At 54.1% G+C, this 106,347-nt stretch carries 99 protein-coding genes and 4 pseudogenes; 59 read left to right on the forward strand and 44 right to left on the reverse strand.

Features of this window, described 5'->3' with window-relative positions:
- A partial coding sequence (locus AC1MDE_RS22090) for a hypothetical protein (protein WP_480345078.1) occupies nucleotides 1–348 on the forward strand: 348 nt, incomplete at its 5' end.
- A gap of 4 nt (nucleotides 349–352) precedes the next feature.
- Nucleotides 353–1,312, forward strand: a complete 960-nt coding sequence (gene fepB / locus AC1MDE_RS22095; protein ID WP_236699733.1) for a Fe2+-enterobactin ABC transporter substrate-binding protein — start codon at nucleotides 353–355, stop codon at nucleotides 1,310–1,312.
- On the opposite strand, the gene entS is transcribed toward fepB, so the two are convergent.
- The 4 genes from entS to fes form a co-directional block, all read right to left on the reverse strand.
- Nucleotides 1,309–2,565 carry an enterobactin transporter EntS gene (entS, locus tag AC1MDE_RS22100; protein ID WP_058960323.1) on the reverse strand — a complete coding sequence of 419 codons (1,257 nt, stop codon included), beginning with the start codon at nucleotides 2,563–2,565 and terminating at the stop codon, nucleotides 1,309–1,311. The two genes, fepB and entS, sit on opposite strands and share 4 nt — an antisense overlap.
- A 70-nt stretch (nucleotides 2,566–2,635) precedes the next feature.
- Nucleotides 2,636–11,020, reverse strand: coding sequence for an amino acid adenylation domain-containing protein (locus AC1MDE_RS22105; protein ID WP_480345079.1), 8,385 nt, complete (start codon nucleotides 11,018–11,020; stop codon nucleotides 2,636–2,638).
- Between the two features lie 54 nt (nucleotides 11,021–11,074).
- On the reverse strand, nucleotides 11,075–11,296 hold the full coding sequence (locus AC1MDE_RS22110; RefSeq protein ID WP_034830344.1) for an MbtH family protein: 222 nt from the start codon (nucleotides 11,294–11,296) through the stop codon (nucleotides 11,075–11,077).
- Nucleotides 11,289–12,644 carry an enterochelin esterase gene (gene fes / locus AC1MDE_RS22115; RefSeq protein WP_480345080.1) on the reverse strand — a complete coding sequence of 452 codons (1,356 nt, stop codon included), beginning with the start codon at nucleotides 12,642–12,644 and terminating at the stop codon, nucleotides 11,289–11,291. The genes AC1MDE_RS22110 and fes overlap by 8 nt, the downstream gene beginning before the upstream one ends.
- 276 nt (nucleotides 12,645–12,920) lie before the next feature.
- Here fes and AC1MDE_RS22120 point away from each other — a divergent pair, with 276 nt between their 5' ends.
- Together AC1MDE_RS22120 and AC1MDE_RS22125 are read left to right on the forward strand one after the other, a co-directional pair.
- Entirely contained in the window at nucleotides 12,921–15,110 is a 2,190-nt protein-coding gene (locus AC1MDE_RS22120) for a TonB-dependent siderophore receptor (protein ID WP_058960321.1), read from the forward strand.
- 185 nt (nucleotides 15,111–15,295) lie between these two features.
- A complete protein-coding gene (locus AC1MDE_RS22125) occupies nucleotides 15,296–15,754 on the forward strand; it encodes a hypothetical protein (protein ID WP_058960320.1) in 459 nt (152 codons plus the stop codon).
- Between the two features lie 38 nt (nucleotides 15,755–15,792).
- On the opposite strand, the gene AC1MDE_RS22130 is transcribed toward AC1MDE_RS22125, so the two are convergent.
- Nucleotides 15,793–16,422 (reverse strand): LysE family translocator, encoded by a 630-nt coding sequence (locus AC1MDE_RS22130; protein ID WP_058960319.1) that lies wholly within the window; start codon nucleotides 16,420–16,422, stop codon nucleotides 15,793–15,795.
- A gap of 75 nt (nucleotides 16,423–16,497) precedes the next feature.
- Complete coding sequence (locus tag AC1MDE_RS22135; protein WP_479400280.1) at nucleotides 16,498–17,247, reverse strand: YoaK family protein; 750 nt, start codon at nucleotides 17,245–17,247, stop codon at nucleotides 16,498–16,500.
- A gap of 218 nt (nucleotides 17,248–17,465) precedes the next feature.
- Here AC1MDE_RS22135 and AC1MDE_RS22140 point away from each other — a divergent pair, with 218 nt between their 5' ends.
- The 3 genes and pseudogenes from AC1MDE_RS22140 to AC1MDE_RS22150 all read left to right on the forward strand — a co-directional run.
- The gene (locus AC1MDE_RS22140; protein WP_479400279.1) at nucleotides 17,466–18,368 is read left to right on the forward strand and encodes a lipid kinase; all 903 of its coding nucleotides are present in this window, start codon (nucleotides 17,466–17,468) and stop codon (nucleotides 18,366–18,368) included.
- A 290-nt stretch (nucleotides 18,369–18,658) separates the two neighbouring features.
- Nucleotides 18,659–20,560, forward strand: a complete 1,902-nt coding sequence (locus AC1MDE_RS22145) for an acyltransferase family protein (RefSeq protein WP_479400277.1) — start codon at nucleotides 18,659–18,661, stop codon at nucleotides 20,558–20,560.
- Nucleotides 20,560–20,712 (forward strand): annotated as a pseudogene (locus AC1MDE_RS22150) (transcriptional regulator); the annotation flags it as partial. The gene AC1MDE_RS22145 and the pseudogene AC1MDE_RS22150, both read left to right, overlap by 1 nt.
- Here AC1MDE_RS22150 and AC1MDE_RS22155 read toward each other — a convergent pair.
- From AC1MDE_RS22155 to AC1MDE_RS22170, 4 genes are all read right to left on the reverse strand, one after another.
- Complete coding sequence (locus AC1MDE_RS22155) at nucleotides 20,709–21,326, reverse strand: class I SAM-dependent methyltransferase (protein ID WP_480345081.1); 618 nt, start codon at nucleotides 21,324–21,326, stop codon at nucleotides 20,709–20,711. The pseudogene AC1MDE_RS22150 and the gene AC1MDE_RS22155 overlap by 4 nt on opposite strands.
- 42 nt (nucleotides 21,327–21,368) lie before the next feature.
- Complete coding sequence (locus tag AC1MDE_RS22160; protein ID WP_479400276.1) at nucleotides 21,369–21,713, reverse strand: cupin domain-containing protein; 345 nt, start codon at nucleotides 21,711–21,713, stop codon at nucleotides 21,369–21,371.
- Nucleotides 21,710–22,315 carry a hypothetical protein gene (locus AC1MDE_RS22165; protein ID WP_058960314.1) on the reverse strand — a complete coding sequence of 202 codons (606 nt, stop codon included), beginning with the start codon at nucleotides 22,313–22,315 and terminating at the stop codon, nucleotides 21,710–21,712. Before AC1MDE_RS22165 ends, AC1MDE_RS22160 begins: the two co-directional genes overlap by 4 nt.
- Nucleotides 22,316–22,393: 78 nt before the next feature.
- Nucleotides 22,394–23,332: a LysR substrate-binding domain-containing protein gene (locus AC1MDE_RS22170; RefSeq protein ID WP_479400404.1), complete on the reverse strand. Its 939-nt coding sequence runs from the start codon at nucleotides 23,330–23,332 to the stop codon at nucleotides 22,394–22,396.
- Nucleotides 23,333–23,497: 165 nt separating this feature from the next.
- Here AC1MDE_RS22170 and AC1MDE_RS22175 point away from each other — a divergent pair, with 165 nt between their 5' ends.
- From AC1MDE_RS22175 to AC1MDE_RS22185, 3 genes are all read left to right on the forward strand, one after another.
- On the forward strand, nucleotides 23,498–24,274 hold the full coding sequence (locus tag AC1MDE_RS22175) for an SDR family NAD(P)-dependent oxidoreductase (protein WP_058960312.1): 777 nt from the start codon (nucleotides 23,498–23,500) through the stop codon (nucleotides 24,272–24,274).
- Nucleotides 24,275–24,458: 184 nt separating this feature from the next.
- A complete protein-coding gene (locus AC1MDE_RS22180) occupies nucleotides 24,459–25,664 on the forward strand; it encodes an MFS transporter (protein WP_479400275.1) in 1,206 nt (401 codons plus the stop codon).
- Nucleotides 25,665–25,783: 119 nt separating this feature from the next.
- Nucleotides 25,784–25,972, forward strand: coding sequence for a hypothetical protein (locus AC1MDE_RS22185; RefSeq protein WP_058960311.1), 189 nt, complete (start codon nucleotides 25,784–25,786; stop codon nucleotides 25,970–25,972).
- Between the two features lie 256 nt (nucleotides 25,973–26,228).
- Here AC1MDE_RS22185 and AC1MDE_RS22190 read toward each other — a convergent pair whose 3' ends face one another.
- Entirely contained in the window at nucleotides 26,229–26,465 is a 237-nt protein-coding gene (locus AC1MDE_RS22190) for a helix-turn-helix domain-containing protein (protein ID WP_058960310.1), read from the reverse strand.
- 172 nt (nucleotides 26,466–26,637) lie between these two features.
- On the opposite strand from AC1MDE_RS22190, the pseudogene AC1MDE_RS22195 reads away from it, so the two are divergent.
- Nucleotides 26,638–27,444: pseudogene (locus AC1MDE_RS22195) on the forward strand (NtaA/DmoA family FMN-dependent monooxygenase); the annotation flags it as partial.
- Nucleotides 27,445–27,622: 178 nt separating this feature from the next.
- Nucleotides 27,623–28,783: an IS30 family transposase gene (locus AC1MDE_RS22200; RefSeq protein WP_479400273.1), complete on the forward strand. Its 1,161-nt coding sequence runs from the start codon at nucleotides 27,623–27,625 to the stop codon at nucleotides 28,781–28,783.
- A gap of 141 nt (nucleotides 28,784–28,924) precedes the next feature.
- Here AC1MDE_RS22200 and AC1MDE_RS22205 read toward each other — a convergent pair whose 3' ends face one another.
- The 8 genes from AC1MDE_RS22205 to AC1MDE_RS22240 form a co-directional block, all read right to left on the reverse strand.
- The gene (locus AC1MDE_RS22205; protein ID WP_479400271.1) at nucleotides 28,925–29,770 is read right to left on the reverse strand and encodes a hypothetical protein; all 846 of its coding nucleotides are present in this window, start codon (nucleotides 29,768–29,770) and stop codon (nucleotides 28,925–28,927) included.
- A gap of 481 nt (nucleotides 29,771–30,251) precedes the next feature.
- Nucleotides 30,252–31,367 carry a UvrD-helicase domain-containing protein gene (locus AC1MDE_RS22210; protein WP_479400270.1) on the reverse strand — a complete coding sequence of 372 codons (1,116 nt, stop codon included), beginning with the start codon at nucleotides 31,365–31,367 and terminating at the stop codon, nucleotides 30,252–30,254.
- Nucleotides 31,364–33,016 (reverse strand): ATP-dependent nuclease, encoded by a 1,653-nt coding sequence (locus AC1MDE_RS22215; RefSeq protein ID WP_479400268.1) that lies wholly within the window; start codon nucleotides 33,014–33,016, stop codon nucleotides 31,364–31,366. The genes AC1MDE_RS22210 and AC1MDE_RS22215 overlap by 4 nt, the downstream gene beginning before the upstream one ends.
- Nucleotides 33,017–33,429: 413 nt before the next feature.
- Nucleotides 33,430–33,849, reverse strand: coding sequence for a bleomycin resistance protein (locus AC1MDE_RS22220; protein ID WP_479400267.1), 420 nt, complete (start codon nucleotides 33,847–33,849; stop codon nucleotides 33,430–33,432).
- A 121-nt stretch (nucleotides 33,850–33,970) separates the two neighbouring features.
- On the reverse strand, nucleotides 33,971–34,849 hold the full coding sequence (locus AC1MDE_RS22225; protein ID WP_058960304.1) for an AEC family transporter: 879 nt from the start codon (nucleotides 34,847–34,849) through the stop codon (nucleotides 33,971–33,973).
- 103 nt (nucleotides 34,850–34,952) lie between these two features.
- Nucleotides 34,953–35,141 (reverse strand): YjfB family protein, encoded by a 189-nt coding sequence (locus AC1MDE_RS22230; RefSeq protein ID WP_058960303.1) that lies wholly within the window; start codon nucleotides 35,139–35,141, stop codon nucleotides 34,953–34,955.
- 150 nt (nucleotides 35,142–35,291) lie between these two features.
- Nucleotides 35,292–36,242, reverse strand: a complete 951-nt coding sequence (locus AC1MDE_RS22235; protein ID WP_479400264.1) for an aliphatic sulfonate ABC transporter substrate-binding protein — start codon at nucleotides 36,240–36,242, stop codon at nucleotides 35,292–35,294.
- Between the two features lie 99 nt (nucleotides 36,243–36,341).
- Nucleotides 36,342–37,247, reverse strand: coding sequence for a LysR family transcriptional regulator (locus tag AC1MDE_RS22240; RefSeq protein WP_479400263.1), 906 nt, complete (start codon nucleotides 37,245–37,247; stop codon nucleotides 36,342–36,344).
- Nucleotides 37,248–37,390: 143 nt separating this feature from the next.
- Between AC1MDE_RS22240 and AC1MDE_RS22245 the strand changes: the two genes are divergently transcribed.
- Entirely contained in the window at nucleotides 37,391–38,392 is a 1,002-nt protein-coding gene (locus AC1MDE_RS22245) for a zinc-binding alcohol dehydrogenase family protein (RefSeq protein ID WP_480345082.1), read from the forward strand.
- 87 nt (nucleotides 38,393–38,479) lie between these two features.
- Nucleotides 38,480–39,133 carry an oxygen-insensitive NAD(P)H nitroreductase gene (gene nfsB, locus AC1MDE_RS22250; RefSeq protein WP_480345083.1) on the forward strand — a complete coding sequence of 218 codons (654 nt, stop codon included), beginning with the start codon at nucleotides 38,480–38,482 and terminating at the stop codon, nucleotides 39,131–39,133.
- 64 nt (nucleotides 39,134–39,197) lie between these two features.
- Here the strand turns inward: nfsB and AC1MDE_RS22255 are convergent, their stop codons facing one another.
- From AC1MDE_RS22255 to AC1MDE_RS22265, 3 genes are read right to left on the reverse strand one after another with little or no spacing between them, the layout of a single operon-like run.
- Entirely contained in the window at nucleotides 39,198–40,577 is a 1,380-nt protein-coding gene (locus AC1MDE_RS22255; protein WP_480345084.1) for a heavy metal sensor histidine kinase, read from the reverse strand.
- The gene (locus AC1MDE_RS22260; protein WP_058960297.1) at nucleotides 40,574–41,248 is read right to left on the reverse strand and encodes a heavy metal response regulator transcription factor; all 675 of its coding nucleotides are present in this window, start codon (nucleotides 41,246–41,248) and stop codon (nucleotides 40,574–40,576) included. Before AC1MDE_RS22260 ends, AC1MDE_RS22255 begins: the two co-directional genes overlap by 4 nt.
- Before the next feature lie 26 nt (nucleotides 41,249–41,274).
- Complete coding sequence (locus tag AC1MDE_RS22265; protein WP_058960296.1) at nucleotides 41,275–42,036, reverse strand: alpha/beta hydrolase; 762 nt, start codon at nucleotides 42,034–42,036, stop codon at nucleotides 41,275–41,277.
- A 249-nt stretch (nucleotides 42,037–42,285) separates the two neighbouring features.
- Between AC1MDE_RS22265 and AC1MDE_RS22270 the strand changes: the two genes are divergently transcribed.
- The 8 genes from AC1MDE_RS22270 (at nucleotide 42,286) to AC1MDE_RS22305 (ending at nucleotide 50,667) form a co-directional block, all read left to right on the forward strand.
- Nucleotides 42,286–43,266: a TIM barrel protein gene (locus AC1MDE_RS22270; RefSeq protein ID WP_058960295.1), complete on the forward strand. Its 981-nt coding sequence runs from the start codon at nucleotides 42,286–42,288 to the stop codon at nucleotides 43,264–43,266.
- Between the two features lie 50 nt (nucleotides 43,267–43,316).
- A complete protein-coding gene (locus tag AC1MDE_RS22275) occupies nucleotides 43,317–44,357 on the forward strand; it encodes a sugar ABC transporter substrate-binding protein (protein WP_097118840.1) in 1,041 nt (346 codons plus the stop codon).
- A gap of 16 nt (nucleotides 44,358–44,373) precedes the next feature.
- A complete protein-coding gene (locus tag AC1MDE_RS22280; RefSeq protein ID WP_479400259.1) occupies nucleotides 44,374–45,876 on the forward strand; it encodes a sugar ABC transporter ATP-binding protein in 1,503 nt (500 codons plus the stop codon).
- 31 nt (nucleotides 45,877–45,907) lie between these two features.
- A complete protein-coding gene (locus tag AC1MDE_RS22285) occupies nucleotides 45,908–46,879 on the forward strand; it encodes an ABC transporter permease (protein WP_160867125.1) in 972 nt (323 codons plus the stop codon).
- Nucleotides 46,879–47,736: a MurR/RpiR family transcriptional regulator gene (locus AC1MDE_RS22290; RefSeq protein WP_058960291.1), complete on the forward strand. Its 858-nt coding sequence runs from the start codon at nucleotides 46,879–46,881 to the stop codon at nucleotides 47,734–47,736. The genes AC1MDE_RS22285 and AC1MDE_RS22290 overlap by 1 nt, the downstream gene beginning before the upstream one ends.
- Before the next feature lie 2 nt (nucleotides 47,737–47,738).
- Nucleotides 47,739–48,602 carry a PfkB family carbohydrate kinase gene (locus tag AC1MDE_RS22295; protein WP_058960290.1) on the forward strand — a complete coding sequence of 288 codons (864 nt, stop codon included), beginning with the start codon at nucleotides 47,739–47,741 and terminating at the stop codon, nucleotides 48,600–48,602.
- A 181-nt stretch (nucleotides 48,603–48,783) separates the two neighbouring features.
- On the forward strand, nucleotides 48,784–49,554 hold the full coding sequence (locus AC1MDE_RS22300) for a transporter substrate-binding domain-containing protein (protein WP_058960289.1): 771 nt from the start codon (nucleotides 48,784–48,786) through the stop codon (nucleotides 49,552–49,554).
- 24 nt (nucleotides 49,555–49,578) lie between these two features.
- Nucleotides 49,579–50,667: a DUF2817 domain-containing protein gene (locus AC1MDE_RS22305; protein WP_480345086.1), complete on the forward strand. Its 1,089-nt coding sequence runs from the start codon at nucleotides 49,579–49,581 to the stop codon at nucleotides 50,665–50,667.
- On the opposite strand, the gene AC1MDE_RS22310 is transcribed toward AC1MDE_RS22305, so the two are convergent.
- Complete coding sequence (locus tag AC1MDE_RS22310; RefSeq protein ID WP_480345087.1) at nucleotides 50,652–51,422, reverse strand: HalD/BesD family halogenase; 771 nt, start codon at nucleotides 51,420–51,422, stop codon at nucleotides 50,652–50,654. The genes AC1MDE_RS22305 and AC1MDE_RS22310 overlap by 16 nt on opposite strands.
- Before the next feature lie 98 nt (nucleotides 51,423–51,520).
- Between AC1MDE_RS22310 and AC1MDE_RS22315 the strand changes: the two genes are divergently transcribed.
- From AC1MDE_RS22315 to AC1MDE_RS22330, 4 genes are all read left to right on the forward strand, one after another.
- Nucleotides 51,521–52,420 (forward strand): LysR substrate-binding domain-containing protein, encoded by a 900-nt coding sequence (locus tag AC1MDE_RS22315; RefSeq protein WP_480345088.1) that lies wholly within the window; start codon nucleotides 51,521–51,523, stop codon nucleotides 52,418–52,420.
- Nucleotides 52,421–52,522: 102 nt separating this feature from the next.
- Nucleotides 52,523–53,809 (forward strand): SLC13 family permease, encoded by a 1,287-nt coding sequence (locus tag AC1MDE_RS22320; protein WP_480345106.1) that lies wholly within the window; start codon nucleotides 52,523–52,525, stop codon nucleotides 53,807–53,809.
- Nucleotides 53,810–53,837: 28 nt separating this feature from the next.
- Entirely contained in the window at nucleotides 53,838–54,695 is an 858-nt protein-coding gene (locus AC1MDE_RS22325; protein WP_058960339.1) for an AraC family transcriptional regulator, read from the forward strand.
- 34 nt (nucleotides 54,696–54,729) lie between these two features.
- On the forward strand, nucleotides 54,730–55,137 hold the full coding sequence (locus AC1MDE_RS22330) for a DUF2000 family protein (protein WP_045833270.1): 408 nt from the start codon (nucleotides 54,730–54,732) through the stop codon (nucleotides 55,135–55,137).
- Nucleotides 55,138–55,173: 36 nt separating this feature from the next.
- Here the strand turns inward: AC1MDE_RS22330 and AC1MDE_RS22335 are convergent, their stop codons facing one another.
- Together AC1MDE_RS22335 and AC1MDE_RS22340 are read right to left on the reverse strand one after the other, a co-directional pair.
- Nucleotides 55,174–56,508 (reverse strand): amidase, encoded by a 1,335-nt coding sequence (locus AC1MDE_RS22335; protein ID WP_480345089.1) that lies wholly within the window; start codon nucleotides 56,506–56,508, stop codon nucleotides 55,174–55,176.
- Nucleotides 56,509–56,512: 4 nt separating this feature from the next.
- Nucleotides 56,513–57,334 (reverse strand): MBL fold metallo-hydrolase, encoded by an 822-nt coding sequence (locus AC1MDE_RS22340; protein ID WP_479400253.1) that lies wholly within the window; start codon nucleotides 57,332–57,334, stop codon nucleotides 56,513–56,515.
- A 102-nt stretch (nucleotides 57,335–57,436) separates the two neighbouring features.
- Here AC1MDE_RS22340 and AC1MDE_RS22345 point away from each other — a divergent pair, with 102 nt between their 5' ends.
- Nucleotides 57,437–58,360, forward strand: coding sequence for a LysR family transcriptional regulator (locus AC1MDE_RS22345; RefSeq protein ID WP_480345090.1), 924 nt, complete (start codon nucleotides 57,437–57,439; stop codon nucleotides 58,358–58,360).
- A 62-nt stretch (nucleotides 58,361–58,422) separates the two neighbouring features.
- Here the strand turns inward: AC1MDE_RS22345 and AC1MDE_RS22350 are convergent, their stop codons facing one another.
- Complete coding sequence (locus tag AC1MDE_RS22350; protein WP_058960281.1) at nucleotides 58,423–59,103, reverse strand: SDR family NAD(P)-dependent oxidoreductase; 681 nt, start codon at nucleotides 59,101–59,103, stop codon at nucleotides 58,423–58,425.
- 132 nt (nucleotides 59,104–59,235) lie between these two features.
- On the opposite strand from AC1MDE_RS22350, the gene AC1MDE_RS22355 reads away from it, so the two are divergent.
- Nucleotides 59,236–60,147: a LysR family transcriptional regulator gene (locus tag AC1MDE_RS22355; RefSeq protein WP_058960280.1), complete on the forward strand. Its 912-nt coding sequence runs from the start codon at nucleotides 59,236–59,238 to the stop codon at nucleotides 60,145–60,147.
- Here the strand turns inward: AC1MDE_RS22355 and AC1MDE_RS22360 are convergent.
- Complete coding sequence (locus tag AC1MDE_RS22360) at nucleotides 60,131–61,414, reverse strand: histidine-type phosphatase (RefSeq protein ID WP_479403210.1); 1,284 nt, start codon at nucleotides 61,412–61,414, stop codon at nucleotides 60,131–60,133. The two genes, AC1MDE_RS22355 and AC1MDE_RS22360, sit on opposite strands and share 17 nt — an antisense overlap.
- Before the next feature lie 59 nt (nucleotides 61,415–61,473).
- Entirely contained in the window at nucleotides 61,474–62,508 is a 1,035-nt protein-coding gene (locus AC1MDE_RS22365; protein WP_058960278.1) for a LacI family DNA-binding transcriptional regulator, read from the reverse strand.
- A 217-nt stretch (nucleotides 62,509–62,725) separates the two neighbouring features.
- On the opposite strand from AC1MDE_RS22365, the pseudogene AC1MDE_RS22370 reads away from it, so the two are divergent.
- From AC1MDE_RS22370 to AC1MDE_RS22390, 5 genes and pseudogenes are all read left to right on the forward strand, one after another.
- Nucleotides 62,726–63,754 (forward strand): annotated as a pseudogene (locus AC1MDE_RS22370) (ABC transporter substrate-binding protein).
- A gap of 118 nt (nucleotides 63,755–63,872) precedes the next feature.
- A complete protein-coding gene (locus AC1MDE_RS22375) occupies nucleotides 63,873–66,095 on the forward strand; it encodes an ABC transporter permease (RefSeq protein ID WP_480345091.1) in 2,223 nt (740 codons plus the stop codon).
- Nucleotides 66,092–67,153: an ABC transporter ATP-binding protein gene (locus tag AC1MDE_RS22380; RefSeq protein ID WP_097118858.1), complete on the forward strand. Its 1,062-nt coding sequence runs from the start codon at nucleotides 66,092–66,094 to the stop codon at nucleotides 67,151–67,153. The genes AC1MDE_RS22375 and AC1MDE_RS22380 overlap by 4 nt, the downstream gene beginning before the upstream one ends.
- Before the next feature lie 14 nt (nucleotides 67,154–67,167).
- Nucleotides 67,168–67,968 (forward strand): inositol monophosphatase family protein, encoded by an 801-nt coding sequence (locus AC1MDE_RS22385; RefSeq protein WP_479400247.1) that lies wholly within the window; start codon nucleotides 67,168–67,170, stop codon nucleotides 67,966–67,968.
- Nucleotides 67,969–68,126: 158 nt separating this feature from the next.
- Nucleotides 68,127–68,927: an AraC family transcriptional regulator gene (locus tag AC1MDE_RS22390; protein WP_480345092.1), complete on the forward strand. Its 801-nt coding sequence runs from the start codon at nucleotides 68,127–68,129 to the stop codon at nucleotides 68,925–68,927.
- Here the strand turns inward: AC1MDE_RS22390 and AC1MDE_RS22395 are convergent.
- On the reverse strand, nucleotides 68,898–69,536 hold the full coding sequence (locus AC1MDE_RS22395; protein ID WP_058960272.1) for a LysE family translocator: 639 nt from the start codon (nucleotides 69,534–69,536) through the stop codon (nucleotides 68,898–68,900). The genes AC1MDE_RS22390 and AC1MDE_RS22395 overlap by 30 nt on opposite strands.
- Nucleotides 69,537–69,731: 195 nt before the next feature.
- Here AC1MDE_RS22395 and AC1MDE_RS22400 point away from each other — a divergent pair, with 195 nt between their 5' ends.
- The 8 genes from AC1MDE_RS22400 (at nucleotide 69,732) to AC1MDE_RS22435 (ending at nucleotide 77,258) form a co-directional block, all read left to right on the forward strand.
- On the forward strand, nucleotides 69,732–70,589 hold the full coding sequence (locus AC1MDE_RS22400; protein WP_058960271.1) for a MurR/RpiR family transcriptional regulator: 858 nt from the start codon (nucleotides 69,732–69,734) through the stop codon (nucleotides 70,587–70,589).
- Between the two features lie 128 nt (nucleotides 70,590–70,717).
- Complete coding sequence (locus tag AC1MDE_RS22405) at nucleotides 70,718–72,046, forward strand: aspartate aminotransferase family protein (RefSeq protein ID WP_480345093.1); 1,329 nt, start codon at nucleotides 70,718–70,720, stop codon at nucleotides 72,044–72,046.
- Nucleotides 72,043–72,597: a carboxymuconolactone decarboxylase family protein gene (locus tag AC1MDE_RS22410; RefSeq protein WP_201785677.1), complete on the forward strand. Its 555-nt coding sequence runs from the start codon at nucleotides 72,043–72,045 to the stop codon at nucleotides 72,595–72,597. The genes AC1MDE_RS22405 and AC1MDE_RS22410 overlap by 4 nt, the downstream gene beginning before the upstream one ends.
- A 129-nt stretch (nucleotides 72,598–72,726) precedes the next feature.
- On the forward strand, nucleotides 72,727–73,479 hold the full coding sequence (gene glnH / locus AC1MDE_RS22415) for a glutamine ABC transporter substrate-binding protein GlnH (protein ID WP_058960269.1): 753 nt from the start codon (nucleotides 72,727–72,729) through the stop codon (nucleotides 73,477–73,479).
- A 51-nt stretch (nucleotides 73,480–73,530) separates the two neighbouring features.
- The gene (gene glnP / locus AC1MDE_RS22420; RefSeq protein WP_479403204.1) at nucleotides 73,531–74,187 is read left to right on the forward strand and encodes a glutamine ABC transporter permease GlnP; all 657 of its coding nucleotides are present in this window, start codon (nucleotides 73,531–73,533) and stop codon (nucleotides 74,185–74,187) included.
- A 2-nt stretch (nucleotides 74,188–74,189) separates the two neighbouring features.
- The gene (gene glnQ / locus AC1MDE_RS22425) at nucleotides 74,190–74,912 is read left to right on the forward strand and encodes a glutamine ABC transporter ATP-binding protein GlnQ (RefSeq protein WP_480345107.1); all 723 of its coding nucleotides are present in this window, start codon (nucleotides 74,190–74,192) and stop codon (nucleotides 74,910–74,912) included.
- A gap of 21 nt (nucleotides 74,913–74,933) precedes the next feature.
- Complete coding sequence (locus tag AC1MDE_RS22430) at nucleotides 74,934–75,953, forward strand: C45 family autoproteolytic acyltransferase/hydrolase (protein ID WP_058960336.1); 1,020 nt, start codon at nucleotides 74,934–74,936, stop codon at nucleotides 75,951–75,953.
- A gap of 195 nt (nucleotides 75,954–76,148) precedes the next feature.
- Nucleotides 76,149–77,258, forward strand: a complete 1,110-nt coding sequence (locus AC1MDE_RS22435) for a lactonase family protein (protein WP_058960267.1) — start codon at nucleotides 76,149–76,151, stop codon at nucleotides 77,256–77,258.
- 40 nt (nucleotides 77,259–77,298) lie between these two features.
- Here the strand turns inward: AC1MDE_RS22435 and AC1MDE_RS22440 are convergent, their stop codons facing one another.
- From AC1MDE_RS22440 to nthA, 6 genes are all read right to left on the reverse strand, one after another.
- A complete protein-coding gene (locus tag AC1MDE_RS22440; protein ID WP_480345094.1) occupies nucleotides 77,299–78,198 on the reverse strand; it encodes an alpha/beta hydrolase in 900 nt (299 codons plus the stop codon).
- 191 nt (nucleotides 78,199–78,389) lie between these two features.
- On the reverse strand, nucleotides 78,390–79,376 hold the full coding sequence (locus AC1MDE_RS22445) for a HoxN/HupN/NixA family nickel/cobalt transporter (protein ID WP_480345095.1): 987 nt from the start codon (nucleotides 79,374–79,376) through the stop codon (nucleotides 78,390–78,392).
- Nucleotides 79,377–79,391: 15 nt separating this feature from the next.
- Complete coding sequence (locus tag AC1MDE_RS22450) at nucleotides 79,392–79,856, reverse strand: nitrile hydratase accessory protein (protein ID WP_479403202.1); 465 nt, start codon at nucleotides 79,854–79,856, stop codon at nucleotides 79,392–79,394.
- Nucleotides 79,849–80,217 carry an SH3-like domain-containing protein gene (locus AC1MDE_RS22455; protein WP_058960263.1) on the reverse strand — a complete coding sequence of 123 codons (369 nt, stop codon included), beginning with the start codon at nucleotides 80,215–80,217 and terminating at the stop codon, nucleotides 79,849–79,851. The genes AC1MDE_RS22450 and AC1MDE_RS22455 overlap by 8 nt, the downstream gene beginning before the upstream one ends.
- Before the next feature lie 9 nt (nucleotides 80,218–80,226).
- Complete coding sequence (locus AC1MDE_RS22460; protein ID WP_058960262.1) at nucleotides 80,227–80,529, reverse strand: SH3-like domain-containing protein; 303 nt, start codon at nucleotides 80,527–80,529, stop codon at nucleotides 80,227–80,229.
- A 13-nt stretch (nucleotides 80,530–80,542) separates the two neighbouring features.
- Nucleotides 80,543–81,127, reverse strand: a complete 585-nt coding sequence (nthA, locus tag AC1MDE_RS22465) for a nitrile hydratase subunit alpha (protein ID WP_058960261.1) — start codon at nucleotides 81,125–81,127, stop codon at nucleotides 80,543–80,545.
- Nucleotides 81,128–81,572: 445 nt separating this feature from the next.
- Here nthA and AC1MDE_RS22470 point away from each other — a divergent pair, with 445 nt between their 5' ends.
- From AC1MDE_RS22470 to AC1MDE_RS22495, 6 genes are all read left to right on the forward strand, one after another.
- The gene (locus tag AC1MDE_RS22470) at nucleotides 81,573–82,808 is read left to right on the forward strand and encodes an urea ABC transporter substrate-binding protein (RefSeq protein ID WP_480345096.1); all 1,236 of its coding nucleotides are present in this window, start codon (nucleotides 81,573–81,575) and stop codon (nucleotides 82,806–82,808) included.
- 12 nt (nucleotides 82,809–82,820) lie between these two features.
- Nucleotides 82,821–83,690: a branched-chain amino acid ABC transporter permease gene (locus AC1MDE_RS22475; RefSeq protein ID WP_480345097.1), complete on the forward strand. Its 870-nt coding sequence runs from the start codon at nucleotides 82,821–82,823 to the stop codon at nucleotides 83,688–83,690.
- Entirely contained in the window at nucleotides 83,690–84,721 is a 1,032-nt protein-coding gene (locus tag AC1MDE_RS22480) for a branched-chain amino acid ABC transporter permease (protein ID WP_480345098.1), read from the forward strand. The genes AC1MDE_RS22475 and AC1MDE_RS22480 overlap by 1 nt, the downstream gene beginning before the upstream one ends.
- Nucleotides 84,718–85,449: an ATP-binding cassette domain-containing protein gene (locus AC1MDE_RS22485; protein WP_166932726.1), complete on the forward strand. Its 732-nt coding sequence runs from the start codon at nucleotides 84,718–84,720 to the stop codon at nucleotides 85,447–85,449. The genes AC1MDE_RS22480 and AC1MDE_RS22485 overlap by 4 nt, the downstream gene beginning before the upstream one ends.
- Entirely contained in the window at nucleotides 85,442–86,146 is a 705-nt protein-coding gene (locus AC1MDE_RS22490; protein WP_480345099.1) for an ABC transporter ATP-binding protein, read from the forward strand. Before AC1MDE_RS22485 ends, AC1MDE_RS22490 begins: the two co-directional genes overlap by 8 nt.
- 128 nt (nucleotides 86,147–86,274) lie before the next feature.
- Nucleotides 86,275–86,865 carry an ANTAR domain-containing response regulator gene (locus tag AC1MDE_RS22495; RefSeq protein ID WP_058960255.1) on the forward strand — a complete coding sequence of 197 codons (591 nt, stop codon included), beginning with the start codon at nucleotides 86,275–86,277 and terminating at the stop codon, nucleotides 86,863–86,865.
- A 12-nt stretch (nucleotides 86,866–86,877) separates the two neighbouring features.
- Here AC1MDE_RS22495 and AC1MDE_RS22500 read toward each other — a convergent pair whose 3' ends face one another.
- Nucleotides 86,878–87,813 carry a helix-turn-helix domain-containing protein gene (locus AC1MDE_RS22500; protein ID WP_058960254.1) on the reverse strand — a complete coding sequence of 312 codons (936 nt, stop codon included), beginning with the start codon at nucleotides 87,811–87,813 and terminating at the stop codon, nucleotides 86,878–86,880.
- A gap of 117 nt (nucleotides 87,814–87,930) precedes the next feature.
- A complete protein-coding gene (locus AC1MDE_RS22505; protein ID WP_058960253.1) occupies nucleotides 87,931–89,325 on the reverse strand; it encodes an amidase in 1,395 nt (464 codons plus the stop codon).
- A 223-nt stretch (nucleotides 89,326–89,548) separates the two neighbouring features.
- On the opposite strand from AC1MDE_RS22505, the gene AC1MDE_RS22510 reads away from it, so the two are divergent.
- The 7 genes from AC1MDE_RS22510 to AC1MDE_RS22540 all read left to right on the forward strand — a co-directional run bounded on the left by AC1MDE_RS22510 (nucleotide 89,549) and on the right by AC1MDE_RS22540 (nucleotide 97,635).
- Nucleotides 89,549–90,970: a hypothetical protein gene (locus tag AC1MDE_RS22510; protein WP_480345100.1), complete on the forward strand. Its 1,422-nt coding sequence runs from the start codon at nucleotides 89,549–89,551 to the stop codon at nucleotides 90,968–90,970.
- 331 nt (nucleotides 90,971–91,301) lie between these two features.
- Complete coding sequence (locus AC1MDE_RS22515; RefSeq protein ID WP_480345101.1) at nucleotides 91,302–92,507, forward strand: SfnB family sulfur acquisition oxidoreductase; 1,206 nt, start codon at nucleotides 91,302–91,304, stop codon at nucleotides 92,505–92,507.
- A 9-nt stretch (nucleotides 92,508–92,516) separates the two neighbouring features.
- Entirely contained in the window at nucleotides 92,517–93,719 is a 1,203-nt protein-coding gene (locus AC1MDE_RS22520; RefSeq protein WP_058960250.1) for an SfnB family sulfur acquisition oxidoreductase, read from the forward strand.
- Nucleotides 93,716–95,077: an LLM class flavin-dependent oxidoreductase gene (locus AC1MDE_RS22525; RefSeq protein ID WP_480345102.1), complete on the forward strand. Its 1,362-nt coding sequence runs from the start codon at nucleotides 93,716–93,718 to the stop codon at nucleotides 95,075–95,077. Before AC1MDE_RS22520 ends, AC1MDE_RS22525 begins: the two co-directional genes overlap by 4 nt.
- A 20-nt stretch (nucleotides 95,078–95,097) precedes the next feature.
- Nucleotides 95,098–95,898: a MetQ/NlpA family ABC transporter substrate-binding protein gene (locus AC1MDE_RS22530; RefSeq protein ID WP_058960248.1), complete on the forward strand. Its 801-nt coding sequence runs from the start codon at nucleotides 95,098–95,100 to the stop codon at nucleotides 95,896–95,898.
- 2 nt (nucleotides 95,899–95,900) lie between these two features.
- Nucleotides 95,901–97,001, forward strand: coding sequence for a methionine ABC transporter ATP-binding protein (locus AC1MDE_RS22535; protein ID WP_480345103.1), 1,101 nt, complete (start codon nucleotides 95,901–95,903; stop codon nucleotides 96,999–97,001).
- Nucleotides 96,985–97,635, forward strand: coding sequence for a methionine ABC transporter permease (locus tag AC1MDE_RS22540; RefSeq protein WP_058960246.1), 651 nt, complete (start codon nucleotides 96,985–96,987; stop codon nucleotides 97,633–97,635). Before AC1MDE_RS22535 ends, AC1MDE_RS22540 begins: the two co-directional genes overlap by 17 nt.
- A gap of 62 nt (nucleotides 97,636–97,697) precedes the next feature.
- On the opposite strand, the gene AC1MDE_RS22545 is transcribed toward AC1MDE_RS22540, so the two are convergent.
- Nucleotides 97,698–98,600: a LysR family transcriptional regulator gene (locus AC1MDE_RS22545; protein WP_058960245.1), complete on the reverse strand. Its 903-nt coding sequence runs from the start codon at nucleotides 98,598–98,600 to the stop codon at nucleotides 97,698–97,700.
- 100 nt (nucleotides 98,601–98,700) lie between these two features.
- On the opposite strand from AC1MDE_RS22545, the gene AC1MDE_RS22550 reads away from it, so the two are divergent.
- Entirely contained in the window at nucleotides 98,701–99,768 is a 1,068-nt protein-coding gene (locus AC1MDE_RS22550) for an SDR family oxidoreductase (protein WP_058960244.1), read from the forward strand.
- Between the two features lie 109 nt (nucleotides 99,769–99,877).
- On the opposite strand, the gene AC1MDE_RS22555 is transcribed toward AC1MDE_RS22550, so the two are convergent.
- Nucleotides 99,878–100,249, reverse strand: coding sequence for a hypothetical protein (locus AC1MDE_RS22555; RefSeq protein WP_479403196.1), 372 nt, complete (start codon nucleotides 100,247–100,249; stop codon nucleotides 99,878–99,880).
- Nucleotides 100,250–100,387: 138 nt separating this feature from the next.
- Here AC1MDE_RS22555 and AC1MDE_RS22560 point away from each other — a divergent pair, with 138 nt between their 5' ends.
- Nucleotides 100,388–100,738 (forward strand): TonB family protein, encoded by a 351-nt coding sequence (locus AC1MDE_RS22560; protein WP_058960242.1) that lies wholly within the window; start codon nucleotides 100,388–100,390, stop codon nucleotides 100,736–100,738.
- Between the two features lie 116 nt (nucleotides 100,739–100,854).
- Here the strand turns inward: AC1MDE_RS22560 and AC1MDE_RS22565 are convergent, their stop codons facing one another.
- Nucleotides 100,855–101,586, reverse strand: coding sequence for an SDR family NAD(P)-dependent oxidoreductase (locus tag AC1MDE_RS22565; protein ID WP_480345104.1), 732 nt, complete (start codon nucleotides 101,584–101,586; stop codon nucleotides 100,855–100,857).
- Nucleotides 101,587–101,686: 100 nt separating this feature from the next.
- On the opposite strand from AC1MDE_RS22565, the gene AC1MDE_RS22570 reads away from it, so the two are divergent.
- Nucleotides 101,687–102,082 (forward strand): winged helix-turn-helix transcriptional regulator, encoded by a 396-nt coding sequence (locus tag AC1MDE_RS22570; protein ID WP_479401928.1) that lies wholly within the window; start codon nucleotides 101,687–101,689, stop codon nucleotides 102,080–102,082.
- A 115-nt stretch (nucleotides 102,083–102,197) separates the two neighbouring features.
- Here AC1MDE_RS22570 and AC1MDE_RS22575 read toward each other — a convergent pair whose 3' ends face one another.
- From AC1MDE_RS22575 to AC1MDE_RS22590, 4 genes are read right to left on the reverse strand one after another with little or no spacing between them, the layout of a single operon-like run.
- Nucleotides 102,198–102,827 (reverse strand): NrsF family protein, encoded by a 630-nt coding sequence (locus AC1MDE_RS22575; protein ID WP_480345105.1) that lies wholly within the window; start codon nucleotides 102,825–102,827, stop codon nucleotides 102,198–102,200.
- Entirely contained in the window at nucleotides 102,820–103,371 is a 552-nt protein-coding gene (locus tag AC1MDE_RS22580) for a sigma-70 family RNA polymerase sigma factor (protein ID WP_058960238.1), read from the reverse strand. The genes AC1MDE_RS22575 and AC1MDE_RS22580 overlap by 8 nt, the downstream gene beginning before the upstream one ends.
- A gap of 17 nt (nucleotides 103,372–103,388) precedes the next feature.
- Nucleotides 103,389–104,618 carry a protein-disulfide reductase DsbD family protein gene (locus AC1MDE_RS22585; RefSeq protein ID WP_160867169.1) on the reverse strand — a complete coding sequence of 410 codons (1,230 nt, stop codon included), beginning with the start codon at nucleotides 104,616–104,618 and terminating at the stop codon, nucleotides 103,389–103,391.
- Nucleotides 104,619–104,633: 15 nt separating this feature from the next.
- A complete protein-coding gene (locus AC1MDE_RS22590) occupies nucleotides 104,634–105,206 on the reverse strand; it encodes a peroxiredoxin (RefSeq protein WP_058960236.1) in 573 nt (190 codons plus the stop codon).
- 144 nt (nucleotides 105,207–105,350) lie between these two features.
- On the opposite strand from AC1MDE_RS22590, the gene AC1MDE_RS22595 reads away from it, so the two are divergent.
- Nucleotides 105,351–105,893: a chorismate mutase gene (locus AC1MDE_RS22595; protein WP_058960235.1), complete on the forward strand. Its 543-nt coding sequence runs from the start codon at nucleotides 105,351–105,353 to the stop codon at nucleotides 105,891–105,893.
- A 254-nt stretch (nucleotides 105,894–106,147) separates the two neighbouring features.
- Nucleotides 106,148–106,347 (forward strand): annotated as a pseudogene (locus AC1MDE_RS22600) (acetyl-CoA carboxylase biotin carboxyl carrier protein); the annotation flags it as partial.

Consider the following 106,347-nt stretch of genomic DNA (forward strand, 5'->3'; position numbering starts at 1 on the left):
CCTTTCACCTTTCACCTTTCACCTTTCACCTTTCACCTTTCACCTTTCACCTTTCACCTTTCACCTTTCACCTTTCATCTTTTATGCTCTAACCTGCAGAACGCAGAACGCAGAACGCAGAACGCAGAACGCAGAACGCAGAACGCAGAACGCAGAACGCAGAACGCAACCACTAGCCCATTCGGCACGACCACTCAATCTTCATCCGCACTTCAGCATCAAATTTCACCAATCACCAACCCTCAACCACTCCTCGGCAACCTTCCTCAGCCCTGGTCACCAAATCCTCTTGCACCCCATCTTTATTTTGATAATGATATCCATTCTCAATTATCAAGTGATGGATAACCTGATGCGTCTGCCCGTTCTGGCTTTACTCTTCTGCCTCATTTCCGTGTTTAACCAGGCTACCGCCGCTGAAAATTCAGCCAGCTGGCCTCGCACCATACCCACTCTGCAAGGCCCGTTCACCTTACAGCAGCCACCGCAGCGCATTGTCTCCACCAGCGTGACGTTGAGCGGCACCTTACTGGCGATTAACGCGCCGCTGATTGGGTCTGGCGCCACCAGTCGCAACAGCAGTGTGTCCGATGCCCAGGGCTTCTTTACCCAGTGGGGGGAGGTCGCCAAAGCACGTCACGTCAAGCCGCTCTATGTTTCCCAGCCCAACGCGGAAGCGATAGCCGCGGAGGCACCAGACCTGATCGTTATCGCGGCGACCGGTGGGGACTCTGCGCTGAAACTCTACGATCAGCTGAAAACCATCGCGCCCGTGCTGGTGGTTGATTACGGCGATAAGAGCTGGCAGGCGCTGGCGTTGCAGCTTGGCAATATCACCGGTCACGAAGCAGAGGCGAAACAGGCAATCGCGCAGTTTGACCAACGCGTCGAGACACTGCGCAGCAAAATTACCCTGCCGCCACAGCCCACCTCGGCGATTGTCTATTACGAAGATGGGCGGGGCATGAATGTGTGGACGCCGGCTTCGGCACAGGGAGAGTTGCTGAAAGCGTTGGGCTTCACGCTGGCGATGCCGCCTGCCAACTTGCAGGGCAGTACCAGCATGGGCAAACGCAACGACATCATCCAACTCAACGGCGAGACCATGGCGGATGGCGTCACCGGCAATACGCTGCTGCTGTTCGCCGCCGATGAAAAAACGGTACCGCAGGTGGCGAAGAATCCGTTCCTCGCGCATTTACCCGCTGTGCAGCATCACGACATTTTTGCCATGGGTAACGATACCTTCCGCCTCGATTACTACAGTGCCAGCAATATGCTCAGCAGTATTGAGCGGCAGTTCGTACACTAAGCCGCGGCTTGCTCAGTGGCCGGTGGTTCTTGCTGCAGCTGTGCCGAGCGCAAACCGCGTGCGGCCAGCGCGATCAGCAGCAATAAACTCGCCGCCACGCCGCCGAACCACAGCACGCTGTTGAGCGCGCTCAATGCACGCGCCAATGCGCCGAGTCCTAAAGCACCCAACGAATCCCCGCTCACATCCTGCGCGGTGCCCAAACTGTTGACTCGGCCCAGCAAAGCGTCCGGCGTATGGTGCTGAATCAAAATAAACTGCAGCAGGGAAGCGATAGCATTGCTGTAGCCATAAGCCACCAATGCCAGCAACGCCGGAATCAGTTGGCTATACAGCCCCAAAGAAGCGATGCAACCAAAGGCAGCCAGTGCACTCACAAGCAACACCAGACCAGGTCGTGACAACTGTCGCACCCAGCCGCTGGTGAATGCGCCGATCATCGCACCCAGCGGCACGGCGGAATACATCAGCCCGAGCGCCGAAGCATCAACCTGCCACGTTTGCGCCAGTGCCGGGAACAGGATGCGCACCGCGCCCACCATACTGAGCAGCAAGCCGACCAGTACGGCCGCACCCACCACATTATGCCGGCAGACAAACTGAATGCCGCTGGCGAGCGCGCGCAAAGGGTGTTCAGGCTCCTGCTGCTCCGGTTTCATCGCGGGCAACCGCACCAGCGGGATCAGCGTCGCCAGCGTGCCGATGGCGGCCACGGCAAAGGCCCAGCCGACGCCCGCCGCCACGATGATCATGCCACCCAGCGCCGGAGACAAGATCGCCCCCAGTCGCACGGTTAACATGCTCAACGCACCGGCCTCCGCCAGATGCTCGCGTCCTACAATCAGCGGAATCACCGCCATCAGCGCCGTCATGCCCAGCGCACCAAAAAAACCATCCCAGAAGGCGAGGAAATAGAGCGCCCACAATGAAGGGGCAGGACTAAACGCGTTCAGGCTTAGCAGCACAAAACCGATACCACAGGTGCCGCGCGCGAACAGAATCAGCTTGCGGCGATCATAACGATCTGCCAGCACGCCCCCGAGCAGCAGGCCAATAAACATGCCGATACCATCAAGCATCACGGCCACGCCAACCTGTAAGGTCGAGCCGGTCATGGCCTGAATCTGGATCGGTACGCCCACTGCCAGCATGCCCAGCGCAAATACGGATAGCATGCGGGCGCAGAAGATAGCGCGAAACGCGGCGTTGTTTTTCAGCAGGCTGAAATCAAGAAAAATTGAAGGCTTAGCCATAAATATCCATTGTTAAAACGAGCAGGGGCGCACATCAGTGCGCCCACATTAAGTGGCCAAAGGCCGGGTGTTATGAGCGACTCTCAGATAACAAACGATTGATCAGCGGACCCAGCACTTTCAGCGAGGTGGCAGACAAAATGTCAGCGTGCTCGCAATCCAGCGGCCAGATTTCCAGGTCTGAAACAAACGGTTTCCAGGTTGCAGGCACATCCATGTCGGCAGGCAAAGTTTTCTCTGCCATAAACAGCGTGGCTTTACCGGCATAACGTGGCGTACGCGCTTCCGCCAGCCGGGCGACTGCGTCCTTGTAGTTGGCGACGATGGTGCTAAACATCGCGGCTTTCTCGGCACGTAACAGGGGATCGCGCTCATCTTCAGTAGCAGCCATAAACTCGGCCTGTTCCCGCGCCACTTCCTGCTCCGCCTCTTCAGCATCGGGCGTGCGCCAGTCCTGTCCTTCGGCCGGGTAAGTATCCAGCAGACCAAGGAAGGCCACGCTTTCGCCATTGGCCTGCAGACGCGCCGCAATGCCTTGTGCCAGCGTGCCGCCCAGTGAGTAGCCCAGCAGGAAATAAGGCCCATGCGGCTGCTGCTCGCGAATCACAGCCAGATGGCGATCGCACATGGCTTCTAGACTTGTACAGGCTGCGATAACACCCGCCGGGCGCGGTGATTGCAGCCCCACAATCGGGAAATCGCCGTCGAGATAGTGCAGCAGCGCGCTGTACTGCCAGGCGAACCCTGATGCCGGATGGATGCAGAACAGCGTCGGCCCCTGACCGGCACGCAGTGGCAGCAGTTCCCCGTTGCCGCTGCTGTCGCTGGCATCGCCTGACAACAGCGCTGCCAGTTTCTCCACGCTGCGTGCGGCGATGATCTGTCCGACACTCACCGGCTGCGCTACACGGCGGCGCATTTCTGCTGCCAGTCGCATCGCCAGCAGGGAATGACCGCCCAACGCAAAGAAATCATCGTCGGCATACACCTGCTCACATCCCAGTAGCTGCTGGAACAGTTCTGCCAGCATCTGCTCGTGAGGCGTTTCCGGCAGACGGCCAGCCTGCGTGCTGCGTTGCGGCAACGGCAACGCTTTACGATCCAGTTTGCCGTTAGCGCTGAGGGGCAAATCGTCCAGCAGCAAATAGCTCACCGGCTGCATGTGGGCGGGCAGGCGAGTGCTCAACTGCTGTTTTACCTGTTCGATGTCCAGTGCCACGCCAGGCTGAGCCACCAGCCAGCCGAGCAGCTGGCGATTATCGACGCCCGCCGCCGCCTGTTGTGTCAAATTGCGCGCAGCCACGACTGCCTGCGCCACGCCCGGCAATGCCACCAGCGCCTGCTCAATTTCACCCGGTTCGATACGTTGTCCGCGCATCTTTAACTGATCGTCGCTGCGCCCCAGATACTCTACGGCGCCATCCTCACGCCAGCAGGCGATATCACCGGTGCGGTACATACGTTCGCCATCAGCAAACGGAGCGGCAATAAAGCGCTGCGCGGTAAGATCAGCGCGATGCAAATAGCCATCTGCCAGCTGGATGCCGCTGAGATAGAGATCGCCCGGCACGCCGACTGGCACCGGGCGCAGCAGGTTATCGAGGATATGCAGTTGGGTGTTCCACACCGGACGACCAATCGGCACGCCGGGGCCATTCAGGCCTTCGAGCGCGCTACCGCTGGCGGGTTGCCATGTGACATCCACGGCGGCTTCGGTCGGGCCGTACAGATTATGCAGCGGAGCGGCGATCACCTGCTGATAGCTGCGCGCCAGATCGCAGGCCAGCGCTTCTCCGCTGCAAAATACGCGGCGCAGTGAAGCGCAGGCACGATCGGTGTGCGTACTGACATGCCCGACAAAGGCGGCCAGCATCGACGGAACGAAGTGCAGGGTGGTGACCTGGTAATCGTCAATCAACTGCCACAACGCCTGTGGATCGCGATGGGCATCCTGCGGCGCCATCATCAGCTGTGCGCCGGTCATTAACGGCCAGAAAAACTCCCATACCGAAACATCAAAGCTGCACGGTGTTTTCTGCAACACCACGTCGTCGCTACGCAATGGATAGCTGGCTTGCATCCAGCGCAAGCGGTTAACGATGGCGCGCTGATTGACCACCACACCTTTTGGCTTGCCGGTCGAACCTGAGGTGTAAAGCACATAAGCCGGTCGCTGCGCGTCGGGTGTAGGCAATGGATGACGTGCCACAGTCTGTGCGCTGGCAAGGCGATCGAACATCATCAGAGTGCCAAAGCCAGCAAAACGATTTTCCAGCGCCGACTCGGTGATCACCACCCACGGTCGTGCATCGTCCACCATGTACGCCAGACGTTCATCGGGATAGCCAATATCCAGCGGTAACCAGGCTGCGCCCGCCTGCAAGATGGCAGTGAGAGCAATACTCAGACGAACCGAACGCGGCAAGGCAACGGCAACGATATCGCCTGGCATCACGCCCGCTTCGATCAGTCGATCGGCCAGCAATGTGGCCTGACGCTGCATCTCGCGGTAGCTGAGCTGATGCTCAACATCACACAGCGCCAGCGCGTCCGGTGTGCGTGCGGCTTGCTGGGCGATGGCTTGTTGTAGGGTTTCATTTTCCAGCTGCACGCCGGTGTTATTGACCCACTCGAGCAGCGATTGCTCGGCGAGGGTTTGCAAACGCCACTGCGTTAACGGCAGATCCGGTGTGGTCACCAGCTGCTGTAACAGCAGCAACAGGCGTTCAGCCAGACGGTCGGCATCGGTGACGCAAGCGCGGTATTCCATTAATAGCGTCAACTGTTCACCCGGCAGCACCAGCAGCGTTAACGGGTAGTGGGTATAGCCGCGGTTGTGGATCGCGTCGCAGCGCACCTTCGCGTTGGCGTCGAGTAATGTCTGATTATCAGGATAGTTCTCCACCACCAGCAGGGTATCAAATAGCGTACCCGCACCCGCCAGCTGTTGGATTTCAGCCAGTCCAAGGCAATCCTGCTCAATCAGCTGGATCTGACGATTTTGGTGCGCGGCTAACTGCTCCAGCAACGGGCGTTGAGTATCAAACCGCACGCGCACCGGCAGCGTGTTACTGAACAGACCGACATGTTGATCGATCCCTTCAATCTGGCCGAAACGACCTGAAACCGGCGCGCCAAATATCACGTCCTGCTGACCACTGGCAATCGACAACATCATGCCCCACAGGCCCTGCATCACGGTGTTGAGGGTCAATCCGCGAGTGCGGCACAGCGCATAGAGTTCGCGCTCCAGCGAGGCGTCCAGCGTAATGCGTTTTTCCTGAACAGCACTCTCGGCGGCATTGGGATATAGCAACGTGGGCCGCACGTCGCGCAGGCACTCTTGCCACTGCTGGCGAGCCTGATGCTCATCACGCTGGCTAAGCTGGCGCACGATGTCGGCATAATGGGTGCGTTGGGCGGCCAGCGGCTGTTGACGCAATGCGCTAAGTAAATCGTTTAAAATCACCGGCGTTGACCAGCCATCCACCACCAGATGATGCGCATTGAGCAGCAGCGTCCAGCGTGCTTCATGGCGATGCGGGATTAGCGTCGCCTGCAACATCACCGGCTGCTGGAACAGATCCTGTGACAGCGCCTGATGTTCAGTGGCGTCAATATCCTCGACTTCCAGAACCTGTAGTGGCCAATGCAGATCGCCTTCCGGCAGCAACTGAAGGGGGTTCAGACTGAGTTCGCTATCAAACCTGGCGGCGAGCTGCGGATGGCGCTGCAACACCTGGTTGAGCGCCTGCTGCACCGATGCTACCGACACATCACCGCTGAGGGTTAATCGCGTCAGTGAGTTATAGCTGCCTTGCGCGCCACTGGTCTGCGCGTGGAACAGTAATCCTTTCTGCAATGGCAGCAGCGGCAAGACGTGGCTAAAGGCCCCGTGACGTGCGCGCAAACGTTGCAGCAGCGCATCATCAACGCCTTCAAGATTGATTTCCGCAGCGACCAGCGTGTTGGCGGCCTGCTGTGGCTGTTGCTCTGCGAAGTGGTAAAGCTGTTGCGCACCCAGAGCGATGGCCTGATGCAGTTGCTCAATCTGATCGGCATGCAAGACGCCCTCCGCCCAGCTCCAGTTCAGCGCCAGCTGCTGGTCATCAACAAACACGTTGAGTTCCAGTGCGTGCTGTAACGGCATGGCATCGTCCTGAATCACCGCAAAAGTGTCGCGGAACTGCTGCGCGGTCCGCTGAGGCTGCCAGTGACCGGCGGATTGGGTAAAGCGGCCGAGATAATTGAACAGCACCTGTGGCGCATGGTCGGCGGCCAGTTTCGCCAATGTAATGCCACGGTGGGCATCCAGCCAGCGCAGTTGGCCATAACCGATGCCACGATCCGGCACGGCACGCAGCGCGGATTTCACCGCGCGCACGCTGTCATTGAGGTCGGCCGAAGCAGGCAGGGCGAGCAGCAGAGGAAACTCCGCTGTCAGCCAGCCCACCGTGCGCGCCAGGTCCTGATGATCGTGCAACTCGGCACGGCCGTGTGACTCCAGCGTCACGCGTTGTGACGCACTGCCGTTCATGCTGCGCAGCGCCAGTGAGAGCAGCGTCAGCAGTAACTCTTCGCTGGTGGCACGGAACTGCTGCGGCAGGGTATTCAGCAAGGCAGAGCTGGTGGCCACATCCAGCAGGGTGCGCTGATGCAAGACACGTTCGTTACCCGTTAAGGCTCGCTCACCCAGCGCCGGCAGCGGCTGTTCCAGCATGCGTTGCCAGAACGGCATTTCGCTGGCGCGTGATGCCAGGTTAGCCAGCAGCGTAGCGGACCAGTCATGCAGTGAGGTCTCTTCGGCAGGCAAGGTGATCGGTGCACCGCTTAGCAGTGCATCACCGGCCTGTTGCAGTTCATCCAGCAATACTCGCCATGACACGCCATCCACCACCAGATGGTGCAGCGTTAACACCAATCCGCAGCTTGCACCTTGTGTCTGGAGCAGGGTTGCCTGTAGCAATGATCCTGTCGCCGGATCGAGGCGTGCTGCATCGTCACGGAAGGCCTGATCGGCGGCCTGGTCATATGCTGACACTTCGATAACACGACAACGCGCAGGGCGCGCAGAGAGCGATTCGCCCACCACTAACTGCTTATCACGCGTGAAGGCGTTGAGGGCTGGATGCGTGTTGGTAAGCTGTTCAATCAGCTGTTCCAGCTGCGCGAGTTGCAGCTCTGGCGGCACCGACAGCAGCACGCCGTGGGCGAAGCGCGCGTTAATGCCCGCCTGCGCATGGAACCAGTGCAGAATCGGCAGACCACCAATCGCGCCCTGTTGCGACACGCGGGCATGTCGAGTGTGTTGCGTTAGAGGGGCGAGATCTTGCGCCATACATGCGGCGGTGCGTTCGGCAAAAATGTCACGTGGGCGAAGCATATAACCAGCGCGGCGAGCGGCGGTGCTGAGGCCCATTGCCGAAATACTGTCACCACCGAGTGAGAAGAAGTCATCTTCTGCGCCGACGCTCTCCAGCCCGAGCAGGCTGGCCATCGCCTGGCAAATTAACGCTTCCTGCGGGGTGCGCGCCGCGCGGCTTTGCTGTTGCTGAGCCTGATGGGGTTTCGGCAGTGCCTGGCGGTCGATTTTGCCATTCACATTCAGTGGTAGATCATCCAGCACCATCAGCACGGCTGGCAGCATATAGTCCGGCAACTGGCTACCCAACTGCGCCAGCAAGCGGTTGCTGATTTGCGGATCGGCGCGCAAGGCATCATCCTGCACCGAGCAGTAGCCAATCAGACGGTGAGTGGCGCCCATTACTTCGGCAATCACCACTGCGGTGCTGACTTCGGGCAGTGCCACCAGCGCGTTTTCAATTTCACCGAGTTCGACGCGGAAACCGCGCACTTTGATCTGGTGATCCACGCGTCCGATAAACGCCAGTTGACCATCCTGACGCCAGCGCATCACATCGCCGCTGCGATACATCACCTCGCCTTCGCGGAAGGGATTAGCCACAAAGCGCGCGGCTGTCAGATCCGGGCGGCGCAGATAGCCGCGCGCAATGCCGGTTCCGGAGATGTAGAGTTCGCCGGTGCAGCCAATCGGCACTGGACGCAACTGGCTGTCGAGCAGATAAACCTGGCTGTTACCCACCGGGCGGCCAATTACCGGCTGCGGAGAAGCCAGCACGCTGGCACCGAGGGTATCAATGGTGTACTCAGACGGGCCGTAGTAATTGTGGATTTCCATCTGATGCTGTTGCTGCATCAGTTTCCACAACGTCGGCGTGGCCGCTTCACCGCCAATCATGACAAACGCAGGGCGGTGGTTTTCCGCTTCCAGTAATCCGCTGTCGATCATCTGAGAGAAGAATGACGGCGTGATGTCCAGCAGATCGACCGGCACCGCGTTCATCTGCTGAATCAAACCCCAGGCATCGCGACGTAGTTCTTCGTCGAAGATATTCAGCTCGCAGCCCATCAGCATGCAGAACAGCGGTTCCCACGAAGAGTCGAATGAGAACGACGCGGTATGACCGGCGCGCATGCGGCGCGGGTTGCTGGCGTGGAAGCGGTCAATCGCCGGTCCAAACAGATGTTCGTGATGTGACAGGAACAGATTCAGCAATCCCTGATGTGTGCTCATCACGCCTTTTGGCCGGCCGGTGGATCCGGAGGTGTAAATCATATAGGCAAGATCGTCGCCGCACAGCAGAGTGCTCGGTACGCTGGTCGGCTGTGCCGCCAGTTCGCTCTCCAGCTGATCGATGCACAGCGCGGGAAGGGCCGGCATCTGCGCCAGTGTCGTGGAGTGAGTCAGCAATAATGCGGGTTGCGCATCGTCACACATCAGTGCCAGACGTTCGCGTGGGTAGTCAAGATCCAGCGGCATGTAGGCCGCGCCGCTCGCCAGCACACCAAAGATGGCGACCAGCGAATCCACCGAGCGCGGAATACCCATCGCCACCACGTCGTCTGCTTGTAAGCCACGCGCCATCAAGGCATGTGCCAGTTGCATGGCGCGGTCGGTCAGCTGGCGATACGTCAGTGACTGTGTGCCACAGACGACTGCCGTCAGGTCAGCGCTTTGTGCCGTGCGTTGCAGCAGCATATCCACGATGGTGGTCGCCCCCGCAGGCGGGGTGATTTTCGGGCCAGTGGACCAGCGCTGTAAATCAGCCTGTTCGTCTGGAGCAATGATCGAAAGCGTATCCAGAGTGGCTTCGGGTTGTGCAGCGAACTGCGTGAGCAGATGACGAATACGGTCTGCGTGACGCTGTAACATTTGTGCGTCGTAGCGCGTCGGGTTAGCCACCAGTGTTAACTGCAATGCGCCATCACGGAAGCCCACTTCAAACTCGATATCGTCAACCGGGCCCATGGCTAAGGTGTGGGTCGCCGCCGGAATACCATCGAATTGCAGATCATCATGGTAGACCTTGACGTTGATCACCGGCCCATAAAGCTGTTGGCTGCTGCCGACCAAACCCAGATCGCGACGCAGTTGCTCTGCTTCATAGCGCTGATGACGGCGTGCTTTGCGGATTTCCGCTTGTACCTGCTGCACCAGCGCGGCTAAATCAGTGTGATGAGGGATGTCGAAGATCAGCGGCAGCACGTTAACCACCGGCCCCAACGCCGTCAGTGCCGCCGAGCCCATGCGGCGCATAAACGGAAAGCCAATCGCTAAGCGCGAGTTGTCGCTAATGCGCGCCAGATAAGCCACCAGCAGGGCACTGACAATATCGCCTTCGCTGCAATCCTGGAACGCTACGTGCTGGCGCAACGTTGTCAACTCCGGCAGCGCGACGTGGCAGCTGATCGGACGATCGCCAGCATCCGTTACGCTTTCACTGGAGAGCGTTAAAGTTTCGGGTAGTTCAGCCGCATAGGTCTGCCAGTGGCTGGCGGAACGGGCAAACGCCGGGGATACTCCCCACTGCTGATACTCATCAATCACCTCGCTAAACGGCGTGAAGGGTGAAAGTGAGGGTTCTTCGCCACGGCACAGTTCGGCATAGATGGCCGCCACGCGCTGCGTCAGCGCTTCGAAACTGAAGCCATCAACCAGCAGATGGTGATATCGCTGATACCACCACCAGCTGCCATCACCCACGCGCATTAACACGTGGCGATACAGCGGCTTATCACCGTCGGCCGCCAGTTCGGCGCGCAGATCGGCCTGCATCAGTTTATGCGCCTGACCGGTGGCGTCCGCGCGCTGGCTGAAGTCATGCCACTCCGGCAGCACCAGTGCCTGCGCGCCAAACCATTGCGCGGGATTCCCGTTTTCATCGAGGCCAAAGCGTGCCTGCACGGTATCGGCTTCCGCCATCGTCTGGCGGATGGCGCTGTCCAGGGCGGCGCGGTTGATGTCGCCGTGCAGCACGCTGTAGTGCGCCACGGTAAATTGATTGCGCTGCTGCGCAATAGCGTCAGCGATCCAGATGCCGGGCTGAGCCGCCACCAAAGGATACGCAGGTGAATGCGTGATTAACGATGCCAAAGGAATGTTCCCGTCTAAAAAAATCGAAAAAGGAAAAGTTAAAAAAGCGAAAAATTAATGTGCGCTGGACGACGTCTGTTGCGTCGCTGGTCGCATGTCCTGCCAGTGTGTTTCGATGTACTCAATCGCTGCGGCACGCGGCAGCGGACCCGCCACGTTTTGCCAGCCCGCAGGCACCTGAGCAAATGCGGGCCACAGGCTGTATTGCTGGCGCGCGTTGATCAGCACCAGAAAATCGAGCGCGTCGTTATCAAACGGATTTTGTTGTTCAGACATGGTGGTTACCTTTTGAGGTTGGATCAGAGAGAAGATCGGCCAGCAGCCAGCGGCAGCCGTCGATCAAGCCGCCGCGCCAGCACAGCGCGTCGTGCCCTCCGGCGTAGCAGCGGAAAAACAGTTCGTGGCCGGCGGCTTCCAGCGCGGGACGTATTTGTTGATTCACGAACAGCATGTCTTGTTCGCGATCGCCGACTTCCTGGAAAATCTTCAGCTTGCCGACGGGCAGGGCGTTGTCCTGCAAACGCTGTAGCAGCAGACCCGGCGCGTGCTGTTCACGGTTAGCGTAATCACGGATGTATTGCAGGTGCGGCCACCAGAACGAGCCGGATTGCGTGAGGATGCGGCCAAAACGCTGCGGCCAATGCAGACCGGCGTACAGCGCCGCGAGGCCACCGTAGCTTTGCCCCGCCACCAATGTGCGGCAGCCATCGCTGCTGAACGCGGCATGCTGACGCGCCAGCGGCAACAGTTCCTGTTGCACCGCCTGCCAGAAGGTTTCGTTGCAGGGCAGCTCAACCTCGCGATGCTGGCTATCGATCACGTCGATAAATAACCAGCAGGCAGGCGGCAGTTCACCTGCTGCGGTGCTCTGATCGAGGGCGCTGAAAATCGGCTGCCCGTATACCCAATTCTGCCCATCCAGCAGAATCGCCAGCGGGCGCTGATCCGGTTGCGCAGTCTGTCCGGTGGTGTAAAGCCAGACGTGACGCGTGACGTTGAGCAGATCGCTGTGCCACTGCAAAGTTTGCAGGCCATCTGGCCAGGTGTCGGCCAATCCGGCATCCAACTGTTGCCAGGCAGATTGATCAGGCGCCTCGGGCATATGCGCATTACTCAGCGCAAAGCGGCGGCTGCTCAGAAACGGGGGCGAAGGATTCAGCATGTCGGGGATCGCCAGCGGCATCAGCGAGATCCACCACTTGCGTTGCAGCACCCGGCAGGTTTCGTCACTGCCGCAGAACAGCGGGGGCATATGGTCATCCGTCACCGGGATCAGGCTATAGCTGCCACGCCAGTCAGATTCGATCTGCGTCGACCAATGCCAGACATCACTGTTGCCGACGCGAACCAGGGATTCGGGGGCCTGGCTGTGATGGTCGGTGACGCCGTTTATATCGACATAGACCCTTTTTGTAGACGATGACTCGGAACGGCCCTCGGGATCGCGCCAGAAGAAATGCATGTGCGTTTCGCCATCAGCCTCATGCTCAATCACCGGCGTACCCGCCTTATGAAGCTGTTCCCACCAGCGATGGCTGCCGAGATCGTCCTGCTGTAACCACTGGGTAACTGTTCCGGTTGGCAACCAGATTTGCGTCATTTGTTCTGCATCGCTGAGAAACATCCTGCAATCTCTCTCCACATTTTCTTCAAAGACTTTACATTAACAAACGTAATGCAAATGCTATTGATAACGATTTACATTTGCAATATTATTTTTGCGCCGAATAAATCCCCTATTTTTCAGATGATTATTCTGAAATAGGCTTTTAAGGGGGATTCAGGGCCGAGTTTTATCAGAGGAAGTTATATTTCAATCCGTTACAGCTTTCGCCGTTGGGTGAAGAGGAATGGACGGATTATTTCATCGACAAGGCAGTTTGAAATAGAGATGGCAACTATGTCCGTTAAAGCAAAAAATTTAGCAATACCTGCTGTGGCACTTCCGTTCAGATTCTCCCGTCTTCACCTGTCACTGGCCTCAATTCTGCTGGTGGCGCCTGCCACTTTCAGCGTCGCGGCAGAAGAGACCATCACCGTGAATGCAGATGCGCGTGAAAGCGTGACGTCTCCACTGCAAGGCTATGTGGCGAAAGAGAGCGCTGCAGGTACCAAAACCTCAACGCCACTGCGTAAAACCCCGCAATCGATTTCGGTGATTACGCGTCAGCAGATGGACGATCAGGCGGCGCCGTCGGTGGCGGATGCACTGAGCTACACCAGCGGCGTGCTGACCAACTACCGTGGAAACTCGAACCGTAACGATGAAATCATCGCGCGTGGTTTCCGCTATGCACCGAAATTCCTCGATGGCTTGAGCTATGGCTTATCCGGCCAGGCTGGCGCGGCAGGACAGATCGACCCATGGTTGCTGGAGCGTGTGGAGATGATTCATGGCCCGGCATCGGTGTTGTACGGCCAGGTTAACCCCGGCGGTGTCATCGCGATGACCAGCAAGCGCCCAACCGCGCAGAGCATTCATAAAGTTCAGCTCAGCACCGGTAATCAGCATCTGGGCGAAGCGGCGTTTGATTTCGGCGGCAAACTAAATGACGACAACACGCTGTTTTATCGTCTCAACGGTATCGCCAGCACCAAACATGAGTTCGTGAAAGATAACAAACAGCAGCGCATGGCGATTGCCCCCGCGCTGACCTGGCTGCCCAACGCGGACACCAGTTTCACCTTGCTGACGATGTATCAAAACGAGCCAAAGGCCGGATATCGTAACTTCCTGCCTGCTAACGGCACGCTGTTTAACACAAGCGCGGGCTACATTCCTTACGATTTCAACGTCAGCGATCCGAGCTTTAACGAAGCGAAACGCGAGCAGACTTCGGTTGGCTACATCTTCGAGCACAACTTCAACGACAACATCAGCTTCACGCAGAATATGCGTTACAGCAACATGGATGAGTCGTACAAATACCTGGTCTATACCTTCGATGTGGATGGCAGCGACCATCAGATCAACCGTCGTCCGCAGCATGACAAAATCAAGTCTAAAGAGCTGGGCATTGATAATCAGGTTAAAGCGACGTTCGATACCGGCAACGTTGCGCATACCGTGCTGGGCGGACTGGATTACAAATGGAGCGATGTCGATAACAAACTGTGGCGCGACAGCGGTGATCAGTACATTCTCGACTGGGCGAATCCGACCAGCGTGACGATTAATGAGAGCGATCTGGCGTTGAACACCAGCACGCGCAAAAAGCTCGATCAGGTTGGCGTGTATTTGCAGGATCAGCTGGAATGGAATCAATGGAATCTGCTGCTGTCCGGTCGCCAGGATTGGGCGGAAACGCGTACGCAGGACCGTATGGAAAATACCACCACACAACAGAATGACAGCAAGTTCACCGGCCGTGCCGGTCTGTTGTACGCCTTCGATAATGGCCTGTCGCCGTATATCAGCTACAGCACCTCGTTCGAACCCAACCTGAGCACCGGTGCGCCGGGCAGCGATCCGTTCGCACCGACTACCGGCGAGCAGACGGAGATCGGTATCAAATATCAGCCAGTGGGTTGGGATGCGGTGTTTACGGTTTCCGCGTTTGATATCACGCAGAAAAACATCACCTCTTACAACAGCGAACTGGGTTACAACGAGCAGATCGGTAAGGTGAAGTCCAAAGGTATCGAGACGGAAGCGCACGCGCAAATTACCCCTGAAATTAAGGTGATGGCGGCTTATACCTTTACCGATGCGGAAACCAAAGAGAGCAACACCGCGGCGCAGGTCGGCAAAACGCCTTCGAGTATTCCGCGTCATGCCGCATCTGCCTGGGGCAGCTACAGCTTCCTCGATGGTGCGCTAAACGGTCTGACGCTCGGCAGTGGTGTACGTTACACCGGCACCGCCTGGGCGGATTCCATCGGTCAGGACAAGGTTCCGCACTACACGCTGTATGACGTGATGGCGAAATATGAGCTGGGCGAAGCGGCTAACTCACTGCGTGGCACCACGCTGCAGTTGAACGTCAACAACGTGGCCGACAAGCACTATGTTGCCTCCTGCAGCAACACCAGCGCGTGCTTCTACGGCAGTGGTCGTTCAATTGTGGCGTCCGTCAGCTACAGCTGGTAATCGCGATAAGGCAGGGCGTCCTTGCAGGTGCCCTGGTTTTACCTATTTGCATTCCGTGCTGCTTTCCTGCAGATGAAACACCTGGAGACAGGTTTTCGGAAAATACTGGATTTGTGTGACTGTCATCACTCCGCGAGGCACGCTAAAATAATCGCTTCTCATTTAGCAAAAGGTTTTTCGTCACGATGTTTTCGCGTTTCACTCTGGCCGCTGTGACGGCCACACTTATGCTTACCGGTTGTGCACGCCACGCCGCAGAAAGCAACGCTACGGCGCAAGCTGACGCTCCAGCCGCTGCCCCCATCGAGAATGACAACATTCCTTCGCAGTTTGAAAGTGGCCCTACGGTGATTAACGTATCGCATTTGGTCACCCGCACTGATGACGGCTCATCCGTTTATGTGACGGTAGATGGTCAGGATGCCGGGCTGTTGCAGAAAGGCGAGAATAAAGAGATTCGCGTTGCTGAAGGTAAACACCAGATCGGTGGTTACGTTCAGACGCTGTTTGGTTTTGGCAAGGTGACCATCGCGTCGGTGGATGTGACCACCGACACCAAAGGACCGAAAAACGTGGTCTATTCGGTGACGCGTCAGAAGCCGACCTTTAGCGAAACGCAGGCCGCTGCGCCAAACAACTCCTGATCTGCAAGCGGTGCTGCTCTCGCCAGCACCGCCCCCGTTTAATTCCGGCTAAACACCAGTTTTAATCCCGCAACGGCGAAGCAGCACGCCAGCAGCGCATCCAGCCCACGGCGGATACGGCGATAAAATACCGCCATCACCGCAGTGGAGAACAACAGCGCATAGCCGTAAAACACCAGCACGCAGATCGTGGCACATCCTGCGATGATCATCGGCAAAGTTGAGGCCGCTGCATCTGGTTTCAAAGCCACCGACATGATCGCCACCCAGGTCAAAATCGCCTTAGGATTGCCAACGTGCATCAAAATACCCTGACGAAACAGCCTGATAAAGGCGACTTTGTCGCCGCTGGCGCTGAATTCATTCGCATCAGGACGGCGTAAAGCCGATTTACCCGCCTTATAGGCCAGCCACAGCAGATATAAACCACCGCCGATTTTCAGCACTATCAACAGCTGAGCAAAGGTTGCCAGCACGGTTAACACGCCACAGGCCGCCAGCAGCGCCCACATCATCGAACCGCTGATCACCCCACTTGCCAGCGCCAGTGCGGCACCGCGTCCTTTCTTCATTGCCGTGCCCATAATCGCCATATTGCTCGGGCCCGGGCTGGCGGTGGCAACAAAATAGGTTGTGTAGATCAGAATCAATTCGTGTGAAAGCGCCATGTCGTCCTCTGCGATGAGATTGTCCTGCTTTTGTTATATCGCCTGCATCGCAGAATGACTACTGCTGATTCCGTCTTAAGAAGGGATCGCCCTGGTGTAGCTGCGACTTTTCACTTTATAAAGCGTGAAAATAATCGAAAGCGAGGCAATCACCACCAGAATCAATCCGGGGCCAATCAGCGATCCGAAGCCTAACGCATTGAAGATTAGCAGGCCGACAATGCCACCGGTGAGGAAGGAGAAGATGGTCACCAGATGGGTATTCAGTTGCTGTTTAAAGGCACGGATGTTTTTGGAGGGATCGCGGCGTAATAATGCAACAAATACCGAACCGATAGAGATACCTGCATCGGTTAGTGTGCCGGTAATATGGGTCGATCGTACGCGGCCGTTCGAAAGTTGCGTCGAGGTGGAATTGTGCACACCCATTAAAAATGCCAGTAGTAGTAATATTTCTGCGTTATTATTCGACGAGAAATAATAAATTTCGAACAATGACGTCATAATTAACAGCACGCCTTCCACCAGCAGAATGCAGCTAAATATGGTGCGCAGTCCATTAATCACGCCAAGCACCACCGAAATCCTTGCCACCACCGCACCGGTGACAAAGGCACCAATCATGGCAATGAAGACTTTAAGATTACGTATATCCATCTCATTCAAATCGCTGGATATTTGTGCGATGTTGCCGGACATATGCGAGGGGAAAAAGCCAAAGGCGGCTAACGCCATGGCGTTCAATAATCCCGCTGATGTGGCCAGGCACAGGGCGAGATTACGATCTTCAACGTGTGTTCTGGTGCGCTTCAGTTTTATCAGCATAATTCACCCTTGCTCATGGAGAGTATTGTGATAACGCAATGCGTCAAATCTGGTGTTCGCCAATGAATAAGTGAAGCACAAAAATCTTAAGGGGATCTTAATAACTTTCAGATATAGATAAATCTTATTATGGGTGTAAAGATATCTAAGGAAGATTGCCAGTTGCGTTATCTCTGTTTACTTTCGCCTGATGTCTTTAATTTCAGAGAAATATCGAAATGACCCATTCTGGTGCTCAACCTGAGCAGCGGCGCGCGCTACTGCTGGTCAATCGTCGGGCACGCCGTGGTGCGCAGTGGGCGGATCTGGCACATCAGCAATTATCGGCAGCAGGCTATTCCCTGATTACCCCGCACGAAGATGATGAACGCAGTTACAGTGAATTGATTCTGGCGCATCAGCATCAGGTGGATGTGGTGATTGTCGGCGGCGGCGATGGCACGCTGAATGCAGCGGCACCAGGGCTAATGCAATCCCGCTTGCCGCTGGGCATTTTACCGCTCGGCACGGCCAATGACTTTGCCCGTACATTAGGCATTCCTTTTAATGTGGATGCAGCAATCAACATCATCGTCACAGGTCACACGCGGCGTATCGATCTGGGTGAAGTCAACGGCCATCTGTTTTTGAACGTGTCCAGCGTAGGCTTCTCCGCCAGTCTGGCACGCAATCTCACCGCAGCAGCCAAGAAAAAGTGGGGCACAGCAGGTTATGCGCTGGCCGCATTACGTCTGCTGCGGCAAAGCCGCCCGTTCAGCGCCATGCTGCATTATGATGGCCAGCAGGAAGCAATTAAAACGGTGCAGTTTTCGGTGGGCAACGGCCGTTTTTACGGCGGTGGGATGACGATTGAGAAGGATGCGGCACCCGATGATGGTCGTCTGGATGCGTATAGCCTGGAAGTACGTCACTGGTGGCAAATTCTGGCGCTGTTTCCTTCACTGCGCCGTGGCACGCATGGTCGCTGGGGAAGTGTGCGCACGCTGAGCGGCACCCAATTTAGCCTGCATACCCGGCGTCCGCATGACATTAATGCTGATGGGGAAATTATTGGCCGCACGCCTGCACATTATCGTTTAATGGGGGGGGCAATCGCGGTATTAGCACCAAATAAACCTTAACTGCTTACTGTTATGGAACGTTAATATCGGCTGATGAGAGTGTGCCACTATTCTGAATATCCTGATCTCATTTCATTTAAGTCAATAATCAGTTCGTTAAGGTGTTCCTCTTTTTACCTCTGACAACCTGATGATAATTCGAGGTGTCATTCAATCACCTTGAGATAAATCATCGGGTGCACAGTTCCATTTCTTGTATGATGGCGATGAAATCACAGGCTTTTCATCGATTGCTGCGCCTTATCACAATCTTTACATTATCCTGAAAAACTCTTTCAGGGATCATCCCCATGACTTTCCGCTCTGACATTAACGGGCTGCGTGCCTATGCGGTTATGTTAGTTATCCTTTATCACTTTGGTTTTTCCCAGATGAGTGGGGGATTCCTCGGTGTTGATGTGTTCTTTGTTATTTCCGGCTATTTAATGACCGAAATTATTATGTCGCGGCTCAATAATCATAAATTTTCACTAATGGCGTTTTATGCTGCACGCTGCAGACGTATCATTCCGCCCTTAATGGTGCTGTGCGCAATATTAATGTTGATGGGTTATTTCCTGATGCCGCCAGACGAGTATCAACGCATGGCGGAGCATGCGGTCTCCAGCCTCAGCTTTATATCCAATGTGGTCTATTTCAAACAGGGCGGTTATTTTGATACCGGATCGGTATATAAATGGCTGCTGCATACCTGGTCATTAAGCGTTGAGTGGCAGTTTTATTTATTATTGCCTCTGGCATTAATGTTCACCGCACGTTTCCTGCGCCAGCAATTTGTCTGGGTGATGGGCATCGCTGCGCTGTTGTCGTTTGGCCTGGTGCTGGCGATGGTTGCCACTGATTATCATCTCACCGCGACTTATTATTTGTTGCCCACCCGCGCGTGGGAAATGCTGGTTGGCGGATTAGTGTATCTGGCACCTAAAACCCGATTGAGCGGGCAGGGCTGGGTTCCACCACTGAGTATTCTGGCGCTGATTCTGTGTGCACTGATGTTTGATGAGAATATCGCGTGGCCGGGCATTATGACGCTGATACCGGTGCTGTTCACCGCGCTGATTCTTCACGCAGGGGTACAGGACTGCCGGTGGTTGAATCATCGCGTGATACAGCACATCGGCAAAACATCTTATTCGATCTATCTTTGGCATTGGCCCTTGTGGGTGTTCTGGCATCTGGCGGACTGGCCGGTCACGTTCATCAGCCAGGTGCTGCTGATCCTGCTGTCACTGGCTGCTGGTTGGGCTTCTTACGTCTGGGTTGAGAACAGGCAAAGCTGGTTCAGCCGGAAAACTTATATCGCGCTGGGACAGGCTGCTGTGGTGATGTTGTTTGGGGTGACGATCGTTGCGAGGGCGGGAATCCCTTCACGCGCACCCGCCGTGGTGGCCTCAATCGATCACTATTCACAGCAACGCTTTGCGCTGGCTAAAAATTGCTTTGTGCTCAGCGGCATCACATCACCACAGTGCGTATTTGGCGATGCCAGCAAGGTGAATCTGGTGGTGCTGGGTGATAGCCACGCCGCCGCCATGTTGTCCTCGATTGTGGCCAGCGCGGGAACGCAGGATGGCGTGGTGTTCATCGCACAGTCTGGCTGTCCTTCAGTGCCGGATATTCAACGCAGCGCCAGCCCTGATTGCGGTGGCTTTGTAAAAGCGGCAATGGCTGATATTGAACGCAAATACCCCAACGCATCGGTATTGATCATCAATCGCATGTCGTTTTATCTGCACGGCGAATATGGCAGCGGCAGCAGCGCACCGACCTATAGCTTCAGGCAGGACGGCAGTTCTGTTGCCGCCTACCAACAGCATTTTGGCGCCGCAGTGAAACAGCTCGCCAGCCATCATCGCGTCTTTATCATGACGCCGGTGCCGGAATTCGGTTATGACGTGATTTATCGCATGTCACGCGATGCGATGCGCGGCAAAGTGCTGACCATTCAGCAATCTCGCGCTGAGTATCAATTACGTCATCAGGACGCGCTGGCAATGCTCAACAAGATCGTGGCGCTCTCACCTAACATCACCTTGCTGGATGCCACGCAGGGATTGTGTGACAGCCGTTACTGCTACGGAGCCAGGGAGAATGTGCCGCTGTATCGCGACGATAACCACCTTTCGGAAGTGGGAAACAAAAGTCTGAGCGGGGTGTTTGCAGGGATGTGGGGGATGATTGAGGGGCGGTGATGAGAATCGCTCAACCGTCGGTTGCAGCAATTGAAGCGCGCGGCGAAGATCTGAAAATTGCCACTTTAAAGCGTTATGTTGAGGCGCTGGGCGGGCAATTAACGATTGGCGTAAATATGCCTGGCGGCCAGCACGTCGATTTTGCGCTCTAAGCAGTTTTGTTTTTCTGAGCCAGCCACACCGTTCTGCCACCGCAGGTGGCATCTTCGGTGATCTGATTAACCACGCTGAAACTGTTATCCGACAGCAGTTGGCGGAATTCATCGTGATCCAGACTGGCATGATAGAGTGGGCGTTCAAGGAAAGTGCCCATTGCTTCGCCGTCGCTGTGCCCGCTGGTGAACATCAATGCCGCGCCGTTCTGGGCATGCTGAGCAAAACGTGGAAACATCGCGCGTTGATGATCGCGCGTCAGGTGGAAGAAGCTGTCCCATGCGATGATGCCGTTGAAAGCCTTCGCGAGTGCCAGCGTGCGCATGTCGGCAATATGCCATTGCGCCTGTGGGAACCTTTCCCGACAGCGAGCAATCATCGGCTCGGAAGCATCCACCCCCGTGACCTTGAATTGCTGCTGCAAAAAGTGCTGCGCAATAGGAATACCCGCGCCGCAGCCCACATCCAGGATCTCACCGCCAGCGGGAATCAGATCCAGAAAACGCGCCAACCAGTGCTGCTCGATAAAGTGCTTAATGCGATGGTTATCCCAGACTTCGGCACCTTCCCGATACAGGTCAATAATATGGTCAGCTTCTTTTTCGTGATTCATGGCCTGCCTTCATTAGGGTTGAGGGTTCATTATCGTTGAAACTCAGCATGCTGAAAGATCAATACGATCCCCTCGTGGCGTTGGATGGGAGATAACAAGAAATTCCACTGGAGATTCACTGTCGTTCCTGGCCTGATGCTTTGCACCGGGGGCGATTTCCAGTCCCTGCTGGGCCTTGATGTCGTGTTTCTCACCTTCCAGTTCCATCGTCAGGGCGCCCTGCAGAACGAAAAAGAATTGTCTGGATACGGAGTGAAAGTGACGTGTTTCACAGGTGCCAGGAGGCATTTTCTCATGAATAATCAACATGTCCTGACGATTGACTAAATACCAACCGTCGCAGTTATCACCCCAGACATAATGCTCAGCATTCTCTTGCGAAATCATCTCGTTTCCTTATCTAAATTTTTTCCAAGCTCACGCTTAACGGCGCTCAACGTTCTGCGTCGAATCAACCCACTTCCCGCTCTGATCGCCAGCCAATAAGCTGCCATCTTAAAATGAGAGGTTTTGTCCGGGCAGTGAATGAACGTTTCCGTAATAAGTTCGGACTGGCTGTCATTAATGATATTAACTTGATAGCGCAGCAGCAGCTTTGCAGCGCCCGGCCGCGCGGGCTGCTGATACTCTTCAGCGTCTGAAATCTTTTCCAGGCCAAAGTCGGCGCGCCAAAACTCGCCTCTTAACCCATAGCAAAGTTCTAAAGCAGAGGCGTGAAGAAGCGTGAAGGTTTGCAGACCGAATTGATCATCCTGGGATACAGGGGCCTTTCTTTGCAGTTTACGCGGCAACTGTCGTATCGACATCAATGCCCGGATCACCGCATCCTGCTCAATATCGAAGGTCTTGATAAGCGGCATGATCTTTTCCGGGCTGATGGTTTGGATTACCGCGCTGTGTTTTTCGTGGAACTGGAAATCAGGCAGGTAGGGCGGAACGTCACTCCAATTAGTCAGCATTTTCTTTGACACAAAACCCAGTGAAATCATCCTTAACCTCGTTTTGGGGTGTTAATGCATTCGGCATATGTTCACTAACATAGTCAGGTTGCCTGCGAAATACACCACTTATTGATTGTCTTCACAGGCGATTGACTCATCATCACTCTTCACGTCCCCAATAAGCCAGTCATGGAACATTCTGACTTCACTTCGCATAGTCTGATGTTGCGGTGTCACCAGATAATAAGACCATTTCAGCGGCCAGCGCTGTTCAGGGTGGAGCTGCACGAGTTGACCGGTTTCAATAAGTTGTTTAACCAGCGCATGGCGAACAATGGCAACACCCCGGCCGCTCAGCGCTGATAAAATCACTGCTGCAGAGGAGTTGATATGCAGCCCACTCTCAAGTGCTTCAGGAGCATTTACCGCCTTAAGAACATCCTCCCATGAAGGAAAGTCTGCACCGGGATGTGGCGTGTCATCATGAATCAACTTTTGCGTGGCGAGCCATTTACCACAGGCCTTTTTTTGCGGCGGGGAAAGCCGTGGACTGCATACTAATACCGCCTCCTCATCCATCAGCCATGTTTTGTTCACGCCAGGCCAGTCTCCCAGCCCACAACGAATGCCGATATCCGCTTCACCGTGTGACACATCCATCAGCTTGTCCGTCACGTTGAGGCGCAAATCTGTATTTTCATGCACTTCAGAGAACCGGTTCAGGCGCTCCATCAGCCAGTTCATCATCAAAACCTGTGACGCAGTGACAACAATGGCTGAGCGCGCACGGCGGCCACGCAGTTTAGTCAGGCCGGTTTCGAGCTTGTCCAAGCCCTGAGTGATGTCCTCAAGGGCTTCCTGAGCTTCATCGACCAGTGTCAGACGCGCTTTGCCGCTGCGTGTGCGGTGAAGCAGCGGGTGCCCAACCCAATCTTCGAGCGATCGGACGAGTTGACCAACCGCTGCTGACGTGACACCCAGCTCTTGCGCTGCGCCGGTAAAGCTTCCGTGCCGCGCGGTTGCCTCAAAAGCATGCAGCCATTTCAGTCGGTTTAGCGATCGCATAGAAATATTCCTGATCAACGCTAACAGAGTTAACGAAAAAGATTTTCTTTCTTGTGACACAACTTCTTCTCATTCGTCAACCTGAAGCCGTGATGGCACTCTGCGTTCACACAATTAAGAGCTCTACTCTTCATTCATGATAATCAACGATTTATGAGGTTAGTGATGAACACATCTTTTGCCGGAAAAAAACTGTTAGTGGTCGGCGGTACCAGCGGCATGGGTTTCGAAACGGCGAAACTGATTTTAGAAAACGGAGGCCGTGTTGTGCTGGTGGGTAGCCGTCAGGATAAAGCTGAACAGGCTCGTCAGGCATTGGCTGCGGACAGCAAGGTATCTGTGATTGTGGCCGACCTGACAGAAGAGGAAGGACTGCAGAAAGTGGTTAAAACCATCAATGCGGAACATAAAGACATCAGTCTGCTGGTGAATGCCGCAGGGGTATTCTTCCCAAAACCGTTTATCGAACATGAAGCGTCTGACTATGACATGTACATGAGCATCAACCGCGCCACCTTCTTTATCACCCGCGATGTGGTGCGCAATATGGTTGCGGCCGAGATTAAAGGCTTAATCGTCAACATTGGTTCTATGTGGGCACAGCAGGCAATCGGCGCCACGCCGTCCTCTGCCTATTCAATGGCAAAAGCGGGGCTGCACGCGATGACCAAAAACCTGGCTATCGAGCTGGCTGAAAAGGGCATCCGCGTGAATGCTGTCTCACCGGCGGTTGTGCATACACCGATTTACGAAGGTTTTATCCCAAAAGACGACGTGAAAGACGTGATGAACAGCTTTGACAGCTTCCATCCGATTGGCCGCGTGGGCACGCAGGCAGACATAGCTGAGACCGTGGCTTTTCTGCTTTCAGACAAGACTGGCTGGGTGACCGGCGCAATTTGGGACATTGATGGTGGCGTGATGGCAGGACGTAACGCATGATGGCGATGCCGTTCATCCGTTCGGGTTTGTAAGCACTCCGGCGCAGACAGAACAACATTATGTTTCAGTCGCCTCTTTGTGGTTCCTGCCATCATCGAGGCGATGCCGTTTGAACAGGCAAACGAGGCGTAAGGAAAAGCACGTTATGGGTTCGTGCTTACAATCACTAAGGATGCTCGATCAGATGTTCGCAGAACACACACTTTCCGTCGCAGAGCAAAAAAATAACATTTTCCGTTTGTCCGCGTGCCAGGCGCTTGCCGGCGCGAATGCCGTGGTGTTCTATGCCACTGGCGCCATCGTGGGTAATGATATTGCGCCCAGCCCAACGCTCGCCACATTGCCGGTCACCATGTTTGTCCTGGGGATGGCTGCATGCATCCTGCCTTTCGGCGCATTGGCTAAAAAAAGGGGCCGTAAAACCGTCTTTATGGTGGGAACCGGTGCAGGGGTGTTAACCGGTCTCATGGCAGCTCTGGCCGTTGTGATCAGCTCCTTCCTGCTATTTTGTCTCGCTGGATTTCTTGGCGGGGCCTACGCCGCGGTTGCGCTAAGTTTTCGTTTTGCAGCAACAGACGGCGTCAACCCGGAACGCCGCGCGCGTGCTTTGTCTCTGGTCATGGGAGGCGGTGTTCTGGCAGGCGTCATCGGTCCGATGCTGGTGACCACGACGATGAATCTCTGGCCACCTCATCCCTTCGCCGTGACCTTTATAGCCCAGGCATGTGTAGCCGCTATTGCTGCCGTTATCCTGAAAGGCGTTACACCTGCTGAGCCTCCTGTGGCAATACAGTCAAAAGGGCGCCCTTTGCGCGTCATTGTGCGTCAGCCTGGTTTTACTCTGACGGTGTTCTGCGGTGCGGTAACCTATATGGTTATGAATTTTCTGATGACTGCCGCACCGCTCTCCATGCACATGCATGCTATCTCTCAGCAGGCTTCGAATCTGGGTATTCAGTGGCATGTTATTGCCATGTACGGGCCAGGATTCTTTACGGGCAGGCTGATTAACCGTTTCGGCTCCATGCGAGTGACGGCCGCTGGATTAGTGATTACCGTTGCATCCGTTGCTGCAGGCCTAAGCGGAACAGACATTTTTCATTACTGGCTTTCATTAATTCTGCTGGGCATCGGCTGGAATTTTGGCTTCACTGGCGCATCAGCAAAAATTGTTGAGTACCATCGGGCAGAAGAAAAAACGCAGGTTCAGTCCCTGAACGACTTTGTGGTATTCGGTGTGATGTTGGTCGGGTCATTTTCTTCCGGCGCACTGCTAAACCTTTATGGCTGGAATGCTGTCTTGTGGGGATCGCTTATCCCGGTAGGTCTTGCCTTTGTGAGCATCATCAAAGGATGGAATGCTCACTCGCAGGGGAAGGGGGCTCTGTAGCGGGTCATCCTATGGATGAAAATGCGCCCGGTGGCGCATTTTTTTGCGACTAAAGAACCAACCAGAGATATCCTGCATTGAACAAGAATCGCCCACTCAAATTTCGGAGAAGAAAATCGATGAAAAGCGCAACCGCAAAGTCCTTAAAAAAAGCGAACGAGTTGTTGAAAAGTGGTGAGTTCAGGGAGGTTGTGCTGGATTTCAATATCAGTGCCGATGAGTTTTTTGAGCTTGCGGATCGCTGGGCAGATCGAGGAGCCAAAATCAAAAAAGAAGATGGCTCGTTTGTTATCAGGCTAGCTAAATGATGTTCAGCAAGGGCTAAAACTTCAAATCCGACAACGCTTTCCGGGGCGAGTATAAGTCCAAAATCAATTTCGGAGTTCCGCACCTGCTGTGTGATTACGGCGCTGCTTTAAACATTTAGCTGGAGATCCAGCCAGCTATGCTCTTGAGCAATGGCAGAAATCTCGTCACAGAGTTGCCCCTCCGTTAAAGCCTGAACCCGCCCGATACTGACTGTTCCACGCCTCAGCCCCTTAATCTCATCAGATCGCTGTTTTGTCAGGTTGAATTCACGTGCCCGCGGAGTAGATCAGTGTAGAGAATTTCACCTGCCGTAGTCATACGCATGCCACCCGGCAGTTGCTCAAATAAAGGTATACCCAGATCTTCTTTCGCCTGGAGGATCTGCCGATTAATGGCTGACGCGGAAACGTGCAGCCTTTCCGCTGTTTTTCGAAGACTTCCATGGCGCGCAACCTCCATAAAGTAGGCTGCAAAGCGGGAAAACGGACTCATAGGGATCCTGTACAGTTTTATGCAACAGGGTAGTGCGTTTATGCTGATGGATTAGTACACCTTAAATTACCCATACTGCGATGGCAATGCACAGGCTAATCATCCAGGCGATGAGATCGCGCTTTTGCACAGTAAAAATAAAAGGTGACGTTATGACACAAACGGCCTTTGGGAGTCATGGGATGAGGATGCTATCACACGGGATAAGCAGAGCGGTGTTTACTTCGATGTTGATAAGATGCATTTTCTACAGCATCAGGGGACGCATTTTAAGGTTCGTGGTCCACTTCCGATGGGGCGCAGCCCACAAGGGCGACCTGTTATTTTTCAGGCCGGTGCCTCAGAGCCGGGTCGGGCGCTGGCGGCACGAACAGCTGATGTGGTATTTACACTGCAATCCACCATCGAAGGCGGGCGCGCATTTCGTGATGACATTCGTCGGCGCGCTCAGGAATTCGGGCGCTCACCCGATTCAATCAAAATCATGGTGGGGCTTACTCCCATCATTGCCGAAACAGACCAGAAGGCCAGAGAACTGGCCGACCAAATGTTAGCCCTGATTCCAGATGACATTGCCCTAAGTAATTTGAAACCACTGGCAGGAGGGGTCGATTTTCGCCAGTTTGACCTTAATGAACTTGTACCAGAACTGCCTGAATCCAACGCGGGAAAATCGCACCGGGACGCGATTATGGCCATTTCCCGTGATAAAAATCTCTCCGTCCTCGAGACTGCCCGCTACTTCGCGGAAGGCAGCTATCTGAAAGCCATCGGTTCCCCGGCCACGGTTGCCGATCAGATGCAAGCCTGGCTTGATGCCGATGCCTGTGATGGATTCCTTGCTGTGCCTACTCATTTCCCAACAGGGGTAGAGGCATTAACTGGACTTCTGGTGCCGGAACTGCAACGACGAGGCATCTTTCGGACCGAATATGAAGGAACCCATCTGCGGGATCACCTTGGGCTGACTAAATATTGATTTATAAAAGAAGTTATAAATATGACAGTGCTGACCTGCTCTTAAATGATTCAAACTGAATGGTGTCAGCAATGTCCGCAGATCGAGCACTGCGAACATTGGCTGTTGGAAGTCTGCTTAGTGCTGTGAGTTCAATGGCTCGATGCAACGCTATCCTTAATCAAGGGGGGACGTTGCCATGAAACGAAGAACTCGGATTAACTACACGCCAGAGCAGAAGGCGATTATCTGGGACAGATATAAGCAAGGTGATTCTCTGCATGATATCGCCAGAATGTTCGACAGATTTCATTCTTCCATCATGCCCACAATCCACCAGACAGGTGGCTACCGTCCTCCCGTTCGAAAGCGGCATCGATTAGCGCTTACGCTTGATGAAAGAGAGGAGATTTCCAGAGGACTGGTAGCAAAACTCAGTATCAGGGACATTGCTGCCAACTTATCAAGAGCACCCTTAACGATTAGCCGCGAGGTCAGGAGGCACGGAGGTGCCAAGCAATACCGTGCAGCAAAAGCCGATACTGCTGCGTGGGAAAATGCTCTGAGACCAAAACCTTGCAAGCTAATTGAAAGCCCCACATTGTGTAAAATCATTGCAGAGAAGATGCATCAGGACTGGTCGCCGGAACAGATCGCCGGTTGGCTGAAACGCTGTTATCCGGATAATCAGGAAATGCATGTGTCACACGAAACGATTTATAAAACGCTTTTTATACAAACCCGGGGGGCATTAAAAAAAGAGCTGCAGCAATGCCTCAGAAGCGTAAGAGCGGTACGTAGATCCCGAACGTCATCACTTAAAGGGAAAGGATTAGGGAAAATCCCGAATGCGATACCTATCAGCGAAAGGCCACCGGAAGCCTCAGACAGAGCCATCCCTGGTCACTGGGAAGGTGATCTGATCCAGGGCTCGAAAAACTCCTATATCGTCACCCTCGTAGAACGCCATTCCCGCTTTGTTATGTTAGCCAAAATCAGGGACAACAAGACCATAACGGTTATATCTGCACTCATCAGACAAGCTCGGGAATTACCTGTTGAGCTATATAAAACATTAACCTGGGATCGGGGAGCTGAAATGACCAGCCACACCCGGTTTACTGTAGCAACAGACATCCAGATTTACTTCTGTGATCCTCAATCTCCCTGGCAACGTGGCTCGAATGAAAATACGAACAGGTTGCTAAGACAATATTTTCCAAAGGGAACTGACTTATCGGTTCACAGTCAGCAGAGACTAAACAGCGTTGCCAGACAGCTCAACGAAAGACCGAGAAAAACGCTAGAATATGAATCACCCGCAGAGCGGTTCAATAAGTGTGTTGCGTCCATCAGTTGAACTCACAGCCAACAGCGGACAATGTTAACATCTATCTGTATTAATCTGTGGGATCAGATCATATTGACTTCTACATCTTCGACACATAAGGGAATCCTTCACGCCTACTAAAAACAACATTCCTGCCTTGTAAAAATTAATCTAATTAGTTTTTTGAATAAGCGCCAAAAAGTCTGAAGCTATACTCCAAGAGATTTTATTTTGAGAGTTGATATAGTGCCTCAATTCTCTATCAATCTCATATCGCTTCATTATATCATCTGTACTTTTCCTAGGGTCATAGATTTTCATTCTATCTTGAAGCAACTTTACTTTATCTTCAAAACCGTCTGGATATTTATTTAGTCTTTCTTTGTTTTTTTCAAGCGCAATAGAGATTTTTTTCAAAAGATCATTGCGAAGTCTTTCAGGTATATTCCCAGCACTTTCATAAAAATTATGATTACCCATCTTTATTGCATTACTAATTGCTGTGTATGGCTTAACATACAATTCGTCAAAGTTAGGATAGGATGGGGAGCTACTAAGGCTTTTGTTCGTCCGGTTTATGCTGCTCCTTAAGTAAGTATCTCCAATCAATCCATTAAAGTTTTCCCAGAAAACTGATGACAAATTTCTGTTATTATCATCGACTGCTTTTTTAGCCAAAGAACTCTGTTGTTTTAATGCGCGAATTGACTCTGATAACTCAGCATTTGTGGATTTTAATTTCCTTTCCAATTCATCTTGCTGGAGATTTAAATTATCAATATCCTTTAGCAATTCACTCTGTGCTAAAATATTACCTTGAAGAGTATCAGATGATCTCTTTAACTCTTTTTTTAAACCATTAAGTTCAAATTCCTTTTTCGCAATATCCTCAGAGAGTAATTCCTTTTGGTAAATCGGCCTGACAGTATAAAAATAACCGAAAATAGCAAAGGCAACTAAGAAAACTTGTGATAAATGGCTTATGCGATTTAAATAAATATCAAGTCTGCTTGGCATCTACTTTAATTTCCTTTAATTAATTCTGAGGGAGTCTAGTAGGGCTCTCTTATTGAATTCAGAGATTACACTAAAGAAACTGGCAGCTCTAATCAACATGTTATACATTCAAGTTTTTCAACTATAAAGTAAAACATAGCGGTCCCACTTTTATGGCAGGAGATACCCGTTATGCTCATTTGGAACTAAAGAGCAACTGCAAACATACATGACAGCTTCCCAGTTGATTGACATAAGGTATTGCTAGCAACATCCATGATGACTCAATTACTAACGTCGGCTTCTCGCTCATAGCTGCCCGAGGTCTTTCCAACGGACTGCATTATGCCATTGATGGTACTCAGGGTGCCACGGGTTTGAAACACGAATGTCTGCTGATCGCTCACAGCAGACCTTCTGCTCAGTTAGTTCGGCCGCTTAGTGCTATCCTTAGCTCAGTGAAAACAAGCAGCAACGTAAGAATTTGAGAGCCCTCATGATTCTACCCTGAAGTGTAAATTTTAATCCCATTAGAGTTAAAATCTGCGCCACCATTAAAGACAATCGCAACACTTTTAACTGGCCTAGTCAGACCAACATACAACTTGGCTCGTGAATCATTAGTGAGTGCAGCGCTATTATCCTGGAACCACTTCAGCATAGGTTCGGTAGGAAAGATAATCACACGTTCAAATGTCAGGCCTTTAGATGTACCAAAGGTAAAGACAGGATAACGTTCATCAACGGTACGCCTTTTATCCCAGCGCAATTGCACGGGAGTATACGTTTCTAGATAGTGATTCAGTAATTTTTCGGGTAGCAGGAAGACCCCGTCGTGACCGGATATTTCACGAACGTTAGAGGCTGAAGGGGCAAAGGCAGGATAAAGTTTGTTGGCAAAATCATTGATTTCATGAAAGCACCGATAGTTCTCATTCAACATTTTATCATCAACTGTGATCTCTACCGCCTTGTCATCAAAGAAATTCACGATGGCAGCTTTTTTGTACTTCGCATTTTTCTCGGTATTGACGGTACTGTAAGTGGCCTGACGCGGGTCGCCGACCAGAGTGATTTTAATGGGTGACCTGAACAGTGTTTGAAGAATTTCAAGATCGTAACCAGCAAGATCCTGAACCTCATCCACATAAATTTCATCAAAGCACGACGCCAACCGAGCGATGATTTTTCCGCTCGACTTCTCCTCACAGCGAAGAGAAAGTTTGGCCATTTTATCGGAGTAAAGCTTAAAATCAGAACTGAAATAGTGCTGCCTGAAATCTTTCTCCCCCCAGTAGATGGGTCTCCCCGCTACCTTATAAGGCTTTACACCGGATTTGCTGCTGCAAAGAAGCATCCCTTTGACGTCATAGTCAAATAAACACCCCTGATAGGGTTTTATCCAATGTTTAATCAGAAAGGAAAACCAGGTGATCACATACAAATTAGGTGGGACACATCCATTCTCTTTAATGACTTTGACATTTATTTCATCCCGGCATGCCTCGGTGAACGTGGTAATCAGAATACGCTTCCCTGAAGTGACGGCCTTTAATGCTTCACTGACTATAAAGGTACTTTTACCTGCTCCCGCAGATGCGATGATGACTTTGTTCATTTGATCGCATCCAGAATGTACTGCGGATACTGTATGCTGAGCGCCGCAGTATTCGTATAGTTAAATATCTTCAATGCGCAATCTGTTTTATTCGCATGCATGTAAACGCGTAAGTCATCATCAGAAGTATGTGTAGTCCCTAAAACGGCATTAAGGGTTTTCCTACTGTTCGCCTTCAGCAATTTGGGCTCAAGAGTATTGTAATTGTATTTTTTTGTGCCCACCATCAGCGTACCGGTATCAACAATCGGGTCAACACAAATATCAATGTGTGGTTTTATATTCACGCCCAGATAGGTGCTGTATTTTTTCTGAATTGCGGCAATATCGCCATCATTGTCGGTTACGACGCGGGTAGGTTTGTCAATTATCGCGGCTATTTCCAGAAATCTCAGAAAAGAAATCCCAACTGAAATAACTTCGATCCCGTCCTCAATGGGTAGCCGTCCCTGGTTCGCATCCATGTAGGCCTTCTGAACCACAAGCTCGTCTGAATCGCCTTCAACCAGAATGGCTTTCTTACACAAAACCATTCGAAGCGTGTCGTAACCCGCAATTTTTTCGAAAAATTCTTTTGTGCCAGGTGTTAAAGAAGCCAGCTTGGTCGTCTTGCGGTTCGAGAGAAAAATCAGATCACCAAGACCGAGTTTATTCGCAACGAAACTACTGTGAGTCGTAATGATGATCTGTTTACCTTCACAGTTGTCTTTGATGGTCTTAATGAGCAGATTAAGCTTGGTGTGCGATAGGTTATTTTCAGGCTCTTCAATGAGAATGATATTCGACTCTTTGGCTTTATTGTGCGAGAGCGCCAAATTTGTCTTCACAATGCTTTGCTCGCCCTTTCCAATGTAATTAAACGGAACATCATCCAGGCAGGTAATCAGGCTTGATTCCCATGCTTTTTGAGAGGAAAGCTCAACTGAGATAGTGACCTTTTTACTGGTGATCTTGCTTGCACTGATAATTTTCTTATTAATGGTTTCGATAGACTTGTCTGATATGAAGGCTTCTTTCATCTTACGGTGCGATTGAGAAACGCTGATGACTTCATCATCCGTGAGCAAGTCTTTGATTATCCTGCTGATGTAAACATCTGACCCATTGTTGCCTCTGGCCGAGGATGAATCGATAAAAGCAGACTTGAGGGGGATGTTACGTGATAAAAGTGCGTCCCTGCTGAAGCTTTTCCACTCAATATCGTAATACTCTATAGGCAACGTTCTGATATCACCTACTTTTAAGAGTGCTTCATAGGCAGCCTTGTAGTCCTCGTTAAACTTGATTTTGAATACAACTCCCACTGAGGATGACTTCAGGCAATTACCATCCCCCTCCAGGAAAACAGTGTCAGGCGTTTTTTGGAAGTGGAGCTCAACGAATAGCGCTGGCGGTGGCAATTTAGCTGTGGTTGTGAGACTGGCTAGATATTCCTTCACCAATTGGTCATTAAAGAGATATTGGCTGATGTTGTTCTTGACAGGTTTTCCTGCATACAAACCCGTCAAACCTAAATTGATAGCCTCAAGGATGGTACTTTTTCCTGCTTCATTATCGCCTACAATAATGTTCACTGACTCATTGAACTCGATGCAGAATCGGTCTTTAAACCCCTTAAAACCCTCAATAATTAACTTTGTAATAACCATTAACATCTCCATTACATGTTATGCGCAATCAATTCAGGAAAATATACTTGATGAAAAGTGGATTGGCGTTTATGGCAGCAGGTTAAATATCAACCGAGCAATTGACCTGTCCCTTTCAATACAGTACGCCAAAGTTAGTAATACCACTATCGACTGTAGGGACAGTTGGGACCTTCCGCTCCTCGCTCAGGCTGTGTGCAAACTCTGCCCCAAAACTGAAGTGTGCGCATCTACGCAAAATCTGGGAGTACTCGACTGGCTGGCAGAGCCAGATTCTACGTATGAGCGCAGTTTTCAACCCTTGTTTGGCAGTTTAAGCGACCAAAGTAGTTTTCACACCGCCTGCGCTCAAAGCGGCCCCAGCCCCAGGAAGCTATTACGCTAAAAGCAGCCCCCAACATCCACAATCCCCCTCACTCAACAAACTGGCAAAAACGCAAAAGATAGCCATCCGGATCCTGAACGAGAAACTCTCTCTGGCAAGCCGTGGTTTCTCCAATCTGATAGGTGCTTTCACGCAGATCCCGATACAGGGGCACGCCATGTTTCCTCACCCGCGCCAGCACACACGCAATATCATCCACCTCAATCTGGAAATTCACGCCGCGCCCGAGCGGTTTGACGAGTTCAGCAGTATTCCAGCCTTCGGCGTGATACTGCTCAAGCATCAATTGTGCTTCACCGAGGTTGATATAGGCAAATTCGGGATCGCTTCGTCTGACCATAATCTCGAATCCCAATACATCAGTATAAAAAAGCAGTGAGGCAGTGAAGTCCGTTACGGTCAGTTCGGGCACCATCCGGTTCCAGTAGGGCTCATGCTGAACGGTCATTACTTATGTCCTTTTAAATAGCACGACCTAAAGTTAATGCCGCGCAACCTGTTTGCTCATGTCGCGACAAAGGATAAATGAGTGTCTAAAGAGCATCACGTTAACCCGTTCAAACATCCTCTCAACCCCATATCCCTAACGCTCTGCCACCCAAAACAGCACCCGAATAAAGCGCTATCGCAACGATACTGATACAAGTCCCACATGAAATCGCCTGCGCTGAATTTCCAGTGCCCAGGTAATGCGTCTCTAGCACGATAATATTGGCTGCCGGGGGAAGCAGGCAGAAAAGATACATCGTTGCTGGATTTTGCGTAATAAGTGGTGCGTTGAACTGATCGGCTATCAGCAGGAGCAACGAAACCAGCACAGCGAAAACTATTGAGCGAGTGAGAAACGGACGCAGTTCGAGTCGAAAATCGCGCATCGATATTGTTGTCTTTGAAAGCCAAATTCCTAAAACGGCCATGCCAAGAAAACTCATCATAAATTTGGCAATTTGATACAGGCTATCAAAGTGAAGAGCCACCAAATCACTCAGCGGAATCAATGCTGCGCCGATCATCAGAGCGATGACGGGCGGGGTGCGCATCAACGTGATTGGATTAAATTTCTCGCCGGAGAGCATGCCTGCGCCCAGCGAGTTGCCGACAATTGAGCTGCCGACGTAGGCGGCAATGATAATGGTCGCAGCATCATTGCCGAATAGCACGCTGGCGACGGGCAGACCCAGCCAGCCGATATTAAGATAGCTAAAACAGAGGTTTTTTATTGGGTCAGCAAAAACATAGCGACCTGCCAGCAGCAGCACCATCATGGATATCGCGGTGGCAATAATAATGGTGCTCATGCTGTGAAAGCGGGTCGATATATTAAAGATGATCACGATGGGAATAGCGATACGCGTCAATATCCATGACGCAGCCGTTTTGCAATCCCAGGCAGTTTTACCCAGCAACCATCCGGCAAACAGATAGATAAGCGGAAAGAAAATCGTCACGAAACATCCCTGATTAGCGTGTCGACCACTCCCTGGAGTAGGGAGTGGTTAAAAATACACGCTATCAGAGGTCGTTCAGTGAGTGCAACGATGCAACGCGAGTTTATGCGGTGGTATTGATGTTACGGCCAACTGCCGGATTGGCCGGCAGTTGCGGAATCGAATTAAGAATTCCTGCTGCCATTGACTGCTGATTATCCAGGGTCTTTTTCAGTACCAGGGTGCTCACTTTACTGCTGAGGTCCATATTTTCCAGACCGATAGCCAGTGAAGTAATCTGTGATACATCCATCTTGCTCTCCTTTAAAACGACTAATGGGGGGCGGAAACGGCTTTGAGAAAGCCTGATACGTCTATCGGCATCCAGCGGCAAAGCTTCACTGCTATCTTCGGAGATCCCCGACGCCAACCGGCTTTATCAGATTATTCTCTGGCAGGGCGGCTATTTCGCCTGCGGCTGCCAGGTGCCCACATCCTGCGCATCAATCGCTTTCGGCAGCAGCTTCGCCTGATAAAACGCATCTGCAATCTTCTGCTGCTCAGCCAAATCGCTCTTATTCACTGGCTCGATCTGATAGCTGCGTTGCTGGTTCGCTTGTTCAACCGTCGCCAACGGCAAATTACCCCACAATGGAGAGAGAATCTTGGCTGCATCCGTTGGATGTGCTTTCAGCCATTGAGCTTCCTGAACCAGCGTCTTATACACAATGCCCAGCACCTCAGGATGCTTCTGCGCATAAGGCGTCGACACCAGATAGTAGCGCTGATAACTGGCGAGACCTTTGCCGCTCACCAACACGCGTGTGTGCTGCTCGACTTCCGAACTGGTGACAAAGGGTTCCCAGGTCACCCACGCATCAACGCTGCCATGTTCCAGCGCGGCACGCCCATCGGCAGGTGTCAGCCATGCAGGTGTGACATCACTGAATTTCAGTCCCGCCTTTTGCAACGCGGCGATCAGCAGATAATGGCTGCCAGCCGCTTTGGTAACGGCAATCTTTTTACCTTTTAAATCCTGCAGTGATTTGATGTTGGAATTAGCGGGCACCAAAATGGCCTGAGCTTCTGGAGAAGGCGTCTCGCGTGCGTAATACGTGAGGTCGGCGCCTGCCGCTTGCGCGAACACCGGCACGGTATCGGCCACGTCAGCAGAGAGGTCAACGTTGTTGAGATTCAGCGCCTCCAGCAGCGGCAAACCGCTGGTGAACTCGTGCCATGTCACTTTAATGCCGCGCTCGGCGAGCGCCTTATCCAGATCGCCACGCTGCTTTATCAACGTCAGCAAGGTGGAAGATTTTTGATAGCCGATGCGAAGTGTCTCTTCGGCATTGGCGCTGGCAAGCAGTGAGGAGAAAAGCAGTGAAGCGAGTATTGTCTTTGTAATGTTGTGCATGTGAGTCCCTGAAGGTGTTATCAATTTTTAAAAATGATAAAGCCGCTCACGAGGCAATCAAAACCGCAAGTTCGCATAAGCTCTGCACATTTACAGCTATCACAGTTGCGCGGTCATCGCCCGCAAATGCGCCCGCAATACGCCATGCAGCGCCCGAATTGCGGGGGAAAACTGTTTACGATGCGGGCAGATTAAATGCAGCGGCGTGCTTTCGCCGGGGATCTCAGGCAGCACCCGTTCCAGGCGGCGCTGCCTAATGTCTTCACAGACGTCAATCCAGGATTTATACGCGATGCCCATGCCATTGATAGCCCAACGACGCGCCACTTCGGCGTCATCACACAGCAGGCGACTTTTCACCGTGATTTGGCGGCGCATACCTTCCTGCGGGAACGTCCACTTGTCATAGACATGCCCGCCCATCACAAACGGCAGGCAGTGATGCTGGGCCAAATCTTCCAGTTGATGCGGGCGTCCATGTTGGTCGAGATAGGCTGGCGATGCCACCATAATGCGGCGATTGTCCTCGGCCAGCGGTAATGCCACGTAACTGCTGTCTTCCAGTTTGCCGTAGCGAATGGCGATATCGACCGGATCGCGGAACACATCACTGATTTGATCGGATAACGATAATCGAACCGACAAGGCAGGGTGCTCACAGCAAAATTCGGTGATCAGCGGCAAGAGGATATTGCGACCTATATCCGAGGGCATCGCGATTTTAAGCTCACCGCTCAGTGCGTCTTCGTGACTTTGCAGGCTATCAGCGCCCGCTTGCATCAGAGCCAGCATCTCCTGCGCGTAGGGCAGATATTTTTCACCCTCGGCGGTCAACCGCAGGCTACGCGTGGATCGTGCAAACAGGCGACGATCCAGTTCTCGCTCCAGTCGCTGAATGGCGGCACTCACTTGCCCCGGCAGCAAATTCACTTCACGGGCCGCGCGGGAAAAGCTGCCCAGTGCCGCCGAACGCACAAACAGCGTGACATCTTCCAGTCGGATCATTTTCTTACTCATCGTCAAAACAGGCAGGGATTTTCACTCTAAGAGTGAAAGTGTTGCTGTGCAATCGGCATTTTTCCTCAGCGTGCAGGCCGCTATGCTGAGCTCAACTTACCTAACACCCTGATGAATTGAGGAACAGCTTGATGAAAGCGATAGTTTATAGCCAAAACGGTTTACCAATTTCCGATGAAAATGCGCTGTACGAACTGGATGTCGCCCAACCGCAGCCGGGCGCGCGTGACCTGCTGGTAAAGATCCACGCGATTGCCGTGAACCCGGTAGATACCAAAGTGCGTAACGGCGCGCCAACCGATAAACCGCGCATTCTCGGTTGGGATGCGGTCGGCGTGGTGGAGGCGGTGGGCGAGGAAGTCACGCTGTTCCAGCCGGGCGATGAAGTGTTTTACGCGGGCGATATTACGCGCGCGGGCAGTTATGCCGAGTATGGTCTGGTGGATGAACGCATTGCCGGACATAAACCCCGGACGCTGAATGATGCCGATGCCGCCGCGTTGCCGCTGACATCACTCACCGCATGGGAATTGCTGTTTGATCGTCTGGAAGTGCAGGCGGATGACAATGCCGCATTGCTGATTATTGGAGCAGGCGGCGGTGTCGGGTCAATTCTGACGCAGCTGGCGCGCAAGCTGACTAACCTCACGGTGATTGCTACCGCATCGCGTCCCGAAACTGAAGATTGGGTGCGTTCTCTGGGCGCTCATCATGTGGTCAATCATCAGCAGCCGCTGGGTGAACAGCTGGCGGCCATTGGCCATCCGCAGGTACGCTATGTGGCTTCATTGACGCACACCGACAGCTATTACCCCCAGCTGGTGGATGTGCTGGCTCCACAGGGCAAGCTGGCGCTGATCGATGATCCGGAAACGCTGGACGTGGTGCCGCTGAAGCGCAAAGCCATCTCGCTGCACTGGGAGCTGATGTTCACCCGTTCACTGTTCCAGACCCGCGACATGCAGCGTCAGCACGATATTTTAGAGCGCGTAAGCCAGCTGGTTGAAGACCAGACGCTGCAAACCACGGCAGGCGAACATCACGGCACCATCAACGCGGCCAATCTGCGCAAAGCCCATGCGCTGATCGAGAGCGGTCGTGCACGCGGCAAGATCGTGCTGAGCGGCTTTTAACCCTTTGAAACACAATTCGTTAACCGCCGTGTAAGCGCGGCGGTTAAGGTAACGGCACTTTTAAAATAATCGATTCAGGAGATTGCCATGACACTTAATGACGCAGTGGCTGGTCGCCACACTGTGAAAGCCTTCGCCAGTGGTAAAAGTTTGCCGCAGGAAGAGATCGAAACGCTGCTGAACGTGCTGCGTAACAGCCCGTCTTCCGTCAACTCTCAGCCATGGCATTTTGTGGTGGCTTCCACGCCAGAAGGTCGTGAGCAGATCGCGCAATCCACTACCGGCGCCTTTGTTTACAACGGCCCAAAAGTACTGAATGCTTCCCATGTGATCGCGCTGTGCATGCGCACCGATCTGGATGACGCGCATCTGCAAAACGTGCTGGCGCAGGAAGAGCAGGATGGGCGTTTTGCCAAACCAGAAGGCAAAGCCGGTCAGGATAAGAGCCGTCGTGGCTATGTCGATATGCACCGTTACGAGCAGCGTGATATCCCGCAGTGGATGGAGAAACAGGTTTACCTGGCGCTCGGTGGTCTGCTGCTAGGTGCCGCGATGTTAGGGATTGATGCGACGCCAATGGAAGGTTTTGATCAGCGAGCGCTGGATCAGGCGTTAGGCCTGCGTGAGAAAGGCTTTACCAGCGTGGTACTGGTCTCGTTGGGCTATCGCAGCGACGAAGATTTCAATGCGGCATTGCCAAAATCACGTTTGCCGCGCGAAGAAATTTTCACCTTTATTTAAGCGGTTGCGGCGCAATTTTTTGCGTGGTTTTAACCCCGCGCGATGAATCGCGCCGCGACACGTTTCATCGCGGAAACAGCAAACTAAACCGGTTCACCCCGTTCTCACTGCTCACCGCACAGCTACCGTGATGCAAACGCATGATGCTGCGTACAATCGACAACCCCAGCCCGCTGCTGCTTTGATGGCGTGATGCATCGGCGCGCCAGAAGCGATCAAACATTCTTGCCTGCTGCTCGACACTGAGTGGCGCACCGTCATTCTCCACCACCAATTCGATCCCCTGATCGCGCACCGCACTTAACACGCGAATGGTGGTATCCCGCTCGCCATAGCGCAAGGCATTCGCCATCAGATTCGCCAGTGCGCGTTGAAGCAGCTGCGGATCAGCGCGCAATTCTCCCTGCATGCGCATCTCCAACTGCATGGCGTGCTCTTCGGCCATGCCATCAAAATAGTCCTGCAATTTCTCGCCGAGCTGTGCCAAATCGATTATCTGCCAATCCATTGCCTGACTGGCGTCTTCCGCTTTGGCGAGGAAAAGCATGTTATCGATCATCTTCGCCAGTCGCTCCAGTTCCTCGTAGTTGGAGCCCAGCAGTGCCTGATAATCACCGACGCTACGCGGCTGGCTCAGCGCCACCTCGGTCTGACCGATCAAGGTGCCAATCGGCGTGCGCAGGTCGTGCGCCATATCGGCGGAAACCTGGCTGAGCTGTTGATAGCCCATTTCCAGACGACTGAGCATCTGATTGAAGGCGGCGACCAGCGGTTGTAGCTCTGTCGGAGCATCACTGAACTGGATACGGTGCGATAAACGCCGTACGTCTATGGCATCGGTTTCCGCTGCCAGCCGACGCAATGGCGATAAGCCGCGTCGCACCAGCCAGATACTGAGTGCCGCGACCAGCAGCGCAGCCAGTGCGGTCGAGACAATGATCTGATCGCGATAGCTGTTAAGCGTTTGGGTACGATCGCTCATCAGGCGGCCGGTAATGATCTCAATCCGCCCATTGCCATCGCGCGTCGGCGCTAAGGCGGCGGCAGAAATAAAGGGCGTGCCGTCCTCTGCCTGCTGGTGATGCACAGAGGCCAGATTGAGTGGCTGATCGGCGGGCACCGGCGTGATGTCGGGCATTGGTCGTGCGCCGGGATTGACCACAATCAGCGGCGGTTGACCTGGAAAGCGCAGCACTAACAAGGATTCTGTATTGCCCAGCATATTGGCAAACAGGCGCGGTTTTTGCTGAATCAGCGTAATGGCGTCTTCATCGCGTAGCAGCGTACGAATCTGATCAATGCGCGTCAGTAAAGCCGCGTCATCACGCACGCCAATTTGCTTCGCCAGGGACTGATACAGCGCAAAGCCGCTCAGGGCAAAAATCACGATCACCGCAGTGCTGAGCAGTAGTGATAAGCGAGTGGCAAGCGAGAGTTTTTTCATGCTTCAGCTTCGCAGCGATACCCAACGCCGTGCACGGTGTGAATCAGCGGTTGAGCAAACGGGCCATCGATTTTCTGGCGCAGGCGTTTTACTGCCACGTCCACCACGTTGGTGTCGCTATCAAAATTCATGTCCCATACGCGGGAGGCGATCACCGTGCGCGTCAACACTTCACCGGGATGCAGCATAAACAGATGCAGCAGGTTGAACTCTTTGTTGGTGAGGTCGATGCGTTGCCCCGCGCGCTCCACCCGACGTTTAAGGATATCGAGTTGCAGATCGGCCAGGGTCAGCACATCGGGAAGTTTTTGCTGGCCGCCGCGCCGCAGTTGCGTGCGGACGCGTGCCAGTAGTTCCGCAAACGAGAAGGGCTTCACCAGGTAATCATCCGCGCCCAGTTCCAGCCCCTTGATGCGATCTTCCAACGTGCCTTTAGCCGTGAGGAAAATAACCGGCGTCTGGGTCTGTTTATCCAGCGCGGCCATCACCTCCCAGCCGCTCATGCCGGGCATCATCACATCGAGTAAAATCAGGTCGTAATGATGCTCCTGCGCATAGAACAAACCATCTTGCCCATTTTCCGCTACATCCACGATGAATCCCGCTTCGGTTAATCCTTTGCGCATGTAATCGCGCGCTTTGGCTTCATCTTCAATCACCAAAATTTTCATGCGCATCTCCGGGCGGGACAAGTGGATTAGGGCTGCGCCTGCTGAGCAGCCTGTTCAATCAGTTTCGCGACATCATCAGGATGAGATTCATACACCGAATGGCTGGCGCCCGCGACTTCAACCGTGTGGCTGTGCGCGCGTTTGGCGTACATCCGCTCCAGATCAGGGTTAATGATTTTGTCAGCTTTCGCCACCATGTACCAGCTAGGCTTGGTCTTCCATGCCGGGTCAGGAATGTTGGCGGTGAACACAGCGGCGTTGGTTGGCATCTGCGCGTGGGCTTCAAAATCCGTCTGTGCAGCCGGTAAGTCGGCGGCGAAATCGCTGTGGTAATTTTCTGGCGCGATGGTCAGATAGCCATCACTGGATTTAGCAAACGGATGCGCGCTGTTGGGGAATTTTTTGCCGTTAATCGCTTCGGTTTCGCCGTTATTGAGTGCATGAGCGGCGATATACACCAGACCCACCACTTTATTGTCATTTCCGGCTTCGGTGATGATCGCGCCACCATAACTGTGGCCGACCAGAATCACCGGTCCATTCTGCTGATCGATGATGCGGCGTGTCGCCGTGACATCTTCCGGGAAACCGGTCAGCGGCTCCTGCACCAGCGTCACTTTATAGCCATCGTGCGTCAGGCGGTCATACACCGGACGCCATCCTGCACCACCCACAAATGCACCGTGTACTAACACAATATTCTTCACCGGCTGCGCTTTGGCTTGCGCTGCGCCGCCTGCCATCGCCAATAAAATGCCCGCTGCTAACGTCAGTTTTTTCAGTTTCATGTTTGTACTCCAGATAAGGAAGGTTCGGGCACAGGATATGAAAACGGCGCTGACAGCAGGGTGAGCGAGTTATGACAAAAGAATGACAGGGCTGTGCGCTGATCGATCGCAGGATTTCGTGAACGGCCTCGCAAATTGAAGCGATGCCGTCTTGCTAAACAAATTGGCTTGTGTAATTTATGCCATAACTTCACAAATAATCGTGAAGAAGGAAAGTACATTACAACCAGCACTGAAGGATCCTTCCTCATGTCAGAATTAAAGTTTGCCACACGTTTGAACTCTTTCGCCTCTGGGGCGCACTTATACTGGCCAGATCTCCAGGGAAAACCTTCTGTATTACAGATGATTGCGCGCGCCGGTAAGGTGAATGGCCTGACGCATCTCGATCTTAACTATCCGCAGCACATGACCAGTGACATTCCCACTATGCGTCAGGCGATTGCTGATGCAGGCCTGGCGGTCAATGGCATGCAGATGCGCTGGGATGCTCCCCAATTCAAAATTGGCGCCTTTACTAACCCTGACGCCAAAATTCGTCGTGAAGCTATCGAACTGACCAAGCGCGGTATTGATGCGGGCCGCGAGTTTGGTTCACGCCTGATGACCTTGTGGATGGGCCAGGACGGTTTCGATTATTGCTTCCAGGCCGACTATAAAAAGATGTGGGAAGACGCCGTCAGCGCGGTGCGTGAAGTGGCTGAATATGCGCCGGAAATCGACGTCAGCATTGAATACAAACCAAATGAACCGCGTGCTTACAGCATCTTCCCGAATGCCACCACCTGTTTGCTGGCCGTGGAAGAGGCGGGATGCGCCAACCTCGGTATCACGCTGGACTTCGCTCACGTGCTGTTTGCCAATGAAGTGCCGGCGTTTGCCGCAGCCATGGTGGCCCGTCGTTCACGCTTGTTAGGACTGGACCTGAATGATGGCTGGGGCAAACGCGATGACGGCTTGATGGCGGGTTCAGTGAATCCGCGCGCCACGCTGGAATTTCTGTGGCAGATGCAGCGCGATGGCTATCAGGGCGCTTATTACTTCGACACCTTCCCGGATGCCAGCGGCCTCGACCCGATCCGTGAAGCGGAAATCAACATTGTGACTGTGAAGCGTCTGCTGAAGTTGAGCGAAAAACTCAACAATAACCCAGCACTGGAAGAAGCGATTAGCCGTCAGGATGCGGTGGCCTCACAGCAAATTGTGAATGACATCATGCTTGCACAATAAGCAAGCGCGTAACCCTGCACCTCAAATAAAACGATAAAAAGGCTACCACCATGAAAAAGCTCTTACTCTCTGTACTGACCTCCGCACTGCTGTGTTCCAGCGTGCACGCTGCTACCTTAGCGCCGCTGAAATCTGACTCCGAGCCCGACCGCACAGACTGGACGCAGCTGGAAAGCAAATACGGCCCGATGCCTAAAGTCGACAGCAAGCTGAAAATTGGCGGCGTGTCGAAAACGCTGACCAATGAGTACTGGCGTTCACTCGGCGAGGGGTATCAGAACGTGGCGAAGAAGTATGGTTTCACCGTCGCTTACCAGGCCGCCGCGAATGAAGATGATCAAATGGGCCAGTTGTCCATCGCTGAAACCCTGATTGCGCAAGGCTTTAATGGCTTGCTGGTGTCACCTCAGACCGATATCAACCTTGAGCCAGCACTGGAAAGCGCCAGCAGCAAAGGCATTCCCGTGGTGAACGTCAACGATGCGGTGGTGCCAAGTGCCCAGTACTACGTTGGGAACGTGCAGAAAGATAACGGCGTGCGCGTCGCCAAATGGTTTATTCAGCACTATCCGCAGGGCGGCAAAGTGGCGGTGATTGAAGGCCAGCCGGGCGTGTACGCTGCGGGTCAGCGCACTGCCGGTTTTAAAGAGACGCTGCAGGCGAATGGCAAATTCAACATTGTCGCCAGCGTGCCAGCTAACTGGAGCCGCGAGCAGGCCTTTAACGCCGCATCGACCATTCTGCAGCAACATCCGGATCTGATTGGTTTCTATGCCAACAACGACACCATGGCGCTCGGCGTGGTGGAAGCGGTGCGTTCGCTGAATAAAGCTAAGCAGACCGCAGTATTTGGTACCGACGGTATTTCCGATGCCTATGCTTCTATTAAACGCGGTGAACTGACCGGCACCGTCGATAGCTTCCCGATCCTGACCGGTGAAGTAGCGATGGAAGTGATGTTGCGTCTGGTGAACGGACAGAAACTGTCGCGTGTGATTGCCACGCCACAGGCGCTGATCACCAAAGAGAATGCCGATGCCTTCTCAACCAAAGACAACGACAAATTGCGCCAGTTGCTGGCACAGCAGTAACACAGGCGGAGAGCGTATGGAACAGTATCGCTTAATGATGCGCGGCATCAATAAAACCTACGGCAGCGCCATCGCGCTGCAGGATGTGGACTTTATGGTGCGACCGGGTGAAGTGCATGCGCTGATCGGGGAAAATGGGGCGGGCAAATCCACGTTGCTGAACATTCTCTCTGGCGTGCGCCCGGCGGATAGCGGTGACATCCACGTCAACGGCGAGTCAGTGCAGATGAAAAATCCGCTCAGTGCGCGCCATGCGGGCATCGCGATGATTCATCAGGAGTTGCAGCATGTTCCTGAACTCTCCGTCGCCCAGAATATGTTTCTGGGTCGCCCCATGACGACTCTCAACGGTTTGTTTGTCGATAAACGCGCTCAGCTGGCACGCGCCACGCATATCCTGAAGCAGCTTGATCCCAGCATTAATCCTGCTGAGCCAATCAAGAACCTCAAGGTATCGCAGCAGCAGATCGTGGAGATTGCGCGCGCACTGCTGGATGAGGCGAAAATCATCGCCATGGATGAACCGACATCCAGCCTGACGCCTCGTGAGTTTGAGCGTCTGGCGGAGTTGATCGCAGATCTAAAATCTACCGGCGTCTCATTGATTTATGTGTCGCACAAAATGAATGAAATCTTCCAGGTCTGCGATCGCGCCACCATCATGCGCGATGGCCGTCAGGTCGGGGTGGTGAACATTTGCGATGAGACTGAAGAGAGCATCGTCGCGAAAATGGTAGGGCGCAAAATCGATAAGCAGGCGCACCAGTCATGGGCCACCGATCGCGAAGTGCTGCAGGTTGAGAATGTGACGCGTGGAACGGAGATCAAACCGGCCACTTTTAGCGTCTGCGCCGGGGAAGTCTTGGGCGTGGCGGGTCTGGTCGGCGCAGGCCGTACCGAATTGCTCAAACTGATTGCCGGTATCGACAAACGTAGCGCGGGTGAAGTACGCGTCAATGGTCAGTCGGTACGCAATCACAACGTCAGTGCGGCGATTCGTGCCGGTATTGGTCTGGTGCCGGAAGATCGTAAGAAAGAGGGCATTATCAAAGCGCGTGCAGTGAAAGTGAACATGGCGCTGCCGTCGATGCGCAACTTCACGCTCGCGGGCGTTATTCGTAAAGTGAAACTCGACGCGGTGGCGCAGCAGGTGATGTCCGACTTAAAACTGCGTCCGCTGAATATTGAAAAACCGATCGGCACACTGAGTGGTGGTAATCAGCAGAAAGTGATTATTGGCCGCTGGGTAGCCGCGGATGCCGAAGTGTTTTTATTTGATGAGCCAACCCGGGGAATTGATATCGGGGCTAAAGCTGAAATATATAACCTGATTGAAAAGCTGGCCCAGCAAGGTAAAGCGATTGTCGTGGTGTCGTCAGAAATGACCGAGATATTACGTGTATCCGACCGCGTCTTAGTGATGCGTGAAGGAAGAATTACGCGTGAATTAACCGGTGATGACATTACCGAAGAGAACATCGCGCGCTTTGCTATTAACGACATTAAAGAAGCTGTATAGCACTCAATCTGCACTCTATATAGGCACAATTATGATGACGCAAACAAATACACAGCCAGCGGCTGCGCCGTCGGCAAAATTTAAACTCAATCTGCGCGATGCCGGCACCTTAATCGGACTGCTCATTATCGTGGTGACATTTTCATTCCTGTCGCCGGTATTTTTTACCGTGCCAAACCTGCTGAATATTTTGCAGCAATCTTCCATCAATGCGCTGATTGCACTGGGAATGACGCTGGTGATTATTTCCGGCGGTATTGATCTATCAGTTGGGCCGACCGCCGCACTCTCTGCAGTATTGGGCGCCACCCTGATGGTGGCGGGTGTGCCGGTTCCGGTGGCGATTCTGGCCACGCTGGGTATCGGTGCATTATGTGGGGTGTTCAGCGGGATGCTGGTGGCCTATGCAGGACTGCAACCGTTTATCGTCACGCTGGGTGGGCTTTCGCTGTTCCGCGCCATTGCGCTGATTTATACCGGCGGGAATCCGGTGTTTGGCATTCCGATGGAGTTTCGCAGCCTAATTAACAGCGATCTATTCGGTATTCCAACCCCGATCATCATTGTTGCGGTAATTGCATTGGTGCTGTGGCTGGTAATGAATAAAACCCCGCTGGGCGAATATATTCTGGCGGTGGGCGGTAACGAGGAAGCGGCGCGCGTGGCCGGTGTACCGGTTAAACGCACCAAAGTGACGGTGTTCATTATCTCAGGCACCTTAGCGTCACTGGCATCGTTGATTCTGATTGGGCGATTAGGCGCAGCAGAACCCACTATCGGGAATTTGTGGGAGTTAGACGCGATTGCGGCAGCGGCGATTGGCGGTGCTTCACTGATGGGCGGCAAAGGCAGTATCGTCGGCACCATTATCGGCGCAATCATCCTCGGAGCATTACGTAATGGCTTGACTCTGCTGAATATTCAGGCCTTTTATCAATTGCTTGCCACTGGCCTAATCATTATCATAGCGATGTTGATTGACCGGGCGACAAGAGGCAGGTAATGAAGCAAGATCCGCGAGCCATTGGCGCTCAAATTCGTATGCGATTACCGCAGCTGACGCCGCTGGAGCGGCGTGTTGCCGAAGCCATCATCGCCAGAACCGACATCAGTGAACAGACTTCGCTGCAGGAAATTGCCGAAGAGAATAATGTCTCACAGGCGATGATTGTGAAAATTACCAAGAAGCTCAACTTCACTGGCTTCCGTCATTTTCGCACCGGACTGATTTATTATAATCAATCTGAAGTGGCTGGCTTGCATGCAGAAATTGAGCCGGAAGACTCGTCGGAACAATTACTGGCTAAAGTATTCAGAACCTCGATTCAGGCAATTGAAGAGTCATTATCAATTCTGGATATTTCTGAGTTTAATCGTGCTGCCGATATTTTATTTAAAGCACGCCATATCGATCTTTATGCGGTGGGCGGTTCAGCCACCGTGGCGCGGGATTTATCGCACAAGCTGCTGAAGATCGGGATCAAGTCCACGCCTTATGACGATGCGCATATTATGCTGATGTCTGCAGCGGTGTTATCCGACGATGACGTGGTGATCGCCATCAGTCATTCAGGGGCAACGCGGGCAGTAAACGATCCGATTAAACTGGCGGCACGAAATGGTGCAAAGATTATTGCTATTACCAATTATGCCGAGTCGCCAATTGCGCGCAATGCGCATGTGGTATTGACATCAACCTCTCAGGGATCGCATCTGCTTGGGGAAAATGCGGCGGCACGTATCGCGCAATTAAATATTCTCGATGCGCTGTTTGTGGCAATCGCCAAAAAAGATTTAAAGCTGGCGGAAAAGAATCTGATGAAAACCCAGCGTGCGGTTCAGGATCTGCGGGACTTTTAGTCATGAACAAAATTATTGTCGCTGGTAGCCTGCATTACGACATTATGCTGGCGGCCCACCATCGCCCGGAAAAGGGCGAAACCGTAATAGGCAGCGGCTGTAGCTATAAATTTGGTGGTAAAGGCGGCAACCAGGCGGTGGCGGCCGCACGTGCGGGTGGCGCGGTGCGTTTTATTGGCGCAGTGGGCGCCGATGCGCAGGGCGAATTTCTGCTTGCGGCGCTGCGAGATGCCGGCGTCAACACCGATGCGGTGGCGATTTTGCCGGATATGCCGTCAGGAATGAGTGTGGCGATCAGCGATGCGGAAGGCGATTACGGTGCCGTGGTGGTGTCCAACGCGAATCTGCATATCGATGTGACTACGCTACCTGACTCGCTGTGGCAGGATGCTGGCTTGCTGGTGTTGCAAAACGAAGTGCCCGCCAGCGTGAACCTGCAACTGGCGCAGCAGGCCCGGCAGAAAGGGATTGCGGTGTGTATTAACGCCGCACCGGCGCGCGAGTTTGAACCCGCGCTCGCCTCCTGCGTTGATCTGCTAATCGTGAACGCAGTGGAAGCACGCGATATGTGTCAGATCGAAGTCACTGATTTGGCCTCTGCGGAGCGAGCGGCACAAAAACTGGCGGAAGATTTCGCGCAGGTGATTGTCACAGCGGGCGAGCACGGTCTGGCGGTGTGCCAGTTGGGTGCACCGGTGCAGAGTTTGCCCGCGATTCCGGTGAAGCTGATCAGCACTCACGGCGCAGGTGACTGTTTTGTCGGGGTGCTGAGTCAGGCGCTGGTGTCCGGTTCCTCGCTGCCTGAGGCGGCGGAGAAAGCGAATCAGGCTGCCGCAGAGCACGTTTCTCGTCCTGCCATCGCTTAATACTCCACCTCACATTTCCGGCATTAAGATTCTCTTACTGCCGGAGATAAATTCGCTTAACTCCTTCTGTTTTATAAGAATTCCCTCTGCGTCAAATCCATTTTTTTAGTGGTGGTAATGTTTCCGTCATGTTATTAAATCTCCATGCCAATATGAATTTACCTGCCTGCTGGAGATAACAATGAAAAAGAGTTTGTCCTTCGCGTTACTGCTTTCACTGGGCGCTTTCAGCACCTTATCGTTTGCTGAGCAGACGTTGCGTTTTGGCGTTGATCCCACTTTTCCACCGTTTGAATCTAAGGCCAGTGATGGCTCACTTAAAGGATTTGATATCGATTTGGGCAACGCCATTTGTGCGCAGGCAAAAGTCAAATGCCAGTGGGTGCAGATCGGCTTTGATGGCAGTATTCCGGCACTGCAGGCTAAAAAGTTTGATGCGATTCTGTCGGCGATGTCGATGACGGAGAAACGCCGTGAGCAGGTGGATTTCAGCAACATGCTGTATATCACGCCGAGTGCGTTGCTGACGCCAAAAAGCAGCACCCTGACCGAAGATATCAGCACGCTGCGCGGTAAAAACATCGGCGTGGCGCAGGGCACCATTCAGGAAACCTACGCCAAAGCAAAATGGGCGGCACAGGGTGTCAATGTGGTTTCCTATCCGAACCAGATGGAGATCTATCCCGATCTGGTCGCGGGGCGACTGGATGGCACTCTGGCGAATGCGGTGTCTGCGGATCAGGGTTTCCTGAATACGCCGGAAGGCAAAGATTACGTCATCAAAGCCACGCTGGTGGATAAAGAGCTGCTGGGCAACGGTGTGGGAATTGGCCTGCGTAAGGGCGATACCGTGCATCTGAAACTGATCAATGATGCGCTGGCCGAACTGCACAACAATGGCACTTATGATCAGCTGGCGAAAAAATATTTCAAGTTCAAGGTCTATCCGTAAGCGCCTTTATTTACAGGAAACAGCATGTCAGATTTGCCGCATTATTCGTCCCAACGTGCCCGCTTTCTTGCGGCAGTCGAGCGCCAACACGGCGCTTTGACTTCATATCCGCATCCGCTGCCGGGCCCACAAGGTGAAACGCTTTATACCGATGTCGCCGTCATTGGCGATCCCGGTGCAAGCAAATTGATGATGATCATCTCGGGCACGCATGGGGTGGAGGGCTACTACGGATCGGACAGTCAGATTGAGTGGCTCAATCGCTTCAGTCTGACTGCTTTGCCCGATGACACCGCGATTGTGCTGCTGCACCTGTTGAATCCCTGGGGAGCAGCCCATTTGCGGCGCGTCAACGAAGACAACATCGATCTTAATCGCAACTTCATCGATTTCACTCAGCCTGCACCTGCCAACCCGGATTACCCGTCATGGCACGGGATTTACCACGGCGATCGGATTCAAGCTGATGGGCTATTAGCTGAAACCCTTAACGGCGCAGGTTGGCTGGCGGTGAAACGGGTAGTGGAGGCCGGGCAATACCAATTCGCTGACGGCTTCTTCTACGGTGGACAGCAACCGAGCTGGTCTTATCGCACCATGCAAACCATCATCGCCGACCATTTATCGCAGGCAAAAACCATCCTGAGCTTCGATCTGCATACGGGAGCCGGAGCATGGGGGCATCCAATGTTGCTCTCGATTGCTGAGCAGCAAGTCGCTGCGCATCAGTGGGGAAAATCACTGTATGGCGAGTGGTTAACGTTACTGTTTACCGGTGCAGGTCGTGACAGTGTCACCGGAGTGACCGCGACCGCAACGGGTTATCTGTCGCAGTTCCTGCTGGAATCACTGCCGCAGACGCATATTTTGCCACTGGTGGTGGAGTGCGGAACCTATCCCGGCGAAGAGATGCATCGTCGCGTGCGTGACGATCATTGGTTGCATCTGCAAGGTGAACCGGCCAGTGATTCAGGGCGCGCCTTAAAGCATGAGCTGGTGGAAGGTTTCTGGCCAGCAGACCGCGACTGGCGCGATCTGCTGGCTTTTCGGACCCAGCAGATATTTGTACGCGGCTGGCAAGGTTTGTTGAACGCCGATCACAACCGACCATAAAAAGTCATGCGCGCCGTTTCCGACAGAGCGATGCCAGGCTGTGTGTTGTACGCCAGCACTGCCAGCATGCGTGTGATGTCGCCTTCGGTTGGCGTCACACGATGCATTGAGTTGCGACCACGGAACAGCACTAAGTCACCCGCTTCAATCGCCAGCGCATCGACCGGCTGGCGCTGATCCAGCACCGCGGCAACGCCTTCGAAATTCATCTCTCCCGCATCGGCATCGCGCAAATCCTTCACATACTGGAATATGCCGCCGGCGCGGGGTTTCTGTACCAGCAGGGTGATGGCGAAGGAGGAGTTATCGAAGTGCCAGCCTAGCTCTTGACCATCAGGCGCGTAATGCAGATTGATGGAAGAGAGCGGATCGGCGTAAGGATAGAGCGCGGTTTCACCCAGCACGTCGCACAGGAAACTTTTAAACAGTTCGTCGTTGTACAGCTGGCGCAGCGGCGATTCGGCGGCAATCACATCGTCGGTAATACAGCCTTTGGTACTGATCACATCACGATTGCGCGGATGGTCAGCGTCATACGCCTCGTCTTTCTTCATCAGATAGACGTTATGCTTGCTGAGGGTGTGATAGGCCAGATGGCGCTGAGCGTTTCCTTCGGCAATGATGCTTTGCAGCGCGTCGTGTTGTAAAAACTGACGCAGGACCAGCGCGCCATGCTGGTTGAGCTGTTCACGGCATTCACGTCGCCAGTCGGCGTCGGCCAGTGGATGCAAATCGAAACGAATCAGAGCAGTCATAGCAGCAGTTCTCATTGTGACAGGTGTGTTATCACAGTAACTCACTGATATGTTAGTGCGTAACGATATAAATTTAATGCCCTGCTAAGGAAACTTTAATGCCCGCACAGTCACCGCGTTTACCGAAAATCAGCGTTATCCAGTCATTTAAAGTGGCGGCGGAATTGGGCAGTTTAGCAAAAGCCGCCGCGCAACTGGCGCTGACGCCTGCGGCGGTAAGTCAGCAGATCCGCCAGCTAGAGGAACAGTTGGGCAGCGCGCTGTTTGTGCGTACGCAGAGCGGGGTCATGCTGACCGAAACCGGTAAAGAGTATCTGCGCTATGTGACGGAAGCTTTTGACATTCTTCATCTCGGGCAGCAAAACCTGCGTCATGTGGCGACGATGCCCAAGCTAACGCTCTATTCACTGCCCGCGCTGGCTTCGAAGTGGTTGCTGCCCAATATTGCGCAGTGGCGCATTCACTGCCCTGATATTGATTTATCGCTGCACGGCACTCATGCGCAGGTGGATTTTAATGCCACCCCTGCTGACTTTGTGATCTGCTTTGGTGAGGATCGCTATCCTCAGCTTGATAAGCAGCGTCTGTTTTTGGATGAGGTGGTGCCCGTGGTGAGTCCCAGGCTGTTGCAGCAGTTTCCATTAGAAAACGTGTTGCAACAGGCTCCATTGATCCATCTTGATTGGGGCAACGAAGGGCGCTTTTTGCCCGACTGGCGCAGCTGGTATCAGGCGAAAGGGATGGCGGAACCTGCGCCTCAACCCGCGTTAAGCTTCAATCTCACCTCCCTGGCGATAGATGCTGCGGTGGCAGGGGCGGGTTTGCTGTTAGGGCAGAAAAGACTGATTGCCGCTGAGCTGGCGCGAGGGGATTTGGTTATGGTTGATGCGTTAAGCCTGCCATTAAGTAAACCCTATTTTCTTGCCTGGCCTCAGCGTTCGCGCAGCCAGCCGGGCAGCGAAGCGTTAATAAACTGGCTCGGACAACTAGCAATTTAACAAACTGTTAACTGACTCAGCGTTGCACACCGTGGATTGCACTATGCTTATCCGCTTTGTGCGACGGATCGTAGACAGGGAGTTCAGTCAGTGACTTTAGATATGCATTTCTGGCTTACCACGTTGGTCATAGCCATCACCATTTTGCTGTGGGCAAGTGCACGCCTGCCGGAATATCTCACCGCGCTGCTGTTTTTTGCCGCCGCCACGCTGCTGAACATCGCCCCGACCAGCACCATCTTCAGCGGATTTGCCTCTTCAGCCTTCTGGTTGGTATTGAGCGGTTTTGTGTTAGGCGCGGCAATCCGCAAAGTCGGGCTTGCGCAGCGCTGGGCTAACTATTTGGTGGTGCCACTCAGTCAGAGCTGGCCGCGCATGGTCGTTGGTACCCTGGTGCTGACCTATCTGTTGGCATTGGTGATGCCTTCCAATATGGGGCGCATCGCACTGTTAATGCCTGTTGTGCTGGCGCTGGGTGAACGGGCCGGAATTAAAGCCGGGAGCCGTGGCAGCATTGGTCTGGCGCTGGCGGTGGGTTTTGGCACTTTCCAGCTCTCCGCCAGCATCTTACCGGCTAACGTGCCCAATCTGGTGCTCAGCGGCGCTGCTGAAAACGCCTATCAGATCCATCTCCAGTGGCTGCCCTGGTGGCTGCTGCATATGCCGGTGGTGGGGATTGGCAAGGGGATGGTACTTGCAGCCGCTATTCTGTTTCTGTTCCGCGCGCAACCTCAGCCCGTGCGCCATCGCGATCAACTTGAGCCGCTCAGCCGCAGCGAATGGCGGTTGATGGGCCTGTTGGCTATCACTCTGTTGCTGTGGATGACCGATAGCCTGCACGGCTTGCCAGCTGCATGGATTGGTCTGGCGGCGGCCTGTATTTGTCTGCTGCCGCGCATCGGCTTTCTCTCAAGTGATGATTTCGCCAGCGGGGTTAATTTCCGCACCTGTATCTATATCGCCGGTATTCTCGGGGTGGCGACAGTGGTGGTGGATTCAGGACTTGGCCGACTGATTGCCAATTTGCTGCTCAGCGTGCTGCCTCTGCAGGATCACGCTTCGTTTGGTAATTTCGCGGTGCTTAACTCGCTGGTCTCGCTGCTCAACTTTGTGCTGACCGCCAACGGCGTGCCAGCGATGGTGACGCCGATCGCGCAAGAGCTGGCAACCGCATCCGGTTTTTCTCTGATGAGCGTCGTCATGATGCAGGTGTTTGCCTACGCGACGCCGCTGTTGCCTTATCAGGCTTCGCCAGTGGTGGTGGCGATGGGGCTGGGTAATGTGCCTGCCAAAGCGGGCCTGCAACTGTGCGTGCTGGTGTTTATCTTCAGCGTGCTGCTGCTGTTACCACTGGATTATCTCTGGTTCAGGCTGCTAGGCTATGCCTGACTTTCCCTCACTGCCTGAGCACGCCGTTATGTCAGCCAATAATGATTGGGTCGATTTTCGTCGCGATGACGAAACCGGTATCGAAAGCGTCAACGCGCATTTTCGCGGACACGCCTACGATCCGCACGATCACGACGAATTATTGGTGGGCGTGACGCAGCAAGGCTTACAGCGTTTTAATTGTCATCGTGCTTTGCACACCAGCACGCCGGGCCGCGCCATTTTGATTGAGCCGGGCGCGGTGCATGACGGCCACGCCCCTAACGATGAGGGTTTCACCTACACCATGCTATATCTGCCGCAGCGTTGGGTGGCAGAGATGATGCAGCGACGCGGTCTGGGCGATGTCTCCAACATCGAAGGTGCGTTTCGCCACACGTTAAATGATGATGCGCTGCTGGCCAGTGCCATCCAGCAGGCGTGGTTTTCAGTGCATCACAGTGAAGGGCGACTGGCGCGCGACCAAAGCCTCGATCATCTGATGACGATGCTTTCCCGCCATCTTGAAACCAAACCCAGTGCGCAATCAGGTGCAGCGATGCAGCATATGCAACTTTTACGCGACTATCTGCACGATTTTATGGCGCAGGATATAGGGCTGGATGAGCTGTCACGGCTGGCGGGCATCGATCGCTTTAAGCTGACGCGTCAGTTTAAGCAGGCGTTTGGTCAGTCACCGCATGCCTACCTGGTACGACTGAGGTTGCGCAGCGCACGTGTGCTGCTGGCGCAGGGCATTGAGCCGGTGCAGGTTGCCGCTCAGGTTGGTTTTGCCGATCAGAGCCATTTAGGGCGTTGGTTCCAACGCGCCTACCGCATGACACCGGCCTCCTATCAACGTCAGTGCACAAACGTTCTATATCCCACCCCCGCGACTCTTAGATGATGGTGTTTTAGACCTCATCGGAGAGTAGTTGAAGATGTTTGATACCAAAATCGCCCTGATTGTTCGTGATGATTTAGCCACCTGGCAGCGCCTGAATGTGGTGGCCTTTCTCGCCACCGGCATTGCTTCTGCCGCGCCTGACATGATGGGCGAACCCTATGTGGATGCGAAGGGCCGTCAATACGGCAATATGGCAGGCCAGCCGATGCTGGTGTTTGCGGGTGATGTCACGGGTTTACAACGGGCGCATCGCCAGGGTTTGGAACGGGAGTTGACGGTGATCCCGTATGTGGAAGCGATGTTCGCCACCGGACATGATGCCGCCAACCGCGAGGTATTCATGGCTGAAGATGCCGACAACCTGAACCTGGTCGGCATCGCGATTCGTGGGCCAAAGAAAGCAGTGGATAAGGCGATTAAAGGGCTTTCACTGCATGGGTGAAAGCGATCGCCACCTGTGGCGACCGCATTTATTTCTTTAGCGACTGCGCAGCTCGATGATTTCAGCCGCGCGCAACAACAAATCTTCCCGGCCACGTAGCGCCAGCAATTCGACGCCAATCGGCAACCCGTCGTCGCTCAGGCCAGCGGGAATAGAGATAGCTGGCGCGCCAGTCACTGCGGAAACCAGCGCATTGCTGCCTTCCTGCATCTCGCCGTGTTTGACTGGCGCACGGCGCACCACCGGGTAGGCCAGCAGGTTAATGTTGTGCTGGTCGAACATCGCCACCAACTGCTGGTAAAGATCATGTTGGCGCTGCTGCACCCGTGCATAACCTTCGCTGGCCGTGCCAGGATGTACCGCGCGGGTCTTTAACACGGTTTCGAGCTGAGGATGATACAGCCCGGATGCAGCGATATCCGGCAAGGTATGGAACTGCGCCTGCGGCTTATCGGCTAAATACTTCGCCAGCGCTTCAGCAAATTCATAGCCGATGATATTGGCATCAGCCGCTAACGTCTCTAATTCTGGCCAACTCAGCGTGGCAGGCGCGAACCCAGCCACGGCAGCCTGCACCGCCTGATTAATCTCATCTTCATCAGCGGCAAATCCCTCATGCCAGATGCCGACCCGTAATGCTTCTCCCTCCGTAGCAAACGTCTTGCCGCTGAGCACTTCGCTGGCGATGCGCAGGTCGGCCGCGCTGCGTGTCAGCGGGCCGGGGATATCCTGCGTCGGCGACAGCGGCACGATGCCCGATGTGCTAAGTGCACCTCGCGTCATGCGTAAGCCAAACAGGCCATTAAACGCGGCAGGTATACGCACCGAACCTGCTGTGTCGCTGCCAATGGCGAGCGGCACATAACCGGCGGCAACGGCAACTGCAGAGCCGCTGCTCGATCCGCCCGGTGAACGTCCTTGCAGCCAGGCATTGTGAGTAAAGCCGCTCAGCGATGAGGCGCCAGTAATGCCCGCAGCCAGTTCATGCATCGCAGTTTTGCCGATCAAAATCGCGCCTTGATTGCGCAGTGTGGTGACCAGCGGAGCATCGTTATCAGCGATGACGTCGCGCAACATCACCGAACCAGCGCTGGTGGGCCAGCCGCGCACTTCAATATTGTCTTTAATCAGCACCGGTACGCCTTCCAGCGGACCCCACGCCTCACCGCGTTGGCGGCGTTTATCACTCCGTTCTGCTGCTGCACGCGCCTCATCAGCAAACAGCCAGGTGATGGCGTTGTAGCGCGGCTGGTCTGCCTCGCTTATGCGTTGCAGTGCATAGTCGGTCAGCTCGCGTGCAGTGACGTCACCGCATTGCAGTGCCTGGTTTAAGTCGCTGAGCGACGCGGTGAGATAGTCAGCGTATTGCATCCGGTCAATCCTCGATTGGACTCCATTGCCCATCAGGCGTAACACGGCCCAAAGAGCTGCTGTGGAAATGGGAACTGAACCAGATTGCCTGATGTTGCTGGCACCAGTCTATAACGCGTTGACGTGCAGCCATCGCGAGCGGAAGGTCTTCACAGAACAGCGAGTTCCAATGCGGGTGTTGAAATTGCACCGGATGGTGCATCACATCACCCGGGAAAATCGCATACTCGCCCTGGCTTTCCAGCACAATCGATGCGTGATCGATGCTGTGACCCGGTGTGGCAATGTAGCGCAGCACTCCGGCGAACAGCGGGGAATCCTGCACATTGATGGTCTGCAGCTGGTCGCGTTCGATCAGCGGCAGAATACTGTCGCGATACAGTTCCTGACTGGCGGGATCGTCCTGACAGTGCTGCAATTCCACCGCCGAGCAGACATAACGCGCGTTGGGGAACAGGGGTTGCCACTTACCTTCCACCCAGTGCGTATTCCAGCCAACATGATCGGTATGGATATGCGTCATCAATACCAATGTCACTTCAGCAGGATCAACGCCCGCCCGAGCCAGATTCTCGACATAAGGCGTATTCAGTTGATGGAATAACGGTTTGTTATCCCGATTGCGCCCATTGCCGGATGCGGTATCAATCAGAATAGTGTGATCAGCGGTACGCACCACCCAGCTGTGTATCGACACTTCAGCCGGCTGTTCGGCAAAGGCGTCACTCATCTCAGTACGATGTGCCTTAAACAACGCCCCAAATGGAAAAGCGGCGCGCTGCTCAGTGATTTTTTCAACCCGGCATTCTCCTATCTGAATGTTCATGCTGTGCTCCACTTGATAGAGGACGCGTTTAACAGCGCCCGTGACAGTAAGTTGAAAGTCACTATACTGAGGCGGAAAACATTATTTAAATCGATTAAAATCATGAACAACATCAATGAAAATGATTTCTCTCGTATCGACCTCAATCTGCTGGTGGTGTTGATGGTGATGTACGAGGTACGCAGCGTCACGCAGGCCGCCAATCGCCTTTACCTCGGCCAGCCAGCGGTGAGTGCCGCTTTGAAAAGGTTGCGTGAAATGTTCGATGATGCGCTGTTTATCCGCACGTCATACGGCATGACACCGACGCCGCGTGCCGAACAATTAGTTCAGCAGTTCGCACCGCTGATGCAGGGGCTGCATCGGGTGATCTTCACGCCCGATGCATTCGATCCACAGCGTGATAACCGCCGTTTTCGCATTGGCATCAGCGATTGGCTGGAACAGTGGTTGATGCCTGATTTGTTAGCGGAACTTGCCACTGCCGCGCCCGGTGTGGATATTCATGTCGTCGCTGCCGATCCCTGGCAGGCGATTCCGTTAATGGAGCAGCAGCAGGCGGATGTGGTGATCACCGTTGGGAATGAAGTTAGTCGTGACTTAACCCGCGAGAAAATCGGCCCGGCGGGTTTTCGCACTGTGTGGAGCCGCCAGCAAATTGCAATGGAACGCCTTACTCTAGCTCAGTTTGTCGGTCATCAGCATGCGCTGGTGTCTTATCGCGGCGCCAGCGAAAGTGCCCTTGACCATGCTCTGCAGCGCCTGGGGAAATCCAGACGTGTACGCTATGTCACGCCGCACTTTTCCAGCTTACCGCTGCTGCTGCAGCAGATGCCGCTGTTCGCCACTGTACCGCAGGGGCTGGCTCCCGCGTGGTGCCAACGCTATGGCTTAAATGCTGCGCCCGTGCCGGTTGAAATGCCGGATTATGAACTGTCTTTGTTGTGGCACAACGCGCAGCAAGACGATCCGGCAAACCGCTGGCTGCGCGAGACATTGCGACAACTGCTGCTGCGAAAAATTTAATGCGGCGTTTAGGCCGCTCGTGCGTTGGCAGCGATTCACAGGAGGACGGCCAACAGAAAACATCACCAGGGCACGACGCGACCCAGATAATCGAGATAATGCAGCCCGCTGCGGCCCGCATACGCCTCCATCGTGTTGAGCAGATTGGGGATGCTTTCATCGATGGTCAGGCGAGCTTCCGGCCCGCCCATATCGGTTTGCACCCAACCCGGCGCCATCAACAGCAGTGTGCGCGCATCCTGATGACGGGCGGCAAAGCTGCGCATAAACATGTTCAAGGCTGCTTTGCTACCGCGATACACCTCGTAGTTGCCATTGGTGTTGTTGGTCAGACTGCCCTGACCGGAGGACATCACGGCAATCGTGCCGCTGGGGCTGACCCGATCTTTGAATGTCTCGATCACGCGTAATGGGCTGAGCGCGTTGGTCACCATCACACGGGTGAACTCCTCGGTCGAAACGTCGGCTATCGTTTCCCGATCGTCATTTTTCACCCCGGCATTGACGAACAGCATGTCAAACTCCGTGCCCGCCAGGCGTTGATGCAGAGCGCGAACCTGCTCGGGGTCCGTAATATCCACCGTTTCTACCGTCAGCTGTTGCGGATAGCACGCAGCCAGCTGCGCCAGTTTATCGGTAGAATGGGCTCGCCCGGTGGCCACAACCTGATAGCCTCGCTGTAGCATGGTTTCTGCCAGTGCGAATCCCAACCCGCGTGACGCGCCAATCAATAATGTTTTCATCCTGTGTTCCTCAGTTGAGTTCTTAAGAAAAGTCTAGCGCGGAGTGAGGGGAGGCGGAACACGCAGCCTATGCAGTGGTAACATGCACCAAACGCCTTGTTATGTCACCCGACATCCAGCAGGATAATGACCATGAACACCACCGATCTGAATTTACTCACGGCGCTTGATGCGCTGCTCACTACCGGCAGCGTGGTGGGTGCCGCTCGCAAACTCAACCTGAGCGAATCGGCGATGAGCCGCACGCTGGGCCGTCTGCGAAATGTGACTGGCGATGCGTTATTGGTGCGGGCTGGTCGGCAGATGGTGCTAACCCCCTATGCTGAAGCGATACGCGAACGGACTCACCGCACGCTGCAAGAAGCGCACGCGGTGCTCAGCCCGGATGCTGAAATCCTCGATTTGGCCGAGTTGGATCGCTGTTTTAGGCTGCGCACCAATGAAGGTTTTATCGAAGCGTTTGGCAGTGCGTTGATTGCTGCTGTGACCGCGCAGGCACCGAAGGTCGAGTTGGTCTTCGTGGCAAAACCGGATAAAAGTGACCGCGAACTGCGTGAAGGCAGTATTGATTTAGAGATTGGCGTGCTCGGCAATATGGGGCCAGAAATCCGCTTGCAAGCGCTGTTTCGTGACCGTTTTGTCGGCGTGGTGCGCGCGGGCCATCCATTGACACAGCAGATGGACATCACCCAATTGGCCCGATTTGGCCATATTGTGGCGTCTCGTCGCGCAGAACGGGGTGGACCGATCCATGACGCCATCGAGCAAGCCGGATTGCAGCGCAAGGTTGTTGCTGTTGTGCCGGCTTTCTCTGCCGCTGTGGCGCTGGTGGTCGATTCGGATTGGGTGGCGCTGGTGCCACGTTCGCTGGTTGCACATCACCCTTTGATCGCTAACAGTCAGGCGTTAGCGATGGTTGAGTTGCCCTTTGCGACGCCGGAAATGACCGTGTCACAAATGTGGCATCCTCGACTGGAGAATGATGCCGCGCATCGCTGGTTGCGCGGCGTGGTGAAACAAATTTGCGCTATGGCGCGTAATTGATCGGCGTAATGGCGGTAGGATCAAGTTGCTGACCGAATTTTGCTAACGTGGATGCCATTGGACACAGCGTACCCACCTCGGTGACCCGACAGTCAGGGGTTCGCCACTCTTCACGCAACAGCGGATGCGCTTGATCGACAGACTGCAGATGACGAAGGTCATCGAGGCTTTGTGCCTGGAAGTAAACATGCAGCCATCGCTCGCCACTCTGCTTATCGCGCCAGCGTTCAAACACCAGGCTACTGCCGGGCGGAATATTCCCGCGTGTGTAGCCCGGCAAAGTCCAGGTGAAGCCCATCAACGTGCGCACCATCGCGATGTTAGTGTCATGTGCGACAAACAGCAGCCAGCGTGCATCCGGCACGGCATCTGAAACGGGGCTGACACCCTGTTCAACACCCTGAATCATTTCATTCAGCAGAATGGAGCCACGCTTTTTCGCCGTATACAGCACGTCGTTACTGAGGTCGTAATTAGCGGTTAACAGCGGTAATACAGCGGTTATCTGTGTAGAGTGGGTGATATTGCCCCAGGCCAGTTGATCTGCCGGCAGGTTCTCACTCCAGCTCAGACGCAACGTCTCCACCATGCTGGCAAGAACACTCAATCCCTGCACATAGGTCTTGCCGCTGTTGCTCTGCTTGATCTGCCACGGTTTGTCAAAGACCGAGCAATCGCTGCCTGGCTGACAGACAGCACTTTTTAATGCCTGAACGGCAGGTTGTAGCGCCTGCTGACGTGCGACCAGATTCCCCGTCGTAGCGGTCACGGCGGCAAGTTGTTGTGCGGGATCGGTATCGGTAGCCGGAAACGCTTCGGTCTGGAACAGGGGATCATCCTCACCCGCCACGTGATGCACCGTAACGCCACAGCCTGGAAATGCACCATCCACCAGCGCCTGGGCAGTGGCGCGGGTGCGTTGCAACGGGCTGGCGCGAACATACACCTCTTGTGCCTGTGGGCAGCCTGACGTCAATAAACCCAACTGACGATAATGATCGCCTTCCCAGCGCCCCTTGTTCACCACGGCAGCGTAGCCATGCCCGGTCAACTCGCCATCGTGTGTGGTCCAGATGGTCCACGGGCGCTGGGTCGCCGCTTCAATCTCTTTGCGGTTGCCGGGCGTGGGCGGGCGAATACCATGTCGGCTTAGTTCCACGACCTTTTCCAGCTGATACTGCGCTTCAGCGTGTGCCGGTAGGGCGCTAAACCAGGACGCACCGGCTATCAACAGGCTGGCGGCAAAGTGATTTCTACGAAGGTTCATCGTGATCCTTATACGAAATAGGGCGTTTATGCAGAACCGGGTGGGATAAAACGCTGTGTTTAGGCACCGCGCACGGATCCGCGCCACACCACATCGGCCTGGTACAGCAAGCTGTCATGCTGTTGCTCGGTTTGCGGGGTAAAGCCGGTTTCATCGGCTTCGGTTTGCATCAGCCAGTTCACGGCATCACGCGCAAACAGCTCAACCGGTTGGGCAAAGGTGGTGAGGTTATAGGAAGACCAGCCTGCTTGCGCGATATTGTCATAGCCGATCAGACACAAGTCCTCGGGCACGCGCAGGGCAAAGCGGTGGCGCGCTTCATCCATAAATCCGCAAGCAACCAGGTCGGTCACGCAAAACACGGCGTCGGGTCGTTGATGTTGAGTCAGCAATCGGTGGGCCAGAATCTGCCCACTTTCATAAGAGGTGGAGCCAAAGCGCTCAACGGTAACCGTCATCCCAACGCGCTGCGCTTCGGCAACGAACGCCGCTTCTCGTTTCATCAGACTGGGTGTGCCCGCCAGGGAGTTAGCAAAGGCGAGGTGTTGACAGCCGGCGCGCTGAAACGCCATCACCGCTGTGGCAGCGGCTCGCTGTGCATCCAGATTGATGCTGAGTGAACCGGGTAGTGCTTCATCGCGGTTAATCAAAATGATGCGCTGACCATGCTGATAACACTGACGCGTGATGGTGCGATCCGGCATACCGGAAAGGATGATCGAGGCGTCCGCACGGAAGTTAATCGCCTGCTGTAACGCGGCTGACACGCTGTTATCGGAACGATCCGTATTGATCAGCATGGCAATTTTTCCCGCTTCCTGCAGAAACTGGGTCAGCCAGCGCACCAGGCTGGCGCGATAGGGTGTGGCGATCTCCGAGACTATCAAGCACACAATTCCACTGCGATTACGCACCAGGCCGCGCGCCAGATGGTTGACGTGATAGCCGAGTTCTTGCGCGGCTTTCATCACGCGGATTCGCATGGCAGAGGACACGCTGGCACCCGGTGTAAACACGCGTGATACCGCTGAGCGTGATACGCCAGCGCGTTCTGCCACATCCTGCGCACTGACCACGGTTTTCTCACTCTGCATGCTCAACTCCTGTGCAAACATCGGTTGAAAAAGAGTCTGCCTCAAATTGCAAAGCTGTGCAAACCGTTCAGGATCTAATTTGTTGCATTTTTGTGACACAACCTATCAATTGCATCGCAAGCCATTTGACAGCTGTTTTTTTGTTCATTACTACTTTGCACAGATGTGCAAAAAAAGGTGCCAGTGAAGCACCACCCTACAATCAAAGGAGAACACCATGCGAGCCACCTCAATCGCCGTCGCACTATCCCTCTCTTGTACTGCACTGCCTTTCGCTGCCTCTGCGGCAGGCAACCTCAACATGGTTTGTTCCGCTGACGTGGTGGTGTGTGAACACATGACACGTATCTTCAGCCAGAGCCATCCAGATATCAAAGTCAGTATGGTGCGTTTGTCGGCGGGGGAAGCGTATGCGCGTTTACGCAGTGAAGCGCGTAATCCGCGTACCGATATCTGGTGGGCCGGTACCGGCGATCCGCATATGCAGGCGGCCGATGAGGGGTTAACGCAAGTGTACAAATCTCCACTGCTTGACCAGCAGCAGGATTGGGCACAAAAACAGGCTGAAAACTCGGGCTATCGCACGGTGGGAATTTACGCGGGTGCACTGGGTTGGGGCTATAACACCAAACTGTTAGCCGATAAAAAACTGTAAGAACCCACTTGCTGGAAAGATCTGCTGGATCCCGGCTTTAAGGGGGAAATTCAAATCGCTAACCCTAACTCCTCCGGTACCGCCTACAACACACTGGCCACCCTGGTGCAAATCATGGGGGAAGATCAGGCCTTCGACTACCTGAAAAAACTTAATGCCAACATTTCGCAATACACCAAGTCTGGCTCTGCACCGGTGAAAGCCGCGGCGCGAGGTGAAACCACGGTCGGTATCGTGTTCATGCATGATGCCGTTGCAATGCAAGTGGATGGCTTCCCGATCAAAACCGTGGCGCCCTGTGAAGGCACAGGCTATGAAATCGGCTCAATGTCGATTGTGAAAGGGGCGCGCAACCTGGCGAATGCCAAAGTCTGGTACGACTGGGCGCTTAGCGCAGAGGCGCAGTCGCATATGAAGGAAGCGAAATCCTTCCAGCTGCCGTCAAATCGTAACGCAGAAATCTCGGAATACGCCCCACGCTTCGAAAACATCAAGCTGATCGATTACGACTTCAAAACTTATGGCGACTCCGCTAAACGCAAAGCGCTGCTCAGCCGCTGGGATAAAGAGATTGGTGCCAGCGCACAGTGATGGCCTGACTGCGTGAACCCGCGCCACATCCTGCGAGATCCTATCCTTGCCGTGGCGCCTTTCAACACATCATTCCATTGCGAGCCGGAGAGGCAGACTCTCCCTCTTGAGGTGTTTTATGCATGCAAATAATCGTCGGCTTACCGGCGCACTGTTGATCGGCCTGGCATCTCTACTCTTGCTGCCGTGGTATAGCCTGGAAGCCGGCTTTTTTAATGGCGGCTGGTTGTTCAATTTGTGGCGCGATCCTGCTAATGCGCCCGCCTTGTGGCAGGTCAGCTCACATCCGTGGCTGGCGATTGCGCTGACCTTGTTCGCACTCTGTGCCGCGTGTGGATTACTTCCCTCTGGCGCGCGCAGCCGCCTGATGCTGTTATTTAGCGCACTGGGCGTCATTTTTCTGGTGATTGAAGGACATGCCATCGGCTACAGCGGCTGGAGCTGGTTATGGCTGGAAAACCGCTTCGGGGCACTGGAGCAGGGCCAAGCGGCGATGGGCGCGGGTGCACTGCTGTTGATGACCACCTTTTTGCTGCTGTTTTCGTTTGCGCTGGCCGAGCGAGGCGTGTTGAAAGGCGATGTCTTTGTGGTGGCGTCCCTGGTATTACTGACCGCGCTGGTCAGTATTTTTGTGCTTTATCCGGTGCTGAGCATGTTTGTGGTCTCGGTGCAGGACGTTGATGGCAGTTTTAAACCCGACGGACTGATCAGCAATATTCAGGATCCTTCAATCTGGAGTCTGGCCTGTTTGCAAGGAGGCACCTGCGGTACGGCCTGGCGCACGCTGTGGCTGGCGCTGATGACGGCCTCCGGTTCTACCTTGCTGGGGCTGGCCTTTGCGTTGGCCGCCACGCGCACGCCGCTGCCCTGTAAAAAAGCGCTGCGTATGCTGACCATTTTGCCGATCATCACGCCGCCGTTTGTGATTGGTCTGGCGCTGATTCTGCTGTTTGGCCGTTCAGGCGTGGTCACGGAATATCTGGCGGCGCTGTTTGGCATCGAACCTGGACGATGGCTGTATGGTTTAACCGGCATCTGGATTGCGCAGGTGCTGTCATTCACGCCTATCGCGTTTCTGGTGCTGATTGGTGTGGTCGAGGGGGTAAGCCCTTCACTGGAAGAAGCCTCACAAACGCTGCGCGCCAACCGCTGGCGCACCTTCAGCCGCATTTCCCTTCCTTTAATGGCGCCCGGTCTGGCCAACGCTTTCCTGATCAGCTTTATCGAAAGCATGGCTGATTTTGGTAACCCGATGGTGCTGGGCGGCAGTCACGGTGTTCTCTCCACCGAAATCTTCTTCTCGGTAGTCGGCGCGCAGAATGATCCCAGTCGGGCAGCGGTGTTGGCGATGATTTTACTCAGCTTCACCCTGGCGGCGTTCGTACTGCAGCGTTGGTGGTTGGGCGGCAAAAATTTCGCCACCGTCACCGGCAAGGGCGATGGCGGCAAACATGGTCAACTGCCGAGAGTATTACGCTATGGCGTGTATAGCATGGTGATCCCGTGGGGGCTCTTCACGTTGGTGATTTACGGCATGATCGTCGTCGGTGGGTTTGTGCAGTCATGGGGGCTGAATGACGCACTTACCATCGAGCATTACGTGCGGGCTTTCCGTGTCAGCGTCAGTGACGGGCATCTGCTGTGGACGGGCGTGGCATGGAACTCGTTCTGGACCACACTGGAGATAGCGCTGATTGCCGCGCCGCTCACCGCGATTGTCGGTTTGCTCACCGCCTGGCTGATTGTGCGACAGAAGTTTGCCGGCCGTCAGACGTTTGAATTCTTACTGATGCTGAGTTTTGCTATTCCAGGCACGGTGATCGGCGTGAGTTATGTGATGGCCTACAACCTGCCGCCGCTGGAGATCACCGGCACGGCTTTGATTCTGGTTGCCTGCTTTGTGTTTCGTAATATGCCGGTGGGGGTGCGCGGGGGTATTGCGGCCATGAGTCAGCTGGATAAAAGTCTCGATGAAGCCTCATTGACGCTGGGTACCAACAGTTTCCGCACGCTGCGCAAAGTGGTGCTGCCGTTACTCAAACCAGCGATCAGCGCCGCATTGGTGTACGCCTTCGTTCGCGCTATTACTTCCATTAGCGCCGTGATCTTCCTTGTCAGTGCGCAGTACAACATGGCGACCTCCTACATTGTCGGGCTGGTGGAAAACGGTGAGTACGGTGTGGCGATTGCTTACTCCACCGTATTGATTGTGGTGATGTTGCTGATCATTGGCGTGTTTCAGTGGCTGGTGGGTGAGCGAAAATTGCGTCGTGTTGCCCGCCCCGCGGATATCGCTGTGCCGTCGACTTCAACTTCGTTAACTCAGGAGAGAACCGTATGACCAGTATCAATGCGGGTTCCGTGGTATTTGAGCATGTCACTAAACGTTTTGCGGGCTTCAACGCCTTACCAGATCTGTCACTGACGGTGGAACCTGGCACGCTGGTTACGCTGCTGGGCCCCTCTGGTTGCGGCAAGACCACCACGCTACGCTTGCTGGCGGGGCTGGAACATCCCACCTCCGGGCGCATTCTGATTGGCGGCAAAGACGTAACACATTTGCCTGCCAACGAGCGCGATGTGGCAATGGTGTTCCAATCTTACGCGCTGTTTCCCCATATGAGCGCGCTCGACAACATCATGTATGGGCTTCAGTCCTCGGGAATGAACAAGCGGGAAGCGCAAGACCGGGCGCGCGAAGGATTGAAACTGGTGGGACTGGAAAACCAGGGCCAGCGATTGCCGTCTGAGCTTTCGGGCGGTCAGCAACAGCGTATTGCAGTGGCGCGTGCGCTGGTGCTGGAACCGCAGGTGCTGCTGCTGGATGAACCCTTATCCAATCTAGATGAACGTCTGCGTCGCCGCGTGCGCACCGATATTCGCGAACTACAACAAAGACTTGGCTTTACCGCAGTCTATGTCACCCACGATCAGGAAGAAGCGCTGGCGGTATCTGATAAAATTATTGTCATGAAAGAGGGTGATATTGCCCAGCAGGGCGCACCTGAAAGCCTGTACCACTCCCCGAATTCGGTGTTCATCGCTGATTTTATGGGGGAAGCCAACATTCTGCCGTGCGAAGTCGAGCAAGTGGAGGGCAACGATGCGCTGGTGCGGCTGGGAAATCTGCGTTATCGCGTGCGCGGTAACGGCGTGCCAACCGGCTCGGCCCAATTGTCGGTGCGTCCGCAGTTTATTACGTTGCACAGCGATGGGCAGGGAGCCTTGCAAGGCGAAGTGACCCACAGCACATGGCTGGGCGATCACATCGAATATGAAGTGGCCACGCCGCTCGGTTCCTTGTTTATCGTTGATGCGCAGATGGAGCAGCGTCTGCCGCTGGCTTCTGCCGTGGCGATTGATTTTAAACCTCAGGGATTAGCCCTGATTGCCGGATAATATAAGGACAGATAATGAGTGACACCGTGAATGACGCGCTGCTGGCACGTTTGATTTTGGCAGAGAAAGTGGCACGCGCAGGGGGCGATAAGGCGCTGGAGTATTTCCATCATCGCGACACGCTGGTGGTCGAGACCAAATATGATCTGCAGGATGTGGTGTCTCGTGCTGACCGCGAAGTCGAGCAGATGATCGACCAGCAGATTCGCGCTCAGTTTGCCGACGACGGTTTCCTGGGGGAAGAGTATGGATTGCAGGAGGGCACATCGGGATACACCTGGGTGGTCGATCCGATTGACGGCACCAGCCCGTTTTTGAACGGCATGCCTAACTGGTGCGTCTCCGTCGCGGTATTGCATGACGGTGTGCCAGTGATCGGGGTGATCTATGCGCCAACCTATCAGGAGTGCTATGTGGCGGCACTGGGGCAAGGCGCAACCTTGAATGGGCGTCGTTTGCAGGTTGATCCAACCCGCACGCTGCAAAACCATGTCACTGGCTTTGGCGCTAACAGCCACGTTAGCCCCGCTGAAGTGGGTAAAATCCTGGCCTCATTGCTGGAAGCCGGGGGCAACTTCATCCGTATCGGTTCTGGCGCATTGATGCTGGCGTGGGTGGCGGCGGGGCGCGTAGTGGGCTATTACGAACCTTATATGCACGCATGGGATTGTCTGGCGGGCTACTGCCTGGTGAAAGAGGCGGGCGGCTGGTATCACCCGTTCAATACCGAAGGCGAACGTTTGCTGAAAGGCGCTCAGGTACTGGCGGTGGCGCCTGGCGCAGAAGCTGATTTGAAACGGATTGCGGGAATTTAAATGCTGCCTTCTCTGTCGGGAGCCGTTGTCGCTACGCGGCTCCCGGCAAACGCTCTAAAACGGCACTAAAGCTAATCAGCCCGCTATAACTAAGCAGCATTGCAATTCGCCCCTGGCGATGCTGTTATAACCCATCGCCATATTTACCGGGTTATCTCGTGTCGCTCTCCTCATCAGAATGGTTTAGCCGTAATGGCATTGAATGTTCGCGCGTGAACGCCATTGGCAGCCGCTTTCCGCGTCATCTGCATGACGAATATGTAATTTGCGCTAATCTCAGCGGGCGCGAAGAGATTTGGCTCGATGGCAAGGTCTCTGACGTGTTTGCCGGGCAGGTGACGATTTATAATCCCAGCGCGATTCAGTCCTCCTTATTCAGCAATGATCCGGTGAGTTTTATCAGCATTCACTTGCCGCAGGTGATCTTATCCGAAATGTTTGGCACCACCGCTGCGCCCGCTTTGCGCGAAGGGGTGTTCCATGACGCGCGGTTGTTTCAGGCGATCACTGAATTCGACCAGGCCGCGCGCACAGGAGATGAGTTACTGCTGGAACAACAGCTGCTGTGGCTGTGTGGTGAACTGCTCGACGATAAAGAGAGTGCCGAGCAGGGGGAAGTGCAGATTATCGAACAGGTGAAGCAGTTTCTTGGTGAACACTTGCACGAGAAACCGCAACTGGATGCGCTGGCGCAACGGGCGGGGCTGAGTAAATATTATCTGGTGCGCCGTTTCACCCAGCTCACCGGGTTGCCGCCGTTGCAATTTCATATGCAACTGCGGCTGCAACAGGCGCGCTATCTCTTGCGCCGTCGGGTACATCCGCAGGACGTTGCGCTGCAACTCGGTTTTTACGATCAGAGCCACTTCATCAACACCTTTCGTAAAGTGATGGGCATTACGCCTTACCATTATTCACAGCAAATTGCTTCAGCCCAGCACAAACTCCCGATAGCCTGACACCATCACATAGGCGGCGAAGTAGCAAAAGATCAGTGCGGAGGCGAGGTAAGAGTATTTTAACAGGCGCTGACCCAGCAGCTTACCGCCCATGCTGCCCACCAGGCACAGCACACAAGTCCAGACCACTCCCGCGATAAAGAATCCGCCGAGGAAAGAGGAGGTGGCATTGACGCTGCCGTGTCCCATACGAGCAATCAGTGCGCCGCCCACGCTGGCAAACCACAAAATCGCGGTGGGCGATGACATCGCCAGCACGACGCCTCGACTAAACTCGCGCAACAATGAGCGATAAGGCTGTTGCTCTGCGGTAGGTAGCGGCGCGTCTTTACGCAGTGCGGCGATCAGCATTTTACCCGCGAACCACAGCAGTAAAACTCCGCCGCCAATCCACAACACCCAGCGCACCGCGGTAAACTGCAATACCACTGCCATGCCTGCGAGCGCCAGCAGCGCATAAATCAGGTCGCCAATACAGGTGCCTATTCCCAGCCAAAAGCCGTGAAAATAGCCACGCTGCATCGCGAGGGTAATCATGGCGATATTGGCCAGTCCAATATCAAGACACAGCGATAAACTCAGCAGAAAACCATTTGAAAACTGCAGCATAGCAACGAGCCTGTCCATATTTTTTTCTGTGGGCGGCATTAAACCACGGCAAGGATCACACTGTATTGGAAAGAATTGCGCCTTCTTGGCTGCTCACCCGGGGGATAGCAATAAGAGGAATCGTCATCGCGCCTGGTTTTCTCATCGTTGCAATTATGGTTATATGCATCCATCTGCCATCAGCGACCAAACGTTATGAATCTTCGGGATAAAATTGTCAGTCAGTTCAGTGAGCTGTCGCCGGAACTGCAGCGCGCGGCTGAGTTCTCTCTGCAAAATGCCAATCAGCTGGTGGTGCAATCGATGCGCGCGTTTGCCGTTGAGGCCGGAGTCAAACCCGCCACGCTGCTGCGACTGGCGCAACGTTTGGGCTATCAAGGCTGGGGCGAACTGAAAGATGCTTTTATTGATGATATCGGCCTGCGCAATGATACATACGTATCCAAGGCCGAAAAACTGATCGCCAAAGGAACACAGCCGCAGCTGTATGATGAGGTGTTTAGCGCGCATCAGGCCAATCTGGCCTTTACGCAAAACGAAAATCAGCAGGAAATGGAACAAGCGGTGACCTTGCTCGATGCGGCTGATAACGTCTATATCTGCGGCTTTCGCGCCAGTTTTCCCATCGCCTGGTCGCTGTTTTATGTTTACCGACTCTTCAACCGTCAGGTCTCGTTGATTGATGGCCTGGCCAGCAATATCGAAGTATTTACCCGCGAACTTACCGCGCAGGATTGTGTGCTGCTGACCAGCTTTGCGCCTTATTCCCGTGAGTCACTGGATGTGCTGCACGCCGCGCAGCAGGCAGGGGCAAAGATCATCGCGATTACCGATTCACCGGTTTCCCCGCTGGCGCAGGCCGCCGACTGCACCCTGTTATTCTCTATCGACAGTCCGTCGTTCTTCCCCTCAGTGGTCTCTGGCATGGGGCTGGCAGAATGCTTACTGGCAATGCTGGTGGCGCGCCATGGCCGTGATGCTGTGCATAAAATCGAAAATGCCGAACGCTATCTGATTGAATCTGGAGCATATGTGGTGCCTGGCAAATCCTGAGGAATGATTCATTTGTATCCGTCATAAGAAAATAGAATGCATGTGAATCATTATTGCATTGACGTGATCCAAATGAATCCTGCAAGATGCGCTTAATCACCGTAGCGTATTCAGGAGCAGTACCCAGTATGAGCCACATTATTCACCGCAGTTTGCGCAGCACGCCCGCCGTGGCTGCTCGCGCCGAAGGGGCGTACATCTTCGATAAACAAGGAAAGCAGTATCTCGACGCCTGCGGTGGTGCTGCCGTTTCCTGCTTAGGCCACGCGCATCCTGATGTGTTAGCCGCGATGCATCGTCAAATCGACCAACTGGCCTATGCTCACACCAGCTTTTTTACCAGCGACACCGTTGAGCAACTCGCTGAACAGTTGACGCGCACGGCGCCTGGCGATCTCAACTACGCCTATTTCGTTTCCGGTGGTTCGGAAGCCGTGGAAACCGCGCTGAAATTAGCGCGTCAATATTTCGTTGAAATCGGGCAGGCGTCACGTACCAAATTTATCGCGCGCAAGCAGAGCTATCACGGCAACACGCTGGGTGCATTGGCCGTCGGCGGCAATGAGTGGCGCCGTCGCCAGTTTGCCCCATTACTGATCGACGTGATTCGCGTGTCAGCCTGTAATGAATACCGCGATCGTCGTGCTGATGAAACGCAGCAGCAATACACCACGCGTCTGCTCAATGAACTGGAACAGGCAATCATTAATGCCGGTCCGGAAACCATTATTGGTTTCTGCGCTGAAACGGTAGTGGGTGCCACCACCGGCGCGACTCCGCCGACGCCGGGTTATCTGAAAGGCGTGCGCGCACTGTGCGATAAATACGGCATCCTGTATATCGCCGATGAGGTGATGTGCGGTATGGGACGCACCGGGACGTTGCACGCGTTTGAACAAGATGATGTGGTGCCGGATCTGGTCACTATCGCCAAAGGGTTGGGTGGCGGTTATCAGCCGATTGGTGCCGTGCTGGCCAGCGAAAAGATCGTCTCCGCACTCCAGTCGGGCAGTGGTCTGTTCCAGCATGGTCATACTTACATTTGCCACGCTACGGCGGCTTCAGCGGCACTGGCGGTCCAGCAGGTGATTGAACGCGACAACCTGCTCGATGCGGTGAAGCAGCAGGGCGCGTATCTGCAAAATGCTTTGCGTGAAGTGCTGGGCGCATTGCCGCATGTGGGCGACACGCGTGGGCGCGGCTTATTTGCCGGTGTGGAACTGGTGCGCGATAAAGAGAGCAAAACCCCGTTCGATCCTGCACTGAAACTGCATGCGGCGATCAAAGCCAACTGTATGGCTCGTGGCCTGATGGTGTATCCGATGGGGGGCACCATTGACGGGCAATATGGCGATCACATCCTGATTGCACCGCCATTTATTATTACGCCGAGCCAGCTCGATTTTGTGGTGGATAGGCTGGCGACCGTGATTCGTGAAGAGACCGGTAAATTATGATTAATCGTTTGCCGCCGCTGGCGGAGCACGAGTGGGACGACCAGCAACGTCCACTGGCAGAAGAGATCATTAATGGGCCGCGCGGTGCATTGCTTCCGCCGTTTGAGCCTTTACTGCGCAGCCCGGAATTGATGGCGCACGCGCAGCGCATGGGAGAGTACCTGCGCTATCGCAGCGCGCTCGGTCAGCGCTTATCGGAACTGGCGATTCTCATGACGGCGCGTCACTGGTCGCAGCCGGTGGAGTGGGCGATTCATGCGCCCATTGCCCGGGAAAAGGGCATATCCGGCGCTGCCGTGCAGGCCATTAATGAGAAGCACCTGCCCGATGACTTAAAGCCGGATGAGTGGGTGATTTACCACTTTTGCCAGCAACTGCATCAACAGCAAAAAGTCACTGACACCACCTGGCAACAAGCCATCGATTTATGGGGCGAAAAGGGCGTGGTGGATCTGATTGGCATTAACGGTTATTACAGCTTCCTCTCGATGATCATGAACGGCGCACAGACGCCGGTACCCGAAACACGGGATGATATTATCCCGGCATAAGCCGTCGTTTTCATCAGGGCGTGATCGAATGCGCCCTGAATATCAAATGGATTTATCTTTTTACTCCCGACGAAATATTTCGCTGGGTGACATTCATCGCACGCTATTTCACTGACGCTGAGGGTTATTATGTCTGCATTATTCTCTAAATTAAAAGTTACGTTAGCATTGGTTGCTTGTTCAGCCAGTTTTTTTGCAGCAGCGCAAGATAAATTAACCGTCGGTGTAGACACCGCATTTGTTCCGTTCGAATTTAAACAAGGTGATAAATACGTCGGCTTTGATATCGATTTATGGGATGCCATTGCGAAGAAAATGCACGTTAGCTACGAATTACGCCCAATGGATTTTGGTGGGTTAATTCCGGGCTTGCAATCGCGTAATCTGGATGTGGCGATGGCGGGCATTACTATTACGGATGCACGTAAGCAGGTCGTCGATTTCAGTGAAGGATATTACGACGCCGATTTATTGATGGCGGTAAAAAGCTCCGATAATTCCATCACGAAATTTAGCGATTTATCGGGTAAGAAAGTGGGCCTCAAGCAAGGCACCGCCGCTGCCAGCTTTATGAAAAGCAAATATAAAGCGAACTACGTCGAGTTCCCTAATATCGATAACGCCTATCTTGACCTGCAAGCCGGTAATCTGGACGCCGTGGTGCATGACTCACCGAACGTGCTCTATTACGTGAAAACGGCAGGCGATGGCAAAGTGAAATCCACCGGTGAAACCGACAGCATTCTGCCACAGCAGTATGGCTTTGCGATGCAGAAGAACAGCAGCTTAACGCCTAAGGTGAATGCTGCGTTGCAGGCACTGCGCGCAGATGGCACTTACAGCAAGATCTACGTGAAGTGGTTTGCCAAACAGCCTAAATAATCCCGCCAGGCCGGTGCAAACCGGCCTCGTTTCGCTTTTACGGGTAGAAAGATGAATTTCGAAAGTAAATATATTTGGGAGTCCCTGCCACTGCTATTACAGGGATTACAGTTAACGCTGATTATCTCTTTATCAGGCTTAGTGGGTGGTTTTATTATTGGTTTGCTGGCGGGCACCTGTCGTGCATTGGGCGGTCGAATATCAAAAACACTTTCACTGATTTTCGTTGAGTTAATTCGCGGAACGCCGATTATGGTGCAGGTGATGTTCATTTATTTTGCACTGCCGATGGTCATGCCGATCCGTATCGATCCGGTTACGGCTGCGATTGTGACCATTGTGATTAACTCTGGTGCGTATATTGCGGAGATTACGCGCGGTGCGATTCTCTCCATTAATAAAGGTTTTAAAGAAGCCAGTCTGGCAATGGGATTATCACAACGCAGTACTGTGTTGCACGTTATTATGCCGCTGGCGCTACGTCGTATGATCCCCGCGTTAGGCAATCAGTGGATTATTAGTATCAAAGACACCTCGCTATTTATTGTGATTGGCGTAGCGGAATTAACTCGTCAAGGGCAAGAGATTATTGCCGGTAACTTCCGCGCACTGGAAGTCTGGACAGCGGTAGCGATGATTTATCTGCTGGTGACGTTGTGCCTGAGTTTCCTGCTGAAGCAACTGGAGAAAAGGATTTATATCTTATGAGCATGGTTGAATTTAGCGCGGTGTCGAAGAGTTTTGGCACCACTCAGGTACTGCATGACATCAATCTAAAGATTGAAGCCGGTGAAGTGGTGGTGATCATTGGGCCATCGGGCTCGGGTAAGTCCACGCTGTTACGCTGCATCAATAAGCTCGAAGAGATTTCCTCCGGTACGCTGTTGGTGGCGGCCATGCACATCACCGATCCACACGCCAATGATTGCGATATTCGCCGCGAGGCGGGCATGGTATTTCAGCAATTCCATTTGTTCCCGCACCTCACCGCGTTGGAAAACGTGATGTTTGGTCCGATTCGCGTGCGCAAGCAGAGCAAAGCCGCAGCGCGTGAACAGGCTATGGCACTGTTGGATCGTGTGGGTTTGCGTGAGCGCGCCAAACACTATCCGTCTGAACTCTCAGGCGGTCAGCAGCAGCGAGTGGCGATTGCACGTGCGTTAGCGGTAAAGCCGAAGATGATGCTGTTTGATGAGCCAACCTCAGCTCTCGACCCAGAATTGCGCCACGAAGTTTTGAAAGTGATACAGTCACTGGCTGAAGAGGGTATGACGATGGTGATCGTGACACATGAAATTGGCTTTGCCCGTGATGTGGCCTCACGACCGATCTTTATTGATGGCGGCACCATTGCCGAAGACGGTTCACCTGATATGCTGCTGACGGCCAGTGACAATCCGCGTCTGAAAGAATTTTTGCAACACGTATCCTGAACAGAAGTGAACGATAACAATATGAAAAAAATCGCAATCCATGGTTCCGCCTTCGAAATTGGTCAGCAATTGGGTGAATTTGGCCGTGAAGCCTGGCATCAGAAGCTGACGCTTACCGCACTCTGGCAGACAGTGACAGCCATGAAAGACGCCGACCAAACGGTGGCCATGCGCGCGTTGGTCCAGGCGCACTATCCGCTGATCTGGCAGGAGCTGGAAGGGCTGGCCGCAGGATTACAGGCGCCGATTGAGGAGGTTTTTGCCTGGAACTGCCGTGGCGATTTAGTACGTTCAACCTCGGATGGATGTACCACCGTGGCGGGACAGCGTGCTGATGGCGTGTTAACCATCGCGCACAATGAAGATGGTTTTCCGCAATTACGCGATGACTGTGCCATCGTCAGCATCTGTCCGGATAGCGGCATGGCGTTTACCAGCTTTGCTTATCCGGGGTCGATTTGCGGTCATACCGTTGCCGTAAACGAGAAGGGCGTGGTGAATACGGTGAATAATATTCGTGCGCTGCATCGTCCGGAAGGAGTGCCGCGTCAAATCCTGGCCCGCGCCGCGTTGAATGCGGCCACGCTGGATGAGGCTATCGCTATTCTGACCACATCACCGCGCGCCGGATCGTTCCACCATACGCTCGGACAGATGGGCGATAGCCGTCTGTTTAGTGTGGAAGCCACGGGTTCGGGTTGCTCCGTAACGCCACTGACCGGAGTGTTCGCCCATGCCAATCACCTGATTCATCCGCAACTTGATGGCGTGGAACAGGTGATCACTGCCAGCTCCGGATCACGCCAGCAGCGGTTAATTGAGTGGCTGGAGGCGCAAACGCAGCTGGATGGCGATGCAGCAAAAGTGATTCTCTCTGACCAGCATGATGCGGTGCTGCCCATTTATCGCCTTTCGCCGAACGATCCGGATGAAGAGAACACCCTGGCGACAGCGGTATTTACGCTGCATGCCAAACAAGTTGACTGGCAGATATTTACCTTGAATCGTGATGAGCCAGAATTTAAAGGCACGATTTCCTAAAAACTAATCTGCTATATTGTGAACCCGGTCACCCTGGCCGGGCGCTATTCAAATTAATCCCACTATAGTCGTTAAACATTCCGATTATGGTGGGGTACGAAAATGAATAGAAATAAAAAAGCCGCATTCAACGGTTTAGCATCAAACATAACCATGGCATTATCCTTAGCTGTTTTTTCACTGGCGGGGAGCGCTATGGCAAATGCTGCGGAACATCATCAAATCGCTTTAGTGGGTACCTGGACGTCGATTCCAGATGCCCCATTAGAGCAGAAACCGGATCATCCTAGCGAAGGTTTATATCGCCTCAAGGTGAATGCGGATGGCACTTTAACACCACTTGATGTGATCAAAATGAAAAGCCCGTCATGGATTGTAAAATCCCAGGATGGCCGCTTTGCCTATACCACCAATGAAGAAAACGCCGGGGCCGTTACCGCACTGTCCATTGATAAAAGCGGTCAGGTGAAAGTGCTAAATGCGGTGGATAGCCATGGGCAACAGCCGACGCACGCCACCATCAGCCCGGACGGTAAGTTCCTGTTTGTCGCTAACTACTCGGTGGCGAAAGGCGGCGCGGGCGTCTCGGTGTTCCCGATTCATCATGACGGTAAACTGGGTGAGCAGGTGCAGCACTTTGCTTTCGACCACGGCACGGGCGCGGTGAAAGGGCGTCAGGATGGCGGTCACGCACACTCGACCACCTTTACCCACGACGGTAAATATCTGTTCGCTGCCGATCTCGGCGGTGACAAGCTCCATGCGTATCGTTATCACGCCAATAAGGCTGAGCCTCTGGAAGCGGATACCGCGCATGACGTGACCTTTACCGCCGGTTCTGGCCCGCGTCATATGGTGTTCTCACCAGATGGCAAACATGCCTACGTCACCACCGAAATGGCCGGTGAGATCGCGGTATTTACAGTGAAAGACGATCACCTGGATCGCAGCAATACCGTGAAGCTGAACACTGAAAATAACAGTGCTGAATACCGTAGCGGCGGCGGAATTATTCTCAGTCCGAACGGTAAATATGTGATTGCAGCGAATCGTGGTTCAGATAATAAGCTGTTGGTGTTTAAAATTGAGGCGGATGGCCAGTTAGGCAAGCCGGTCAGTTATAAAGCCAACGGCATTGAACCTCGGGCGTTCTCATTTGATGGCAGTGGAAAATATCTCTATGTCACTAACGTGTTCACCAACAATATTTCCCTGTTCCATTTCGATGAAAAGAGCGGTGAGCTGAAAGCAGCGGGCGATGCAGCAAAAATATCCACGCCCACTGATATAAAGTTCTTTAATTAAGCCGTTCGGTGGGCGCATTTTTTGCGCCCACTTCTCCTCGCTATTTTGCCTGTGACATTTCCAGCAGCGCCTCTTCCATTGATGCACCAAACATTTGTCCGTGGGACAGTCCCGGATAAAGTTGATAGCGTGCAGCTGTGCCGTTCTCTGCCATACCTTCGATAGTGGTGCGCACCGCGCGCAACACTTCAGGTTCCGCCGTGTTGCTATCGCTGCGGCGATCGCCATTCCCTTCCATCAAAGTGATCTGCTTATTACTGGCTTTGCGGGTCTGCATCTCACTCAACAGAGAGTTAAATCCCTGGCCGACCGATGGACTGGCAGCGAAATAGCGCGTAAACAGCTGAGAGGAGAGATAGCTGTCGAGTACAAACAATCCGCCGTAAGAGTGGCCCCACAGCGCGCGTTGTTGATGATCGACATGCACACCTTTCTCCGCTGCGGGCAAAATACGTTGCTCTAACAAGGTGCGGAATGCGCTGCTGCCGCCGCCCTTGCGACCGCGACTAAAAGTGTATCCTGCATCGCCATGCTCTTTGTCAGGCGGGGTGTAATCGTAAGTTCGCGCGTTTACCTCAAACGGCAAAGTGGTTTGATACCCGACCACCACCAGAACCGGAGGGTTGCCTGCCGAAAGTTTTTGCAGCAGCGGATCGGTCAGCCTGTCCATTACCGCATTGCCATCCAGCATCGTGATCATCGGGGAGCCAGATGGCGGAGGCGCTTTATCTGGCACCGCAGTCCAAACTTTGTAATGCCGCTGGCCATCAGCCGAGTCATATTCACTGATGGAGAAGTGGTAATAAGCGGAGCCTTTGTCGGAGATATTCGGGCCGAGTGGCGTCATATTCGGGCGTGCAAAAACGCTGGTGGTGACACTGCTGAGCAACAACAGCAGCAGGCCAATGGGACGGTTTATTGCTGAAAATCTATAAAGCATTGAAATCCTTACTCTATTGGTTATTGGTACATATCACCTTGCACCATAATGAGAATGATTCTTGATTTCAATTCTTTTTACTGATGGCAGCCTGTTTCAGAAAAGGCTTTTTTGACAGGATGTTGAACCTGACAGGGGGGTCTAACACGAGCTGATGCCAGAAACAGGGCGGCACAAAGCCGCCATTGTACTTACAGCGCCCGACGCTTAGCCCGCTGTGAAAACAGTAGCCATACACCAATGGACGTTATAATCAGCACCCAACCCATCTGATTGATGATTGCTTCCATCACGCCATCCAGCGCAGGGGAGATCAGCGTGTTGAGTTGTAACACCGTCGACACTTCGTAACAGCCAATCGCGAAGGCCACCACAATTGAGAGTGATGAAATGGCGAGGGTGTAATTGAGGCTGCGCAACGGATCGAATTGCGACCAGCGATACAGTTTCAACATCATGACGCCATCGGTGGTATCGATCAGCATCATGCCGGCAGTGAATAAAAGCGGCATCAACATGATGTGCAGCATCGCTTCGCCACCCGCTGCGTGGTTGGCGGACATACCGAAAATCGCCACTTCGGTTGCGGTATCAAAGCCAATGCCGAACAGGAAACCGATGAGGAACAGATGATGGCTTTTGCTCACCATGCGAAACAGTGGCGCGCATAGCCGGGTGAGCACGCCGTGGTGATGGCTCTCCTGCGGGACCCGCGTTGCATCGCCACGCAGCAACCGCTGACGTTGGCGAATACATTGCCACAAAGTGCGGGAGTTAGCCCAGGCGAGTAGCAGCAGAAAAGCACCGGAGATCAGTGTGCTAATCATGCCGCCAATCTCTTTCACGCCGGGAAACATCTGCTGCAAAGGTTGCGTGGTCAAAGCGAATATCAGGCAGGCGATCAGCACCACCGAAGCGTGGCCGAGTGAGAACCACATACCTGCGGTAAACGGGCTCTTGCCCTCATTACTCAACTTGCGCGTGGCATTATCAATGGCGGCGATATGATCGGCATCGACGGCGTGGCGCAAACCAAACAGATAGGCTAACAGCGCGACACTCAGCGCGGCCGGTGAATGCTGAAAAGTCACCAACGCCGTACTGATGACCAGCAAATTAAACAGCATGGCGCCACCCATCACCGCCACGCCTTTTTGCTTATGACTCAGCACCTTCATAAATGCTCCTGAGAATTACCAGACGGCGGCAAAGATGCGCAACGGCTGGATCAACGGCTGCGCGGCGTGATGGTCGTGATGATGATGATGGTGGTGATGATGGTCATGATCATGCGGGTGGTCGGGAGGACAGCTGGCGGCAGCGAGATCCACCGGGCTGCCGTGTGGCGTGTTGAGGAACGCCTGACGCCACTGCTCTTCACGAATCAGCAATTCGGACATCGGAATCAATTGATGTTGTGACAGGATCTTTTCCAGACAGCTCAGCCATTGGCGATAGTAGGCCGTGTGCGCGTTTTCATCGCTGCGCTGCGGGAAGTCGTTAATCTCCTGGGCAAATTGTTCCACCCATTGTGGCCAGCTAAAGTAGCCGCGTTGAGACAGGGCCACCGCGATGACAAACGCATCGGCTTCCCAGGGTTGTGCAAAGGCGGGATCGGCCTCCTTCACCTGAGCAATAATCGCGTTTAACTCATCCATGCGCAGCATCCTCACATCTGCCCTGAATATAGTCGGACCAGACGCTCAGGTGGACGCTGAAATTCTCGCTATTCTCTCCCCACAACTCGGCGGCACTGAATTTCACCAGGTAGACGTACTGCGGTTTCTCCTGTTGCTCTGCGACCAGCGCATCGGGAAATACGCAGGCACCGTAGTTGGCAACAATCACGCCCTTTTTACCCCGCGCATAGCGCGGCAGGCGTGTATGACTCAGCGGATTTAAATTGTGCGTAGTAATAGTGTCACCCGGTTGATATTCCGGTGCGATCTCAACATCACGATGGTAATTGGGCGGTGTAGTAATTAAATCCAGGTAGCCCTGCGGTGAATAAGTATTCATGTTGTATCCTCAGGCGGAGAGTTCGGTAAGACGCTGCTGTAACTCTTGTTCGGTGAATACGCCGGTTTTACACATCAACTGCTCAATGGAAAATAACCAGTGCTCGTAATAACTGGATTGCAGATACTCTGTTACGGACATTTTCTCAATTTCATAACGGAAGTCATCCAGCACGATCTTTCCGCTCATAAAGAACACCAGCGTGGTGGCGAAAATATCTTTTTCCCATTGGCTGTGAAAATGAGGTTCATCGGCTTCAATCTCGATTGGACCTAAATTCTGCATGCCGCCGCAATCGTGGATATTATTCATGGTGTTTCTCCGCTTAAAGCGTGCGTGTGCCGATCATGGAGTCGCGTGTGACCAATGCGGCCAACTCGCTCTCACTCTTGTTTTCACTGTCAGCAGGGGGCTGAGGCAGCACGAAGTAACGGATTTCGGCATTGCTGTCCCATACGCGAATCTCCTTATTGGCCGGAATTTCAGTGCCAAATTCTGCTAATACGCCACGGGGATCAATCACCACACGTGAACGATAGGGTGTCGATTTAAACCAGATGGGCGGCAAGCCCAGCACCGGCCACGGGTAGCAAGAGCAAAGCGTGCACACCACTACGTTGTGCACGCTGTCGGTATTCTCCAGCACGTGCAGGGTAGCGGCTTCAAAGCCGGAGAAGCCGAGTTCATTCACCGCCTCGCGGCCATTTTCCAGTAAGCGTGCTTTGAAGGCGGGATCGCGCCAGGCTCTCGCCACCACCTGCGCACCATTGCGGGGTCCCACTTTGGTTTCGAAATAATCCACGATGGTGTCAGTGACCTCCTGACTCAGAAATCCCTTTTCTGCCAACAGGGATTGGATAGCACGGATCTTTAACGCGGCATCCGAAGGTAATACCGAAGGGTCCGACATAATGTCTCCTCCAAAGATTTTTACTGATGAGATGAATGAGTGTGTGAGAGACGTTAACGCTTCTGGTAATTACATCTTTGTTAATGCTGCCATTCGCTGTGTTTGAGCGGACAGCGCAGTGTTTAAAAATTTAATTGCACCCTTCTGGTGCTGATTGCTTTAATTAAGTGCAGAAAAGTGAGAGGGCTAAAATTAATTAAAGGTGGGCGGGATTAAATGCAGTAATACTTCTCATCGCTTTCGCTTCTGCTGGCAGAGAATAAAGATAATTTGAACGGCCACGTGGGTTTTGGCCCGCTTATTGCTAATCTAAAAAACGTGCCCCAATGTTGTGGCCCTTTTCTCGCATTAATGCAGACAGCGCTGTCTGTGTATCCGTTTATCTCTTCCGGTTCCCGGAATACTCCAACTCTATTTATTCCAATTACTTCATTGCGAGGGTGCTATGGCTATTAGTCGTCGTTCATTTCTTCAGGGATCTGCCGTATCAGCATTGGGCCTGGCTGCGGGGGTAGCACCAAAATTCACCTTCGCCGCTGACAGTAAAGACGCCATCAAAGTGGCGAGCATTCTCGATTTGTCAGGCGGGCTGGATATTTATGGCAAGCCGATGTCCAACGCCATCAACTTAGCCGCAGATGAGATCAACGCAGCCGGGGGATTGTTAGGCCGACCGCTGCAAATCATCAATTATGATGCGCAATCTAACATGCAGCTTTACGCGCAATACGCCCAGCAGGCCGCGCTGAAAGACAAAGTGGCAGTGGTGCACGGCGGCATCACGTCTGCGTCGCGCGAGGTGATTCGTCCGGTATTGGATCGTTTCCGTTCGCTCTATTTCTATCCTGCGCAGTATGAAGGTGGCGTCTGCGATCGCAACTACTTCTCTTCAGGCTCAACGCCCGCACAAACCGTGGAGAAACTGGTGCCGTACGCCATGAAGAAGTGGGGCAAGAAAGTCTATGTGCTGGCGGCGGATTACAACTACGGCCAGATTGTTTCGTCATGGGTGAAGAAGTCGGTGCGTGACAACGGCGGTGAAGTGATGACGGTGGAGTTCTTCCCGCTGGATGTCACGGACTTCGGTGCCGCCATTTCAAAAATCCAGAGCGCTAAACCAGACATGGTGTGGTCAGCGCTGGTGGGCGGGGCGCACATCTCATTCTACCGCCAATGGCATGCGGCAGGCATGAGCGGCAAGATTCCCATCGCTTCTACCGTATTCGGCGGCGGTAATGAACACATCATTCTGTCGCCGGAAGAGAGCAACGGCATTCTGGTGGCGGCGAACTACATGCAGGAAATTCCGTCTGCCGAGAACAAAGCGTTTGTCGATAAATTCCATGCTCGTTACGGCGACATGTACATCAGCGATCTGGCGATGGGCGCGTATCAGGGCATGTTGATTTGGGCCGAAGGGGTGCGCAAGGCAGGTGATATCGACCGCATGAAAGTGATCGAGGCGCTGGAGTCGGGCGTCACACTGGCCTCGCCAAGCGGTCAGCTGAGTGTCGATCCCACCACGCATCACTGTTCGCTGGACGTGCACATTGCCGAGGTGGAGAACCATCAGATGAAGATACTGGAAACCTTCACCAATCAGGCACCGGTCGATACCGCCATGGTGTGCGACCTGAAGAAAAATCCACGTGATACCAAACAGTATCAGATTGAGCTGTAACGGGAGGCGCTAATGGATCTGTCGATTATCTATGGCATCGAAGTGCTGAATGCCATTGCGGTGCTGGTGATCATGAGTCTGGGGCTGGCGGTGGTGTTTGGCATGATGAAAATCGTCAATATGGCGCACGGCGAATTTATGATGCTGGGCGGCTACAGCGCCATTATGGCCACTAACCACTTTGGCGTGCCGATCTGGATCTCCATGCTGGTGGTTGCGCCGCTTTGTGTTGGCGTGTTTGGCATGGTGATTGAACGCGTCATTATTCGTCATCTGTACGGCCGGATGATCGACACCATGCTGGCCACCTGGGGATTGAGTCTGGCGTTGATCGGTGCCGCGACCATGCTGTTTGGCAACACCACGCTCGGCATCAGTTCGCCGCTGCCCAGTGTGAATGTGGGCAGTTACAGCACCAGCGGCTACTCACTGTTTATGATTGTGTTTGCGCTGTGTCTGGTGGCGGCATTGTGGCTGCTGCTGCGCTTCACCACATTGGGATTGTGCGCGCGTGCCACCATGCAGAATGCGCGCATGGCGGCGGCGCTAGGCAGCAATCCCGGTAAAATCTACAGCCTGACCTTCGGTCTGGGAGCCGCGCTCTCCGGATTGGGGGGCGCGCTGCTGGCACCGATCACCGGCGTGATACCGACCATCGGCGTCAGCTTTATTGCCAAGGCCTTTATCACGGTGATTGGCGGCGGTAGCGCCATCATCGCCGGCACGCTGACCTCTTCCACGCTGTTTGGCACCATTTCGCAACTGGTGACCTATCTCTCCACGCCGGTGTTTGGTGCGGTGGCGCTGCTGTTGAGTGCCATTGTCCTGCTGCGTCTGCTGCCGCAGGGCATCACCGGGCGCTTCTTCAGGAGATCGCTGTAATGAAACTGTTTTCGGAAAAAGTGCGCATTGTGCTCAGTGCGCTGATGCTGATCCTGCTGGCGTTTTGGCTCTCTGGCGTGATTGAGCTGTACACCTTGCTCTCTATTACGGTGTTTTTAGTGATGGGACTGTTGTCACTCAGCCTGGCGTTTATCTGGGGCTACGGCGGCATCCTCTGTTTTGGTCAGGCGGCATTTTTTGGGCTGGGGGCCTACACCTACGCCATCTGTGCCATTAATTGGGGCGACTCCACATGGGCGGTGGTGATGGCGATTCTCTTGCCAACGTTGTTCTCGCTGCTGCTGGGTTACGTGATCTTCTACGGTGGCGTCAGTGATGTGTACCTCGGCGCGATCACGTTAGCCGTGAGCCTGGTGCTGTTTAACTGGGTAAACTCCACCTCGGGCAGTGAATACCATATCGGCGAAGCGCTGCTGGGTGGGTTCAATGGTATTCCGTCAGTGCCGACACTCAACATGCCATTCCAGCCAGATGCCATTTTGTCACCGGAGGCGATCTTTATGGTGACCGCCGGTGCGTTGGCGCTCTGCTATGCGCTGCTGAAGTTTGTGCTGCTCAGCCGCTTTGGCAAAACGGTGGTGGCCATTCGGGAAAACGAAAAGCGCGCAGGACTGCTCGGCTACAACGTGCCGGCACATAAGCTCGTCACCTTTGCCATTGGCGCGGCGATTGCCGGGTTAGCGGGATGCCTGTACGTCAACTGGGGTGCCTTTGTCAGCCCCGGGGTGTTTAGTATCAGTCAGTCGGCACAGATCATCATTTGGGTGATTGTCGGGGGGCGCGGCACGTTGATCGGTCCGGTGATCAGCTGTGTGCTGTTGCAGTGGATGGTGACGCGGCTGGGCGCGCAGCAAACGGTGGATGTCAATCTGGTGCTCGGCGTGATTCTGGCAGTGTTTGTGCTGCTGATCCCCGGAGGCATTTTACCGACCTTACAACGGCTGTGGCGACGCAAGCGTCCGAACACGCTGCCTGCAACCCGCACATCGGTGAGTGAGGTGAAACCATGACGGCAACAGTCCTATTGGAAACCCGCAAAATGGGCGTCAGTTTTGGTGGTGTGCATGCGGTGAAGGAGGTGGATTTCACCCTGCATGAAGGGGAGCTTCGCTGCTTGATCGGCCCGAACGGCGCGGGGAAAAGCACCTTTTTCAAAATGCTCAGCGGTCAGGTAACGCCCACGCGCGGTGAGTGCCGCTACCGCAATCAAGTGATCTCCGGCAAACGCCCGTGGGATATTGCCCGGTTGGGTATCGGCATCAAAACTCAGGTGCCGAGCGTCTTTGAAGGGTTGAGTGTTCGGGAGAATCTGTGGCAGGCGGCAGCCAATAAGCTGGCGAAAGCGGCTCTGTCCTCCGCAATTGATCAGGTGTTGCACGATATCGGACTGGAAGATCATCAGGATGCCGTGCTCTCGGAGTTGGCGCACGGGCAGCGACAGTGGGTGGAGTTAGGGATGATCCTGATTTCTCGTCCGCAACTGGTGTTGCTGGATGAACCCGCCGCAGGCATGACGCATCAGGAAGTGCGTAAAACCGCCCAGCTGATTAAAGCGATCAATCAACAGAGCACTGTGGTGGTGGTGGAGCACGATATGGAGTTCATCAGCATGATCGCGCAGCAGGTCACGGTGTTTAATCAGGGCGCGGTGCTGGCGGAGGGGACTTTCCGCGAGGTGACGCAGAATCCTCTGGTGAAAGAGGCGTATCTCGGCAATCTGGAGATTAAACATGCTTGAAATAAAAGAGATGGTCTCGGGCTACAACAAAATTCCGGTCCTGCACTTGTCCGAGCTGTTTGTCGGGGCGAAATCCTTCACCGGTGTGTTAGGACGTAACGGCATGGGAAAAACCACGCTGCTGCGCACCATCATGGGAGAGCTACCTGCCTGGCAGGGAACAATCGCGCTCAACGGCATTGATATCACGCGCTATCAGGCCCACCAGCGGGCGGCGGCCGGCATCGGTTTTGTGCCGCAAGGGCGGCAAATCTTCCCGCTGCTGACTGTGGAAGAGAACCTGCGCATGGGCTGCGTGAAGCACTTTTCGCGCGCGGGTCAGATCATTGAGCAGATGCTGGAGATTTTCCCGCGCCTGAAACGTTTACTGGCTCAACCGGGCGGGGCGCTCTCGGGCGGCGAGCAGCAACTGCTGGCGTTGGCGCGCTGTCTCTGCGGGCAACCACAGCTGGTATTGTTGGATGAGCCGACCGAAGGCATCCAGCCCAATATCTGTGATGAGATCATTGAGACGTTGCAGCGGTTACGCCATGAAATGGATATCTCGATCATTCTGGTGGAGCAGGATATCGAGTTTCTGTATGCGCTGTCGGATCGGATTCATGTGATCGAAAAAGGGCAGATCGTGCAGCAGATTGATCCGCGCACCCAGCCGAGTGCCAGTGTGGCGGAGCAGTTTTTAGGGTTTCACGCTTAAATCGGTCAAGCGGGACGGGGTGCATGCCCTGTCTCGCCTGACACAGCACCCGGCAGCAGCAACACAGCATCGATTGCCTGACTCCTCTAACGTGATGCTTCGAACTTCAGAATGCACACGGGTGAAACATGAATGAGCCATCTTTGCTGAAAACGCTTGCGGGTGTGCGGTTGCATATTTTCCATCCTGATTCGCAAAGCGTGCGGGCTTTTTGTGCCTCGTTGACGCAAATCGGTTGTCACGCACAACACAGCTGGCCGCCTGTCGCCGAACGTCCGGCTGACGCGCAACTGCTGTTGGTGGCGATTGAAAATCACCACGAGGCGGTATTAACGCCGCTGTTTCGTTCATTGCAACAGCATCACACACCGGTGATTGCCCTGGCGAACTGCCACGATGCGCGCCTGTTCCCGCTGCTAATGAAACTGCAACCCGCTGCTATCGCCGAGCGAGAACTAAACCCCTTTGCCTTGATTGTGCAGATCATCGGCACCTGGCAATCCGCCCAGCAGAATGTCCAGTTGCGGGGTGAACTGCAGGCTCGCCAACAGCGTAAAATGAGAAATGAGCGACTGGCACAGGCTAAAGGCGTGTTGATGCAGACTTTCGGTCTGGATGAGTCGGGGGCATATCGCTTTATGCGTACCGAAGCGATGAACACGCGCAGCAGCCTGGAATTTACTGCTGAGCGTGTGATCAGTCAGTTGCAGAAAGGGTAAAACAAAGCGCCGTTACACCTCGCTTTGACGCAGCAGACTGCTTGGGGTGTAACCAAACGCCTTGCGGAAAGCGAGACTGAAGTGCGACATATCGCTAAAGCCGTGATCCAGCGCCACCTGAGTGATGTTGCGCGCTTTACCTTCGGCCAGCGCTTTGCGACACGCCAGCAGGCGCTCCTGCCAGACAAAATTCATCGGCGTAGTGCCGTGTGCAGCAAACACGCGGCTGATGGTGCGCGGTGAAACATGATGGGCATTGGCAATTTGCGCCATGGTCAGGTCCGCTTCCTGCAGATTTTGCCGTAAATAACTCACCACCCGCGAGTAAAGATCCGGTTTTAGTGCGTCATCGCCTTTCTGCAAATTGACACTCACCGAGATCATATTGATCAACGTATTGGCGAACTGTTCCGCGAGAAAGGTGTTCTCACTCTCCGCGTTAAAGACAAATGCCTCTTCCAGTAATTGCTTGAGTGAGGTCATTCCGGGACGACTAAGATCCAGCGTTTTCCCCGCAAGCCGGGCAATCGCTGGCGCCTCTTTTTCAATCATCTGACGGGGCAAATGCACAATATTGATGGCCACGTTATCCATGGCGAAATCAAAGGGCGTTGCGGCATCGTAAATCACCACATCCCCTGCGCTCACCCGTGACTGGTTATCGTTTTGCCGCAATGTCCCGATGCCGGAACGAACGTAGCCGAGATAAAAATCATGATTAGGATGGCGGCGAATGCACTCGGTGGTGCGTTGCCACACCAGCGCGGTTTGGGACACATGGTGTGCGATATCGACATGGCCCAGCATGGAATAACCAAAGCTGCCGGAAAAAGTACCGGCATTAACCTGACGCGCTTCGGCATTAATCAAGCGTGAACAGACGGCATCGCGCCAGGCATCAAAGCGGTGGCGATTATCTAAGTGATCCGTGGTGAACGTTTCTTTCATGGCAACATCCCCTAAACCTGGCGAAAAGGGTGAAATCACAACAAACCAAGCAAGTTTCAGGCCATATCGACATGAAAAGGCCGCACGCGAAATGCAGTGCGGCCAAAATAAGCAGCTTTAGATAGCAGGATGTTTTTTATGCCATTCAGTGACTTGCTGATAAGCCCAGGCGCCCTGAATCATTGCGGTTTCATCGAAATGGGCCGCCACTAACTGGAAACCAATGGGTGCACCGGCGGAAGTCATGCCACATGGCAGGGTGATGGTCGGATGCCCGCTCGCGTCAAATGCACTGGTATAGCGCAATACGCCGTTAAACAGTGCCTGATCGGTACCAAAACGGGTCATGGTGTCCCAGGTTAATCCGGCATAAGCGGTGGCGGGGGCCAGAATCAAATCCACTTTGCTGAACAGGGCAGAAATATCGCCACGCAGTGCCGCACGGCTCAGCAGCAGGCGCTGATACTCCAATGCGGTGACCTGATGGCCAAGATCCAGCAGACCAGATAATCCTGGACCATATTGATCTTTCTGCGCCGGATAGGTCTCTTCATGCGCCAGGGCGGTTTCCACTGCACAAAGCGCACTCCACTCGGCGGCGGCTTTTTCCGTGTCTGGTACGGTGATATCCACGAAGGTGGCACCCAGCGATGTCAGGGTAGCTATCGCTGATTCCAGCGCGGCACGGGTTTCCGCATCCACCTTTTCCAACGCCCAGCACGCATCCAGTCCGATGCGCATTTTACTGACACCGCGCGTCATCAACGCCAGGTAGTCCGGCACCGGCTCGCTGCTGGAGGTCGGATCTTTATCATCGCGCCCGGCAATGGCTTGCAACATCGCAGCGGCATCGCCTGCAGAGCGTGCCATCGGTCCAATGTGATCGAGCGACGCCGCCAGCTCACAGGCACCGTGGCGCGTGACGCGACCCCAGGTGGGTTTGATGCCGGTCAGTCCGTTGGCATTTGACGGGAAGCGAATGGAGCCGCCGGTATCGGTGCCAATCGCGCCATAACAGAGTCCAGCCGCAGTAGCGACGCCAGAACCGCTGGAGGAGACACCGGTCCAGAGTGCGCTGCCCCAGGGGTTATTAGGGCGGGTGATTTCCGGATGGTGATCGGCAAAGGCGCTTTCAGTTTGCGTCAGCTTGCCGAGGATCACCGCACCAGCAGCGCGGAAACGATCAACCACTGTGGAGTCTTCCGCCGGATAGTGATCCTTGTGGATGATCATGCCGTGGCTGGTGGGCGCATCCTTGGTCCAGATCAGATCTTTTAACGCGATCGGCACGCCGTGCAACGGACCACGCAGTTGGCCTGCCGCGATTTCCTGATCCGCTTCTGCCGCCAGTTTTAACGCACTGTCGCGCATCACGTAGAAATAACTGTGCAGATCGCTATCCAGTGTGTCGATGCGCGTTAACAGTGATTCAGTGACCGCTACCGAGGTGATGTCGCCAGACTGAATCAGGCGTCCAATTTCCAGCAAGCTTTTGTAATGCAGATTATTCATCGCGACTTTACCTCTGTTCAAGGGGGGCTACCTGTACGGTAGACAATGTGTTGATCAACAACGTAAATCAGACGCGCGGGTTCGGCTGTGTTTAGGCAGACAGATGCTGTGCCAGAAGTGCCAGCGGCCTATCAGGAGCTGGCGTTAACCGTAGGGGAACGTTAAAGCATGGCGATATGATGCCGATAACCTTCAGGAATAGTTCACAAGAAGGATTATTTTGATGCTAAATGGGATTGGCAACGGCGTTCTACGCAACCTGATTTCTGCGGGTTCAAGCGTAACTACCACCGCAAACAGCAAGGCAGCACAAAGCCACTTACAGGCTGAAGCGTCCACGAAAGTGACCTTCAGTGAAGCAAGCGAGGCCATTGCCGCCATCTATAAAATTGTGCCAGCACAGGTACAGAGTAGCGGCACGATCACCAGCAATTTACAGGCGCAACTCAACGCGGCGTCACAATCGGGCGGCGTTGGTATGAACGGTATCGGCAGCAGTTTACTTAAGGGCCTGGTTCAAAGTGGTGACAATGTCACGCTAAGCGTGCCCGCAACCTCAGCAGCCAACGGCACCAGCAACAGTCAGAGCGCGGTGGCACTCACCGTGACCACACAATCGGGGATTGAGGTGAGTCTGCAAATCACCCGCCAGCAGGGCGGACTGGTGGTGGAGCTGAATACCAGTGGGGGTAAACTCAACAGTGATGAGGCCACAGCCATCAGCCAACTCTCCGACGGTTTGCAAAAAGCGCTGGACGGTTTGGACGCAGGGACAACTCAGCTAGATATCAGCGACCTGATGAAGTTTGATACCTCGCAGTTGAAAAGTGTCGATTTGAAGACCGATCTGCGTAATGGCGACAATGTGTCGCAGTCCCTCAACCTTCACGCAGATGATAAAGAGCGCTGGCTCGGTTTTCACAACGGGGATGTCAGTATCAAACTCGATACTGATGTGTCAAAGCTGACTCAGGCAGGCAGCGCCGAACAGCAGGCCGCCGCACTCGATCAGTGGTCTGCCAAAATGGATCAGGCCGCAACGCGTGGGCACGGCGATCGCGACATGCTGAATCTCTTCAAAGCCAGCTTCCGGGCGCTGAATACCACGCAAGGACAGGCAAGCCACAGCGTGAATACCCAGCGAGTGATCTCCATTGATGCTAATGCCGCTAAAAACGGTGCCATTAGTGGATTGGCCGATTTTTCCGCCAGCTATCAGCAGACGCCGCGCTCTGATAATCCTTATAAACCGGATGAGCAGGACACTTTCTCTTTAGAGGTCGCGCAGCAAACCCGCTCGCAACAGCACACTGATACCCAGGATTTGACACAGGATACGCTGTTCAAACTCAAAGCCAGTTTCCACACCGCACTGGATTCAGACGGGGCAGCGAAACTGACGGCACTTAAGTCATCTCAAAATTACCGCTATCATCTGATTGACGATGAAGAGCGTAGCCAGACCGTGGTTTCGCAGAACAAAAAAGGTGAGCTGACAGCACAGACTACGCAGCAACTCACGCAGCATGAGACGGTGAAAAGCTATCAGCAAGCCAAGCTTATCGATAGCGTGGAGATCCCGCACAGCGAGAAAAGGGTCTCTTCACAGAATTACGCCCGCGCACTGTTTGAGTCGGAAAATTAAACACGATGCCCAGTACCGTCATCTTGATACTGGGCATTTTATTTTGTTAATGCGTTTTTTAACCAACATTAGTGTTAATTGCTATTAAGACTTTCCCCGGCATTTATTTGCAGCACGCTTGCCGTTCTCCGCGTATACCTTATTATCCCAGGGCTTGATGATGGTATATCTGATTAGTGGCAACGGATTGCCAGATATAGCATAACTCACGCTATTTACTTGTTTTATCCCCCCTGATTAATATCCCGTTCAATTCTTTATTTATTCCATGGCCCGCTGCGAACGACAGAGCGGGCTTGTTATTCACTGCGCGGTAAAAGTGAAATAAAAAATGACGCAAAACAGTGATTCCTTAACGCCACGCACTGCGGTGATAACCACAGATGCAGAGGCCATCGCCGCCGCACAACATCTGGCAGAGCTGGCGTTGAGCGGCGCGATAGAACGCGACCAGCAGCGTATTTATCCGCGGGAACTGCTCAATCAGTTCACCCAACTGGGGCTCGGTAGTATTAGTGTGCCGCGCGAATATGGCGGTGGCGGATTGTCATTTCAGACCGTGGCGGAAGTCTTTCGGGTGATCGCAGCCAGCGATCCTTCTCTGGGACAAATTCCGCAAAATCATTTTGGTTTAATTCAATTCATTCTTGGCGAAGGCAGCGCGGCACAGCAGCAGTTTTTGTTGAGCAAAGTGGTGCAGGGTCAACGTCTGGGTAATGGCGGGCCGGAAAAAAATACCCAACACACGCGAGATGTGCAGGCCCGATTGGTGACAACGTCACAAGGTTTGCGGCTGACTGGCGAAAAGTTCTACTCCACTGGCGCACTGTTTGCGGACGTGCTTGCCACTACCGCCATTCATGGTGAGCAGCCGGTGATGGCGTTTATTCCACTGCCTGCTGTCGGGGTGGAAATTATTGATGACTGGTCAGGCATCGGACAGCGCACCACCGCCAGCGGCACGGTGAAACTGCAGCAGGTTACGGTGGAGGCGGCGCTAACCATGCCATTACCTACAGCCGATAAACCCACGCTGCGCGGTGCGGTGTCTCAGCTGATTCAGGCTGCCATTGATGCCGGGATCGCGCAGGGTGCGCTGGATGAGGCGCTGGCGTTTGTGCGCAGCAGTTCCCGTCCATGGGTCGATGCGGGAGTCAGTCGTAATGCCGACGATCCCTATATCCTCGCCGACGTTGGGCGCATCAGCACCGAGCTGAGTGCAGCCAATGCGCTGTTGGCCCGCGCCGCCCGCGTGATTGATAGCGTTGATCAGCAGTCACTCACTGCTGAAAACTGCGCGCGCGCCTCGATTGCGGTGGCAGAAGCTAAAGTGCTCACCACTGATGTTGCGCTGCGCGCCAGCGAGAAACTGCTGGAATGGGGCGGCAGTCGCGCCACGCTGCTGCGTCATGGCCTCGATCGCCACTGGCGTAATGCGCGCACCCATACGCTGCACGATCCCGTTCGCTGGAAGCATCACGCCATCGGAAACTATTACCTCAACGACGTGCTGCCTGCGCGTCATGCCTGGATTTAAGGAGTCTTCATGACGCAGGTTTCCGCAAAACAGCGTGCGGAGCGTATCAGCAGCGCGGTACAGGCGCTGGATGTCGCATACGCTCTCGCTGAGCGTTTCCGCAGCGGTGCGGCTCAGCGTGATCACCAGCGTGAGCTACCGCATGCAGAACTGCAGCGCTATTTTCAGTCGGGTCTCGGTGCCATCACTGTGCCGCGAGAACATGGCGGCATCGCCATTTCCACCGCCGAACTGGCTGAGATTTTCGTGATTCTCAGTGCAGCAGATGGCTCAATCGGCCAGGTGCCTCAAAATCATTTTTATGCGTTGGAAGTGCTGCGGATTAACGGCAGCGAGGCGCAACAGCAGCGACTGTACGCTGAAGTATTAGCCGGAGTGCATTTGGGTAATGCCTTAGCGGAGTTTAGCTCGCCTTCCGCGCACCAGCGCACCACGGCGATCGCCCAACAAGCTGAGGGACTGCGCCTCAATGGCGATAAGTTTTATGCCACGGGCGCGCTGTTCGCCGATCGTATCCCCACGCTAGCGCTGGCCGATGACGGCAAAGAGCAGTTGGTGTTTGTGCCGCGCCATCAAGCGGGTGTCACGGTGATTGATGACTGGAGCGGTTTTGGACAGCGCACCACCGGCAGCGGCAGCGTGCAGTTCCGAGACGTGGCAATTGCCGCAGAAGATGTGGTGCCATTCCAGACCGCGTTTGAGCGACCGACCACCGTTGGCCCGTTCGCGCAGATTATGCATGCCGCAGTGGATCAGGGTATCGCGCGTGAAGCGTTTAACGACCTGCTGAGCTTTGTGCGTGAACGTGCGCGGCCGTGGCCAGACAGCGGCGTGACAAAGGCTAGCGAAGATCCGCTCACGCTGGATCGTATTGGCCGGCTGGCGTCACGACTGAGTGCCGGTGATGCATTGCTGGCGGTTGCTGGAGACGCGGTAGACGCCGCGCAGCATGAATCAACGGCGGAAAACGTTGCGCGTGCCTCGATAGAGGTGGCGAAAGCGCGCGCCTGGACCACCGAAGTGTCACTGGAAGCCAGCAATCTGCTGTTTGAGCTGGGCGGATCGCGCGCCAGCTTGCGAGAGCATCATTTCGATCGCCACTGGCGCAATGCGCGCACTCACACGCTGCACGATCCGGTGCGCTGGAAATATCCGGCGATTGGCAACTATCTGCTCAACGATGTGCTGCCGCCGCGCCGGGGGACAATATGAGCCAGAAACAGATCCTGCTCAACGCGTTCAATATGAACTGCGTCGGGCACATCCATCATGGGATGTGGACGCATCCAGACGATCGTTCGGTGGATTTCAATTCGCTGACGTACTGGCTGGATCTGGCGCGGCTGCTGGAGCGTGGCCTGTTCGACGGCCTGTTTATTGCTGACATTCTCGGTGTTTACGATGTGTATCAGCAGGGCATCGGCTTGACAGCCAGCGAGTCGATCCAGTTGCCGGTCAACGATCCTTTGATGCTGATCTCCGGCATGGCAAGCGTCACGCAGCATCTCGGTTTTGGTGTCACCGCTAACCTAAGCTATGAAGCGCCGTATCCGTTTACCCGCCGTTTCTCGACGCTCGATCACCTCACTCAGGGACGCATTGGCTGGAATATTGTCACCGGCTATCTCGACAGCGCAGCACGTGCCATGGGCCAGAGGCAGTTACAGGATCATGACCGCCGCTATGATCAGGCCGATGAGTTTCTCGATGTGGCTTATCAACTGTGGGAAGGCAGCTGGCAGGATGATGCATTACAAGCTGACAAGGCCAAAAGGGTTTACGCCGATGCCAGCAAGATCCATGCAATCAACCATCAAGGCGAGTTCTATCAGGTGCAGGGTTATCACCTGAGCAGCCCCTCACCACAACGTACTCCACTGCTGTTTCAGGCGGGTTCATCGACGCGTGGCGTCCAATTCGCCGCACGCCACGCTGAGTGCTCGTTTGTCAATGCGGCCTCACCGGCGGCGATGCGCGAGCAGTCCAAACGTTTGCGCCAGGCGGCGGTGGCAGCAGGGCGCCAGGCTGACGATCTGCGCATTTTTATGGGTGTCAGCGTGATTGTCGCCCCCACTGAGCGCGAAGCGCAGGAAAAGCATCGCAGCTATCTCGAATATGCCAGCCCGGAAGCGGGTATCGCACACTTCTCCAGTTCGATTGGCCTGGATCTGGCGGCGTTTGGTCTGGATGAACCTATCCAAAGCGGCGACACGCGTGCCATTGAATCGGTGAGTAAGGCGTTCAGCGGCTGGACACGCCGTCGCTTACTGGAGCAGCACGCCATGGGCAGCCGTTATCCGCTGATTGTCGGCAACCCTTCACAGGTGGCGGATGCGTTGATTCAGTGGATCGACGAAGGCGACATCGATGGCTTTAACCTGACGCGCATCCTGAATCCGCAAAGCTACCGTGATTTTATCGATCTGGTGGTGCCGGAGTTGCAACAGCGCGGCCGCTATAAAACCGCCTATCAGCCTGGCAGCTTGCGGCAAAAAATATTCCAGCAGCAGGACCGTTTGCCCGATCGCCATCCGGCGGCGCGCTGGCGGTCCGCTCAAAACATTCGTTAATTTAACCTCAGGGATTTGATATGAAGATTGCACAGGTACTGGCGCTCAGCGCCTCGATTTTGACCTTCGGCGCGTTTGCCGCCAATGATTATAGCGGACCGCTGAAAGTGGGTACGACAGCCGCCTTCGCGCCGCCGCTGGAAACCGCCGTGGCTGAAGCCAAAAAGCAAGGGCTTGACGTGCAGCTGGTGGAGTTCACCGACTGGACGGCACCGAATGTCAGCGTGGAGAACGGCGACATTGATGTGAACCTATTCCAGCATAAACCCTTCCTTGAAAACGCCAATCAGCAGGGCGGTTTCCACCTGGTGCCCTATGCCCCGGCCATCATCAATAACATCGGTCTTTACTCGAAAAAGCACACGGCTATTGATCAGATCCCGGACGGCGGTACGGTGGCGATTGCCAACGACCCGATTAATGGCGCACGCGGGCTGCTGCTGTTGCAGAAAGCGAAATTGATCACCCTCAAGCCGGGTGCAGGCCTCAAATCCACCGTGGATGATATCGCCAGCAATCCGAAGCATCTGAAGATCATCGAAGTCGAAGCCGTTCAGCTGTCGCGTTCGCTGGATGAAGTCGACCTTGCGCAGGGTTATCCACATTATCTGCGTTTGTCGAAAACCATCGATCCGAACAATGCGCTGCTGTTTGATGGCCTTGAACATCCTGAGTATGTGATTCAGTTCGTGGTGCGCGAAGGCCATCAGGACGATCCGCGCCTGAAAAAGTTTGTCGATATCTACCAGCACTCCCCAGTAGTACGCGCCAAACTGGATGATTTCTACGGCAAGCTGTATCAGCCGGGCTGGAGCCAGTAAGGATGGTGAGCCTGACGATTCCCGGCGAGCGTGATGCGCTGCTGACGCCTACCGTGGATGCGGCTGGCAAGGTGCACGTGCAGATTCATGCGCTGAGCAAACGCTATGCCGGACAGGCGCAGGAGGCGCTGAAAGAGATCGATTTGCAGGTTAAGCGCGGTGAGATCTTTGGCATTATCGGCCGCAGTGGCGCGGGAAAATCCACGCTGATCCGCTGCCTAAATCGTCTGGAAAAGCCCACCCAGGGAACGGTGGTGATTGATGGTATCGACCTTAGCAGTTTAACTGACCGCGAACTGGTGGCGTGGCGTCGTCGTACCGGGATGATCTTCCAGCACTTTAATCTGCTGTCGGCGAAAACGGTAAGAGAAAACATTGAGTTGCCGTTGAAAGTAGCGGGCGTGCCCGCGCAACAACGGCGGCAGAAGGTGGATGAACTGCTGGCGCTGGTGGGGCTGGAGGAGCGCCAAAACGCATGGCCTGCACAACTTTCTGGCGGACAGAAACAGCGGGTCGGCATTGCGCGCGCGCTGGTGCACGACCCAGAGTTGTTGCTGTGTGACGAAGCAACCTCGGCACTCGATCCCGAAACCACGCGTTCAATTCTGGCGCTGTTGAAGAAAATCAATCAGCAGCGGCATATCACTATTGTGCTGATCACCCATGAAATGGATGTGGTGCACGATCTCTGTCACCAGGTGGCGGTGATCGATCAGGGTGAGATCATTGAGCGCGGCCCGGTGTGGCAGGTCTACAGCGATCCGCAGCAGGAGACCACACGGCAGTTGCTCAATCCGCAGTTTTCGGCGCTGCCCGAAGCGCTTCAGCCGCTGCTGACGCCGACGCGCCAGCAGCCCGATTCACGCTTATTGGTGCGATTGCGCTATAGCGGGCAAGGCGCACAGCCTGACTTAGCGGCGATCAGTGCACGCGTGCCGGGTGCGTTAACGCTGATTTATAGCGCGGTTGAGTGGGTTGAGCGTAAGCCCACCGGGCAACTGCTATTGTTGCTGGATGCCCATCACGATGCGGCGCAGGTGTATGACCTGCTGGCAGAATCAGCGGATCAACTGGAGGTTGCAGGTTATGTCACTGAGTCTTGAACGTTTATGGACCGGGCTGCTGGATACGCTGTTGATGGTCGGCGTGTCATCGCTTTTGGCGCTGGCGATTGGCCTGCCAATGGCCGTGATTCTAGTGGTGACGGGACGCGGCGACCTGTTTCCCAGCCCGCTGTTAAATCGTGTATTGGGATGGGTAGTGAATCTGTTTCGATCGATCCCGTTTTTGATCCTGATGGTGGCGCTGATCCCGTTTACCCGCTGGATTGTGGGTACCACCTATGGCGTGTGGGCGGCAGTGGTGCCCTTGACCTTAGCGGCGACGCCCTTTTTTGCGCGCATCGCCGAAGTGAGTTTGCGTGAGGTGGATAAAGGATTGACCGAAGCGGCACAGGCGATGGGATTTCATCGCTGGCATATTGTCTGGCATGTGCTGTTGCCGGAAGCGCGTCCCGGCATTGTGAGCGGCTTTACCATCACGCTGGTGACGATGATCAATGCTTCCGCCATGGCCGGTGCGATAGGCGCCGGCGGATTAGGCGATCTGGCCTATCGCTACGGCTATCAGCGCTTTGATATGCAGGTGATGTTGACGGTCATCGTGGTGCTGGTGGCGTTGGTGACGGTGCTGCAATTTTGTGGTGATCGGCTGTCGCGGCGGTTAAATCACCGCTGATCTATGAATGGAGCGCAATTTCTACACCTTTGCGGTAGGGTGCGGCCTTCAGGCCGCCCACCTCAGCGTATCTGTAATTCCTCCAGCGCGGTCAATAGCGCATCGACTTTCGGCAACAGCTGCTTGCGGCGCGGCCATATCAGCGTCAGAGCCAATCCATCGGGCTGTTGCTCCGGCAAGATGATCTCCAGTTCACCGCGCGCCAGTGGCTCGCGCACCAGCCAGGATGGCATCTGCGCCACGCCTAACCCGCCACACAACGCCTGCACTTGTGCATCCACGTCGCCCAGCGCCATCCGGTGTGGCACATTGCGCCAGTGCGGATGCCCATCGGCGGTGGTAAACAACCATGGCTTACTGCTGCCATCCACACGTTCATACATGATGGCCTGATGCTGCAATAGCTCGCTTTCATTGTGAGGACGTCCATGGCGCGCCAGATAATCGGGTGCAGCGCAAAAAACCATGCGCTCGCGACCCATCTGACGGCAGCCAAGCGAGGCCGGTACGTCCGGCGATCCGCCAATGCGTACTGCGACATCGATCCCCTCATCAAACAGATCGATAAAACGATCCGAGAAGGTGAGATTAAGTTCCAGCTCGGGATGTTGCTGACAAAACGGAATCAGCACCGGCATGACGCCAAGGCGGCCATAGGTATTCGGCACCGCCACGCGCAATCGCCCCGAGGGAATAGTGCGCTGCGCCGCCAGCACCGCTTCGGCTTCGGCCAGCTCCTCCATGATGCGCAGGCAGGTTTGGTAGTAGGCGTTGCCCGCATCGGTGAGCTTCAGACTGCGCGTGGTACGTTCCAGCAAACGTGAACCAAGACGAGTCTCCAGCCGTGTGACGCTTTTACTGACTGCGGAACCGGTCAGGTGCAAACGTTCCGCCGCCGCTGCGAAACTGCCGCTCTCGACGCTGGCTACAAAGGGAACAATGTCTTTCAGGCGCTGATCGTGCATCTATTCATGAATCCAGGTTGTGAATGATGTGAATTAAAGCCAGAGATAGGAATTCAATTCTCTATTAGGCTAATGATTACTGAAACCGAGGAGAATTGAAATGCAAAAGCAGGCGTTAATTGTCGGCATCAGCGGCGTCATTGGACGAGCGCTGGCGGAAAAACTGCAAAGTGAAGGATGGCAGGTGACGGGATTGTCACGCGGACGCGGCGCGATCCCCGAAGGTTGCCGCAGTTTGACCGCAGATCTGACCGATGCTAATGCGGTCAGCACTGCACTGTCACAAGAGAAGCCTGATGCGGTGTTCTTTAGCGTCTGGGCGCGTCAGGAGAACGAAAAAGAGAACATTCGCGTGAATGGCGGCATGGTGCGCAATGTGATTGAAGCGCTGGGTGAGCGCCTGAACGGTGCGCACGTGGCGCTGGTGACCGGGCTGAAACACTATTTGGGTCCATTTGAGGCGTATGGCAAAGGTGCTGTGCCGGTGACGCCGTTCCGTGAAGAACAGGGACGCCAGCCGGTCGATAACTTCTACTATGCGCAGGAAGATGAAATCTTTGCCGGTGCCGGAAAATATGGCTATCGCTGGAGCGTGCATCGTCCCCACACCATCATCGGTTATGCAGTGGGTAATGCCATGAATATGGGGCAGACGCTGGCGGTGTATGCCACGCTGTGTCGCGAGAAGGGCTGGCCGTTTATCTTTCCTGGCTCGCCGGAACAGTGGAACGGTATTGCGGATGTGACCGACGCCGGTTTGCTGGCGGAGCAGCTGCTGTGGGCAGCGACGGCGGATGAAGCAGCCAATCAGGACTTCAACGCGGTCAACGGCGACGTATTCCGTTGGAACTGGCTGTGGCCGCGACTGGCCGCTTACTTTAACGTTGAAGCCGCCGCGTATCCTGCACAGATGATGCCGTTAGAAGGGCGCATGCAACAGGCCGCAGACGCATGGCGGGAAATTGCCGCGCGCGAACAACTGCGTGAGGCGGACATCAATAAGCTGGCTTCGTGGTGGCACACCGATGCGGATCTTGGGCGTCCAATGGAAGCGTTCACTGACATGAGCAAAAGCCGCAAAGCGGGATTCACTGGCTATAGTTCCACGCTGGATTCGTTTATTGCGCTGTTTGATCGGCTGAAAGCGGAGAAGGTGATTCCTCAGTAGTTTTATTCATTGTGATCGGTGTTCCAGGTGCGCATTAATGCGCACCTTCATGAACAACAACTCATACTATTTTGGGGCTGTAATATCCGACATGAGGTATCCGAGCCCTTTAGTCCAACAAATCTTCCCTGTCTTCCCGTTCCCGTATTTTACGCATTACAGGCCGGACGTCGTTACTCAGGTATTCCATGGTGGTGAGAAACACCATGCGTTGCTTATCAAAATTCTTGCGATAAAACATAAATCGCAGGCCGGGTGCACAGACCAGTAATTCAACACCTTCGTCCATAAGCGTTTCAATATTCGATTCTGTGGTGTCGCGCGTGAAGCGCCAGTTCAATTGGCGTTTATCGATCGCCTTCTGCACTGCGGCGATATATTTATCTTCGCGAAAATAGGCAAACAATCCGCCACCCACTCCGAATCCCGGTGTTCTGAACAATGTTGGACTGGGCATGTAGATAAATACGATGTTTTTCATCGACGATTATTCCTTAATCTTGATGGATGAACATGCTAGCAGAAGCCTAATGAAGGATTCTTTACGCTAAACTGGCGCTATCTTGTTGATATCATGTGATGATAACATGAGAATGATTCTCAACAACAGGAGGTTGTTATGTTTAAGGTCATACCCATCATTCTCACTCTGGCATTATCAGGTTGCACCACTTCATCCGCCAATAAAGCACAGCCTAAAGCCCTGCGAATGGATAAGCCTGAATATCCTTTTTATGCTGCAAAGAATCATATCGAAGGAAAGGTGCAATTTTTTTATGATGTCGATGCGCAAGGGAAGGTCAGTGAAATGCGCATTGTGCAATCCACACCCGACCATCTGTTTGATGACGCGGTTATAAGAGCGGTGAACAAGTGGCGATTTGAAAAAGGCCATCCCGCTAAAAATATTCCAATGAAAGTGGTGATGCGCGTGAGTCCTCCGCCCAATATCAGTGATTCGATGTTGTGATGGGTGAGTGATCCTGGAGTGCCTAAGGTGTGGTGAGAAAAGCATACAGATTTCGAACCGTGTCTGCCCTGAAATGAAGTGACAGCCGTCCTGCGATGGCTGTTTGTATGCCGCATCTAAACCTGGGTCAATCCACCATCAACGCAGATCTCAGCGCCCGCAATGTAACTGCTTTCATCACTGGCAAGGAACAACGCAGCATTCGCCACCTCTTCCGGTTGTGCCATTCTGCCGAGCGGTATGGCGCTGGTGAGTCCATTTCGAACCTGTTCTGAAGCTGCTGCCATCATTTCGGTATCCACAGGGCCGGGTGCGACCACATTGACGCGAATACCGCGAGGGGCGAGTTCACGGGTCCAGGTGCGGGCAAAGGAGCGCAGAGCGGCTTTGCTGGCAGAGTAAACACCATAGCCTTCCGTGCCAATCACATCCGCAATCGAGCCAATCAGAACCACGCTCGCACCCGGTTTCAGCAGGGGCAACGCGGCTTGTAAGGCAAAGAGCGGCGAGCGCACGTTAAGTCCGAAAATCTGCTCGTAGTGAGACTCACTGATCTCGTCTAACCGGGCGTATTCCGACATACCCGCATTGATCACCAACACATCCAAATGGCCTGACGTGCTTTTGATGGTGTCCATAATATCGGCCAGCTCTTCGTTCTGACTAACATCGGCGCGTAATGGCTTCGCGATGCCGGATATCTTGCGGCTGGCAGTAGCTAATTCTTCTTCACGACGGGAGGTAAACCAGGTGGTTGCTCCTTCGCTGGCGAAACGCTGGCTGATCGCCAAACCGATACCTTTTGCGCCGCCCAGTACCACGGCAACTTTGTTTTCTAATCTGCTCATCTGCAATGCTCCTTTAAGAGTGGAACCCAGATGATATAAAAACTATACTTGATATCAATTACGCACTTAGTTTATATCAGATATATACGGGTATATCGCCATGAATGAGAAAACTGACAAACCTTTGATTGATATCGGTAAAACCCGACCTGTTTTGGAAAACATCACCAATAAATGGTCGATATTAATTCTCACCGTGCTTTGCACACAGCCCTCAAGGTTCAATGAGATTCGCCGCAGACTAGAGGGGATTACCCATAAAGCACTGGCGGATGCGCTCAAACGTCTGGAGCGCAATGGTCTTGTGAACCGTAAAGTGCTACCAACTTCGCCGGTGAGCGTGGAATACAGCATCACACCTTTAGCGCAGACGCTGCAGCAACCCTTTATGGCCCTGGCGAGTTGGGCGATGGAGTACGGCCCGGTGATGGAACAGGCTCAAGCCGCTTACGACCTCACAAAACTGGAAGCGAACAAATTAGTGGAAGAGGTCTAAGGATTGGGTTTTTATTTTAGGAAACGAGATAGATTGGCAGCGCATTAGTTTATATACGCTGCGCTGCCGTTTAATTTCTGTATTAACTCTTATTAGAGAGTGTCCTAGTATTGCCTCAACCCAATCTTACCCAGCGGCGACCAAGTAGCACTGTCATAACGATAATCACCGCAATGGCGGCCAGATGCATGACAAAATCCATGGCGTGCAGATGCACCGGATGACAAAACGCCAGCATAGTGACGGCCATGCAGGATATGCCCAGTCCGGCCATCGCCAGGCTGCGAACCGGATGGAGTGCACGTGTCTTGCGTAAACTGGCAATCATCAGCACCATCATCGGTGTGCTCACCACTAACAGGAAGGTAAAACAGCGCGTGCTGTCATTATCATGTGCCTCAACTTCGGCGTGCGGGATACTGCTCAGGCTCAGGCCCAGCCACAATAAACCCAGCGGCAACAGCACTTTCCAACTGACACTGCGGCGACCAGGGATGCTCATGTTGAACGCATTACGAATCGCGAACAAGCCGAGCACAAACGCCAGCGCCAACTGGATGAGCGCGCGCATCGCACCGGGTTGTGACCAGTCGGTGAGGGTGCGCTGCACCAGAAAACTGGCGGCGATGCCGCAGGGTAGTGCCAGCAGCAGCCACATCAAGACACGCCAATAAGTCGGCCGCATCGGTTGAACGGGCTGCATGTCGCGGCTGAGTTTTTCGATTAACAGGTCATGATTATTCATGGTGTGCTCCAAAGCGACGCAGATTACTCAGCGCGCGATGCAACAGCGATTTCACCGCTGCCACACTTAAATTGTTATGTTCTGCCGCTTCACTCAGGCTCATTTCGCGTAGATGGACGTGTTCAACAATCTCACGTTGACGCGAGGGAAGCTGGCGCAAATAACTGGCCAGCTCCTCTTGCGTCTCTAGCGGTGGTGTTTCTGGCGCAATGGCGGCTTCAGTTAACGTTTCTTCATGAACTTCCCATTGCTGATGTCGTCCGCGCCGCCGCAGGGCATCGACTGCGCGAGCGGAGATGATGGCCATCAGCCAGGGTAAGAACGGGTAGGCAGGATCATAGGTGTGACGCACCCGATGCACTGTTAACAGCACATCCTGAATCACATCTTCCACTAATGCCTGGTCGGTGAGTTGTTGGCGTATTTGCCCGCGTATCACCGGCACTAGCGCTTTGAGCAGTCGGGTGTAGGCGAGTTGATCGCCCGCCTGCGCCTGTTCCATTAGCGCGGGCCAACTTTCGCGCGCGCTATCACTTGCTTGCATAATCCGCCTTGAAACAATTACGCCTTGGTGCTGGCCGCTTGCAGCGCATTCACCACAATGCTCGGTGTCAGCACTTGCGGTAGCACTTTTGGCGGCCCGCCATCGGCGGGGTAAACCAGATACATCGGCAGTCCGCCCTGACCAAACTCGCTCATGGCGTCATCGACATCGGGATTAAACTTGGTGGAGTCAGCCACCATATACACCGTACCGGTTTTTGCCAACGCGTCTTTCACTGCCTGCGTCGAAAGGGAGGTTTTTTCATTCACCTGACAGGTAATACACCATGAGGCGGTGAAATCGACAAAGATGGCTTTACCGTGTCCACGTTGAGAGGCGACGGCTTGCGGTGTCCATTTCTCTTTAGTGAGCTGGCTGGCTACCTGGTCACCTGCCAGCGCTGCGCCCGGTTGAATTAACTGTGGCAGTGGGGCCAGCACGGCGATAACCAATACGGCGGTCACGGCGAACAGCACTTTATGGCCTTTACCGGCAAAGCGGCGATGTTGCGCCATCCCATATAGCCAGCCCGCGAATGCTACCACCACTGAGGCTGCTAACAGTGTAGCCAATGCCGCGCTGCCTGCCTGTTGCGCGAGCACCCACACCAGCCAGGCATAAGCGCCAAACATCGGGAAGGCTAAACCGCGCTTCAGTACATCCATCCATGCGCCTGGACGAGGCAAGAATCTCGCCAGCTGAGGGAAAAGAGAAATCAGTGTGAAAGGCGCTGCGAAACCGAGTGCCAGGGCGAAGAAGATCACCAGCGCCACAGCAGGGGGTTGCACCAGGGCATAGCCAATCGCACTAGCCATAAACGGTGCCGCACAAGGGGTGGCAACCAAAATCGCCAATACGCCAGTGAGTGCAGAACGTAAGAAGGCGCCGCGATTGATTTCAACGGATCCTACACGTTGTACCGACAGGCCCACTTCAAATACGCCGAGCAGATTGAGCGCAGCGGCAAGGATCACTAGTGACAGCAGGGCGATCACCAGGGGGGATTGCAGTTGGAAACCCCAACCGACAGCGGCCCCGCCTGCGCGCGCGGCCAGCAAAATACCCGCTAGCGCCATCATGGTAACGATCACGCCCAGTAAAAAGCCTAAACCTTCACGACGCGCGTTGGCGGCATTGTCAGTATGGCGCAACAGGCCAAGCGCTTTCAGGGAGATGACAGGAAAGACGCAGGGCATTAAGTTCAGAATGATGCCGCCAATAAAGGCGGCCAGCATGGCGGTTAACATCGCTGGCCTCTTTGCTTAGTTAGTTTGCGGATGTGCAGCGTCGTACTGCTTCACGGCGGCGAGGGCTTTCTCAATGTGCGTATCCGGGTTTCTATCAGTGTAACTCAGCAGGATGTCGCCATTAGGCGCAATCACATAAGAGGTACGATCGGAAAGGGTTTTGCCTTTCATCTGCATGGTGGTTTGATACTGAGCGGCCACTTTAGCACCTGGGTCGGCGGCAACAGCGAATTTGTCACGGCACTCCAGTTTAGAGAAATCGCTCACCTGATCGGTATTGCCTGCAGTCACACCAATAACTGTGGCGTGCATTTTGGTGAAGTTGTCGGTGGCTTCGGCGAAGTCATGCGCTTCAATCGTACAGCCCGCACTGAATGCGGCCGGGAAGAAGTAAAGCACCACTGGCCCTTTTTGCAGCGCTTTTTGCAGCGAGAAGGTCAATGGTTTGCCGGCTAATGCACCTTGCAGTTCAAAATTTGGTGCTTTTGCGCCAACCGGCAGCGCAGCGCTGGCGTTAAAAGCGGTGGCAGAAAGGCCCAATGCGGCGGTAATGCTCAGAGTACAAACGAGGGTTTTGAACGATTTCATTATCTGCTCCTGCGATGTAAGGGAGGTCCGGTTTTAGTGACTCAATACATCAGTTCGCTGGAGGAGGCGGAAAGGTTTCGGTGCCAGTAAAAAAAAGTTAAATTAGCGACGCAATGTGACTCATGGAAAAAGAGGCTAAGAGAGATGAATCGGAATTATTTCAGTAAAATCATTTTGTTAATTGGGTTATCTTGCTCGGCCACCGCGCTGGCGGCACCTGTCATTGATAGCGATGTGGCTTCCCTGATCAATCAACGCCTGTCCTATATGAAGGATGTGGCCGGTTATAAAGCCGCCAATCATCTTGCGATTGAAGATCTGCCGCAAGAAGAAAAAGTGCTGGCCAGTGCTGTGCAGCAAGCCGAAAAGCTGGGCTTAGCGGGCGAGTCTGTGAAACCCTTTGTGCAGGCTCAGATGGATGCAGCAAAAGCGATTCAATATCGCTATCGCGCAGATTGGCTCTCCACACCTGAACAAGGTTGGCAGCCTTTGCCGCTGGATCAGGTCAGAAGCAAAATTAATGTGCTGAGCGCCAGCATTCTGAGTGGGATCCGTGCGCAGTTAGCCGAGGGAAAACCCTTCATCGATAAAGCCGCCTTTCTGCACACGCTTGATCAAGCGAATCTGGAACAGGGTGATAAAACGCGGCTGTGGGAAGCCCTGCAGAAAATTAGTCTGAAGAAGTAACGGTTATTCATAAGAGGCGTAACAAGATTACGCCTCCCTAATATGTCGTTTACCTTTAAGACTGCAATATTATCCACGATATCCCCACGTGGGGATAAAGCATCCATTATCCTCAGGTGGGGATAAAATTCAGATGACCAACGATCCACTCCGCCACCTTTTCCTTATAACCCCAACTGAACTCCCTATGTCCTGCTCAAGAATCCCCTCTGCTATAACTGCTGCGAGTTGATAACGCGTAGGAAAAGTTTTTCATGGATATTCGTAAAATTAAGAAACTGATCGAACTGGTTGAAGAGTCCGGCATCTCCGAGCTGGAAATCTCTGAAGGTGAAGAGTCAGTTCGTATCAGCCGTTCACCTGCAAACGCTGGCTACCCGGTCATGCAACAGGCTTATGCTGCGCCAGTGATGCAGCAGCCTGCGCTGGCGACCGCCGTTGCACCTGCAGCCGC

The organism is Pantoea folii, assembly GCF_056678875.1.

Coding starts and splice junctions, on each gene's coding strand:
- fepB (WP_236699733.1), top strand. CDS start 353: ATGCGTCTGCCCGTTCTGGCTTTACTCTTCTGCCTCATTTCCGTGTTT.
- entS (WP_058960323.1), bottom strand. CDS start 2,565: ATGGCTAAGCCTTCAATTTTTCTTGATTTCAGCCTGCTGAAAAACAAC.
- AC1MDE_RS22110 (WP_034830344.1), bottom strand. CDS start 11,296: ATGTCTGAACAACAAAATCCGTTTGATAACGACGCGCTCGATTTTCTG.
- fes (WP_480345080.1), bottom strand. CDS start 12,644: ATGTTTCTCAGCGATGCAGAACAAATGACGCAAATCTGGTTGCCAACC.
- AC1MDE_RS22120 (WP_058960321.1), top strand. CDS start 12,921: ATGTCCGTTAAAGCAAAAAATTTAGCAATACCTGCTGTGGCACTTCCG.
- AC1MDE_RS22125 (WP_058960320.1), top strand. CDS start 15,296: ATGTTTTCGCGTTTCACTCTGGCCGCTGTGACGGCCACACTTATGCTT.
- AC1MDE_RS22130 (WP_058960319.1), bottom strand. CDS start 16,422: ATGGCGCTTTCACACGAATTGATTCTGATCTACACAACCTATTTTGTT.
- AC1MDE_RS22135 (WP_479400280.1), bottom strand. CDS start 17,247: ATGCTGATAAAACTGAAGCGCACCAGAACACACGTTGAAGATCGTAAT.
- AC1MDE_RS22140 (WP_479400279.1), top strand. CDS start 17,466: ATGACCCATTCTGGTGCTCAACCTGAGCAGCGGCGCGCGCTACTGCTG.
- AC1MDE_RS22145 (WP_479400277.1), top strand. CDS start 18,659: ATGACTTTCCGCTCTGACATTAACGGGCTGCGTGCCTATGCGGTTATG.
- AC1MDE_RS22155 (WP_480345081.1), bottom strand. CDS start 21,326: ATGAATCACGAAAAAGAAGCTGACCATATTATTGACCTGTATCGGGAA.
- AC1MDE_RS22160 (WP_479400276.1), bottom strand. CDS start 21,713: ATGATTTCGCAAGAGAATGCTGAGCATTATGTCTGGGGTGATAACTGC.
- AC1MDE_RS22165 (WP_058960314.1), bottom strand. CDS start 22,315: ATGATTTCACTGGGTTTTGTGTCAAAGAAAATGCTGACTAATTGGAGT.
- AC1MDE_RS22170 (WP_479400404.1), bottom strand. CDS start 23,332: ATGCGATCGCTAAACCGACTGAAATGGCTGCATGCTTTTGAGGCAACC.
- AC1MDE_RS22175 (WP_058960312.1), top strand. CDS start 23,498: ATGAACACATCTTTTGCCGGAAAAAAACTGTTAGTGGTCGGCGGTACC.
- AC1MDE_RS22180 (WP_479400275.1), top strand. CDS start 24,459: ATGTTCGCAGAACACACACTTTCCGTCGCAGAGCAAAAAAATAACATT.
- AC1MDE_RS22185 (WP_058960311.1), top strand. CDS start 25,784: ATGAAAAGCGCAACCGCAAAGTCCTTAAAAAAAGCGAACGAGTTGTTG.
- AC1MDE_RS22190 (WP_058960310.1), bottom strand. CDS start 26,465: ATGAGTCCGTTTTCCCGCTTTGCAGCCTACTTTATGGAGGTTGCGCGC.
- AC1MDE_RS22200 (WP_479400273.1), top strand. CDS start 27,623: ATGAAACGAAGAACTCGGATTAACTACACGCCAGAGCAGAAGGCGATT.
- AC1MDE_RS22205 (WP_479400271.1), bottom strand. CDS start 29,770: ATGCCAAGCAGACTTGATATTTATTTAAATCGCATAAGCCATTTATCA.
- AC1MDE_RS22210 (WP_479400270.1), bottom strand. CDS start 31,367: ATGAACAAAGTCATCATCGCATCTGCGGGAGCAGGTAAAAGTACCTTT.
- AC1MDE_RS22215 (WP_479400268.1), bottom strand. CDS start 33,016: ATGGTTATTACAAAGTTAATTATTGAGGGTTTTAAGGGGTTTAAAGAC.
- AC1MDE_RS22220 (WP_479400267.1), bottom strand. CDS start 33,849: ATGACCGTTCAGCATGAGCCCTACTGGAACCGGATGGTGCCCGAACTG.
- AC1MDE_RS22230 (WP_058960303.1), bottom strand. CDS start 35,141: ATGGATGTATCACAGATTACTTCACTGGCTATCGGTCTGGAAAATATG.
- AC1MDE_RS22235 (WP_479400264.1), bottom strand. CDS start 36,242: ATGCACAACATTACAAAGACAATACTCGCTTCACTGCTTTTCTCCTCA.
- AC1MDE_RS22240 (WP_479400263.1), bottom strand. CDS start 37,247: ATGATCCGACTGGAAGATGTCACGCTGTTTGTGCGTTCGGCGGCACTG.
- AC1MDE_RS22245 (WP_480345082.1), top strand. CDS start 37,391: ATGAAAGCGATAGTTTATAGCCAAAACGGTTTACCAATTTCCGATGAA.
- nfsB (WP_480345083.1), top strand. CDS start 38,480: ATGACACTTAATGACGCAGTGGCTGGTCGCCACACTGTGAAAGCCTTC.
- AC1MDE_RS22255 (WP_480345084.1), bottom strand. CDS start 40,577: ATGAAAAAACTCTCGCTTGCCACTCGCTTATCACTACTGCTCAGCACT.
- AC1MDE_RS22260 (WP_058960297.1), bottom strand. CDS start 41,248: ATGAAAATTTTGGTGATTGAAGATGAAGCCAAAGCGCGCGATTACATG.
- AC1MDE_RS22265 (WP_058960296.1), bottom strand. CDS start 42,036: ATGAAACTGAAAAAACTGACGTTAGCAGCGGGCATTTTATTGGCGATG.
- AC1MDE_RS22270 (WP_058960295.1), top strand. CDS start 42,286: ATGTCAGAATTAAAGTTTGCCACACGTTTGAACTCTTTCGCCTCTGGG.
- AC1MDE_RS22275 (WP_097118840.1), top strand. CDS start 43,317: ATGAAAAAGCTCTTACTCTCTGTACTGACCTCCGCACTGCTGTGTTCC.
- AC1MDE_RS22280 (WP_479400259.1), top strand. CDS start 44,374: ATGGAACAGTATCGCTTAATGATGCGCGGCATCAATAAAACCTACGGC.
- AC1MDE_RS22285 (WP_160867125.1), top strand. CDS start 45,908: ATGATGACGCAAACAAATACACAGCCAGCGGCTGCGCCGTCGGCAAAA.
- AC1MDE_RS22290 (WP_058960291.1), top strand. CDS start 46,879: ATGAAGCAAGATCCGCGAGCCATTGGCGCTCAAATTCGTATGCGATTA.
- AC1MDE_RS22295 (WP_058960290.1), top strand. CDS start 47,739: ATGAACAAAATTATTGTCGCTGGTAGCCTGCATTACGACATTATGCTG.
- AC1MDE_RS22300 (WP_058960289.1), top strand. CDS start 48,784: ATGAAAAAGAGTTTGTCCTTCGCGTTACTGCTTTCACTGGGCGCTTTC.
- AC1MDE_RS22305 (WP_480345086.1), top strand. CDS start 49,579: ATGTCAGATTTGCCGCATTATTCGTCCCAACGTGCCCGCTTTCTTGCG.
- AC1MDE_RS22310 (WP_480345087.1), bottom strand. CDS start 51,422: ATGACTGCTCTGATTCGTTTCGATTTGCATCCACTGGCCGACGCCGAC.
- AC1MDE_RS22315 (WP_480345088.1), top strand. CDS start 51,521: ATGCCCGCACAGTCACCGCGTTTACCGAAAATCAGCGTTATCCAGTCA.
- AC1MDE_RS22320 (WP_480345106.1), top strand. CDS start 52,523: ATGCATTTCTGGCTTACCACGTTGGTCATAGCCATCACCATTTTGCTG.
- AC1MDE_RS22325 (WP_058960339.1), top strand. CDS start 53,838: ATGTCAGCCAATAATGATTGGGTCGATTTTCGTCGCGATGACGAAACC.
- AC1MDE_RS22330 (WP_045833270.1), top strand. CDS start 54,730: ATGTTTGATACCAAAATCGCCCTGATTGTTCGTGATGATTTAGCCACC.
- AC1MDE_RS22335 (WP_480345089.1), bottom strand. CDS start 56,508: ATGCAATACGCTGACTATCTCACCGCGTCGCTCAGCGACTTAAACCAG.
- AC1MDE_RS22340 (WP_479400253.1), bottom strand. CDS start 57,334: ATGAACATTCAGATAGGAGAATGCCGGGTTGAAAAAATCACTGAGCAG.
- AC1MDE_RS22345 (WP_480345090.1), top strand. CDS start 57,437: ATGAACAACATCAATGAAAATGATTTCTCTCGTATCGACCTCAATCTG.
- AC1MDE_RS22350 (WP_058960281.1), bottom strand. CDS start 59,103: ATGAAAACATTATTGATTGGCGCGTCACGCGGGTTGGGATTCGCACTG.
- AC1MDE_RS22355 (WP_058960280.1), top strand. CDS start 59,236: ATGAACACCACCGATCTGAATTTACTCACGGCGCTTGATGCGCTGCTC.
- AC1MDE_RS22360 (WP_479403210.1), bottom strand. CDS start 61,414: ATGAACCTTCGTAGAAATCACTTTGCCGCCAGCCTGTTGATAGCCGGT.
- AC1MDE_RS22365 (WP_058960278.1), bottom strand. CDS start 62,508: ATGCAGAGTGAGAAAACCGTGGTCAGTGCGCAGGATGTGGCAGAACGC.
- AC1MDE_RS22375 (WP_480345091.1), top strand. CDS start 63,873: ATGCATGCAAATAATCGTCGGCTTACCGGCGCACTGTTGATCGGCCTG.
- AC1MDE_RS22380 (WP_097118858.1), top strand. CDS start 66,092: ATGACCAGTATCAATGCGGGTTCCGTGGTATTTGAGCATGTCACTAAA.
- AC1MDE_RS22385 (WP_479400247.1), top strand. CDS start 67,168: ATGAGTGACACCGTGAATGACGCGCTGCTGGCACGTTTGATTTTGGCA.
- AC1MDE_RS22395 (WP_058960272.1), bottom strand. CDS start 69,536: ATGCTGCAGTTTTCAAATGGTTTTCTGCTGAGTTTATCGCTGTGTCTT.
- AC1MDE_RS22400 (WP_058960271.1), top strand. CDS start 69,732: ATGAATCTTCGGGATAAAATTGTCAGTCAGTTCAGTGAGCTGTCGCCG.
- AC1MDE_RS22405 (WP_480345093.1), top strand. CDS start 70,718: ATGAGCCACATTATTCACCGCAGTTTGCGCAGCACGCCCGCCGTGGCT.
- AC1MDE_RS22410 (WP_201785677.1), top strand. CDS start 72,043: ATGATTAATCGTTTGCCGCCGCTGGCGGAGCACGAGTGGGACGACCAG.
- glnH (WP_058960269.1), top strand. CDS start 72,727: ATGTCTGCATTATTCTCTAAATTAAAAGTTACGTTAGCATTGGTTGCT.
- glnP (WP_479403204.1), top strand. CDS start 73,531: ATGAATTTCGAAAGTAAATATATTTGGGAGTCCCTGCCACTGCTATTA.
- glnQ (WP_480345107.1), top strand. CDS start 74,190: ATGGTTGAATTTAGCGCGGTGTCGAAGAGTTTTGGCACCACTCAGGTA.
- AC1MDE_RS22430 (WP_058960336.1), top strand. CDS start 74,934: ATGAAAAAAATCGCAATCCATGGTTCCGCCTTCGAAATTGGTCAGCAA.
- AC1MDE_RS22435 (WP_058960267.1), top strand. CDS start 76,149: ATGGCAAATGCTGCGGAACATCATCAAATCGCTTTAGTGGGTACCTGG.
- AC1MDE_RS22440 (WP_480345094.1), bottom strand. CDS start 78,198: ATGCTTTATAGATTTTCAGCAATAAACCGTCCCATTGGCCTGCTGCTG.
- AC1MDE_RS22445 (WP_480345095.1), bottom strand. CDS start 79,376: ATGAAGGTGCTGAGTCATAAGCAAAAAGGCGTGGCGGTGATGGGTGGC.
- AC1MDE_RS22450 (WP_479403202.1), bottom strand. CDS start 79,856: ATGGATGAGTTAAACGCGATTATTGCTCAGGTGAAGGAGGCCGATCCC.
- AC1MDE_RS22455 (WP_058960263.1), bottom strand. CDS start 80,217: ATGAATACTTATTCACCGCAGGGCTACCTGGATTTAATTACTACACCG.
- AC1MDE_RS22460 (WP_058960262.1), bottom strand. CDS start 80,529: ATGAATAATATCCACGATTGCGGCGGCATGCAGAATTTAGGTCCAATC.
- nthA (WP_058960261.1), bottom strand. CDS start 81,127: ATGTCGGACCCTTCGGTATTACCTTCGGATGCCGCGTTAAAGATCCGT.
- AC1MDE_RS22470 (WP_480345096.1), top strand. CDS start 81,573: ATGGCTATTAGTCGTCGTTCATTTCTTCAGGGATCTGCCGTATCAGCA.
- AC1MDE_RS22475 (WP_480345097.1), top strand. CDS start 82,821: ATGGATCTGTCGATTATCTATGGCATCGAAGTGCTGAATGCCATTGCG.
- AC1MDE_RS22480 (WP_480345098.1), top strand. CDS start 83,690: ATGAAACTGTTTTCGGAAAAAGTGCGCATTGTGCTCAGTGCGCTGATG.
- AC1MDE_RS22485 (WP_166932726.1), top strand. CDS start 84,718: ATGACGGCAACAGTCCTATTGGAAACCCGCAAAATGGGCGTCAGTTTT.
- AC1MDE_RS22490 (WP_480345099.1), top strand. CDS start 85,442: ATGCTTGAAATAAAAGAGATGGTCTCGGGCTACAACAAAATTCCGGTC.
- AC1MDE_RS22495 (WP_058960255.1), top strand. CDS start 86,275: ATGAATGAGCCATCTTTGCTGAAAACGCTTGCGGGTGTGCGGTTGCAT.
- AC1MDE_RS22500 (WP_058960254.1), bottom strand. CDS start 87,813: ATGAAAGAAACGTTCACCACGGATCACTTAGATAATCGCCACCGCTTT.
- AC1MDE_RS22505 (WP_058960253.1), bottom strand. CDS start 89,325: ATGAATAATCTGCATTACAAAAGCTTGCTGGAAATTGGACGCCTGATT.
- AC1MDE_RS22510 (WP_480345100.1), top strand. CDS start 89,549: ATGCTAAATGGGATTGGCAACGGCGTTCTACGCAACCTGATTTCTGCG.
- AC1MDE_RS22515 (WP_480345101.1), top strand. CDS start 91,302: ATGACGCAAAACAGTGATTCCTTAACGCCACGCACTGCGGTGATAACC.
- AC1MDE_RS22520 (WP_058960250.1), top strand. CDS start 92,517: ATGACGCAGGTTTCCGCAAAACAGCGTGCGGAGCGTATCAGCAGCGCG.
- AC1MDE_RS22525 (WP_480345102.1), top strand. CDS start 93,716: ATGAGCCAGAAACAGATCCTGCTCAACGCGTTCAATATGAACTGCGTC.
- AC1MDE_RS22530 (WP_058960248.1), top strand. CDS start 95,098: ATGAAGATTGCACAGGTACTGGCGCTCAGCGCCTCGATTTTGACCTTC.
- AC1MDE_RS22535 (WP_480345103.1), top strand. CDS start 95,901: ATGGTGAGCCTGACGATTCCCGGCGAGCGTGATGCGCTGCTGACGCCT.
- AC1MDE_RS22540 (WP_058960246.1), top strand. CDS start 96,985: ATGTCACTGAGTCTTGAACGTTTATGGACCGGGCTGCTGGATACGCTG.
- AC1MDE_RS22545 (WP_058960245.1), bottom strand. CDS start 98,600: ATGCACGATCAGCGCCTGAAAGACATTGTTCCCTTTGTAGCCAGCGTC.
- AC1MDE_RS22550 (WP_058960244.1), top strand. CDS start 98,701: ATGCAAAAGCAGGCGTTAATTGTCGGCATCAGCGGCGTCATTGGACGA.
- AC1MDE_RS22555 (WP_479403196.1), bottom strand. CDS start 100,249: ATGAAAAACATCGTATTTATCTACATGCCCAGTCCAACATTGTTCAGA.
- AC1MDE_RS22560 (WP_058960242.1), top strand. CDS start 100,388: ATGTTTAAGGTCATACCCATCATTCTCACTCTGGCATTATCAGGTTGC.
- AC1MDE_RS22565 (WP_480345104.1), bottom strand. CDS start 101,586: ATGAGCAGATTAGAAAACAAAGTTGCCGTGGTACTGGGCGGCGCAAAA.
- AC1MDE_RS22570 (WP_479401928.1), top strand. CDS start 101,687: ATGAATGAGAAAACTGACAAACCTTTGATTGATATCGGTAAAACCCGA.
- AC1MDE_RS22575 (WP_480345105.1), bottom strand. CDS start 102,827: ATGAATAATCATGACCTGTTAATCGAAAAACTCAGCCGCGACATGCAG.
- AC1MDE_RS22580 (WP_058960238.1), bottom strand. CDS start 103,371: ATGCAAGCAAGTGATAGCGCGCGCGAAAGTTGGCCCGCGCTAATGGAA.
- AC1MDE_RS22585 (WP_160867169.1), bottom strand. CDS start 104,618: ATGTTAACCGCCATGCTGGCCGCCTTTATTGGCGGCATCATTCTGAAC.
- AC1MDE_RS22590 (WP_058960236.1), bottom strand. CDS start 105,206: ATGAAATCGTTCAAAACCCTCGTTTGTACTCTGAGCATTACCGCCGCA.
- AC1MDE_RS22595 (WP_058960235.1), top strand. CDS start 105,351: ATGAATCGGAATTATTTCAGTAAAATCATTTTGTTAATTGGGTTATCT.